We start from the raw sequence: 115,343 nt of genomic DNA on the forward strand, positions 1-115,343 counted from the left end.
AGATCCGGCACTACTAGCTTACAGATTAGATGCCTACGAAAATGCTCCAGACGTAGTTAGTGTAGAAGATTGGCTATTTAGAAATGGCAACTCAACCAGTCATGATTTTAGCGTAAGTGGGGGTTCAGAAAATTTAAAAGGTTTTGCATCTCTAGGGTATTTAAAAACAGATGGGATTGTAAATGGTCAAGGTTTCGAGCGCGTAAATGCCCGAATGAATATTGATGCCAATTTAAACGATAAACTACAAGCTGGAATGAGTATAAATGGCTACTATGGTAATCAGGATATTGTGCCTTGGGATATGCGTGATCTTTTAAGAACTTATAGTATTAGCCCAATTTATCATACAGCAGAGTCTATTGCCTTTGTGCAAGAATTAGATTCTAAACGACAAGCCTTATACGAATCGGGTTTTACTGGGGCAAATGTTGATAGAAGCTTCGATCAAGATAGAAGAGGTATAGGTTTAGATCCTACAAGTATATACTTATTACAACCTGGTGATGTGGTACACGATTGGCATTATGGAAGAAATCAAAATGGTATTGGAGGTACAGGAGATGCGGGTGTAGGTGCAAAATTTGATAATTCAAGACGTTGGAAGAAAACATATTTTGCTAATATGAACTCTTATTTACAATACACCATTCTAGAAGGTTTAAATATTAAAACTGTTTTCGGATCAGATATTCAAGATACTCAAGATTTTTACTATAGAGGTATTTTATCTGATGGACAGCAACGTTCTACACAAACAAACTTAGATATTTCTAACATTAAAAAATCTACCATTTTAAGCGAAACTACTTTAAATTATGCTAAAGTATTTAATGATAAGCACGATGTGTCTGCAGTAGTAGGTTTAGAGTTTCAAAACACATACTATAAAGGTATTGTAAACGATGGTACAAACGTTCCTTTTGGCTTACCATTAAATTATTCATTTTTTAACGCAGAAGATGTAGTTTCTTACGAAGTGGATGAGACACGATCAAGAAGAAGTATTTTTGGTAGAGTAAATTATGCTTTTGATGACAGGTATTTATTATCATTTTCATTAAGAAGAGATGGCGATTCTAGATTTGGTGCAAATAAAAAATATGCAACATTTCCAGCATATTCAATTGGTTGGAACATGCATAAAGAAGCCTTTTTAGCCGATAGTAAAGTTATAAGTTTATTAAAACCTCGTTTTAGCACAGGGTCATTAGGTACAGAATCTTTCCTTGGGTCGTACGATGCACTAAGTATATTAAGTACATCACAAACTGCTTTTGGTACAGGGTTTTTAATTCCAAATAACGTTGCAAATCCAGACTTAACTTGGCAAACCAATAAAGAAACAAACTATGGTATAGACACCGGTTTTTTAAATAACCGTTTTAGGCTTAGTGTAGATTATTATACTTCAGATATTGAAGATATGCTAATTAACCAAAGTGTATCAGAAGTTTTAGGAACGCCTTCAATTGTATTAAATCGAGGCGATGTAAAAAGCTCAGGACTTGAGTTTGAATTTAATGCAGGCATCATTCAAAAAGAGGATTTTAACTGGAGTATTAATGCTAACTTATCTACCGTAAAAACAGAAATTACAAGTTTAGGAGATTTAGATGCATTACCAACTCAAATTTATGGAGGACCAAGCGGAAGAGGGCCTGAGTTTAGAAACTACGTTGGTGGTGAAATAGGCGAAATGTGGGGCTACCAAGTAACTGGCGAAGTAGAAACTATTCATATAGAAGATCCATCTCGAAACATAGGTTTTGGAAGTTCAGAATGGTATGTAGTAGATCAAAACGGAGATGGAGAAATAACTTACGAAGGCGATTACGTAAAATTAGGTTCAGCCAACCCAGATTTTTACTGGGGGTTATCAAGCTCAATGAATTATAAAAATTTCGATTTTTCATTTCAATTTCAAGGATCACAAGGCGCAGAGGTTTATAACATAGATCCGTTATATTGGAAATCACAGTTTGGAGGAAGACTAAGAGCTAGCTTTGATGCCAATAACGATGGTATTGCAGATGCATCGGGTAAATTTTACGAAGAAACCAGAGATGCACACGGCTCAGGGATACAAGATGCATCGTATATAGCATTACGTAACTTAACTTTTGGGTATACTTTAAATCCAGATTTTGTAAATAAAGTAGGTATTGGTTCCATGAGAGTTTATGTAGCAGCATCCAATTTATTGTACATAATGGGAGATAATTATACATCTTACAACCCTGAAGGGGTAGAAACAGAAAACACAGGTTATGCAGGGCCAACTACCTACGGATATCAAGAAGGAGCTAGCCCAATTACTAGAAGTTTTACGTTTGGAGTTAATGTGAATTTTTAAAAAACTTAATCATGAAAAAAATAGAAATTATATATATATTATTGTTGTCTGTGTTCTTAGCAACATCTTGTGACAATGATTTAGATCAAATCCCGCCAAAAGATTTAGAATCTAGTGCTTTAACAGAATATGAGCCTGTGTTATTCGCAGCATATTATTATCAAACAGGAGCTTCTACACCTTTATTAATTATGGGAGACTTTAGAGCGGATAATATGCAAATGATTGAGGAACCTTATCCTGCCTTTGATAGATTTAATGCCGATTTAGCTGGTGGCGATTTAGTAGAGCAATTTTTCCGTCCTTTTTACAGCAATTTATACAAAGCCATTTTAAGTGCAAATAATGTTATAGATAACTCTGCCGACGATACAGAAATATCTGAAGCTTACTTTTTAAGAGCATTATCTTATTTTAAATTAGTTACTGTATTTGGAGATGTTACTATTAATTTATCTCCAACACCAAATACTTCAGATTTATCAATATTAGAAAGACAACCCGCAGACGATGTTTATAACAACATTATTATCCCAGATTTACAAGCTGCTATTTCAGGATTAACAAATTCAGAAATTAGTGAAGGTCGAGCCTCACAGTTAGCAGCACAAGCACTTCTGGGTAAAGTTTATATGTACAGAGGTAATTACAATAGTGCAGCGCCATTGCTGGCTGGAGTTGTAAATAATGCTGGAGGAGTAGGAGTTACTCTAGAGCCGGATTTTGCAAATGTTGTAGTAGATGAAAATTCAGAAGTTATTTTCGCCACTAAATTTTCATCATCTATTTCAGATGCTTACAGTTTTGCCTCAGAATTTCCTATCTGGTTTTCTGGAGCCGATACAAAATCGCCATTACCACTAGATCCTGATTTAACAGCAGCTTTCGATGAAAGTAGTGCAAATGCTGGAGCAACAGATTTAAGAAAAGATTTAACTATTGATGAAGTTAATAATACAGGAATAAAATATACTGGAGCTCTAGAGCAAGATCATATAGAAATGAGGTTATCAGATTTCATTTTAATGCACGCCGAGGCCTTAAACGAAACTACAAATGCAACAGGAGCACAATCAGCCACAATTTTAGCATTGTTAGACGATATTAGGTCTAGAGCAGGTTTACCAAGTTTAGTAGGTACAGCAACTACTCAAGCCGAAGTAAGAACAGCTATAGCTAAAGAAAGACGCTTGGAGCTAGCATTAGAAGGTCACCGTTGGTTCGATTTGGTTAGAACGAATACGGTCGATGAAGAAATGGGAGAGGTAATCAATAGTAATTATTACATATTTCCAATTCCTACCTCCGAAATTACAGCAACTAATAGTGTGATTACTCAGAATCCAGGATATTAACAATTTACTTGAATAGGAGTATTTAAGTTAGTTTAGTTTTTTTAAAGGTTAGCCAACATCAGTAAAGATGTGGTATGTGTTGGTTAACCTTTTTTAATTTTATTTTGGTAAGTAAAATTATTTAAATAGTTTTACCTAATAAAACTGGCGTACCAATTTATTTTGCAAATGAACATAGATATTCTCTCAAAAAATGAAAATCAAGAAATTACAACCAGAGTAAATAATATAATTTCTAAAATAAGTGATTTAATAAAAGAAAAACATTTACAACCTGGAGACAAACTTCCTGCAGAAAGAATTCTTGCAGAAAAGTTTGATGTAAGTCGGCGAAGTATACGTGTAGCTATTTTAAAACTAGAATCTTATGGTATTTTAAAAGCTATACCACAAAGTGGAACCTTTATTGCAAATATTGGAACTATAGCCATGAATGGAATGATAGATGATATTTTAAATTTGGGTTTACCGGATTTTAAATCTTTAGTTGAAACTAGAATTTTATTAGAACTTAAAGCTGTAAGGCTAGCCGCATTAAGGCGTTCTGAGGAAGATTTACTAAGAATAAAAGAAGCTTTAACGGCTCATGAAAATAAACTTAAGTCTGGCGAAGATGCAGTTCAAGAAGATTTATTATTTCATTTAGCCATTGCCAAGGCAAGCGGAAATGTTACTATTAATCAAATCATGATTGGTATAACGCCACAAATTATAGTCGATTTTAAAAAGTATCATAAAGATTATAATTCACTAGATGCGTTACGAATTATTGAACATGCTGAAATTTATGAAGCGATAAAATCAAAAAATCCACAACTGGCAAAAGAAAAAATGAAAGAGCATTTTAAGATGTTGTATCAATATTGCTATGATATTAAAAGCTTAAATAAAAATCAAAATACTTAACACTAACAAGAAAGAACAAAAAATGGGAAGATTAACAGGAAAAATAGCAGTAGTAACTGGGGGAGCGAGAGACATAGGTCGTTCAATTTGTGTAAAATTAGCAAAAGAAGGTGCCAAGGTAGTTGTAAACTATTTAAATAGTGAAAAGGATAGAGATGCAACATTAGAAGCTATTAAAGCTATAGGAGGAGAAGCCATTGCAGTTTATGGAGATGTTACAAAACAAACTGATATTGATGCCATGGTAGCTAAAACAAAAGAAGCTTTTGGAGATAAAATTGATATTCTTGTTAATAATGCAGGTGGATTATTCGGCAGAAGAACAGCAGAAGAGCTAGATGAAGATTTTTACAACCTAGTAATGGGAGTTAATTTTAAAGGTGTTGTTTTTGTAACCCAAGCATTTAAAGCCATGATGGAAGAAGGCGCATCAATAGTAAATTTAGCTTCACAAGCTGGTCGAGATGGCGGCGGTGGCGGTTCTGTATTATATGCTGCATCAAAAGGTGCTATTATGACATTAACTCGTAACTGGGCTAAAGAGTTTGGCCCACAAGGTATTCGCATAAATGCAGTTTGCCCAGGTTTAATAGGAACTAAGTTTCACGACGATTTTACTCAAGATGAGGTTAGAGTAAAAGTAGCAGCATCAACTCCCTTAAGAAGAGAAGGACACCCAGATGAGGTGGCAGATTTGGTTGCTTATTTAGCCAGTGATGAAGCGTCATTTATAACAGGAAATAATGTAGATATTAATGGTGGTTTAGCATTTAGTTAATTTCTGGTATTACCTTATTTTATAAGCCCAATAATTTCATCATTATTGGGCTTTATATTTATCGATAATATGACAGAGCATGTCTACCGTTGTCAGTTGTGTTTAATTAATTTTTTAGTGTATTGATATAAAAAAATGATAAATAAATTGTTTGTTTAACTCAAGTTTACACTATTAGTTTTAAGGTTTTATTTAATAACAGTTTGTCAATGAATATAGTCCATGTAATGTTATAATCTTTATTTGGTTCTAAAAGTTGTAAGCCTATTTGATTGTTAAAACTGTTAGAAACGCCTGTGGTAGGCTCAATCGCAATAGTATTAGGTGTTGGCGGGGTGTAAATCTGTAAAAAATTTTGTTCGGCGGTGCTGTTAAATTGTAGTTTGTAGGAAGGTGTTTTAAATATAATTTCATCGGAATTTAAAATCCAACAATCATCTAACGTTTTATTTTTAATATTGAAATCAGTTTCAATAGCAGGTGTTACACCAGAGGTGATATTGCGATCGTCCAGTTCAATTTTTTCTAAACTGTTAAACGAAATATTGCTTTGGTATAAATTTTTGCTTGAAAAATAAGGATGCCAACCTAAAGTAAACGGAAAAGTGTTGCTACTGGTATTTTTAATAGTTACGTTTAAACTTACTGTTGTACTTGTAAAAGTATAGGCAATAATAATATTATAAGTATAAGGAAAAGCCGGGTGTTTTTCGTTTTCAGAATAAAGAAGTACAATATTGGCTTCGTTTTCTGTAGCCTTTGTACTCACAACATTAAAGGTTTTATTAAAAACTAACCCGTGTAATGCATTGTTATTTGCAGGTTCGTTAATGTCGAATTTATATGTTTTACCTTCAAATTTATATTCACCATCTTTAATTCGGTTAGCGAATGGAAATAAAATTGAAGAAGCATAGGTGTTTTTGTATTTAAGTGGTGCTAAATCCTTTATTATTTGGTTTGCGTTTAAGGTGAGTTCTTGTAGGCTTGCGCCATCTTTTAAATTTATTTTAGCACACAGTTTTTTATTAGAATGCTTTACTTCTAAAGTGTTTTGGGTTTTATTATGTGAAATTTGAAACATTATAAAGAGCTCCTTAAAATTAGTTGGTTTGGGTTTTCTATTTGTTTTTGCTCTTTATTTAAAATCATTTCGGCTAAACGTTTTCCCATTTCATTAAAATCTGTAGATATGGTAGTTATTCCTCCTTCTACGAGCTCTTTTAATAAAGTGTCGTTATACGAAATGATGCCAACATCTTTTGCAAGAGTGAGGTTATTCGATTTTAGTTTCTTTAAAATTCGTAATAAATTTTTATCGTCGGGAATAATGTACAATTCACCTTTTTCTGGCGTTTTTTCTAACAAGGTGGTTTCAATTGAATAATTAAAGTTGTGCGCTTCACAAAAATTAGTGAAACCCTTAAGCATGCCTTCTGGCTGTTTAGATTTAGTGTTTACTAAAATAAAGTGGTTATATTTTGATAGTAGTGCTTTGGTTTCATTTAAATTATTAAAAATCGCTTTTTCAAAATTTTGATAGATAGACGGGTAACTAGACAAATCGTCGTGAAGCTGATCGAGGATATAAACCTTGTCGCTTGGTAAGTTTTTAATCTCCTTGTTGGTGTTGTTAAAATTTGCAGGCATAATCACGTAATAATTGTAATCGCCTTTGTTGTCTTTTATTAATTTCTTGAAAATCGATCGGTTAAAGTGATGAAAATATATTTCAACTTCAATACTGTCATCGAGGTGCTTTAAAAAAGAGTTATATAAATCTTCTTTAAATGAATTAAGCTCATCAAACAATAAAAATATTTTTTGAGTTACAGTAACTTGATCACTAGAAACGTAATACCCTTTACCAACAACAGACTGTATAATACCTCTACTTTTTAGTTCATTAAAGGCCATTAAAACGGTATCTCTTGAGAGTTTGTTGTCGTTTTTAATTTTGTTAATTGATGGTATTTGGTCACCTTTTTTTAGTGTGCCTGAAACTATTAATGCTTCAATTGTATTAATAATTTGCTTGTATTTAGGCGTCCCTATTTTCTGTTTAATTTTAATCATAACTGAGGTTGCAAATCTATAAAATATTTTCAACTTAACCAACTAGCCCCTACTAGTTTGATGTTATGTTTCTATATTATTTTTCTTTCATGATTTTCTTGACTAACAACAACTAGTTGGTACTGGTTGGTTTTTTCAATTTATTTATTATATTTGCACTAGTGATGTCTTCAATATAATTTTAAGTATTCTAATTTATTTAGGGTAAATTTTATTATTAATTAATTTATAAGATCTTAAAAATAAAAAATTCTAAAAACAGATGTTTGAGTTTTAATGACTACAACCGATAAAAATATTATTTCACGATTAAAAAAAGGCGACTTTGCTGCGTACAAAGAAATGTTCGATAAGTACTACAAAGCATTATGTATTTATGCTTTTAAGTATACAGATTCTTACGCGTTGTCTGAAGATATTGTGCAAGATTTTTTTGTAAAATTTTGGGATGATAAATTGTATTTAAAATTAAATAATGCGATTGGACCTTACTTGTATACTTCTGTAAAAAATAACGCTTTACAAGTTTTAAAAAAGCAAAGAAAATTTCACTTTCAAAATATCGAAAACGAGGTTGATAAATTAATCGCTGTTGAAAATTTTGAAATAAATAATCTTGTTTCAGAATACGATAAACTTCATAAGGAGGTCGAGGCTTTACCAATAAGATGCCGCGAGGTTTTTAAAGCAATTGTTTTAGATAACCAAAAATATAAAGACGTTGCTTTAAAATTGGGTATCACTGTAAATACTGTGAAAACCCAGCATTCAAGGGCATTAAAGCAGCTAAGAAACTCACTAGGATAAAGCTAAAATAAAACTTTTTAAAAAAAGTTTAAATTCTTGTCACCCATTTTCATTGTTTAGAAGTTATATTAATATAAAATAGTTTAAAGTTAATATAGTATAGTTTCGTGCAAGAGTTTCCTCCACATATTTTTAAGTTAGTTTCATCTTACATCAATAATAGTATTAGTAATGTAGAGTTTGATGAATTAACGGAGTGGATTAATCACAATCGAGAAAATAGGCAGCTTTTTAAAGATTATTTATACTTATACAAAAAGACGCAAAGTTTAAAATTTGCCGAATCTTTAGATACAGATAAAGCTTGGAGTAAAACTATAGAAAAGTTAAATACACCAAATGCTTTAAAGGTGGAGCCAACAAAAAAGAATAAAAAGACGAAATCCAATTTTAAGTTTTTTCAAATTTTTAAATATGCTTCAATTTTGGTGGTGTTTTTCACAGTTGGCTTCTATGTTTACAATAATAATTTTAGAGCGCAATCTGATACAGTAAAAGAAATAAACCAAATTACGCTTCAATTAGAAAATGGAGATATTCAAGTGCTTACAGAAGTAAAAGAAGATTATTTATTAAATTCTAAAGGTGAAATAGTAGGTGAGCAAAAAGGGAATCAGTTAACCTATTCTAAAATAAAAAATCAACAGGAGTTAATTTATAATACGCTAACCATTCCATATGGTAAACACTTCGAGATTTCGTTGTCCGATGGAACAAAAGTCTATTTAAACGCAGGATCATCTTTAAAGTATCCAGTGCATTTTATTCACGGCCACGAGCGAAAAGTATTTTTAAATGGAGAGGCTTATTTTGATGTAGAGAAAGATGCTAAACATCCTTTTATAGTTAATTCTGGAGAAATGAATGTTAGAGTTTTAGGTACAGAATTTAATTTATCGTCCTATCCAGAAGATAAAAACATAAAAACCGTATTGGTAGAAGGAGCAGTAAGTGTTTATAATGCAAAAGATACTTATACACCAAGATCGTCTACTAAATTAAACCCTGGTTTTAAAGCTTCATTTAATAAAGGGAGTAAAACGGTTTCGATAAAAAAAGCCGATTTAGATATGGAAACCGCCTGGGTAAAGGGTAAAATAATTTTTCGAAGAACCTTATTTAGCGACATAATAAAAAAATTAGAGCGACAGTATAACGTCTCTATAGAAAATAATAATCCTGAAATTGGTAATCAGCGATTTGCAGCGTCATTCGATAACGAAACTATTGAAGAAGTCTTAGAGTCGTTTAATGCCAATTTCAATATTGATTATACCATAAATGAAAACAAAATAATAATCCATTAAAATTTTAATTGCCTATGACGTAATTAGTAAACAAATTAATTTCAATTAATTAATAACTATCTCCTTGGAATACGCAAACGTAGTCCCAAAAAAAACGGAAGATACTACCAATATCTCCCGAATTTTAAGCGTGTAGTTATTAAAGTAATTAACCACACTAAACCGACAACTAAATTATGAAAAAAGTATTTAAGCATGAAAGGCTTTACCCTTTTATGTTAAAAATTGATTTAAAAATGAAACTTACCGTACTTCTTGTGTTTGTTACCTTGTTTCAACTTCAAGCGAAAGAAACATATGGTCAAAAAACTAAGATTTCTTTAAATTTAACAGAAGTAAGTATTGAACAAGTATTTAACGAAATTGAAAAACAGACAGAATTTAAGTTTTTATATAACTATAATGACGCGAATTATGACAAAACAATTTCTGTTAAAGCAAAAAAAGAACAGGTTAACGCTATTTTAAAGCGTGTTTTAAAAGGAACAAACGTTACGTTTAAAGTTCTTGGAAAACAAATTGTTTTAAAAAAGGACGAAAAAAAATCTTTAGAAGCTTTAAAAAACACTAAAGCTAAAGTGCACTCGCCAACAAAAATTATTCAAGACTTAACCATTTCTGGGGCCATTGTCGATGAAGCTGGCGTGCCTTTACCTGGAGTCAATATTATTGTAGAAGGTACAACCACAGGAACCCAATCCGATTTCGATGGTGAATATGCCATCAAGGTGAAAAAAGGAGCTGTGTTGTTGTTTTCTTATGTTGGCTATCAGTCACAAAAAGTAACTGTAGCAAATTCCAGCACCATAAATATAATCATGAAAGAAGAAGCCGGTGTTTTAGATGAGGTTGTTGTAATTGGGTACGGTACACAAAAAAAAGTAAATTTAACTTCTGCCGTTCAAATGGTAGATATGAAAGATTTGGAAAATAGGCCTGTTAAATCGTTAACAGAAATGCTAACAGCATCAGTACCGGGGTTAAATGTAACAATAAATTCTGGTGCACCTAATGCAGAACCGAGCTTAAATATTCGTGGGTTTACAGGTATTAATGCTTCAGCAGCTCCATTAGTATTAGTTGATGGGGTGCCGCAGGACATTAGATTTGTTAATCCTAACGACGTAGAAAGCATATCGGTGTTAAAAGATGCAGCAGCTTCAGCCATTTATGGGTCTCGTGCACCAAATGGGGTAATATTGATTTCTACAAAATCTGGTAAAAAAGGTCAAGGCATGCAAGTTAATTTCAGTACAACTTTAATTACAAGTTCTCCTATCGGACTACCAGATCCTCAAGATAGTAATATAGATGCTATACATAGAAATAATAGAAGGTATAATTCGCAACAGGCGCCACTATTTACCGATGAGGCTATAGAACGCATGAGGCAGTATATAGCAGGTGAAATAACGACTACAAATATTATTTTGCCTAACGGAAAATACGGAAGTGTTTACGAATATAATGCCAATAATAACCATTACGAGACGGGTTATAGGCAAAATGTATTTAATAGGCAAAACAATTTAAGTCTTAGTGGGGGAAGTGAAAAAACCACCTATTTTGCAAGTCTAGGAGCAATAAATAATCAAGGGGTATACAATGGACCCAACGATTGGTTAAAAAGATATTCTTCTTTAATTAAAGTAAACACAGATGTTACAGATTGGCTCAACATAGGAGCGAGTTCAAAATATGGTAGGCAGATAGTGAATAGACCAAATATTTGGAATCAAGGGCAAAATGATGGTTCTGTGTTTAATTTGTTGGGGTTTATTGGGAGCTTACCGGATTATGACGATAATGGATCTCCTAACGAGTTTTCTATTGTACCTAATTTAAACGGGCTTTCAGGTGGCGTACATAACACTATTGATGATTTATGGCTAACAGGTCAGTTTACTTTAAAACTGGTTAAGGGGCTTAGCATAAAAGGAGATTATAGCTGGAATGTAAATAATCAGCTTACTACAGATACAGAAACGGTTTTTGGAAGCTATGATGCCGATGGAACACCAAAAAATAGTAGACGTAGCCCGCCTGTTGATAAAATAGAAAAGACCGCTAGAAACCGAACTTATCATAATTTAAATTTAGTTGCTACATATAAACTGAATTTAAAAAATCACGATTTTACTGCATTGGCAGGATATAACGAGGAATTATTTCAAAACAATACGCTTTCAGCAGGTAACTCTTTGTTTTATACCCAAACTACACAATCTATAAGTACCACTTATGGCGATAGCCCATTTGCCGATGATACTATTTATGCATGGGCAACTAGAGGGTATTTTGGACGATTAACCTATAATTATAAGGAAAAATATTTACTCGATTTTAACGCGCGTTACGATGCGTCATCAAAGTATTCACCAGAAACTCGTTGGGCATTTTTTCCATCCGTATCGGCAGGGTATAATATAGCGAAAGAAAATTTTTGGCCATTAAAAGATGCGGTAAGTATGTTTAAGATAAAAGGTTCTTGGGGTAAGTTGGGTAATAATTCTGCTGGAGGTAATTATACGTATTTACCAACTTTGGGGACTAATAGTCAAACACCAGTACTGCTAGATGGTGGTAAATTACCATACGTTACTATGCCTGGTATTTTGTCTTCCGATCTTACTTGGACAAAACCCAGAACAATAGGTTTTGGTTTAGAAATAGCTGCGTTTAATAATAGGTTTACAGCAGAATACGATTGGTATCAAAAAACGATTTATGATCAAATTGGTATAGCAGAGCAATATTCGGAAGTACTAGGAACTAATCCTCCTAATAGAAACAATGCGGTTTCTGAGACACGTGGTTGGGAATTTAGTACAACATGGAGAGATAAAGCGTTTAATATTAAAGAATCTCCACTTAACTACAGTATACGCGCAGGAATTTCAGATTATATAGGTTATGTGGTTAAATATGAAGGAAGCGACTCTGGTTTAAGAAACCAATGGACACCAGGACAGGTATTTGGTGAGTTGTATGGATGGACAAGCTCAGGAATTGCTCAAAATTCTGAGACCTTCCAATCGCAAGCACTTTGGAGAAGTGGGTGGTTTTACGCAGGTGATATCCTGTATGCAGATACCAATGGTGATGGCTTGGTAAATAATGGCCAAGGTAGTTACTGGTATGCTCAAGGCGACCGTAAATTTTTGGGGCATAATTATGCGCGTTACCGTTATAACATAGCCTTAAATGCTAGCTGGAAAGGTTTTAGTATTTCAGCTTTGTTTGAAGGGGTGGGGAAACATACGAAGTATTCTCGTCAGAAGTTTTCCTATGGGGACAGAAACTTTTCCTCGGTACAAAACCAAGAGCGTGGTTATTGGAGTTTAAATAATCAAGATGCTTATTATCCGCGTGCTTACCATACAAATATAAATAATGACTACTTAAGGCTATCTAATGATCAATACGCTCTCAACTTGGCACACTTAAGAATAAAAAATGTTAATTTGAGCTATAGCTTACCTAGTGAGGTGCTTTCAAGAATTGGACTTCGAAACTTGTCAATTAATGTTAGTGGAGAGAATTTGGGTATGGTTTTTAATAAATCCAGAATAAAAGAATATGATCCTATTCAAATTGCCAACGATTTCCTAACCTATCCTCCATCGCGTATATTTTCTTTAGGTGTAAACGTAGGAATTTAATAATAAAAAACAAAAACAATGAAACTAAAAATTTTATATACATTAGTAATTACAGGTTTGTTTTTTTCAATAACGGCCTGCGACGAAGAATTTCTAGACAGATACCCAGAAGATTCTATGAGTGATGCTACATTCTTTACAAAATCTAGCGATTTCAAAACATATGTAAATGGGTTGTATAGTAGTGTTTTAGGAGCTAGACATGTTACAAGCGCTGGCGAAAATGGTACCGATAATTTTTTAATGGAAACAACAGGCGGTAACGAAATGAAGCATTCTGAAAGTGGTGCTGCCGATGAAACCAATAACACATGGAATAACAACTACGACAATATTCGTAAAGTTAACTATGTGTTAAATAGTATAGATAAATTGGAAGCCAGAGACGAGGAAGCGGATCAATATATAGGGGAAGCCTATTTTATTAGAGCATGGCACTATTTTACTTTACTTCAAACTTTTGGTGGTGTACCATATATTGATGAGGTATTAGGGACTGATAGCGAAGCGCTTTTTAAAACAAGGGACAGCCGCGATTTTATTGCCAGCAAAATTATAGAAGATTTAGACATGGCAATAGAACTTATGAATTGGAAAAATGAAGGTTTTGCAGTTGCGCCTCGTATAAACAAAGAAAGTGCTTTAGCTTTTAAAACAAGGGTAGCTTTGTACGAAGGTAGCTGGGAATATTACCACGGAAGAAAAAATACACTATTTAAAGTAGAAGGTAATGACGGTCTAGACTTTTTGCGTGAAGTTGTAGATGCCGGAGATTTATTAATTGCCCACCAAGGAGACAATATTGATAAAGGTAGTGCAGGCTTTGAGTATTGGGATCTCTTCAATCAACAAGATTATAGCAGCCACGAAGGTGTATTTTTGTACAAACATTTTGATATTCTTTTGGAGGTGTCTACCCAACATAACGGAGGTATTGTTTCGTATTACGGAGGGTTAACTAAAGATGCCGTGTATAATTATTTAATGGCAGATGGTAAGCCAGAAGCTGTTTCTAGTGAAACTTACGATTATACCCAATTGAGTAGCCTTATTGCGGCTAGAGACCCTAGATTGGACCAAACTATTTATTCACCAGCAAGGGGTGATTTTTATGATATAATGAGTCAATATTTTGTACCGGCCGAAAATACTACGAAAGGACCGTATCAAGATTTAACTAATTCCTTTACTGGTAGAGGAGGATACAAAGTCTGGAAAGGTATGCTTGCCCACCAAGGTAACCGATCTGGAGATCAACAAGATGAAATAATGATTCGCTACGCAGAAGCATTATTGAATTATGCAGAAGCTAAAGCTATTTTGGGAACCATTTCCCAAACCGATATTGATAAGACAGTTAATGTGCTTCGAGACAGAGTAGGTATGGTTGATTTAAATATGGGTGAAGCCAATAGTTGGAGTGTTACTTATGATGTTTCGGACGGGTACGATCCTGCAGCTGATAACATTTTGAATGAAATACGCCGCGAACGTCGTGTAGAATTAATATTGGAGAATTTTAGAAGAATGGACTTAAGACGTTGGGCTATTTATGAAGATGTTGTAAACGGGAATAAACCAGTAGGAGCTTATTACCAAGAATTTGAAGATTTTTGGAATGATGATACACGTGTACTTGCAGCGGGATATGATCAATCTCAGTTGGCTAGTCTTAGGTTAACCTTAGGAACAAACATTGACATTACTGGTGAAGATATTAATCCGCTTTGGAGAAATGCAGATTTTACCCCAGCGGGAAGAGGTTACTATATCGACCCAGATAGAGATTACTTGTTATCTATTCCTAGAAATGAAATTAATTTTTATGAAACCGAAGGCGGTGTAACCTTAGAGCAGAACCCAGGTTGGTTCTAAGCTTTTGTATTAACTCAAAAAATTTAAAAAAATGGAAAATATAAAAATTCAATTCGGATTTCTATTTGTTATCTTGGTTTCACTTTATTCTTGTGAGCCACGTATTGAAATGGATATGTCTCAATGGGGAGATAACTCATTGATCACTAATGTTCAAATAATGAAACTGGAAACACAGGACGGTGTTAAATTAGAAGAGTATTATGTAGATGAAACGACCTTAACAGGTACAAGAAGGGTAGTAGTGTCTTCAGGTGCAGCTGTAGTAGATGAGACAGCCCAAACAGTTATTGTCAATCTAATGGCTGGAGAGACTATTACTGGGTTAGCATTTTTAATCTATCACTACGGAACCAAGGTAGAACCTCTAAATGATGCTCCAACAGCAGGTATTATTGGTGATTTATCCACAGGGCCGTATACATACCGCGTACATTCAGCAGACGGTAGTCATACAGATTGGACAATAACTGTTAATCAATTATAATTAATTGTAATACAGTAGTTAAGTCTTAATCTTTTAATATTGAGTTTAGTTAGTAATTAGTTTTAAGGCGGAGATTTGTAAGCTTCATGCTTACAGTCTCTTCCTTTATAATTAATCTGATTGAAGTTATAATTACAAATATTTATTTATGATTATAATGACTCGATAAAGTAGTATTTCAAATTTTTTAAAAACAGAACTTTAACGATACACTATGTTGATTAATTTAATTCACAAAAGTTTGAAAATATTGCTGTGCAAAGCATTAGTTTTAGCCGGTTTGTTTTTGTTGTATGGTTGCTCGAAGGTATCAAAAGATATAGAAAAAACACCTAATTTCATTATCATTTTTACAGACGATCAAGGTTACGGCGATTTAGGATGTTTTGGAGGAACCCATGTAAAAACACCGCAAATTGATAAAATGGCTTTAGAAGGGACAAAGCTAACTAGTTTTTATGTAGCGGCACCAATATGTACACCGTCTAGAGCGGCATTAATGACGGGTAGCTATCCTAAAAGAGTAGGTATTGCTAAACGCGTGTTACTTGCGGCAGATTCATTGGGGTTAAATCCAAATGAAATTACTATTGCAGAGGTTTTAAAATCTGTGGGTTACAAAACTGGAATGTTTGGTAAATGGCATTTAGGAGATCAGCCAGAGTTTTTGCCAACAAAACAAGGTTTCGATACCTTTTTTGGTATTCCATATAGTCATGATATACATCCGTTTCATCCAAATAAAAAGAAGTACAATTTTCCTTCGTTGCCTTTGTTAAATGGCGACGTTGTAATTGAAAAAGATCCGGAGGCAGATTATTTAAATAAACGAATCACCGAAAAAGCAATTAGTTTTATAGAAGAAAACAAAGACAATCCGTTTTTTGTTTACCTGCCACACACTAGTCCGCACAGACCATTATTGGCCTCTCCAAAATTTATGAAAGATGCTCCAAATGATATTAAAGAAATTTTAAAAAATGAAGAAGGAGTAGATTATAAAACTAGAGACAAAATTTATCCGCAAACCATAGCTGAAATCGACTGGTCTGTAGGACAAATTTTAGAAACCTTAAAAAAGCACGGTCTAGATAAAAATACCTTTGTGATTTTTACATCAGATAATGGGCCAAGTGTTGGTAGTGCTTTGCCTTTAAAAGGAAGGAAAGGACAAACATTCGAGGGCGGAATGCGCATGCCAACTGTAGTTTGGTGGCCTGGTGTTATTCCTGCAAAAGCATCAAACGATGAGGTTGTTACAGCAATGGATTTGTTGCCCACATTTGCGAAGCTTAGCGGTGCACAAATTCCGGACGATAGAGTAATAGATGGAAAGGATGTTTTTCATACAATACAAGGTAAAAGTAAAACACCTAATCAATACTTTTTTTATCATAGCAAGGGTAATTTGGAAGCTGTTAGGTCTGGAAAATGGAAGCTTCGTATTTCTGGAAAGCAGTCACCATCACTTTATAACCTTGAAAATGATATTGGAGAAACAACAAATGTTATTAAATCTCATCCAGATATTGAAAGCAAATTACGTCTAGCGATTCAAGATTTCGAAAGTGAAATTAAAAATAATATAAGGCCAGCTGGTTTTGTTAAAAACCCACAAGCACTTATGTTAAAAACCTACTAGACCCTACTAGTTTGAGTTGTTTTTTTATATTTGTGAAGCTTTGTGTAAACCAAGCCAAAAAGTTATAAAAATAAAATAAATTTAAATGAAGAAAATTTTATTTTCTCTAATGTTTGTAATAGCATTAGTTAGTTGCAAACAGTCTGAATTATTGGAAATAACTGCGCCAAATGGTGAGCTTAAAGTTGTATTTAATAATGAAAATAACCAATTAAAATACAACCTTTTCGAGGGTAGTAAGAATATTATTTTAAATTCTGAAATCTCATTATTTCAAAATGTAAACGTTGAGGTAACTAACGTTACGATTAAAGAAGTTAATAACACTTGGAATCCGGTTTGGGGACAATTCAGCGAAATACAAAATCATTATAACGAGCTGGAAGTTTCTTTAAATTATCAAGGCACGCCAGCAACTCTTTTTGCTAGAGTTTATAATAAAGGAATCGCTTTTCGATTTAAAACCGCAAACAATTCAACCGCAAATAACCCGGTTTTATTTATGGAATACAACATGCCAGAAACAAGCGGCGTGTATTCACCTGCTGGCGAAGGGCAGCCTTACGGGCCAATTGCTATTTCAAAATTAGGAGACCCGAAAGAAAATGGTAAAAAAAATAAAATCAAAATGCCATTGGTTATCGAGCATCCAACACATAAATATCTATCACTTTTAGAATCCGATTTAATAAGTGCTCCGGGGTTCGATGTTATTAAATTTAATTTAGATAAGCAAACCAATACGCTGGTTTCCAAAAATAATTTTAATGCTGATGGAAGCCAAATTACAACTCCTTGGCGAATTATTCTTGTTGAAGATAAGGTAGGAGATTTGCTCACTAACACCATCCCGTTAAATGTGGCAGAACCAAATAAACTAGACGATACGTCATGGATAAAGCCAGGAAAAACATTATGGGATTGGAGAGTTCATGGTTTTACAGCAAAGGATGGTTTTACCTATGGAATTGATAACGAAAGCTACTTCCGTTTTATCGATTTTGCTGCCAAAAACGGTATCGAATATTTCTTAATCGACGATGCTTGGTACACAAAAGTTGAGCCTGGTAAAATGAACATGTCAAACAAGTTAGATTTAGAAAAAGTAGCAAATTATGCTCAAGAAAAAGGTGTGGAATTAATTCTGTATTACGATCGCCGACAAGGAAATTACGGAGATGAAGCCTTGTTTCCTTATTACCAATCTTTAGGAATGAAAGGTATAAAATATGGCTTTATGGGAACAGATGTGCCATTTACCAAAAATGCTATCGAAATGAGTGCTAAGAGTAATTTGTTAATAGATTTTCACGATGGTCCTGTGCCATTTACAGGAGTTACTAGAACATATCCTAATGCCATTACCCGAGAGTTTTGCCATGCGCAACAAGATTCCAGACGTGCTTTTACGCCTAAAACATTTATTAGAATGGCTTTAATAAATGCGCTTCAAGGCCCTTTAGATATGAACAATGGTATTTTCGATATTTCAAGTGTTAATGCTGGCGAAAGAGAAAAAGGACCAAAAAAACTAAATTCATTACAAACTACAGCAGTTGCCGAAGCTGCCAGAACGTTAATAATTTTTAGCGGACTGGTGTGTATTCCAGATGCACCCGAAGCCTATACAGAAAAACAAGATCTGTTTGAGTTTATAAAAGAAATGCCTGTTGGTAAATGGGACGAAACCAAAATTTTACATGCTAAAATGGATGGGTATATTTCTACGGCAAGACGACAAGGCGACGCATGGTTTATTGGCACTGTGCATAACAATGGTGGAACGCTCGATATTGATTTTGATTTTTTAGATGAAAACAAAAACTATAAAATAACCTATTACGAAGACACCAAAGAAACCAATAGCAAAACAAATCCTGAAGCATACCAAATAAGAACCGAAACAATAAAAAAAGGAGACACTATTAAAGTAACTATGGTTGCGGGTGGCGGACATTGCATGTGGATAAGACCAGAATTAAACTAAAAATTTTTTTAATGAAGAACCAATTATTATTTGTGATGCTAATCACTATAATTTTAACAGCTTGTAAAAACGAAAGTCCGCAAGAAACCAAAGTGTCTAAACCCAATATATTATTTATTGTGGTAGACGATTTAGGTTATGCCGATTTAAGCGTAATGGGGAGCAATTTCTACGAAACACCAAACATTGATGCCTTGGCAAAAGCAGGACATATTTTTACCAATGGCTATGCCACTTGTGCTGTTTGTAGTCCGTCGCGTGCTAGTTTGTTAAATGGCCAATTTACGGCAAGACATGGTCTTACCCAATTTGAAGGTGCACCTTACGGTTTAGAATGGAAAAAGAAAAACAGACATACAAAATTGCTACCACCAAATTACAAACACCATTTAAGTCATAGCGATATTACCTTACCAGAAGCCTTAAAAGAACAAGGTTATGCTACTTTTTTTGCTGGAAAATGGCATTTAGGAAGCGAACAACAACACTCGTTACCTACAGATCATGGTTTCGATATAAATAAAGGCGGTTACGAAAGAGGCGGACCTTATAGTGGTGGTTATTTTTCTCCTTTTAATAATCCGTATTTAGAAGATTATGAAGACGAAAAAGGCATGTCGTTTTCTATGAAGCTAGCCAAAGAAACTTCAAAATTTATAGAAAAAAATAAGGACACCACCTTTTTAGCATATTTATCGTTTTATGCAGTGCATTCACCAATTCAAACCACAAAAGAAAAATGGAGCAAATACAGAAATAAAGCCGAAAAAATAGGCATTGCCGAAAAAGGTTTTGAAATGGAGCGCATTTTGCCTGCAAGAAAATATCAGGATAATCCTGTTTATGCCGGATTAATTGAACAAGTTGATGATGCGATAGGAGTTGTTCTAAAAACCTTAAAAGAAAATAATTTAGATAAAAATACCATCGTGGTATTTACTTCCGATAATGGCGGAGTAACTTCTGGCGATGCCTTTGCAACTAATCAATTAATATTGCGAGGTGGTAAAGGTTACCAGTGGGAAGGCGGTTTGCGTGTGCCTTATTTTATTTATGTGCCTTGGCTTGAACAAAACGGAACACTAATAGAAACACCTGTTTCTGGTGCCGATTTGTATCCAACTTTGTTAGATCTGGCAAACATTCCTTTAAAACCCGAACAACATGCCGATGGTTTGAGTTTAAAGCCATTATTAAACGGGAAAGATATAGAAAATAGACCTTTGTTTTGGCATTATCCGCATTATGGAAATCAAGGTGGCGAGCCTGTTTCAATAATTAGAAAAGATAACTGGAAATTAATTCATTATTGGGAAGATAATCATGTAGAATTATATGATTTAAATTCAGATTTAAAAGAAAACAGCGATGTTTCGACGCAAAATGAAGAAAAAACACAAGCGATGCACCACGAATTAATAGCTTGGTTAAAATCTATGAATACCCAATATGCAAATCAGGACCCAGAATGGGACGCCCTTGCACGAAAAAAGCGTTTAGAAAACAACCGAACTACATTGATGCCAAAGTTAGAGAAATCTCGAATGCAAATGTTAAGTCCAGAATGGCAACCTAATGCCGATTGGTGGGGTAGCAAAATTACAAACAATTAATAGTTATGAAACTTAATAAGGTATTCGTTTTACTGTTTTTATTGGTTAGTGTTTTTGCAAAGGCACAACCTAATGAACAACCCAATATTATTTTAATTTATGCTGATGATTTGGGTAAGGGCTTACTAAGTCATTATGGTCAAAAAATAATTAGCACACCACACATCGATCACTTGGCACAGGAAGGCGTTACTTTCGAAAATGCCTATTCTGGAATGGTATGTGCTGCTTCAAGAGCATCTTTAATTACAGGTTTAAGAGATTGTCGTCCAGATAACTTTCAAGTTACCCAAGCTGGTATTTATAAAAAAATTAGTCAAGGTGTGTATACCAATAATGATATTCAGAATATGTTGAATACCGTTTTAACACCACCAAATAGTGATGCCGTTTTTTTAGGTGAAGTAGCTCAAAAACAAGGTTATGTAACAGGGCAATTTGGTAAGTTAGAATGGGGGTTTTCTGCCTCACATAGGCAAATGGAAAGACATGGTTGGGATGAGTATTATGGATATTTAGATCATGTTAGAGCACATGGGTTTTACCCACCTTTTTTGTTTAGAAATGGAGAAGTAGAATATATTCAAGGAAACACCCGTGCAGATTGTGGTAAAACTAAAGAAAACGAAACCCAAGAAAAATATAAAGAACGTTGGAATATGGAAGGTAAAACCGTGTATTCTCAAGATTTATTTATGAGTAATGCGCTGCGTTTTATTAGCGAAAATAAGGAAAAACCCTTCTTTTTATATTTTCCAACGCAGTTGCCTCATGGCCCAGCTTCGGTGCCTGCTGTTCATCCAGATTTTGCTAATAACCCAGAACTTACAGCCGTCGAAAAAGAATACGCGTCCATGGTTAAAATGCTCGATGATAACGTGGGACAAATAATGGCACATTTAAAAAAATTAAAAATTGACGATAATACTTTAGTCATTTTTACTTCAGATAATGGACATGAAATTTATTATACCAAAGAAGGGCGCACTTACAAACCTTATAAAAATGTAAATACTGGTGTTAAGTTTGATGATTTAGAGCATAAGTTTTATAGCGATTTAGGAGGCGATGTGTTTAATGGAAATGGCGGTCGAGCCGGATTAAAACGAAGTAATTTACAGGGCGGAATTCAAGCGCCGTTAATTGCGCGTTGGCCAGCTAAAATTAAAGCGGGTCGTAAAAGCGATTTACTGGTTGCTAATTACGATTTTCTGTCCACTTTAGCCGATGTTACCGGATTTCAAGATGTGTCTGAAACCGACGGTATTTCATTTTATAACGAACTTATAGGTCGGGAAAATAGCAAACAACACAATCACGTAGTGTATGCCTCATTTATTGGGCCAACAATAATTACCAACGACGGTTGGAAATTAAGAACTCATGTGCCAAAAGAGGCCTTCGAATTATACTATTTGCCAGAGGATTTCAAGGAAGAAAATAATTTGGCCGAAAAATTTCCAAAAAAGGTAAAAGACTTGAAAAAAGAAATGTTGAAGGCTTGCAACGGCGATTTAGAAAATGGCGTATTTACCTTCAGGAAAAACTCAATAAATATTGAAAAAATGGTAAAGAATAAGAATTAATTAAATAATTACAGAATTTAAACTAAATAATGACACCACCACTACAATCCTTTCTTAAATATACAAGCTTAATATTAAGTTTAAATTGCTTTTTGATGTCTTGCAATACGCAACAAGAAAACAAAGCTTCTCATTTAAAATTATGGTATCAACAGCCAGCAAAATCTGGAACCTTATCGAATGCTGCCATAGTTAAACGAAACGATCTGGAATGGTTAAAAGCCCTACCTATTGGGAATGGCTCGTTAGGAGCAATGGTTTACGGCGATGTAAATAATGAACACATTCAGCTAAACGAAGAAACCATGTGGTCTGGTGGTCCTAGTGATAACGATAATCTCGAAGCATTTAGTGCATTAAGCGATATTAGAAATCTTCTTTTTGAAGGTAAGTACAAAGAGGCAACTACCTTAACTAAACAAACTCAAATTTGCAAAGGTGCAGGTACTGGGCTAGGTAAAGGTGCTAACGTGCCTTTTGGGTGTTTTCAAACCTTAGGCGATTTGTGGTTAGATTTTGATTCTACTGGTAGTTTTGAAAATTATCATCGCGAATTAGATTTAGATGAAGCTGTAGTTCGAGTAAGTTATTCTCAAAATGGAGTCAATTATAAACGTGAATATTTTGTGAGTTACCCCGACCAAGCACTTGTTGTTAAGTTAACAGCCAATAAACCACAAAGTATTTCTTTTAAAAGTACTTTAACACGGCCAGAACTTTATCAAACAAAATCTACAGAAAATGAATTGGTTATGCAAGGAGCGCTTTCTAATGGAAGTGGAGGAAAAGGACTAGAATATATAGCCAGATTATCAGCCAAAAATAAAAATGGGACACTCAATTTTAATAATGGATTTCTTGAAGTTAAAAAAGCCGATGAAGTGGTGTTGTACCTAACGGCTTCAACAAATTATAAATTAAGTTACCCAGATTTTACGGGAAGATTATACGAGGAAATATCAGCAAAAAATCTTGAAGATGTTCAGCAAAAAGCATACGAATCTGTTTTAGTTTCACATGTTAACGACTATCAAAAGTATTATAAAAGAGTGCAATTAAAATTGACATCAAGTTTAGATACGATTCCAACCGATTTACGTTTAAAAACATTTAAATCTAACAATAAAAAATCAGATTTACATCTAGTAGAATTATTGTACCAATACGGTCGATATTTACTAATATCTTCGTCCAGACCAGGAACTTTACCTGCCAATTTACAAGGTATTTGGGCTAACGAATTACAAACGCCTTGGAATGGCGACTACCATACCGATGTTAATGTTCAAATGAATTATTGGCCTAGTGAAGTTGCTAATTTAGGAGAAATGCATTTGCCGCTTTTTAGTTTAATGGAAATGCTTCAAAAACCGGGAGCTAAAACCGCTAAAGTGCATTATAATGCAAACGGTTGGGTGGTGCATCCTGTAACAAATGTTTGGGGGTTTACAGCGCCCGGTGAAAGATCTGATTGGGGAATGCATGTAGGCGCAGGAGCGTGGTTAACTACGCATATCATGGAGCATTATTATTTTACTTTAAATGAAGATTTTCTTAAAAGTAAATTCCCTGTTTTAAAGGGCGCTACGCAGTTTTATTTAGATTGGTTAATACCCGATCCAAAAACTAAAAAATTAATTTCAGGGCCATCGGTTTCGCCAGAAAACAAATTTATAGCACCTGATGGTAGCATGAGTAAAATTTGTATGGCACCCGCACACGACCAACAAGTTATTTGGCAATTGTTTCAAAATTATATTGATGCTTGCAATGCATTGGGAATTCAAGATGATTTTTTAAACGAAGTACAACAGGCTCAACAACAATTACAAGGTCCTCAAATTGGCGCCGACGGCAGGTTGTTGGAATGGAATGAAGCCTTCGAAGAAATTGAAAAAGGTCACAGACACATTTCCCATTTGTATGCATTACATCCAGGTTTTCAAATCGATTTAAAAGAAACACCAGAACTAGCTAATGCCGCTAGAAATTCTTTAGATTATAGAATAAAACATGGCGGTGGCCATACGGGTTGGAGTTCTGCTTGGTTAATTAATCAGTACGCGCGTTTAGGTGAAGGTGGTCTAGCCGAAAATAGTTTAAAAACGCTGCTATCAAAAAAAATTAGTCCAAATTTATTTGGACAACATCCACCGTTTCAAATCGATGCTAATTTTGGTGCTACAGCTGGCATTTCAGAAATGCTCTTACAAAGCCATACCAATGAAATTAGATTGTTGCCAGCTTTACCAGTGAGTTGGAAAAGCGGCGAAGTAAAAGGGCTTTGTACAAAAGGTGGTTTTGTAGTCGATTTAAAATGGGAAGCTGGAGAGTTAATTCAGGCACAAGTCCATTCAAAAAAAGGAGGCGTAGCCGCGTTAAGTTATAAAGACAATGTAATAAATTTGGAGACAAAGGCTGGAGAAACCATTCAGGTTCCTCTTTAAAAATAAGGTTAATAATTTTTCATAAAATGAAATCAATTTTAACATTAATAACATGTTTAACTGCGATACTGGTTAGTATGTCGTGTAAAGCGAAAATTGACAAAATTGAGGAGTCAAAATTGCCTAATGTTGTTATTATTTTTACCGACGATCAAGGTTATGCCGATTTAAGTTGTTTTGGAGGCAAACATGTGTACACGCCAAATATTGATAAAATGGCCTCCGAAGGTGCAAAATTAACTAGTTTTTATGTTGCTGCCCCTTTATGTACACCATCTCGTGCAGCACTTATGACGGGTTGTTACCCGCGACGCATTAGTATGGAGCCGCCATCTAGTTTGGTTATTGATTTACCTAACGTTCCACAAAATAAGCGGTTTCCTGTGTGTTTAGCAGGCGATGGTAATGGCTTAAACCCAGATGAAATCACGATAGCCGAAATAGCTAAAGCAGCAGGATATAAAACAGGAATTTTTGGTAAGTGGCATTTAGGCGATCAACCAGAATTTTTGCCAACAAAACAAGGGTTCGATGAGTTTTATGGGTTGCCTTATAGTCATGATATTACACCAACACATCGTCGACAAGAATTTTTTAAATTTCCTTCACTTCCTTTTTTAAATGGTGAAAAGGTGATTGAAATGGATCCTGATGCCGATTATTTAACTAGAAGAATTACAGAGCGAGCGGTAAAGTTTATTAAAGAAAATAAAGATGAAAATTTCTTTTTGTACGTGCCTCATCCCATGCCTCACGGTCCCGTTGCTGCATCTCAAGAAATTAAAAAGGAATATGCTCAGGTTTTAGAAAATGGCGTAAATGCTTCTTCAAAAATTTATGAAACAGCAATTTATGAAATTGATTGGTCGGTTGGTCAAATTCTTAATACTTTAAAAACGCTAGGAATCGATGAAAATACGTTGGTTTTGTTTACCAGCGATAATGGAGCTGTAAAAAATAGAAAAAATTCTATGCAACCTTTGTCTGGAGGAAAAGGCAGTACTTTAGAAGGTGGTATGCGAATGCCTACTGTTATACGTTGGCCAGAAAAAATTAAACCAGGAATCGAAATTGACGAATTACTAACAACCATGGATATGCTGCCAACTTTTGCCAACTTAGTAGGCGTTAGCTTAACTAAAGATCGTAAAATAGATGGTAAAGATATTTTACCGGTGCTTACAGAAGGAGCCAAAAGCCCTCATGAATATTTTTTCTATTCGCACTGGGGTACTTTGGAAGCTGTTAGATGGAAAGATTGGAAACTTAGAGTTGTTAACGATAAAATCGCTTTGTATAACCTAAAAAATGATATTTCAGAGCAACATAATATTAAAAATCAATATCCAGAAATAGTAGCCCAACTAAAAGAAGTGATGAAAAATTTTGAAACAGAAATCGATGCAAACGCAAGACCTGTTGGTCATGTAAATAACCCTAAACCTTTAAGTGTAAATTAAATTATGATGATTGAAATGAAGCAAATTCATTGTTTTTTGTTGTTAGGATGCTTTGTAGTAGTTCTACATAGTGTGCATTCGCAACATAAAATAAAGCTGCTCAATGTTCAATCAGGAGTGTTTTGGGCTTCTGACAAAGAGAATAAAAAAAAGCTTCCTATTACAAAAGGTTTAATGGTTGATTTGAATGCAGATTTCGGAATAACCGTCGATAGTAGTAATAGAATTAGTTCATGGGAAAATCAAGTTGTCGAGAATGAAATTGATGCCTTTGTTAAACAGGATGAAGGTAGAACTCTTAAAGGCTCTGGTATGCCAAGACTTAAAAAAAACGTTCCAGAATTAAATGGCCATAATGCGGTAATTTTTCATCGTCAGGAATTAGTGAATCACAATGAAGATGCTTTCGATCATTTAACAAAAGGCAGCGGATTTACTTGGTTTGCAATAATTTCAATTTATGATCAAGTTATCGGGAAACCAGGTGTAAATGCGTTTTTTGGAAATCTAAGAAATACAAACATTGATAAAAAAGGTGAATACGAAGGTGTTTGGGCTGGAGTAAGTGATGAAAATCAAATTTGGATTGGTGCCAGAAATGCATTAGAAAAAGGCTTGTGGCATAAAAATAGTCCACACGTTTTAGCTCCCGAACCATTAAAAAGTGAACAGTATTATTTGATTATTGGTAAAATGGAATCAGGACAAGGAAATGTGCCTTTGGAGCTGTTTATTAATTCAGATAAACCCATAGCAAGTGCTAAATTTCCTGTGAGTGAAAAAGTAAATCCTTCTAAAATGGTAATAGGGCAAGAACGCGATGCAACTAACTATCCAGGATTCGAATCGTTTGATGGGGCAATTGCTCGATTTTTGATTTACGACAGACCATTAGCGAATAATGACTTAAATAAAGTAATAAAATATTTAAATAAAACGTATAACATAAAATGAGCAATAAAACCCAAATAACAATTTTCTTTACCCTATTTTTATTAGGGGTTGGAGTTATAATAGCTCAGGAAAAAAACGCTTGGCCCGTATTAAAAACTTACAACCAAAACCATTCCGACCGAATTGCTATGCCAGTTGGAGGCATTGGTACAGGAACTATTTCTTTAACAGGAAGAGGCGCTTTAGAAGATTGGGAAGTTATGAGTCGTCCAGCTAAAGGCTTTAATCCGTTGTACACAGGCGTCGAAGTTATAAATCGAGCGCCGTTTTTCTCAATTTATTTAAAAGAAGAAAATAAAGAAGCCCAAGCTTTACTTTTAGAAGGCCCTATTCCCGTAAAATACGACGAAGGTTTTTACGGTTCTAAAGCTCCTAATCATGGTTTGCCGCGTTTTTCAGAATCTAAATTTCAAACGGCTTATCCTTTTGGTGAAGTGTTGTTAAGTGACGAAAATTTACCAATTGAAGTTACCGTTGGGGCATTTAATCCGTTAATTCCGGGAAACACAGAAGACAGTAGTTTGCCAATAGCGATATTAAGTTATAAGGTTAAGAATAGGAGTAGCAAGCCAATTACAATTTCATTAGCAGGAAACATTCCAAATTTTATTGGTTACGATGGAAAAGAGGGAAAGCCATACCAAAATATTAATACTTACAAAGAAGAAAATGGAATAAAAGGAATCCATTTTACCGCAGGAGAAGCGGTTGATAAGGAAAGTTATCAATATGGAACTTTTAGCTTAACAACTGCAAATAAAGGCGATGTGTCTTACAGAACGGCATGGCAAGTTGGAGATTGGGGTAATAGTACTTTAGAGTTTTGGGACGATTATACCGACGATGGTAACTTAGAGGAACGAAGCTCCCAGCAAAAAAATAACATGGGCTCTTTAGCCGTAAAAACGACTCTGGCTCCTAACGAAGAAAAAGATATTCGATTTTTTATTACTTGGCATTTCCCAAATCGTCCGGCTTGGAGTAACCAAAAAGCAAATGTGGGTAATTTTTACGCTACGAAATATATCGATTCATGGGAAGTTGCTGTAAAAAACGTTCATAGAATTCCAAACCTAGAAAAGCAAACAAAAACCTTTGTACAAGCTTTTATAGGTAGTGATTTTCCAGAAATTGTAAAAGAAGCCGCATTGTTTAATTTGGCGCATTTTAGAACGCAGTTGGCTTTTAAAACCAAATCGGGTTATTATTTAGGTTGGGAAGGTATAAAAGATAACGAAGGCAGTGGTACAGGAACCTGTACTCATGTTTGGAACTACGAACAAACCATACCGTTTTTATTTGGTGATATCGCCAAAAATATGCGCGACGTAGAATTTGGATTTGCTACAGACGAAAACGGAATGATGAGTTATCGCATTCACTTGCCGTTAAAAGAAAAAGCAACAAGTTTTGGTTTGGCAGCTGCCGACGGTCAAATGGGAAGTATTATGAAATATTACAGAGAATGGCAACTCTCTGGCGATGATAATTTCCTTAAAAAGAACTGGGTAAATGTTAAAAAAGCTATGGAATTCTGTTGGATTCCTAAAGGTTGGGATCCCAATAAAGATGGTGTTATGGAAGGAAGTCAACATAACACTATGGATGTAGAGTATTTTGGTCCAAATCCGCAAATGGGCTTATGGTATCTTGGTGCATTGCGAGTAACCGAAGAAATGGCAAACTATTTAGGCGATAAAAAATTCGCTAAAACATGTCGTTCATTATACGAAAATGGTTCAAAGTGGATGGATGAAAATTTGTTTAATGGCGAATATTACATCCAAAAAATTGTGCCGCCAAAACATCTTGATAGTATTGCAAAAGGATTAATTCGTGTAAAAAGAAGACTCGTTCCTAACGACCCGCAATATCAGTTAGGAGAAGGCGTGCTTGTAGACCAGTTGGTAGGACAGGTAATGGCTCATATTCTCGATTTAGGGTATTTAGTAAATAAAGAAAATATAAAAAAGACAAACGAGTCTATCATAAAATATAACTACCGCGAAAACTTAATGAAGCATCCTAATTTTATGCGTTCTTATGCTTACGGAAACGAATCGGCTTTGTTAATGGCCGATTACCCTAAAGCCAGACCTAAGCAGCCATTTCCTTATTTTACTGAAGTAATGACTGGTTTTGAGCACACAGCGGCTGTAGCGATGATGTATGAAGGACAAACGGAAACAGCTTTAAAAACCATACAAGATATTAGAAATAGATACGACGGAAAAAAACGAAATCCTTTTAACGAAGCAGAATATGGACATCATTATGCTAGAAGTATGATGGCATGGGCCGGTGTTTTAGCAACTTCAGGATTTCATTATTCTGGAGTTCAAAAATCGATAACTTTTACCTCAAAACCCGGGACTTATTTTTGGAGTAATGGTTACAGTTGGGGAACCTGTGAAGTTAAAAATGAATTGGCAAAAATTAATGTGCTTCACGGTGCATTAGAGTTAAAAAGTTTTACGCTTCAAGGTGTTGCTAAAAAGAAACTAAAACAACAAACCATTTCAAAAGGAGAAAATTTAACAGTTAAGTTTTAATGGTATGAAAAGCTTTAAAGTAGTTTTTGTGGTATTGGTTTTAGCGGTTGTTTCGTTAAGTTTTAAGCAGCCAAAAACTAATGTGTTAATTATTGGAGATTCTATTTCACTGGGTTATACACCTTTTGTTAAGGCTAATTTAATTGATATTGCTGAGGTGCAGCATAACTCTGGGAATGCAAAACATACAGGTAATGGGTTAAAACATATTAAATCTTGGTTGGCAGCTGGAAACTGGGATATTATACATTTTAATTGGGGACTTTGGGATTTGTGTTATCGACATCCAGATTCGAAAGAACAAGGGAAAAGAGATAAGAAAAACGGAACGATTACATTCAAGCCAGAGGAATATGAAAAAAACCTTGATAGCTTGGTTAAATTCATAAAGCACAATTCTGAGGCAGAGTTAATTTTTGCTACGACAACTTATGTGCCCGAAAACGAAGCTGGTCGATTTAAAGAAGATGCTTTGATTTATAATGAAATAGCTAAAAAAGTAATGAAAAATAACGGTGTAAAAATCAACGATATTTATGAAGTTTCAAAAACCATTCATAAAAATTATGGAAAAGGAAACAACGATGTGCATTACACTAATAAAGGTTATGAATTACTTGGTGAACATATTTCAGACTATATAAAACGAATCATAAATTAATTAGGTGGAAATCTGATTAATTATAAAAATTATTAAACAAACTCATTAAGATGAAACAACTCATATTTTTCTTATTGTCCATGTCAATAATAACAGTACAAGCCCAAAAAGCTGATAAAAGTCCAAATATCATCTATATTTTGGCAGACGATTTAGGCTATGGAGATGTCAAGTGTTTTAATCCGGAAGGGAAAATTCCAACGCCAAATTTAGACGATATGGCAACTAATGGCATTAAGTTTACCGATGCGCACACTTCGTCGGCAGTTTGTACACCAACGCGATATGGTATTTTAACGGGACGTTATAATTGGCGTTCAACATTAAAAAAATCGGTACTAGGTGGGTTTTCTAAGTCGTTAATTAAGCAGGAACGAACCACAGTTGCCGAAATGTTAAAAGCACAAGGTTACACAACCGCTTTTATTGGTAAATGGCACTTAGGTTGGGATTGGGCTACTAAACAGGGTGCCGATGAAGCTGATAGAAATAATTGGAATGCTCAATTGGCGGTGGACTATACTAAGGCTATTAAAAACGGGCCATCAACTCATGGTTTCGATTATTCATTTGGTTTTTGTGGCTCGCTTGATATGGCTCCTTATGTGTATGTTGAAAACGATATACCTACTATGGTGCCAACTAAAACAACTATTAACGTAGACGAAAAAGGGTTTTGGAGAGAAGGTCCAACTTCCGATGATTTCGACCATACCAATGTGCTTCAAGATTTAACCAATAAAGCCGTTAGTTATATTAGTAAAGCATCAAAAAACAAGTCACCTTTCTTTTTGTATTTCCCTTTACCTGCACCACATACACCTATTTTACCAACCACTGAATTTCTTGGGAAGAGTAATACCAATATGTATGGCGATTTTGTAATGCAGGTAGACGATGTGGTACGACAAATTAGAGATGCGCTTAAAAAACAAGGTATTTCGGAAAATACATTATTGGTTTTTACTAGCGATAATGGTTGCTCTCCAAGAGCTAATTTCGATGAACTTAAAAAAGTGAAGCACAACCCAAGTTCGGAGTTTAGAGGTGCTAAAGCCGATATTTTTGAAGGCGGACATCGCGTGCCTTTTATAGTGGAATGGCCAAAAGAAGGCTTAAAGAATACCTATTCTGATAAAACTATTTGTACTACCGATTTCTTCGCTACTTGTGCTGATATTTCTAAATTTAAATTAAACGATTATGAAGCTGAAGATAGCTTTAGTATGCTACCATTAATCACTGGAGCAAGCGATAAAAATATTCGTGAGTATACTGTTCATCATTCCATTAATGGGTCGTTTGCAATTAGAAAAGATAGTTGGAAGCTCATTGTTTGTCCGGGTTCTGGTGGATGGAGCTATCCAAGACCACAGGATATAAAAAGCGAAGCCCTTGTGTTGCCAGAGATGCAATTATATAATTTGAAAGCCGATAAAGGCGAAACCAATAATTTAATTGGTGCCTTTCCCGAAAAAGCAGCTGTTTTAAAAGCAGCACTCAAGAAAATTATTTTAGATGGCAGAAGTACCAAAGGTAAAGTTCAAAAAAATGAAGGAATGGATGGCTGGAAACAGATAGAACCTATTATTAACTAAGCACGCTTTTAACGAATAAATAATCAGATGAAAAATATAATACTTATTGTTTTAGGCCTATTCTGCTTACTATCTTGTAAGGAGCAAAGCGATGCAAAAAAGCAAAATTCAAATTTAGATGTATTTCCCGAAATATTAAATCTATCAGCCTTAAACAAAAAAGGAGTTATAACGGTTGCTAAACAAGAATTAACACCAGATTCTACAGGAGTTATTGCAGAAATACCATTGGGTTTTCCAGAATATAATCGTGGTATTTATTACCGTCCGTTTTCAAAAAAACTAGCGGCCGGAAATAGAGTAGAACCACTTTGGTTTAATGATGTTTCAGAATTAGATGGTTACAAACACCAAAAACCAAGAATGGATAGCCATATTAATTTAGGTGCGTTTATGATGCTTCAAAAGGCAAATGGTGACTATTTAGCGCTTTTGCCTTTAGTTTCAAACCGAATTGGCAATACGTTTTCCATTCACGATAATAAAGCATTTTTAACGGTGGCAACCTATGGTAAGGCATCCGAAAATGTCGCCGTTCCACTAATAAGTTACGGACAATCAAATAATCCTTACGAAGCAGCTAGAATGGCTTGGGAAGGTGCTATGAATACTGAAAATGTAAAAGAAAATATTAATTGGCGCTCTAAAAAAGAGTATCCTGAAGCCTACAAATATTTAGGTTGGTGTTCTTGGGAGCATTATAAACATAAAATTAATGAGGAAGTTATTTTAGGAGCCCTAAAAGGGATGAAAGAAAGTACAATTCCGTTTAGATGGATGTTGATTGATGACGGATATTTAGACCATAAAAACGGGGCGTTATTATCTTTTGGAGTTGATAAAAAGAAGTTTCCAAACGGCTGGGAACCTATCACCAGTCAAAAGGACGAAAAAATAAAATGGATGGGTATTTGGCGAAATTTTAACGGCTATTTTGGAGCTGTATCGCCAGAGCATAACATGCCTAGTTTAAACGAACATTTGGCAGCGCGTAGTCCAAATGGTAAAAGAAAACTTTTAACACCAAAAATTTCGGAAGCATCGGCCAATGCATTTTTTCATGAAATGACAAAAAACACCAAAGACAATGGTTTTGATATTATTAAAGTCGATTTTCAATCGGATAATTTCAGAAATAACCAAGGAGCTAGCAACGCTATTTTAGGTGTGCATTATAACAATATTGCCTTAGAAGAAAATTGCAAAGACAAAGATTTAATGTTGCTAAACTGCATTGCACAACAAAATTTTAATGTGTTTAATCATAAGTATAGTGCACTTATCCGCGGAAGCGTAGATTATAAAACAACAAAAGACAGGTTAGGTGTTACTTTGGTTCAAAATTTTGCCAATGCGTTTTGGTTGGGGCATACACATTGGCTAGACCAAGACATGTTTTATGCTAATTTCGAAGAAACCGCGCAATTAATGGCAGTAGCTAGAGCCATGTCTGGAGGACCTATTTATCTTTCTGATGTGCCAGAACATATCGATGATACCGTTTTAAAACCTTTAACTTACAGTGATGGACGAATTTTAGGCACCTTAGCACCAGCTGTTCCTTTGCCGGAAAGTTTAATGCAGGACCCTTATTTCGATGGAAAAGCGTTTCGAGTAATTGCGCCGTTAAAAAACCAAACTGCAGCTATTATGGCTGTCAATTTAAATCAAGATGATAAGGAAGTTTACACGCAAGTTTCCTTAAAAGATTATGCTTTTGCTGGAGGCATGATACAACCTTACAATGGGCTTTGGAATTTACCTAATGAAGGCGTGTTGCTTTACGATTCTTATAAAAAATCAGCTCAAGTTTTAAATGCTGATTACGTGTTTAGTTTAGAATCTAGAAAAGAACGTTTGCTATTGCTAAACCCTATTAAAAAAGGTTGGGCTATTATTGGTCGTCCAGATAAATATTTATCTGCTGCAACTTTTGATTTGTTAGAAGTTGAAGAAAATAAAATAGAGATAAATATGGTTGAAGATGGCGATTTGTTATTGTGGACAAACGGCAAAACACCACATTCTGAAAACTTTGAATTTATAGCACAGCAGGATGGTTTGTGGTTAGGTAAATTAACTACAGCAAAAGCCGATAAAAATTATACGATTAGCACAAAAGTTGACTAGATAAAACCTAATGAAATATTTAATAACCATAACCATTTTACTGTTTTCTGTGCTTCAAGTTCAGGCGCAATTTTTACTGACTTACGATGAGCCAGCGACTGCTTTTTCGGAAGCGCAGCGCAATGATTACCGAAAACCAGGATACATGCAAGAAGCTTTGCCTTTGGGTAACGGACGACTAGGCGCTATGTTTTCTGGCGGAATTGCCGAAGAGCATATCATGCTTAACGATATTACATTGTGGATGAACGCTAAAAGAGGTTTAAACGAGGTTGAACAATCTGGAACAAGAATAGGCGCTTATAAAAACTTCGATAAAGTTCGTGAAGCTTATAGAAATGAAAAATATGGCACTGCCGAAGGCAGTATGGAAGCCACGTCTACCAAATATCTTAGTAGCGAGCAACCTTTGGGTAATTATGCGCCATTTACCGATGTATTTATTACAACAAATCACAATCCAAATGAGGTTTCAAATTACACACGCTCGTTAAATGCCTTTACAGGAATTGGCTCTGTAAATTATAGCATTGGGAAAGCTAATTTTAAGCGCGAATATTTTTGTAGCTATCCAAATGATGTGCTTGCCATTCGCTACAGCGCTCAAAATGCAACTATAAACCTAAGTATTAAAGCAAGCTCATTACATAAAATTACCAGTTTAAAGGCAGATGGGAATCTGTTAGTTTTAAATGGTGAAGCTGCTATGGAAAATGACCCTATTCAGTTTCAAAAAAGAGTTTATATTGATGCTGGCAAAGCTAAAATAACAGCCAATAATAATGGTGAGTTACAAGTTGAAAACGCCAAAGATGTAAAAATTTATATTTCGGCTTACACCGATTATTTGCCAGATTATCCAACCTTTAAAGGACGAAATTTTGAAGCTGATGCTGAAAAAACTTTAGAAACAGCAGTAAACTTAGGCTATAAAGTGCTTAAAAATGCGCATGTAAAAGATGTGTCTAGTTTAATGGATAACTGCGAGTTAAACCTAGAGTACAAACCGCTAAATCTTACAACCGACGAATTAATTAAAAACGGACCAAGTTTAGAGCTTGAGAATCTGTATTTTAATTATGCGCGTTATTTGCAGTTAAGTTGCTCTAGAAATGCGCCAGTACCATCGAATTTACAAGGTTTATGGAACGGACATTTAAAACCTGCTTGGAATGCCGACTACCATACCGATATTAATTTAGCTATGAACTATTGGATGGTAGAAACCGCCAATTTACCAAGCTCTTTTGCGCCTTATGTGTCTTATTTAAAAATGATAGCAGAATCTGGTAAGTACACAGCAAGAGAATCTTTTGGAATAGAACAAGGTTGGAGTATGGGACTTAACGGAAATGTATTTGGGTTTACAGCTCCTAATGTTCATGGTCGCAGAATGCAACAATCGGGCGCTTGGTTGTGTCAAAATTTGTTCGAGCATTATGCTTTTAGTAAAGACAAAAAATACCTTGAAGAAATTTATCCAATATTAAAAGGAGCCGCCGAGTTTTATATGGAATTTTTAGCGCCTTGGAAAGATGGCTCATTAATTGTGTATCCAACATGGTCGCCAGAAAACGCCTATTTGGTAAAAGAGTTTGGGAAATTAAATAAGCAAGCTTACGGCGCTTCTTTCGAGCAACAATTGGCACTTAATTTATTTACCGATTGTATTGAAGCTTCTATTGTATTAAATAAAGATGAAGCGTTTCGAGCAAAACTTAAAACCATAATCCCGAAGTTAACACCTCAAAAAATTGGGCAGTACGGTCAAATTCAAGAATGGCCAGAAGATTGGGATCGCCCAACAGATCAACATCGTCATATTTCACATTTAATGGCCTTGCATCCAGGACGTGATTTTTCGCCCTTAACCACACCCGAATTAACTACCGCGGCTTTAGTTACAATGAAGCATCGTGGCGATATTTCAACCGGTTGGAGTACAGCGTGGAAAACTAATTTTTGGGCACGATTGCATAATGGCGATAAAGCGCATCAATTCTATCAATTTTTAACGTCAAAACGCGCATATCCAAATTTGTTCGATTTTCATCCTCCGTTTCAAATCGACGGTAATTTTGGTGGTGTAGCCGGTGTGTGTGAAATGTTATTGCAAAGTCATTTAAGAAGCATTAATAATTCAGCAAAACAAATAGAACAGGCTGCTTTTGTAGGGTATCAAAATAAATCAAATTCGAATCATTTTATTCCTAAAACACCTCATGATATTATCGCAAATGCGCCATACATTTTACATCTATTACCCGCTTTACCTAGTGTTTGGCCTAACGGAAGTGTAAAAGGTTTAAGAGCACGCGGAGGATTGGAAGTTGACATAATTTGGAAAGACGGAAAATTAATTGAAGCTAAAATAACTGCGAAAACCAACACTAGTTTTAGAGTTTATTCAGAAGGAAATTTATCTCAAGTTTTTAGTTTGAATAAGGATGAAGTTAAAGTTTGGAAATCTAAATAAAAAAATAAATTTATGAAGAAAGCATTTTTATTAATGGGTACACTTTTAATGTTTTGGTCCTGTACTACCAAACCAAAAATTATAGCTTGTGTTGGCGACAGTATTACTGCTGGTGCAAGACATAAAAAGCAAAGTGTAACAGCATACCCGAAGGTTTTAAGTGATTTATTAGGTGATGATTATTCGGTTGTTAATTTAGGTAGAAGTGGGGCAACGGCTTTAATTAATGGTAATTTGCCATATTGGAATTGTAAAGAATTTTCGAATGTATTTGCCGTAAAACCAGATGTTATTACTATTAAATTAGGCACAAACGATTCTAAACCTCAAAACTGGAACGCCCAAGATTTTAAAGAAAGCTACCAAAGTTTAATCGATACCTTTCAAACCATTTCATCATCTCCAAAAATATACTTGTGTTTGCCTGTTCCGGTTTATGCACACAGTAAATTTAAAATCGATGGGACTGTTGTTAACCAGGGAGTTATTCCAATTATTAAATCTTTAGCAACAGAAAATAACTTATCCGTAATAGATTTATATGAGCCTTTTCTTGATAAAGAAAAATTGGTGCCAGATGGTGTTCATCCCGAAGAAGAAGGCGCTGCGCTAATGGCCAAAATAATGGCGCAAAAACTACAATAATCATGACTAAACTAAACAAACTAAAGATATTATTTTTATTAACGATTGGCTCTGTTACCGCTCAAAGTCAACAATTAAATTGGCCGGTTTTAAAAACGTACGACCAAGATCATATTCAAAAAATAAAAATGCCAATTGGCGGTATAGGAACGGGCACGATTTCATTTACAGGGCGCGGTAGTTTAGAAGATTGGGAAATTATGAATCGTCCTGCTAAGGGATTTAATCCAACTTTAGAAAATCGCGGACCAGTAAAACAAAAAGGACCATTTTTTGCAATTTATGTTGAAGATGGGCAAGGTAAAAAACAAACACGATTATTGGAAGGGCCACCAGACGAATCGAGCTACGAAGGGCCTTGGGGCGCATATTCTAACCAGCATGGTTTACCTCGATTTAGTAAGGCAATTTTTAAAACGGCCTATCCATTTGGGCAAGTGTTTTTAAGTGACGAAAGTCTTCCTGTTGAGGTGGTTGTTGGTGCTTTTAATCCGCTAATTCCTGGAAATATCGACGATAGTAGTATTCCAATGGCTATTGTTAATTACAAAGTGAAAAATACAAGCGATAAATCTGTCACTATATCTATTGCCGGAAGTATTCAAAATTTTATAGGATTCGACGGTACGCGCGGAAAAACCATAAAAAATGTAAATAATATTCGTGAGTTAAATGGTGTAAAAGGGATTCATTATACAACGGAAGGCGTTGATCCAGAAAGCGAACAATGGGGCACAATGAGTTTTGTGTCTTTAAACAATGGCGAAACAAGCTATCGAACAGCATGGCAAGAAATGAAAAGCCGTTGGGATAAAAAACGACTAGATTTTTGGGACGATTTTAGTGCCGATGGCATTCTAGAAAAAAGAGAAAATAAATCCGCTAATGCTCCAATGGGGTCTATTGCGGTAAAAAACACGTTAAAGCCTGGTGAAGAAAGAAACTTTCAATTTTTAATTAGTTGGCATTTTCCAAACAGACAAACTTGGGATAAACCAGGGTTTCAAAAACATATAAAAGCTACGGTTGGAAATTATTACACTACAAAATATACCGATTCTTGGGATGTTATTTTAAAAACCTTGCCGCGTTTAAATACGCTTGAAGATAACACGAAAACCTTTGTAAACGCTTTAATAAAAAGTGATTTTCCAAAGGAAATTAAAGAATCGGCACTATTTAATTTAGCGCATTTACGCACGCAATTAGCCTTTAGAATAAAAAGTGGCCACCTATTAGGTTGGGAAGGGCTTTTTGATACTTACGGGTCTTGTTTTGGTTCGTGTACACACGTATGGAATTATGAGCAAACAACGCCTTTTTTATTTGGTGAACTAGCTAAAACCATGCGCGATGTAGAATTTGGTTATGCCACAGATGATGAAGGCTTAATGAGTTTTCGTGTGTATTTACCTTTGGAAGAAGGTCAAAAATGGGGGAAAGCCGCTGCCGACGGACAAATGGGAAGTATTATGAAGTTTTACCGCGATTGGCAACTTTCGGGTGACGATGATTTCCTTAAAAAGCATTGGCCAAAAGTAAAAAAATCGCTTGAGTTTTGTTGGATTGATGGCGGATGGGATGCTAATAAAGATGGTGTCATGGAAGGCTCGCAACACAACACCATGGATGTGGAATATTTTGGGCCAAATCCGCAAATGGGTTTTTGGTATTTGGGAGCACTTAAAGCTACAGCAGAAATGGCTGATTATTTGGGAGAAAATAAATTCGCTAAAACCTGCAGGAATCTTTATAAATCGGGTTCAAAATGGATGGACGACAATTTATTTAATGGCGAATACTACGAGCAGCATATTCAACCACCAATGTCGGTTAATAATGTAGCTGAAGCACTTATTGGAGCAACAGGCCCTACTAAAGGTGTCGATTATACGTCGCCAGATTACCAATTAGGAAAAGGCGTTTTGGTCGATCAGTTGGTAGGGCAAGTGTTTTCCCATATCGTTGGGTTGGGGTATTTAGCAAAAGAGGAACATATTAAAAAATCGCTGGAATCTATTTTAAAGTATAATTATGTTGAAAATATGGCTTCACATGCCAATTTTCATCGATCGTATGCTCTCGGCGACGAGTCGGCCTTATTAATGGCGGCTTACCCAGGAGAACGACCAGAAAAACCATTTCCGTATTTCACCGAAGTAATGACAGGTTTTGAATATACAGCAGCCGTTGGAATGCTTCAAGAAGGATTAACAGACGATGGTTTGTTGTGCATTCAAAATATCCGAGATCGTTATGACGGTAAAAAAAGAAGTCCGTTTAACGAAGCCGAAGCGGGACATCATTATGCCAGAAGCATGATGGCTTGGGCAGGTATTTTAGCTGTTACAGAGTTTCAATATTCTGCCGTAGAAAAATCAATGAAATTTACATCAAAACCTGGTACTTATTTTTGGAGTAACGGCTTTAGCTATGGTACTATTAAGGTAGAAAACAAATTGGCAGAACTAATGGTGCTTTCAGGAGAATTGAGATTAGAAAGCTTCACTTTAAACGGAGTTGGCACCAAGAAACTAAATAGTTTACTTATAAAAACAGAAGAAACCATTCAAATTAAAATATAAAACCAATGACAATTAAATTTAAAACGTATTTGTATTTACCATTAGCAGGAATACTATTCATTTTTATTACGGCTTGTGGAAATAAAAAATCGAAGGCAGACACGATGTCTCAAGAAGAAGTTGTAGATAAGGAGCAACAAAAAGAACCTATAAGTTTTGAGTATTCCGAGGTTACAGGAATTGGAAAAGACTCAGTATATAACAGAAGAGACCCAAGTGATATTATTAAAGTTAACGATACATATTACGTGTATTACACCAGAATGGATAAGCCTATAAGATCTGGATATTGGGGCACTATTTGGTATGCAACTTCAACCGATGAAGGTCACACTTGGCAAGAGCAAGGCATGGCTTTAAATGTTGGTGAAAAAGGAACGTTCGATAATCATTCGGTATTTACACCAAATATTTTAGTGTTTAAAGGGAAATATTATCTGTATTATACCGGAGTTCAACCAACACCTGGAAATGCAGAAAGAAAGTTTGAAGGTAATAGCACTACCGATTTTACCGGAATTGGAGTTGCCGTTTCTAATAGTCCAGAGGGACCATTTAAACGTGTTCATTCAGAACCAGTGATTGCACATAGTGAAGTGTCTTCAGATTTTGATAGTTATCGCGTTGACGATGCCAGTATGTTGGTACGTGATGGAAAAATTTGGTTGTATTATAAAGGACGCTGTATTGAGCATGGAAAAGTAGGTGCAAGACATACGCAAATGGGTGTGGCTATGGCAGACACGCCTGAAGGACCTTTTAAAAAATACGATCATCCTTTAATAGAAAAAGGACATGAAGTGTTAATTTGGAATCAAAACGGAGGTATTGCATCGCTTGCGTCTTTAAGTAAATCCATTCATTGGGCTGAAGATGGCTTAGACTTTAATCCGCTTCAAGAAAATTTGGAACATATTCCTATGGCTCCAGGTTTATACCGACCACATTTAGAAAATGGAAATACAGCAAGCGAAGTACCTGGTTGGGGAATTTGCATGCGCCAAAGTAAAGGCGAAGCGCATTTGTTTAGATATGAAATTAAGAATTTAGACTAGAAACATTTAAAACCATGCTAAACATACGTTCATCACTACTAGTTATTTTAATGATTCTGTTACATTTTAATTGTTCAAATAAAAAAAAGCCGGTTACTCATTTAAACAAAACTTCAGTGAAAACTAAAATTATTCCTTTAACCATTGGAACTTATACCAAAGAATCGAGAGAAGGTATTTATCAAGCTGATTTTAATGTTGAAACAGGAGAGATATCAAATTTAAAATTACTGGCAAAGGTTCAGCAACCGTCGTTTTTGGCATTAACTAAGGATAGAGAAAAACTTTATGCTGTAAGTGAAATAGATGAAGGTAAGCTTAGTGTTTATATAAAGAACGAAGATGGAAGCTATGGGTTGAATCAAGAAATTTCAACCGAAGGCTCTACCACTTGTCATGTCACACTTAATAAAGATGAATCGTTGGTTTCGGTTGCGAATTACAGAAAGGGTAGTATTACAGTTTATAAAAATAGTAGTGATAAATTAGAAACTTTAGCATCATTTAAACACGAAGGTTCTAGTGTACACCGCAGACAGCAGGAGCCGCATCCGCATAGTACTTATTTTTCAAAAGACGAAAAATATATTTACGTGCCAGATTTGGGTACCGATGAAATAATGGCGTATCCAATTGAAAACAAAAACGTATCGCAAGGTAAAGTAGCTTTAAAAATGGCTCCAGGTGATGGTCCTAGGCATATGGCAATGCACCCAACTAAAAACATGTGGTTTGTGGTTGGCGAACTTAGTAACGTAGTTTGGAGTTTGGTACCTAATTCCGATGGAACATTTCAAGTTTTAGATAAGCAAAATTTGTTGCCTGAAGGTGTTAAAGGACGAAGCTCTGCCGCCGATATTCATGTGTCGCCAAATGGCAAATATTTGTATACTTCTAATCGAGGGCATAAAGACAGTTTTCATTGTATTTCGGTATTCGAAATATTAGAATCGGGTAAATTAAAAGCTATCGAACATGTTTCCAACGGTATCAATCAGCCAAGGAATTTTAGTTTGTCTCCCGATGGTAAGTTTTTGTTGGTTGCCAATCAGTACGGAGAAAATATTATTGTATTCAAAGTAAAGGAAAACGGAACACTAGAGCTTACAAAGCATGCGATAAAAATAAGTATGCCAGCTTGTTTAAAGTTTTAAGAAGATGAAGAAAATTGTTTTTATAGCATACTTGATTTTGTTGAGTTCGTGTGCTTTTAGTCAAAAAAATAAAAGCCAGAAGCCAAATTTCATCATCATTTTTACCGACGACCAAGGGTATCAAGATTTGGGTTGTTTTGGTTCGCCCAATATAAAAACCCCGAACATCGATAAAATGGCTTCCGAAGGTATGAAATTCACGAACTTTTACGCTCAAACCGTTTGTGGTCCTTCAAGAGCAGCATTAATGACAGGTTGTTACCCAATGCGAAATGCGCGCAATGATAATGGCGATAATCCGCATCCTAAATTAGCATTAAGTGAAGTTACCATTGCCGAAGTTTTAAAACCTGTTGGTTATAAAACAGGAATGATTGGAAAGTGGGATTTGGCAGGACATAATCCAGAAAAATTTAATCCAGATTTACTGCCTATGCATCAAGGTTTCGATGAATCTTTCTTAACTCCAGGAAGTAACGATGCCAGGGTGCATTTAATTAGAAATAATAAGTTGATAGAAAAGAATGCCGATATGTCTACGTTAACTAAGCGTTATACCGATGAAGCTTTAGGTTTTATTGAAAGGAATAAAGAGGATTCGTTTTTTCTATATCTAGCACATACCATGCCGCACACCAAATTAGCAGTTTCTGATACGTTTAAAGGAAAATCTGAAGGTGGTTTGTATGGCGATGTTATTGAAGAAATCGATTATAATGTAGGACGAATCATGGCTAAATTGAAAGTGTTAGGTTTAGATAATAATACCTACGTTATTTTTACTAGCGATAACGGGCCATGGTGGATTAAAAAAGATCACGGAGGGCATGCCGAACCTTTAAGAGGCGCAAAAACATCGGCTTGGGAAGGCGGGTTCAGAGTGCCTGCAATTATACGCGCACCAGGAAAAGTGCCTGCTGGAAAAACTTCAGAAAATATGGTGGCTACTATCGATTTATTACCAACTATTGCAAAAATAGCTGGAGCAGAAGTGCCAAAAGATAGAGTGATTGATGGTGTCGATGTTTCAGAGATTATCCACGGGAAATCAAAGGAATTGGGTAGACCATTTTTTTACTACCAACATCATATTTTACGTGCCGTTAGAAAAGGAAAATGGAAGTTGCATTTACCGCATCAACCTAAAACCAATTCTATTGTTCATAGAAAATGGCCAATACACAGTGCTCCAAAAGACAGGGTTGAATTTACCAAACCAGTGCTTTATAATTTGGAAGATGATATAGCCGAAACTATCGATGTTTCTAGCGAAAACCCGCAAGTAGTTTCAGAATTACTGAAACTTTTAAATTGGGCAAAAAAAGACATAGGATATATAAATAAACGCGGTGAAAACGCAAGACCCGTTGGAAATGAGCCTTATCACACACCTAATGATTTGATACCTCTTAACTAAAAACTAATAATTATGAATTATAAAAAATTAAGCATCATATTATTGTGTTTGTCCGGTGTAATATTTAAAGCTTTTACACAAGAAAAACCAAACATCATTATTTTGTTTGCTGATGATTTAGGCTATGGAGACTTAAGTTGTTATGGGGCGCAAGATGTAAACACACCTAATATTGATCAGTTGGCTAAAGAAGGCTTGCGATTTACCGATTTTCAGGTAGCATCATCCGTTTGTAGCCCATCACGAGCAGCATTGCTTACAGGTCGTTACCCGATGCGAAACGGATTTCCTGTGGCTCAAGGAAAAATAGAGAAACACAAAGATTATGGCTTACATCCTGACGAAATAACCATTGGCGATATACTTTTAAAAGAAAAGTATGCAACATTGGCTATTGGGAAATGGCATTTAGGCTTTAATAAAGGACATCAACCTATAGATCACGGATTTCAGCATTTTTATGGATTACAGTCCAATTGGCATACCAGTCATCCAGATTTAGATGATGTTTATAGTGACAATAAAGTAGTAAAAGAAAATGTAGCTTTTGAAACTTTAATAGGAGATTATACCAATAAAGCTATCGAATATATGGAAGAAAATAAAGAAAATCCATTTTTTCTGTATTTAGCTTATCATTCGGTGCATTCACCTATCAAACCTAGCAAGGAATTTATAGGAACTTCAAAAGGAAGTTTGTACGGCGATTATGTTCAGGAGTTAGATTACCATGTTGGTCGATTTATACAAGCACTTGCAGATAAAAAATTAGATAAAAATACCATTGTTATTTTCTTGTCAGATAACGGTCCAGCTATTTGTCACTTTGGAGGTTCTGCAGGAGCTTTAAACGGAGGAAAATATACGACTATGGAAGGTGGCTTCCGCATTCCGGCCATCATTAAATGGAAAGGAAAATTTGCAACAGGAGTAAATGATACGTTTTTATCATCTATGGATTTATTGCCAACATTGGCTTCTTTGGCTGGAGCAAAGCTTCCAAAACATAGAGTTATTGATGGAAAAAATATTACTTCAGTTTTAAAAACGGGAAAAGGCGAGTCTCCACACAAATATGTGTATTATTATAATGGAATTAATTTACAAGCCATTAGAAAAGGAAAATGGAAATTGCATTTACCAAGAACCTCAGATGATCAACCTTTTTGGTCTAAAAACAAAAACGAAAAGCCATTTAACGGAAGTAACTTAAAAAATATTGGGTGTAGAGGATTGATTGCTTTAGGTCGCCCGTTATTATTTAATTTGGATTTGGATATGGGCGAACTCACAGACATTTCTAAAAAACATCCAGAGGTTTTAAAAGAGTTGTTAAACGAAGCAGATAAAATAAGAAAAGAACTAGGAGATATAGATGTTATAGGAACAGACCAACGTGTGCCACCGTTTGAAAATATTCAAGAAAAAATTTAAATCGAAAACCATGAAAATAAAATTAGGAATATCACTAACAATAAGTGTTTGTTTGTTTTTTATAAGTAGTATTAAAAACATTCAAGCTCAAGAAAAACCAAATGTTGTTTATATTTTGGTAGACGATTTAGGTTATGGCGATTTAGGTTGCTACGGCGCTACCAAAGTAAAAACACCTAATATTGATAAACTAGCCAACGAAGGAAAAATGTTTACCGATGCACACTCGGCTTCTGCTGTTTGTACACCGTCTCGTTATGCTTTATTAACAGGGCAATATCCTGTTCGTGGTAATAACGGAAAAGGCATTTGGGGGCCTGCTGCAGTACCATCGGAATTATTAATCGATACGGAACAAATGACCATTGCAGATGTATTTAGAAATAGTGGTTATGCTACGGCAGCTTTAGGGAAATGGCATTTAGGATTTAAAAAAGGAAAAAATGATTGGCAAGAACCTTTAAGTCCAGGACCAAACGATTTAGGTTTCGATTATTATTACGGAGTACCCTTGGTAAATAGTGCACCACCTTATGTATATGTTGAAAATACTAGTGTGGTTGGAAGTGATCCAAATGATCCGTTGGTTTTTGTAGGTAGAGGAAAAGACGAAGAAGTTACTCCAATAACACCAATTCCGCCTGAAGCATCTCAAAGAACACAAAATATGTTTAATGGTGCTGTTGAAGCACATAAACTGTACAATGATTATACCGTAGGCCAAGTGTTGGCTGGTAAAGCTGTGGATTGGATCACAGAAAAAACTTCAGTAGAAAATAATAATCCTTTCTTTTTATATTTTGCAACGACGCATATTCATCATCCTTTTACTCCAGGAACTAATTTTCAAGGAAAAAGCGATGCCGAACTTTATGGGGATTTTATTCAAGAACTAGATTGGATGGTAGGTCAAGTAACGTCTACCTTAGAAAAACAAGGTGTTGCAGACAATACTTTAATCATCTTAACGAGCGATAACGGTGCCATGTTAAATTTAGGAGGTCGAAACGCTGTAAAAGCAGGACATAAAATTAATGGCGATTTATTAGGATTTAAATTTGGTGTTTGGGAAGGCGGACACAGAATTCCATTTATAGCCAAATGGCCAGGGAAAATAAAACCAGGAACAGTATCCAATCAATTAATTTGTAATGTAGATATGTTGGCAACATTTATGGCTGTTACAGGGCAAAACCCGAACAGTTTAGAAAATTCAGATAGTATAAATGTATTACCTGCATTTATCGATAATCCTAGTGAACCTATTCGAAATGAGTTACTTCTTGCACCGCATAAGTCTACACATTTATCGCTTCGTAAAGGAAAGTGGATGTACATTCCAGCAAAAGGAAGTGGTGGTTTTGGTGGGTCAAAGCCACACCATCACGCATGGGGTGGAGCACCAGCAGTAAATTTTGTAGGAGGAAAAAATAGCGACATAGAAAACGGAAAGCTAAAAGAAACGGCTCAAGTGGCCCAGTTGTATAATTTAGAAAATGATAAATATCAAACTACAAATGTGTACAATCAATTTCCTGAAGTAGTGAAAGAAATGGAAAGCATTTTAGATACTTATAGACCTAAAGAATAGTGAATAAATAGTATAAACATCAATTGAAAATGAGTACATATTTAAAAAGTATTTATAGTTTTTTATTAATTGCTTGGATAAGCAGTCTTCAAGCTCAAGATATTTACGTGAGCCCTAATGGTTCAGATAGTAATAGTGGGGATAAAGAACATCCTTTGGCAACTTTTAGTGCAGCTCAAAAAAAGGTAAAAAACTATGCGGGTAAGCAAACCATCACAATCAATTTTACAGATGGTTTGTATTATCTTCCTGAAACTATCGTGTTCACTGCTGAAGATTCAGGTTCAGAAAAACATCCTATCGTTTACCGTGCTCAAAATGAAGGAGGTGCTATTTTAAGTGGTGGTGCTGCGTTGGATTTGAAATGGGAGTTTTATCGCGATGGAATTTTTATGGCAAAAACGCCTAAAGGTTTAAAAATAGATCAGGTGTTTATTAATGGTGAAAACCAAAGAATGGCGCGTTACCCTAATTACGATGCCGCTAAAAAAGCAGAACCTTACCAAGGTTATGCAGCAGATGCATTTTCGAATGAGCGTGTAGCGCAATGGGAAAACCCTGAAGGTGGTTATATTCATGCCATGCATCGTGCCAGATGGGGAGGTTACCATTATCGCATCACTGGAAAAGAAGGAGACAAATTAAAATATGAAGGTGGTTGGCAAAACAACCGTCAAATGGGGATGCATAAAGAATACCGCATGGTAGAAAATATTTTTGAAGAATTAGATGCCGAAGCAGAATGGTACCATAATGCTAAAAAAAATACCCTTTATTACAAACCTAAATCTGGTGTAGATTTAAACAAAGCAAAAGTTGAGGTGGTACGTTTAAGACATTTGATTGAATTTAAAGGCACTGAAAAAAATCCTGTAAAAAACATCACCTTACAAGGTTTTGTAGTTCGCCATGCAGCTAGAACTTTTATGGATTCTAAAGAACCTCTTTTACGTTCCGATTGGGCAATTTATCGCGGAGGCGCTTTCTTTTTAACAGGCACAGAAGCGATTAAAATTCTAGCTACAGAGTTCGATCAAGTAGGAGGGAATGCCATTTTTGTAAACAATTACAATCGTAATACTTTAATCAAAGGATGTCATATTCATGATACCGGAGCAAGTGGAGTTTGTTTTGTAGGCGACCCAAATGCGGTTAGAGATCCATTGTTTGAATATCACGAAACCAACGACTTGTCAAAAATAGATCGTACTCCAGGACCTAAAACAAACAATTATCCTGCAAAAGCTGTGGTAAAAGATTGTTTAATTCATGGTATTGGTCGTACAGAACGTCAGCCAGCAGGCGTACAAATTTCTATGGCGCAATTTATTACCGTACGCGATGTTTCTATTTACGATTGTGCCCGTGCAGGAATTAATATTAGCGAAGGAACTTGGGGAGGTCATTTAATAGAAGGGTGCGATGTTTTTGATACTGTTTTAGAAACCCACGATCATGGATCGTTCAATTCTTGGGGACGAGATCGTTTTTGGCATAAAGACCGTCAGCTTTCACAAAAATTTATAGATGAAGAACCTAATTTACCTTATTTAGATGCTGTAGAAACCACCACTATCCGAAATAGCAGATGGCGTTGTGACCATGGATGGGATATTGATTTAGATGACGGTTCTAGCAATTATGATATTTATAATAATGTCATGCTGAATCATGGTTTAAAATTACGTGAAGGCTTCCGTCGCCATGTATGGAATAATATTACGGTAAATAATGGTTTTCACCCGCATGTTTGGTACAACGGGAGCAAAGATCAAGTGTATAGCAATATCTTTATGTCTGCCCACAAACCTGCACGCATGAAAGAACCTTATGTAAATGAAACCAGTGTAGATCGTAATTTTTACGTAGCTGATAAAGCTCAAGTGATGAAAATTTCCAATACTTTAGGTTGGGATCAAAATTCAACGTTTGGAGATCCTATGTTTATTAATCCTGAAAAAGGTGATTTTAGAGTAAAAGAAAATTCGCCAGCTTTAAAAATAGGCTTCAAAAATTTTCCTATGGATCAGTTTGGTGTTAAAAAGCCATCTTTAAAAGCTATTGCGCGTATTCCAGAAATGCCAACTTTAATATCATCTAAAGAGAAGAATGAAAGTGAAGTTGATAAAAGCATAACATGGCAAGGCGCTACGTTTAGCAATTTATCAGGTCAAGAATTTTCAGCTTTTGGAGTGAGTAAAGAAGAAGGCGGCGTTGTGCTTTCAGCTATTTTAAATACAAGTCCTTTGGTAAAAGGAGGTCTTTTAGAAGGCGATTTAATTCAAGCTGTAAACGGAGTAAAAACGACTAACGTAGCTCAATTTAATCAAGTAACTAAAAAGCTAAAAGGAAAAGTAAATTTAAAAGTAGTTCGCAATCAGCAGGTAAAGCAAATCAAACTAAAAATATAGGAATGCTATGATGCAGAAGGTAAAGACGTTTAGAGGTATTTTAAGACTTATGTTTTCAATTTTCTTATTGGTGACTTTTAAAATCGAAGCTCAAAATATAGAAAATGTTACGGTAACTTATTCGGTAGTTACAGGCATTGGTGAAGAAGAAGGTGTAATGCGTAGAGACCCAAGTGATGTTATTAAAGTGAATGATTTGTATTACGTTTGGTATTCCAAAGGACCAATAAAAACAGGGTACGATGCTACGGTTTGGTATGCAACGTCTCCCGATGGATATCAATGGACAGAAAAAGGGATGGCTTTAGCAAAAGGAAAACCAGGTTCTTGGGAAGCAGGTAGTGTTTTTACGCCTAATATTATGGTGGCAGAAGGAAAATATTGGCTTTTTTATACAGGAACATCAAAAAAATACGGAAAAGGATTTAATCCAGATTCCAAAATTGGATTAGCCGTTTCCAATTCTCCTGATGGGCCATGGGAACGATTGTTCACAAATCCAATTTTATCAAATAGTAATCATCCAGAAGATTTTGATAGTCATTTGATTGATGATGCTTGTTTGATTGCGAGAAATAATCAATATTGGTTGTACTATAAAGGAAGAAAATTAGGGGAAAGTCCGCATTACACAAAAATGGGTGTAGCCATTGCAAATAAGCCCGAAGGACCTTATGTAAAATATAACGGAAATCCTGTGATAAAAGGAGGTCATGCCGTTTTAGCGTGGCCAAAAGGAAAAGGTGTGGCAGCCGTAATTGGTAAAACAGGTCCCGATGAATTGCTACGGGCGGTATTGTATTCCGATGATGGGTTTCATTTTAAAAAAACGCATCATGTTGAAAATGGGCCAGATGCAGGAGGTGCTTATAGATCCAATAATTTTTTAGATGCTGGAGATGCAGCACCTATTAATTGGGGTGTTGAAATTGAAAGTACCGATACGTCTTTGCCGTTTTTACATCGTTATGATTTAAATTGGGGCAACTAACTGACATTAATTTAAAAACAACTAAACCAAAATAATAAGATATTAAACAAATAATGTTATTGATGAAAAAAACAAATGTGCTATCCGCTCGAAAAATTGGGTTTTTAATACTGTTGGCAGGAATACTGCTTTCTTGTAACCAAAAAAAGAAATCAAAAGCAAATCAAGATAAAGCGGTTGACCTTCATGTAGAGCAGGTTACGGGTTCTTATAATGATGATGTGCGTTTTATGAAAAATTACATCGAATTAATAGAACTTAGCGATGCTAGCAATCAATCTAAAGTAGCAGTTTCGGCTGCATTGCAAGGTCGTGTTATGACGAGTTCTGCCGATGGAAAATCCGGTAGAAGTTACGGTTGGATTAATCGTGAGTTGTTTGAGTCTGAAGAGATTCAAGAACACATCAACGTTTACGGAGGAGAAGAACGTTTTTGGTTAGGGCCAGAAGGCGGACAATACTCTATCTTTTTTGAAAAAGGAGCTGAGTTTACTCTAGATGATTGGTACACTCCAAAATTAATAGATTTAGAACCTTTTGATGTAAAAAACGTATCGGCAACTTCGGCTACGTTTACCAAAAAAGCATCTTTAAAAAATTATTCAGGGTTCCAGTTCGATATGGAAATTGAAAGAGAAGTAGCTATTCTTTCTAAGGATGATATTCAAAAGCAATTAAACCTTTCAGAATTATCTAATCAATTAAAAACTGTAGCGTATCAAACTAAAAATACACTTACCAATATCGGCACAAAAGATTGGAAAAAAGATAGCGGTTTATTGTCTATTTGGTTGTTAGGCATGTTTAATCACTCGCCAAATACCACTATTTTAATTCCTTATGTTCAAGGAGATGATGCTGCATTAGGAAAGGTAGTAAACGACACGTATTTTGGAAAAGTGCCCGCAGATAGATTGGTGGTAAAAGGAAATGCCATTTTTTTTAAAGGCGATGGAGAATACAGAAGTAAAATAGGTTTAACGCCAATGCGAGCAAAAGATATTGCAGGTTCTTACGATTCAGCAAACGGAATTTTAACTATTGTAAAATACAACAAGCCTAAAAATGTTACAGATTACGTAAACTCGATGTGGGAAATTCAAGAAGAACCTTTTAGTGGAGATGTTATTAATGCTTATAACGATGGCGCACCAGAACCTGGAGCTAAACCTTTAGGGCCTTTTTATGAGTTAGAAACCTCTTCTCCTGCATTAGCTTTAAAGGCTGGAGAAAGTGGCACACATATTCAAACTACTTATCATATTGAAGGGGATGAAATAACATTGAATCCTTTGGTAAAAGAACTTTTTGGAGTATCAATTAACGACATAAAAACAGCTTTTAATTAATATGAAAACTAAATTTTTATTTTTAACAGTAATAATGTCTTTAATATTGCTGGCTTGTAAATCAGAAGTAAAGAAAGAAGAAATTGTTCAATTACCATATGATGGTAGCTGGGAATCACTCCAAAAAATGCCAGTACCCAATTGGTTTAACGATGGTAAAATAGGAATTTTTATCCATTGGGGACCTTATAGTGTTATTGGTCACCGCAAAGGAGGAAGAGGTTATGCGGAGCATACTCCTAAATTAATTTATAAAGATTCATCCTACTATTATCCTTATTTAAGAGAACGTTGGGGAATAGCACCACCAGAATTTGGTTATAAAGACATCATCCCAGAGTTTAAAGCAGAAAAATGGAATCCAGAGGAATGGGCAGAATTGTTTGCTGAGGTTGGAGCAAAATATGTCGTGTTAACAGCCGAACATCATGATGGTTGGGCCAATTGGGATTCCGATTTAACACCTTGGAATGCCATGGATAAAGGACCTAAACGAGATTTGGTAGGCGATTTAGGAAAAGCGGTTAAAGCCCAAGGTTTAAAATACGCGCCATCATATCACAGAGAACGTCATACCAGTTTTTTTACCAAGCAACAATATAAAGTACATGCCAAAGCTCAAGATGATATTTTAGAAGAAATTAAAAGAAACCCTGAAGCGGAATCGTTATACGGATCTTTTGGTTTTAGTAAAGAAGCTGTTGATGAATATGTGGCAAGATGGAAAGAAATTCAAGATAAATATCAACCTGACTTTTTATGGATTGACGACATTCCAATTTTTACAAGAGATGGAAACAATACACAAGTAGAACCTAAAGTATTTAAGCCAGAAATTCAATACTATTACGACCAATGTAGATTGATGATTACGGATTTTATGAACAATGGAGCCCAAAATAATCAAGAGGTTTATGTAAATAACAAAGGAAAGAATAGAAACTGGCCCGATGGCATTGGTTGTTTAGAAAAGGACAACTTAAAATTAAAAGTGATTGGTCCTAAATGGCAAAGCTGTACTACGTTTGGAACCTCGTTTGGATATTTAGAAAACGATACTTACAAAACGGTTGAAAGTGTTATTCATGAAATGGTAGAAGTAATTTCTAGAAATGGAAATTTCTTAATTAACATAGGGCCAAAGGCCGATGGTACTATTGTTCCAGAGCAAGAGGAACGATTAAGAGCTATGGGAAAATGGTTGGCTACCAACGGAGCTGCTATTTATGGAACGCGTTATTGGAAAGAAAATCATCAAAAAAATGGTAATCTAGCTTTTACTACCAAAGGAACAAAATTATATGCCATTGCTTTGGATAAGCCTTTGGCTCCAATTTTAATAGAAGCGACTAAAGGTTGGACAAATATGGACGTAAAATCGGTAAAGCTTTTAGGAACAGATGCCGAGGTTTCTTGGAATGTCACCGCTAATGGTTTAGAAATTATTCCGCCATCAGATTTAGGAAAAAGCGAATATGCTTGGTCTTTTGAGATAGAAACAAACACCAATCAGCATACACCAAACGCGATTCAAAACGATGCAAGTAAAGCACTAGAAGGAACCAAAAAAGTAGATTTAGATGGTAACCACTAAAACAGATAATAATTTTAAAATGAGGTATAAGTTTTTAAAAATAATATTATTCGCATTTACTCTAATTATTATTTTTTCAAACAATGCTTTTGCTCAATTTAAAGATAAAATAACTTTAGTTGGTTGGGTTACAGATGTAAATAATAATCCTTTAGATGGTGTTTCTATTCATGCCAATGGAGAAGGAACTAAAACAAAATCTGATGGAAAATTTGAATTGATACTGCATAAATCACATTCAAAAAAAATAGAATTACGTATTTCAAAACTAGGATTCAAAGAGCAGAAAATAAAAGTAAATACATCAAAATTAGCTAAAGATTTAAAAATTCAGTTGATTTCTGATGGGAATAAACTGGCTAAATATCAAATAGAAAAAGTCAGTATAGAACCCGAAGTGCTTTCGGTAATGAAAGAAAAATGGAACGACAATTTTATACATGCTCAATATCCTAAACAATATTTAAATAATATTATTATGCTAACTCCTGGAGATGATGTGCAAACAGCTATTGATAAAGCTCACGAAAGCGGTGGCGGAATTGTGTACTTAACAGAAGGAATACATACTACAGATAACTTAAAAATTAAAAGTAAAGTAACGCTTTGTGGAGCTGGAAGAAGTAAAACAATTTTAAAACACACGGGTAAAGGCCATTTTATGGATCAGGCAGAACAAAAACTTACCGATATTGTGTTTAAAGACATCACTCTTCAAGGCGGAGAGCATACAAAAAGTGGACTGAATTTACGCGGACAAAACGACGATAGACACGAACGTTTTATGTGGCAAAATGTTAACATTACCGGCATTAATTCTCATGGAATTGGTATTAGTCGTGTGAATCATATTATTATGGATAATAGCCATTTTCAAAACAATGGACTTAAAGGTAGTTTACACCATAATGTGTACTTTTTGTTTGTGAGCTATGTGTTGCAGTCGGATTGCGACATGTCTAATCCTGCTGAGGGTAAATCGAATAAATATACTTCTACATCACATTTGTTAACACAACGTTGTGTGATGAAAAACGGAAAAGGAAATGGTATTCAAGCCGATAATGATCAAGGTGGTTATTTGTTTTTTCACAAACATCATTTGTCAGGATTTAAAAGAGTAGCTATGTGGTTTCCTTGCGAAGAATATTATAACAAATTTCAATATACCGAAGATCCAAAATGGGTGCCTCAAAATGTTATTTTAAATCGTTGTGAAGTTATCAATAACGGCTATGGCGCCATGTGGAGAATTGTAGGAGGCAAATCTAACGTTATCAATAGTTATTTTGATAATGAAAAAATAGACATGGGTTTGCTAAAAGGGAAGGTCAAAATGGATAAAAATAGTGTATTTAAAAAAGGCAACGAATTTTATGAAGATGTAAAAGAGTGGCCAAAAGATTTAAAATTACTCGGGTAACCATAATGAAAATTAAAGACATATATATTGTTTTATTAGTAGCAGGGTTAAACATTGCTTGCGCACAAGAAAAAAAGCCCAACATCATTTTTATTATGGCCGACGATTTGGGTTGGCAAGATGTAGGATTTATGGGAAGCCAATGGTTTGAAACGCCAAATTTAGATGCTTTAGCTAAAGAAAGTCTTGTGTTTACAGATGCTTACATGTACCCAACTTGTTCACCTTCTAGAACAGCTTTGTTAACAGGAAAGCAGTCTTTTAGAACGGGTGTTTACAATGTGCCCGTATTAGAAAAAGGAGATGCAGAACACAACATTTTTTCACGTTGGACAGTAGGTTTAGAACACATCATGTATGCACAACCACTTAAAGAAGCAGGTTATAAATCCATTCACTTGGGAAAATGGCATGTGGTAGGTCCAAATCCAAAGGAAGAAACAAATTACCCGTTTAAAAAGCCTTTAAAACAACCTGCTAACGGAAGTCTAAAATGGTTACAAGAACATCAATCTGCAGAAATTCAACAATACTATTCAATTGGAAAAGGTTTTGATGAAAATGTTGGAGGTACGTGGTGGGGCGATCCTGCGCGTGGCTATGAAAAAGGGTATAAAGCAGAGAGTGGTGGTTACAAAGCACCGTTTAAAAATCCGTTTATAAAAGATAAAAAAGAAGATGAATGGTTAACTGATAGATTAACAGATGATGCTATCGATTTTATCAAAAGAAATAAAAACGAAGCCTTTTTCGTGAATTTACATTACTATGCACCACATCGGCCAACGGTACCAAGAAACAACGAGCAATATCAAAAGTTTTTAAACAAAACACCAGATGCAGTTACAGGACAAGGAGAAAAACGTTTGGAAGAAATTGCTGGTTACGCTACGATGATTGCTTCGATTGATGAAAACGTAAAACGTATTTTCGATTATTTAGATGAACAAGGTTTACGAGAAAATACCATGGTTATTTTTACTTCCGATAACGGGTTTAACGGTTTACAAAGTAATACAAATAGTTTAAGAGGAGCTAAAGGAACTATTTACGAAGGTGGCATTCGAGTGCCTGCTTTTGTGAATTGGACAGGTAAAATAAAGGCTGGAATTTCAGAAACCCCTATTTGCGGAATGGATTATTTTCCAACATTTCTGGACTTAGCAAACATAAAAGATTACAACGGCGTGTTAGATGGAACTTCTATTGTTCCGTTGTTAAATAACGATTCCTTTAAAGAAAGAGCTTTGTTCTGGCATTTGGCAAGCACTTATAAAAATCCGCCTTGTTCTATTGTTAGAAAAGGAAAATGGAAACTTATTCAGTTTTTAAACGATGGAAAATTGGAGTTGTATAATCTTAAAGACGATTTAAAAGAAACTGAAAATTTAGTTTCGGAAGAAAAAGAAGTCATAAAAGAGTTGTTGTCAGAATTAACATCTTGGAGAAAAGATAACAAGGTGCCGCTTCCGCCAGCATCGGTATTAAATTTTTAAAAATAAAAACATGAAAATAAGAATAACATATTTATTGGGAATAGCATTTTTTGCAATCATAGTGTCTTGTAAAGAGAAACAACAGGAATCAACTTCTACAAACTGGATAATCGATTCGCAACAAGACTGGCAAAATAGTATTAATCAACTTAATAACGTCGAAATTAAAAATGGCAATTTAGAGCCTACGTCTAAAACAGCAAGTTTTAAAACCATTTTTAAAAAGTTTAGTAAAAAACAAACTTTAAAAGCTGTTACGTTTTCACAATCAAACGAATGGCTTAATTGGCAGCCAGTACAAAATATTGGACCTACTAATTTAGCCGACGCGCCAGTAGCCTTACAATTGGGTTCGGGTAATTATTGGATGTTTGGCAGGTATAATAAAAGTAAAAAACAAAATGGTTTTCAGTCGAAAGATACTGTTTTAGAAGGGTTTGATGTTAAATTGAAAACCACACCGTTTAAAAATCAGTTTGATGCTCCTGGAGGATTAAAACCAAGTTTAGGAGGTTATCATGCGTGGCAAAGTACCGATATGGTAAATTGGGTGCATCACGGGCCGGTTTCAGAAGAATTTTCAAAATGGGTTACTACTGCAGAATATGTCGATGGGAAACTGTATTTGTATTACGATTTTCCAAACGATCAGGATCCACATCTTTATATCGATGATAATTTAACCGATGGCATTCCTGGAAAAAATATGGGCATGGTGTTTAACGATGTTACACATGGTTCCGATTGTGCGGTAATTCGCGATTTAGAAGGGAATTTTCATTTAATAGTTGAAGATTGGTCGCCTATAAATGCATCTACCCATGCCTGGGATTCGCCTTTAGCAGTTCATGCGGTAAGTAAAACTGGTACTGGCGATTTTAAAGTTTTAAATCCGCCGGTTGATGAGCGAACAAACCCTACAGGAAAAATGGCAAAATATGTCCATCCGCATTGGCATAAAGAAGCTCCAGAGCGCTTTCCTGCAAAAGTAGCCGATGAAGATGTGCCACAGCATCGCGTAAAAAAAGGACAAAAGAGGGCTTATGGTAAATATGAAATTCATTCACCAGAGCAAAATGCCTATGGAGATTGGGCTTCTATTTCCATTGGCGGCCAATATTATTTATTCGCAGATTTCGATCCGGCAAACGGCCATGGAAGAAAAGATATGAGTGTAGCTTGGTTTACTTCAAGTGATATTAATAAACCCTTTGAGTTTTGTGGAAACATTGGTCAAGGGCATCCAGATCCTGATATTATGTTTGCCGAAGGAAAATTTTATTTGGTAACTCAAATGAATACCGATTACATAAGCAACGGGCCCTGGGTAGAAACTGTTGAGGTTCGGGTAGGAGTAGACACCAACAATAATGGTGAAGTTGATACTTGGAGCGAATGGCAACAGGTTAAAGAGCAATACAATTATATTAAAGATTTTGCGAAACAGGTAGAGCGCATTCCGGCGTCTTTTAATGTTTCAAATTTGCCAGAAGGTTATGGGTTTCAGTTGGAAGTGAAAATCTCTAATGCTTCGAAAAATAAGTCAAAACCAGTGTTAGATGAAATTGCGATTACTTATTAATAGTAATCTTTTCTGTAAAAAATGAAATTCAAAATAAAATGAAAAATAGTTTTCAAATTATGTTCTTCGCTGTTTTCATGTTTAGTATGTTGTTATACGGAAACACAAGCACAACCCAAAAAACATTTGCAGATACCACAAATACAAAGGAGAAACCGCCAAATATTATTTTAATAATGGCCGATGACCTCGGTTTTGGTGATGTTGGTTTTAACGAAAACAAAGAGGTTCTCACACCTCAAATGGATTATATGGCTAAAAAAGGTATCACATTCACCAACTTTTATGCTGCAGCACCCTTATGTTCTCCAACAAGAGCTAGTGTGCTTACAGGAAGAGATCCGTTTAGACAAGGTATTTTTGCAGCGCATACCGAAGGCATGCGACCAGCTGAGAAAACTATTCCTGAACTTTTAAAAGTAGAAGGATATTCTACTGGGTTTTTTGGTAAATGGCATTTAGGATGGTTGGAGCCAGATAAAGTGGAGTCCCGAGGTAAATATTCACCACCATGGCATCATGGATACGATGAAACTTTTGCCACTAAAAGTGCTGTGCCAACTTGGGATCCGACAAAAACACCGAAGGGTTGGACAAGTTGGGGCTCTCAAGAAGATGGTTCTTGGGGAGGTTCTATCTATATAAGAAATGGTGAACCTGTAACCGATAACTTAGAAGGTGATGATAGCCGTATTATTATGGATCGTGCCATTCCTTTTATCGAAAATTCTATAAATAAGCAACAATCATTTTTTGCTACCATTTGGTTTCATACACCACATGAACCTGTTGTAGCTGGTCCAGAATATTTGGCAAAATACCCTAATTTACCTTTAGGTAAACAACATTATTATGGTAGTATTACCGCAATGGACGACCAAATAGGCCGGTTAAAAGATTTTTTAAAAGCGCAAGACGTTCTTGAAAACACTATAATTTTCTTTTGTAGCGATAATGGTCCTGCAGATCCACAGGTTAGAAAAGGTAACGCTTCGGCAAAACCTTTTAAAGGGCACAAGCATCAAATGTGGGAAGGTGGATTGCGTGTGCCATCATTCGTGTATTGGCCAGGAAAAATCACAGATGGAAAAATTTCCCATTATCAATCTTCAACAAACGATTATTTGCCGACCATTTTAGATATTCTTGGTGTTACGCTAAATAAAAAACATGTGTTAGATGGGGTAAGTCTAAAACCAATCATTTTTAGCGATCAAAATTTAGAAAGATTAATTCCAATAGCATCAGGTTATAAGCGATTGTATAACGGCACCGAATTGTATGCCTTTGTAAAAGGGCGATACAAAATTTGTATTCCAGAAAAAGGTGATAAGATGATGCTTTTCGATTTAAAGAATGATCCTGGAGAAACCAATAATTTAGCTGCAGAAAAAACAGAATTATTAAATAGCATGATAGCCGAATTAGAGGAACTTAAAATATCTTGGAAACAAAGTAGAGAGGGTAAAGATTATAAGTGGTAGTTAACATTGATTGTCCTTTTGTAATTTTAGTTAGTACTTTTTTTAAAAACATTATGCAGTGAAATACTAAAACTTTTTTGAATAATGAAAATGATAAAAAATATACTTAGTATCATAGTTTTGTCCAGTGCATTTCTGTCTGCTCAAACCACCTATTTTGTTGATGATGTTATTGGAGATGATGTTAATAATGGAATTCAAAAAAATACCCCGTTTAAAAGTATTACTAGAATAAATCAACTAATTCTAAAACCAGGAGATTCTGTTCTTTTTAGGCGTGGCGGTAAATGGGTTGGTAATTTATCCCCAAAAGGTAGTGGTTCCAAAAATAAGCACATTGTTTTAGGTGCCTACGGTAATGGGGCTGCACCAGTTTTAAATGCAAACGGTATAATTTCAGAAGGTGAAAATACGTCGTACACCATCAAGCTTTTTAATCAAGAATATATTGAAATAAGAGATTTACAAATTCGGAATTTTAATTCGCATGAATCACCACGAAAATTAGTTTTAAAATATAATGATGCTTATGTAAATACACCTAAAATGGGTATTTATATTCAAGGTGAAGATTGCGGAACACTAAATGATATATACTTAACCAATCTAGAAATTTGTTTTGTAAATGGAGATATGAGTACCAAAAATAATGGAGGTGTTTTTGTGGAAATCACATGGAATAAAGAGGTTTCAAAACGTGTAAAATCAAATTTTAATGGCTTGTATACCGAAGGTTGTTATATACACGATGTAGACAGAACTGGTTGGTCTAATAGATCGGTTTGGGACCGTCGTTCTTTACATAGCACGTGGGGCGAAACTTTAGCCAATGGAGAAAAACACAATTGGTATCCAAGTGAAAATATTTTTTTCAGAAATAATAAATTTGAAAAAGCAGGTGCCAATGCGCTTATTGTTCGTGTTGCAAAAGCACCATTAATAGAATATAATTTGTTTACTCATAACGGTATTAAAGGAAGCGGCAATGCCTCTTTCCCATTTAATTGTGATGGGGCTCGTTTTCAGTATAACGAGGCATGTTATACCTATTATAACACAGCGGACGATAGTTGGGACGGAAAAAAAGATGTAGATGCTGGAGGTTTTGATAGCGATTGGAATTGCAAAAACACCGTAATTCAATACAATTACAGTCATCACAATGGTCATGGTGGAGTTTTAATTTGTTGTAATGGTGCTAATAAAACCAGTTTTAATGATGGTACACTTATTCGTTATAATGTTTTTGAAAACAATTCACATCATATTATCAGGAACTCCGGAACAACAACGAATACGCAAATTTATAACAACACTTTTTTTGCAGGAAAGGAACAAGATTCTGTGCAATTAGTGTATCATAAAAACTGGAATGGCTATCCAAAAAACACCTTTTATGCAAACAATATTTTTTATTCTTTAGGCGAAGGCAATCATTTTGAGTTCACCAAGAGTAAAGACTTTACATTTATAGCCAATACTTATTTTGGAGATATAAAGTATTCACCAAGCGATTCTAAAAAGCAAATAGGTAATCCGCTTTTTAAAAATGCGATGCCTAGTCGATTACATTGGAAATCGTATTTAAGATTTCTTTTAAAAAAACATTCACCAGAAATAAATACAGGTATTTGGTTAGAAAACCATGTAAAGGAAGATTTTTTAGGTAGTCCAATACATGGAAAACCAGACCGCGGTGCTTTCGAAAGTGATTTTGCCAATTAAAAATTGGACTAGGAAATTGTCTTATCGAAATAAAGTATGTCTTGAATTGATAAAAAATGACGCAATAATAACTTGATTACAACTAGTAGGTACTAGTAGGTTATTGTTTATTTATTTATATTTGAAGAATATTTTTTATTACGTAAACAAGGTGAAGAAATTGTATAAATGCAACCTAGTAATTAAATTTTAATAAACTATGAAACCAGTAGGGAAAATTTTATTAATTAATATTTTGATTTTCTGTGTGTTATCTTGCGGAAAAGGAGCAGGTAAAGCAGGTGCTTTGATTGCTGCTAACAACGAAAATAGTACCAAACCCAACATCATTTACATCTTGGCAGACGATTTGGGTTACGGCGATTTAAGCTGCTATGGGCAAGATAAATTCAATACCCCAAATATCGATAAGTTAGCATCACAAGGCATGTTGTTTACGCAGCATTATTCTGGTAGCACCGTTTGTGCACCATCACGTTCGGCATTGCTTACGGGTATGCACACGGGGCACACGGCTATTCGTGGTAACCGCGAAATTAAACCCGAAGGTCAGCATCCTATTCCAGATAGCACTTTTACATTAGCCGAACAACTAAAATTAGCAGGTTATGTTACTGGGGCATTTGGTAAATGGGGCTTAGGTTTTCCTGGTTCAGAGGGCGATCCAACCAAACAGGGTTTCGATGTGTTTTATGGATATAATTGCCAACGCTTAGGTCACCATTATTATCCTTACCATTTATGGAGTAATAACGATTCTATTGTTTTAACAGGGAATGCAGGACATAAAAAACAGCAGTATGGACCACAATTAGTGCATGAAAAATCTATGGAATTTTTAGAAAAGCATAAAGACACCACCTTTTTTATGTACGTGCCAACTATAATTCCTCATGCCGAATTAATTGCTCCAGATTCCATAATGGATAAATACCGAGGAAAATATCTTCCTGAAAAAGAATTTAAAGGTACCGACGGAGGCCCTAAATACAGAAAAGGTGGCTACGAATCGCAAAAAGAATCGCATGCTGCATTTGCTGCTATGATTGAAGTTATGGATAACCACGTTGGAGAAATCATGACAAAATTGGAGGAACTTGGTATTGATGATAACACTATCGTGGTGTTTACTTCAGATAATGGTCCGCACAAAGAAGGTGGCGCCGACCCAGAATATTTTAATAGTAATGGCCCGCTAAAAGGTTTTAAGCGTGACTTGTACGAGGGTGGTATTCGTGTACCTATGATTGCAAAATGGCCTGGTAAAATAAAACCTGGTAGTAAAACCGATTTAGTTTCGGCTTTTTGGGATGTTTTTCCAACTTTTTCGGAAGTCGCAGGAATGCCAGTTGCCGAAAATTTAGATGGAATTTCATTTTTACCCACATTATTAAATGAAAACGAAAATCAAAAACAACACGATTATTTGTATTGGGAATTTCACGAACGAGGTGGCCGACAAGCCATAAGACAAGGGAATTGGAAAGCTGTAAAATACAACGTATTAAAAAATCCAAATGCAGCTATTCAATTGTACGATTTGTCAAAAGATGTTGAGGAAGTTAACAATGTGGCCAAACAATATCCCGAAATTGTTAAAAAAATGGAAGCGATTTTTAAGGAAGCCAGAACACCTTCAAAAGTGTTTGCCTTTAATCAAGTGTCATTTTAATTAGGGTTAATTAATAATAAAAATGATCAAGTTTTTTTATTCTTTATTTATCATTATTAGTGTTTTTTCATTGGGAATCGCACAGGAAAACGCGACCAATTTATGGGATGGTAATAATGATGAATTTGGGAAAAAAAATCTGGTTCAAGTTAAAATTGATACTTCTAAAACTTATCAAACCATTTATGATTTTGGAGCATCCGATGCTTGGTCTACTCAGTTTGTTGGGAAAAATTGGCCAGAAACTTCTAAAAAACAGATTGTGGATTTACTTTTTAGTAAAGCATTAAAAAAAGACGGTAGTCCAAAAGGAATAGCTCTTAGCGCTTGGCGATTTAATATTGGTGCAGGCAGTTTAGAGCAAGGAAAGGCCAGTGGTATTAAAAACCAATGGCGACGTACGGAGGGTTTTTTAGATTTGGTTGGTAATTACAATTGGAATGCGCAATCCGGACAAGTTTGGTTTTTAAAACAGGTGCAAAAAATGGGAGTAAATAGCTTTGTAGGGTTTGTAAATAGTCCGCCTGTGTATTTAACGCGAAACCATAAAGCTTTTTCAGCAGATGGGTTATCAGCTAATATTAGTAGTGAAAATTATTCAAAATACGCTCATTTTCTTATCAAGGTTATTCAAGGCATAAAAGAATATGCAGGTGTTAACCTAAATTATATTAGTCCGTTTAACGAACCGCAATGGAAATGGCAATGCTGCAATCAAGAAGGATCGCCGTGGAATAATGATGAAATAGCGGCAATGACCAAAATATTAAACGATTCATTAAATAAAAATGATTTGGAAACTAAAATAGAGCTTACCGAAGCAGGACAAATCAATTATTTATATAATAATTTTAAGGATGAAAATAGAGGAGACCAAATCCATAATTTTTTTAATCCGTCATCAATAAATTATCTAGGCAATTTAAGTCATGTAGCCAAAAAAGTGGTAGGGCATAGTTATTTTAGTACTTGGCCTACCGAGCGGTTAATAAAAACTAGAAAATTATTGGCTCAAAAAATTCAAGAAACCAATACAGCGCTCGAATACGGGATGAGTGAATATACCTTGCTTGAAAATAATGAAGAAATTAAAGGCAAAGGTCGTGATTTAGGAATTACTCCGGCGTTGTATATGGCTAGAGTATTGCATGCCGATTTAACTATTGCTAATGCAACGTTTTGGCATTGGTGGTTAGCGGTTAGCCCGTACAACTATAAAGATGGTTTAATTTACATCGATAAGAATAAAAATGGAGGTGAGATTTTCGAATCTAAATTGTTATGGGCATTGGGGCATTATTCAAGATTTATTGAATCTGGAATGATTAGGATTGGTGCAGATTACGCTTCAGAAGTGCCAGAACAGGAAAAAATTAATGGTTTGTTGTGTTCTGCTTATCAATCTAAATCTAGAGATAAAATGGTTTTGGTATTTACTAATCAGTTAAATGAAGACAAAGTAGTTGCCCTTTCAGGAATGCCCAAGTCGTTTAAAAAAATGAAGCTGTATTTAACAACAAAATCGCCACAAGATAATTTAAGATTTATAAAAGAAATCTCAACTAAAAACACCTTTTTAATGCCCAGGAAATCATTGATAACCTGTGTTATAGAAAGTGATTAAAACCTAAATAAGAAGCCAATATATTAAACTAAATAAACATAAAATGAATAAATTAATCTTTTCGCTGTTGTTTGTTAATCTGGTTGTATTTGCCGGAATAGCCCAAGAAAAACCAACCTATTTAGCCGAAAAATGGGAAAATCCCGAATGGGAAAACCCTGAAATTTTTCAAATTAATAGGGAAGCACCTACGGCATCGTTTTACCGATATACCAATGTTGGCGATGCTTTAAAAAACGATTCTTGGAACCAATCAGAATTGTACAAATCATTAAACGGTATTTGGCATTTTTATTATGCAGATAGTATGTCTGCACGTCCAACAGATTTTTATAAAAACGAATTTAGCCTAAAAGGATGGGATAAAATAGACGTGCCATCGAACTGGGAAATGCAAGGTTTTGGTATGCCGGTGTATACCAATAGGCATTATATGTTTCCTGCAAATCCGCCATTTATACCACATAATATTAACAATGTAGGAAGTTATAAAAGAGATTTCGAAATACCAGAAAACTGGAGTGCTAAGGATATTTATTTGCATTTTGCAGGAGTAAGCGGCGCCACTTACGTTTGGGTAAACGGTGAGTTTATTGGTTATAACGAAGGCAGTAAAACACCAGCCGAATTTAAAATAACAGATGTTGTAAAACCAGGAAAAAATACGGTTGCATTGCAAGTATTGCGTTGGTCGGACTCTAGTTATATGGAAGATCAGGATTTTTGGCGATTAAGCGGTATAGAGCGTGATGTGTACGTGTATGCTGCAAATAAAGTTACGCTTCGTGATTTTAGAGTAGTTTCCGATTTACAAAACGATTACTCCGATGGTGTTTTTAATGCCAAATTGCAAATTGATAACAATTCAAAAAGAACGACAGGCAGAACGATTGAATTGAAATTAATGGATGGTGAAAATGAGGTGTATACAGTCGCGAAAGATATCAAATTAAACAAAGGTAAAAATGAAGTTGAATTTTCTAAAGTAGTTGAAAATGTAAAAACCTGGAACGCAGAACAGCCCAATTTGTACACTTTGTTAATCGATTTAAAGGATAGTAAAGGAACAACTATTGAAGCGACCTCTATAAAAGTAGGATTTAGAAATATTAAAATTGAAAACAATCAGTTTTTAATTAACGGTAAACCGGTTTTGTTAAAAGGAGCTAACCTGCACGATCATAGCGATACGGAAGGGCACACAGTTTCTGAAGCTTTAACTCTACTCGATTTGCAAGTTATGAAGCAAAACAATCTCAATGCTATTCGTTGCAGTCACTACCCGAAAGATCCCCATTTTTATAGAATGTGCGATAAATATGGGTTTTATGTTATAGACGAAGCGAACATTGAAACCCACGGTTTAGGTACCACGAACCAAGGTTTAGATAAAAATTTTAAAGCGCAAAAAATTCATCCGGCGTATTTGCCAGAATGGAAAGAAATGCACCTCGACCGAACGGTGAGAATGTACGAACGCGATAAAAACTTTCCGTGTATTGTAACTTGGTCTTTAGGAAATGAGGCCGGAAATGGCGAAAATTTCTTTGCAACTTATAAATGGTTAAAGGCGCAAGATGCCACTCGACCAACACAGTACGAAGGCGCAACTAATTACGCGAATACAGATATTCAAGCACCTATGTATTGGACAATAGAGCGCATGATAAAATATGCCGAAAATAATCCAACAAGACCACTTATTCAATGCGAATACGCTCATGCCATGGGGAATAGTGTCGGTAATTTACAAAAGTACTGGGATGTTATAGAGCAGTACGACATTATGCAAGGTGGCTTTATTTGGGATTGGGTAGACCAAGGTGTTTTAACAAAAAACGATAAGGGCGAAGCATATTGGGCTTATGGTGGCGATTTAGGCGGATACGATTTACAAAACGATAAAAACTTTTGCTTAAATGGTATTGTAAATCCAGACAGAACGCCGCATCCTGCATTGTTTGAAGTTAAAAAAGTATATCAGTATATTAAATTTAAGGCTTCAGATTTAAGCAAAGGTGAAATTGAAATTACCAATAAATATGATTTTACAAATTTAAAAACGTATCAATTTACTTGGTCGTTATTGAAAAATGGCGAGGAAATATCTAATGGTAAATTACCAAGCATAAACCTTGAACCTTATCAATCGACAAAAGTAAATATCGATTTACCTGAGTTATTAAATCAAAATGCCGAATATCATTTAAATATTTATGCGCTAAATCAAATTGAAACCAATTTAATGCCAAAAAATCACGTGGTAGCATTCGAGCAGTTTCAGTTAAAGCCATCAATTTTTAATGCTGAAGTCCTTCCGTCTAAGGATAAAATAGAAGTGTCTTTTAGTGGTGAAATTGCAACTATTTCAAATGAAAATTTTCAACTTAAATTAAATAAATCAACCGGAAAAATAACAGCCTTAAATTATGGCAACGGTAATGTGTTAGTTGAAGGTGTTGCGCCTAATTTTTGGCGACCAGTAACCGATAATGATTTTGGTGCGAAATCACCAGAAAAATTAGCAGCTTGGAAAAAAGCAACCGATAATCATCCTTTGGCTCAAGTAAAAATAATTAATGGAACAAAAGAAATTTCAAAATCTAAAAAAGTTAAGGTCGCTGTTCAAGTTGAAACTATTTTCGATTTATCGTCTGTTAACGGGCAAGTAGCGATACTTTATAATATTCAGCCTTCAGGTGAAATTATTGTAACCAATAAGTTGAAAGGCATAAATGCCGATTTACCACATTTACCAAGGTTTGGAGATAATTTTATTATTAAAAACGATTACGATAACGTAACGTGGTTTGGTCGTGGCCCATTTGAAAATTATAATGATAGAAATACCGCAGCCTTAGTTGGGCATTACGAAGCTAAAGTCGAAGATTTGTATTTTCCGTATATCCGTCCGCAAGAAAACGGTTATAAAACCGATGTGCGTTGGGTGAGTTTTACAAACAATCAAGGTTATGGTATTAAAATTGAAGGGTTGCAGTTGCTTGGGTTTAGTGCACACCATCAATACAACAGTGATTTTGATGCCGGTAAAGAAAAACAGCAACGCCACACAACCGATATTGTAAAACGCGATTTTGTAAACATAAATATCGATTACGAACAAACAGGAATTGGTGGTGACAACAGTTGGAGCGTTAAAGCTTTGGCTCATGAAGAATTTCGAGTGAAGGCTAAAGAGATGTCTTACGCTTATAAAATAAAGCCTGTTAAAAACTAAAGAGAGGTTTAGGGGAAAACTAAAATATGGTCGAAAAAACAGCACACTAATTTTAAACGGATTCACTTCAATGCCTTATAAATTACTAATTGCACTTTGCGTACTAGTTAGCGCTGTACCGAAGTATGCCTTTTCGCAAAGAGAAACTATTAATTTTGATTCAGATTGGAAATTTATTCAAGAAGATATTTCTGGTGCTCAAGCGAGCGGTTTTAATGATGATTCTTGGCGAACTTTAAATTTACCTCACGACTGGAGTATTGAGGGCGAATATAGCGAAAACCATCCCATGGGTGCGCAATGTGGATATTTACCCGCTGGCATTGGGTGGTACCGAAAAACCATAAAAGTGCCCGAAACCTGGAAAGGAAAACACATTGAATTAGCTTTTGATGGTGTTTTTATGAATAGTATCGTTTGGGCCAATGGTGAAAAATTAGGTTTTCGACCTTATGGTTGGATATCTTTTGGTTATGATATTAGCGAAATTGCTCAAAAATCAGAAACTATAACTTTTGCAGTTCGGGTAGATAATGAAAAACAACCATCGGCACGTTGGTATACTGGCAGTGGTATTTATGCACATACTTGGATACAGGTTAAAAACAAAACTCATATTGCAAAAAACAGCACTTTTATAAAAACAAAAGGCAATCAGGTTTTTGTAAATGGTGAGTTGTACGATAAAACTAAAAAGCTCAAAAATGCTGTTTTAAAAATTTCTGTTATCGATAAAAATGGGGAAACTGTAGCTAGCACTAAAACTAAAGTACAACTTAAAAAGTCCACCAAATATCAACAAGAATTAATTATTAAAAACCCAAATAAATGGTCGCCGCAAACACCATATTTGTATACTTTAAAAACCGAATGGGTTAGTAAAAAAAGTGTGCTGGATGTTGAACAAATTAAATTTGGAGTTCGAGATATAGAGTGGAAACCAGAAACGGGCATGTGGTTAAACGGTGAAAACGTAAAACTTCAAGGCGTTTGTAATCATCAAGATGCTGGGGCTTTAGGAGCAGCGGTTCCCGATAAAATTATTCGTTTTAGAATTCAGCAGTTAAAAAATATGGGAGTAAATGCTATTCGAACAGCACATAACCCACAAACACCACAATTTTACAATATTTGTGATGAATTGGGAATGCTGGTGATGGATGAAATTTTCGATGGCTGGAAGAAAAAAGCTAAAAATGATTATGGCGCACATTACTTTAATACCTGGTGGAAACAAGATTTAACTGACTGGATTAAACGCGACAGGAATCATCCATCAATAGTAATTTACAGTGTAGGCAACGAAACTGGAGGAGCAATAGGAAAACAGTTAGTTGAAACATGTCATTTATTAGATCCGACAAGACCAGTAACCTCGGGGCATTCTGGTTCTGAGTTTATGGATGTTTTGGGTGTTAATGGAAGTAGTGAAAAACAAGGTTTTTTAGAAAAACTTGAAGAGAAACAACAAGGAAAGGTGTTTATTGGAACCGAAAACACGCATACATGGCAAGTGCGTGGGTATTATAGAACAAAAACATGGTTTCGAGATGGGTTTCCTAACAAAAATCAAAGACCTTACGAGTTGCCAGATTTAACTAAAAACGAAGTGTTTACTCACGATTGGGTTGATGCTTCAAAAAGAAAAAACCGAAAGCAAATTTTTAATTCTAGTTACGATAATGCCACAGTTAGGGTGTCTTCTCGATTAAATATTGCGCAACTTAGAGACATTCCTGCCTATGCGGGCTCATTCCGATGGACAGGTTATGACTATATTGGAGAAGCTGGCTACGTTCACGGCGGTTGGCCATTCAAAGCCTTTATGGGTGGCGCGATAGATTTGGCAAATTTCGAAAAAGATTTGTATTATCTCTATCAAAGTCAATGGACTTCAAAGCCAATGGTTCATGTACTACCGCACTGGACACATCCAAAAGTGCCGCTAGGTACAGAAATTCCGGTTTGGGTTTATTCCAACTGCGATGAAGTCGAGCTGTTTTTTAATGAAACGTCTCTCGGAAAGCTTAAACCAGGTAAAACATGGAATAGCATGCAATGCCAATGGATGGTAAAATGGCAACCAGGAACCTTAAAGGCGGTTGGGTATAAAAATGGGAAGGCTGTTAGTGAATCTATTGTAAAAACTGCCAATCGGCCATCAAAAATTAAGTTATCCGTTGATGGAGAACCGTTTCAGAATAAAGCAAATGATATGGTTCAAGTGCGTGTAACTACTACAGATGAAGATGGCACCATGTATCCTTACGGAGAAAACAGAACATATTTTAATGTTTTAGGACATGGAAAAATTAAAGCTTTAGACAATGGAAGCCCTATTGATGTTGAATCTCATGTTGGTCCAAATCACCGTAAGGCTTTTTATGGTTTAACTCGCGCTTATATTGAAAGTACAGATGCTTACGGTAGTATTAATATTTTGGCTAGTTGTATTCTTGGTGAAAAAAAACTAATCACCTCAAATTTGATAAGTATCAATTCGCAAATTTTAAATTTAAGAGGAGAACCAATCCAACCGAAAATCGAAATTTTCTATACTTTAAATGGAGAAACGCCAACAACTAACGCGATTCCGTATACAGGAAGTTTTAAAATAGATTTAGAAACTACAGTTAAAGCTTTAATTGTTTTAAACGGTAAACCTATTCAGGTTTTAGAAGAAAAATTTGGACGAAATGAAGGTTTTACTTGGAATGCATCAACCGTCAACGAAAGTTCAACAGGCGAGCAGGCAGAAAACGCTACCATTGTTAAAGGCATAATTCAAAATAAAATTAAGGGTTTTAATGGCTCTGGTTATGTTACTTTAAACGAAAAAGGAGCAGCAATTTCTTGGTATCTAGAAAACGATGGCGCAGAAGGTGTAGTTGATTTATCGATTAGGTATAAGGCTTCAAAAAATGATACTACGTTTATAAAAGTAACGGCAAATAATAAAATTGTTGAGGAAAAATTACAGCTAGGAAATCATTTAAATAAAGCTGATGATTGGTATATTATTACTATCCCTATACAACTAAATCGAGGAGCGAATAATGTTGAGTTGAAAGTGCTTTCTGACAAAATGATTCTAATTGATGAAATTGAAATAAAATAGGTGAATTCAATCTTTTTATTCTATTCAGCAAAAGATAAAAAGATAATATGGTTATTATAATCGGCCTTGTTGTAAGTGTTGTAAGCAAATAAAGTATTATATTTTGTAAAATTTGTAGTTGATTGGCATCATATTTTATAACATATTTGTTACAAACCATTTTACCACCATTTCGAAAATAATTTCGAATAAAACCAACAAACTAAACCAATGGAAAATCAAACTATTCCCTGCAAGACTTAATTGCTCAAGTTAATACTTTAAAAATATATTTTTTTATTAGATAGAGTAATCTAAAGTTTCCAAAAAAATCACCTTTATAGCAATAGCATGAGGTGCATTATATATTGAAACTTTTAGTTTACCTGTAAAAGGAAGTATGAAAGTAATTTGGTAATGAATTATATGTCCATGTTTCTGAGTAATAAAACCATATGAATTAGGTTTTTCTTTAATAAAATTGTTTTCACTATAAGCCGAATAAAACTAAATGAAAAAAACATTAAAAATAGCAGTTATTATCACAGTCATTTTACTGGTATTGGTACTTGTGCCTTTGTCTGGAAATGGCGATAATAATTTTCTTTTCTTTTTAGGACGATTTCATCCTTTAATATTGCATTTGCCTATAGGCGCACTAGTCGTTTTGTTTTTCATGGAAATTATTAATGCCAAACAACCAGAATTACATTTAGATGCAGCATGTAATATTCTACTTTGGTTTTCGGTTTTAAGTTTTATTCCAACAGTAATATTTGGTTTGCTTTTAGCTTCTAGCGGGAATTATAATGATGATGCGCTTAGCAAGCATCAATGGTTAGGTTGGTTTACGGCCGTAATTTGCGTTTGGTTGTTGGTTTTACGTCGTAAAAAGTCGACTAAAAACGTCAGTAAAATTTATAAAGTGGCATTGTTTGTAAATGTTGTACTGTTGTCGCTTGCGGGACATTTTGGAGGTAATTTAACACATGGTTCTAATTATTTAACCAAGTACATGCCACAGCCCTTAAAATCGGTTTTAGGTGTTAATGATGCAGAAAATTATTTAGCCATAAAAGGCATAGATTCAACTTCCGAAGATGCTATTTATTTTAAAAACAATGTAAAACCAGTCATGGAAAAACATTGTTATAGTTGCCATGGCGAAGAAAAGGAAAAAGGCGGTGTGCGTATAGATGTGTTACATTGGGACATGGTAAATGGACCTGATGCCGAAGGGTGGCATTCTGCCTTAGATATGATAAATTCTGGAGAAATGCCTCCAGAAGATAAGCCGCAATTAACCACCGAAGAACGCCGTTTGGTAGTCGATTGGATGACCGAAAATTTAGAACACGCGGCTATTGCAAAACAAACCGAGAATAAAGGTGTAATGCGTCGTTTAACCAAAAAACAATACACCAATTCATTAAATGAATTATTGGGTGTGCATGTTAATTTTGGTGATGTATTGCCAGACGATGGAAAATCGAAAATGGGTTTTACCAACAACGGTAATATTTTACAAACCTCAGCATTGCACATCGATTATTATCAAAAAATTGCAAGAGAAGCACTAGATAAAGCCATTTTTTTTGGCGAAAAGCCAGAAGCTAAACGTTATAAAGTTACTATTGGTAAAAATAGTAGCGCTGGTAAAGTTGGTGCCGAGTATGGCGGCTATCAAACAGCATCTGTAAATAACACCGATTTTTTAATTGATATTTTAGATGAATACGGCAAACCTATTCAAGGTAATTCTAAAGCTGAAAAAGATTCAATAAAAGCAACCAAAAACAAAATAGGATTAGGAATGCGCGGTTCGGCAAGTAACCGTTACAGTGTTGTAAAAGAAGGGATGCTTTTAAACGCTGCGTTACCTGCTACAGAAAAAGCTCCAAAATCGTGGCAAGGGCCATCTCCAAATTTAAAATTGTTGGTAAAAGAAGATTTTCCAAGAACGGGCGATTTTGTGTTTAGGGTAGAAGCTTCTCGTGGTTATTTTTTAGCTTCCACCGAAAAATTAATCGATTTACGTGAAAATAAACCAGCAAAAGCCTCGACGGAAGCTATTCATATTTCAGCTAAAAAAATTAAAAGACCAAAAGGATTAATAAAAAATAAAACCTATTTAATGCCAGATAATGTAGCCGATAATGTGCGAGCAAACTTCTCGTACGTTATTCCAAAATCTGGGTTTTATCAAATAGATTTAGTGCATCCGTATGCTTCAGATGATGCTATGCCGTCTTATCAAATTAGTTTGTTGGGTAAAAAGAAGGCTGGCCGCATTAGTAAACGTTTGTACATGGATGAAGCTTTAGCTAGCGAAAAACAAGTGGTAACACCAGTAACTTTGGCGTATTTATCCGAAGGAAAACATACCGGATATATTGGTGGTAAGTTTTTTGTAGGTTTTAGCGATATTGTAATTACGCCTTTACAAGAAAACGATCCATTGCCTAAAATGCTAGCGGCAGAAGCGAAACAAAACAGCTTAAAATATGAAGCTGTAAATCCATCAATTCAAGCCTTTGCAGGTACAAGAACAGACGATGGGATGGATTATAAAATTTTTGATAAATGTGTTGATGTTACTGCACCTTTTGGTAAAACCCAAACTTTTGAATTTAAAGGCCGATTAGAAAATTTACCAATTCCATTGGCAGGAAACCAAGTAAGTGGCGATTTAGCAAACATGCTTACGGTAGGTCTTTGGAATAATCATTTAGTTAAAGAAAATAGCCAAACAGGACCGCCGTTACTCATAAAATCTATTGAGTTTGAAGCGCCTTATCATCCGGTTTGGCCACCAGAAAGTCATACTAATATATTTTTCGATTCACCAAATAAAGAAAATAAAGCAGTTTACACGAAGGAAGTGCTAAATCGTTTTATGGAAAAAGCGTTTAGGCGATCGGTAAAGCCTGAAGAATTAAAGCGTTACTTCGATTTTTGGAATAGTATAAAAAATGATTTCGATCGTTATGAAGATGGCGTAAAGGAAGTTTTAGTAGCCGTGTTATGTTCACCAAACTTTATTTATTTGTTCGAACCAGAGCCAAAGGAAGATGAAGATCCGGTTGAAGATGAGTTTTATTTGGCGTCTCAACTATCGTATTTTCTTTGGAATTCTCCACCAGACGAAACTTTAACACGTTTAGCTGCAGAAGGCGATTTACACGACGACATTGGCGAGCAAATTGAGCGTATGGTAAACGACTCGAAAATCACTAAAATGATAGAGGCTTTTACTTACGAATGGTTACGTTTAGATAGGCATCAAGCCATGGATACCGACATTAAAAAATATGACGATTATACGCGATTTGTTAAGCAGGATATGGCAAACGAAACTTATGAGTTTATGCATCATGTTTTAAAAAACAACATGAGTATTTTAAATTTTATAGATTCCGACTTTGCTATGCTAAACCAAAATTTAGCCGAATTTTATGGTATCGAAGGCGTAAAAGGTCATGAATTTAGACCCGTAATGTTAGCCGATAGCTTAAATCGTGGTGGTTTGTTGTCGCAGGGTGCTTTTTTAAACGGGCATTCCGATGGTGTGCAAGCGCACCCCATAAAACGTGCCGTTTGGCTTAAAGAAAAAATACTTGGCGATACACCGCCACCGCCACCACCAAATGTGCCGGAGCTTGATCCTGAAACGCCTGGTTTCGAAAATTTAACCTTAAAAGAGCAATTGTTTTTACATCGTAACAAAGCAGCTTGTTTAGATTGCCACAGAAAAATTGATCCGTATGGTGTGGTTTTCGAAAATTACGATGCTGTGGGTAGGTTTAATCTAACTGCAAAAGAAAAACCTATTGATTCGAAATCGACATTACCCGATGGCACAGAGGTAGAAGGCGTTCAAGGTATTAAAGATTATATTTTAAAATTAAAAACAGAAGATTTCACAAGGTCGTTAGTTGAGCATTTGTACGCTTATGCTTTAGGGCGCGATGTTAGTTTTGCCGACCAACAAGAAATCGATAGAATAGTGGTAGAAGTAGTTGAAGACGATTTTCGTTTTCAAACGGTAATAGAACAAATTGTTTTAAGTCCGGCCTTTTATAAAAAAGAACAAAATTGGTTTAATAAAATTTTTGGATAATGAGTAAAAAACCTTGGCATTTAGATCGACGAACCTTTTTAAAAGGTTTAGGCGTAGCATGTATGTTACCTTATTTTGAAGGTATGGCAATGAGTGGTGTTTCTAAATTTTTTGAACCAGAAAAACCTAAGCGACTTTGTTTTTTATATTTTCCTAATGGGGTTGGTTTACCTCCAGAAAATAGTGCGTATCATAAACAATGGAATTGGTTTCCGTTAGGTGGTGAAGGTAGCGACTATAAACTCACAAAATCGCTATCACCTTTAGAAAATCACCGAAGCGATATTTCAATTATGGGTGGTTTGAGTCACCCTTATAGCCGACAAGTTTTAGGCCATATTGCAGGCGATACTTGGCTTACTGGAGGCGATTTACGAGGCGAATATAAAAACAGTATTTCGGTCGATCAGGTTGCGGCAAAAAAGTTAAGTAGATACACTAGGTTTCCATCTTTATCATTATCAACCGATGGAGGCGTTGGGTATAAATCTAGAGTTTCAACCTTGTCGTTTAACGATTCTGGACGACCAATTCCTTCAGAACATCGCCAGCGCGAAATTTTCGAACGTTATTTTTCTCCAAATGGTGGAGGTTCTTCACAAGAACGAAGAAAAAGTCTGCATCAAGGCAAAAAAATAGTCGATTTGGTTTTAGAAGATAGTAAAAATCTTCAAAAGCGATTAGGTGCAAACGATAAGCAAAAGTTAGATGAATATTTAACATCTTTAAACCAAGTTGAAGCACAGGTTAAACGAAATGAAAAATGGTTAGATATTCCTTTAAAAGAATTTGATGCGAGTTTAATAAATTTAGATGTAGATCCAACGTCAGCGCCCGAAGATTATGTGCGTTCTATGATGGATTTAATGGTGTTAGGTTTTCAAACCGATGCGACTCGTGTTATTACTTATATGATGGCACGTGAAGACGGTATGGGCTTTGGTGATAATTTCCCTAAGATTGCTTTAAAACTTAAAGGGCATCATAGCATTTCACACGATAAAACTACAGGACATTGGGAAGATTGGGGGCGTTTAGACCAATGGTACGCCAAACAATTTGCTTATTTTATTGATAAAATGAAAAACACCAAAGATGAACACGGTTCTTTGTTAGATAATACGTTAATTCTTTACGGAAGCGCATGTAGTTCTACGCATAATGCGCGTAATTGTCCATTAATTTTAGCAGGTGGAAATAATTTGGGCGTAAAACATGGCGCTTATACTAAGTTTAAAGAAAAAGAAGTGCCATTATCTAACCTGTATGTTAGCATGCTTAATAAAGTAGGCGTAGCTACCGAAACGTTCTCTGATAGTACAGGGCCGTTGCCTTCAATAATATAAATATCATCCAATTAAAATATTAAACTAAATGACCAACCAAACTAAAACACCAATAGTTAGTAAAGAATTATTGTTTCCATTTATTGTAATTACTTCGTTATTTGCGCTTTGGGGAATTGCTAACGATTTAACCAACCCAATGGTTTCTGCATTTAAAAAAGTAATGCCAGAATTGTCTAATATTCAGGCATCATTGGTGCAGTTTGCTTTTTACTTCGGATATTTTTTTATGGCCTTACCGGCAGCTTTATTCATTAGGAAATTTAGTTACAAATCAGGAATTTTATTAGGTTTAACCTTGTACGCAATTGGCGCCTTTTTATTTTATCCGGCAGCCAAATATGAAGAATATAATTATTTTTTAGTGTCGCTTTGGGTTATTACTTGTGGTTTAGCTTTTTTAGAAACCACGGCTAACCCTTTAATTTTAGCTTTAGGCAACAAAAAAACAGCAACGCAGCGGTTAAATTTAGCTCAGGCATTTAATCCAGTTGGTTCTTTAACAGGGATGATAATTGCGCAGGTTTTTGTGTTAGGAGCACTTCAATCGGATGATTATACTACCGATGCTTACAATGCTTTGTCTTCGCAAGAATTGGCAGCTATTAGGGAAAACGATTTAGGTGTAATTAGTGTGCCTTATTTAAGTTTAGGTGTTTTGGTGTTAATAATAATGGCTATAATATTTTTTACAAAAATCCCAAAAACACCAGAGGCCGATAAAATGAGTTTGAAGGCTTCATTTTCAAAATTATTTGCCAATAAAAATTATTTAATGGGGGTTTTGGCTCAAGCTGCATGTGTTGGCTCTCAAATTATGTGTTGGACGTACATTTTTCAGTATGTCGATAATTTAAATGCAGAAATGGGATGGAATATTACCGCGACAAATTATAACATTGCTGCGATGATTTTGTTTTTGTCTGGTCGATGGATTGGCACAGGATTAATGAAAAAGGTTAATCCGCCAAAAGTTTTGGCTTTGTTTGGTACTTGTGGAGCTCTAGCCAGTATAGGTGCTATTGCTTTGCCAGGAATGGCAGGATTAATTTCGTTGGTCGCTATTTCAATATTTATGTCTATAATGTTTCCAACAATTTATGGTATTGCTTTAAAAGATATGGGCGATGAAGCCAAAATAGGTTCTGCTGGTTTAGTTATGGCTATTGTTGGTGGTGCTTTAATGCCGATAGCTCAAGCTGCCATTTTAGATTTAGGTGGGGACGGATTTAACGATTTAAATATAATGGGTTACATTCCAGAAGTTAATGCTTCGTTTATTTTACCAGCGCTATGTTTAGCGTTTGTTGGCTATTATGGGTATACTAGTAGAAAATTTTGATAAATATTTTAATACGTTGTAAAAATTTATGTACATTTGGGATATAAAATAAAAAAACGGCTACAATTTTATTTGTAGCCGTTTTTCTTCAAGAATTTTAAAGGTTAATACCCCGGATTTTGTAATAAAGCATCGTTTAAACCAGTTTGAGAGGTTGGTAAAGGAAATAAGTAATTTTCTCTTGTGAAATTTCTTATTGATGCAGGCTGTACAACAATACATCTTTTTAATCCTTTTCCAGTCATAGCACTTTCTTCTGGGTATCCGTATTTAGATGGGTCGTACAGAGCTGTATCGGTTTCCCAAACAGAATCTTCAATTACGGCGCCATAAATAGCTTGTCCTAGCTCTTGTTCGGCAATTCCCCAACGTTTTAAATCGTTGAATCTAGTAGCGCCTTCAGCATAAAGTTCTATGGTTCGTTCTCTTCTAATTTCTGTAAGTAAGTCTAAATTGTTAGCCGTAATAAAAGCATTGGTTAAAGGTGGTAAACCTGCTTTTTCTTTTATTAAGTTAATAGATTCGTTTAACTCGGCGTCAGATAAGCTTCCGTTTAATTCGTATAAAGCTTCTGCGTACATTAAATAAACTTCTGCTAATCGAATAAATGGAATATCATAACTTTCGGTTTCTGTAGCCCTGTAAGCTTCGGTTGTTCCCCATTTCCAGCTCATAAATTTAGCATTAAAGTATCCAAAGTTATTTGTTCCACTTAATCTTAAATCGCTATTACCCGCTATTGTAGGGATCGTTCCCAAATCTCTATGGTCTGTAAAATAAGCTCTCATTCTTAAGTCTCTATTTTGAAACTCATCTTCTGGGTTGGCGTACCCTTGAAAGCGTGATGATTTATCGATTGGTAAGCCGTCGTCGCATAAAAATAAATCGATCATTTTTCTGCTTGGTTTTACACGGCCATTGTAAACATGGCTTACTAAAGTCCCGGCTTGTCTAAAGGTAAAATCGTATTTTCCGTAGAAAATAAATTCTTTATTGCTTGATTTGTCTAAGCCTGCAGGGTTTGATCCTCCATCTTCTAAATTAAATAAAAAGTTAGAGCTTAAATTATCTAAGCTATCGTTGTAATTCCATAGCTCGAAGGTGTTAGAATCCATGATTTGCTTAGTTAAGCTAACCACTTCTTGTAAGTAAGGCGTTATTTTAGAATCGTCGAAGCCGGCACTACCAGCACCTACTGTAATACCATCGCCATCGGTTGATGTGCCAACATATTTCATCCAAGTAGCTTCATGTAATAATACATCGGCTTTAAAAGCCATAGCGGCTTCTTTGCTAATTTTTCCCTTATCGTTGCCTCCTATATTTGCTTCGTTAGGTAAATCTGCAATGGCATCATCTAAATCTAATAATATTTGATCTACAACTTCGTATCTGCTATTTCGAGCAGCGTAAAGTTCTTCAGAATCTACATCTAACGAACGTGTTACAAGTGTTACGCCTCCAAAACGTTGTACTAATAAAAAGTATTGATAAGCACGGTGAAATTTTGTAGCCGCTACATATTCTGAAATGTCACCGTCACCGTTATATGACTCAGATCTTTCAATTAATAAATTCATGTCTCTAATGGCAGCATATGGATTAGAGTAGTATGAATCGTTTTCAACAGCTTGGGTATTTCCTCGGCTGTATTCTTGCATGTCACTAGATTCGTCGTATCCAACTAAATCCGATCCGTGGTCTGAATAAATACCTTGATCGCTCCAGCCTAATAAATTTGTGTAAAATCTGTTAGAACCAGTTAAAAAGTGTTCGGCTTCTGTGTAATAAACATCGTCGGTTATTGAAGCTGGCGGTGTTAGGTCTATAAATTCATCTTCGCAAGCAGTGAAAAATACTGCTATAAATGGTAATATGAGATATACTATTTTTTTCATTTGTATATTTTTTTAAATTATTTTATATCAGTAACAATTATAATGACACTTTTAAGCCTAAAGCCCAAGTACGCATAAACGGATAGGCGCTATTGTTAGAACTTTCTTGAAATTCTGGATCATATCCATCTTTTACGCTTGTAAATTCGAATAAATCATTTCCTGAAAAATAAATACGACAGGTGTTGATTGCTGTGTTTCCTATTTTAAGATCTTTTATGTTGTATCCTACAATTAGTGACTTTAACCTTATGTATCTGTTATTTTGTAAAATATGATCTTTAAATTGGTAGTTCCATCTAGATAAACCACGTTGTGTAGTTAACCTTGGGAATTCTGCATTTCTGTTATCCTCGGTCCAAGTACGGCCTAACCAGGCATTCGATTGGTTTTGCCATTCGGCTTGAAAGGGTTGTGCAAAATAACCGGTTCTATAAATTTGATGATCTAGAGTTCCTTGAAAGAAGGCGCTTAAATCCCAGTTTTTGTATTTTAAATCTAGATTAATACCATAAACATAATGGGGGGGCATTGTCGCCGTGGTAAACTAGATCGTCAGTATCTAAGTCACCATCTCCATTTACGTCTACAACTTTAATGTCGCCAGGTCTTAAAGCGTCGTTCGATGTTTGTGAAGGTAAAATACCTCCAGCATTATGAGATGCGTAATATTGATCTACTTCGGCTTGTGAGTCAAAATATCCATCGGTTTTATATAAATAGAAAGAGTTAATTGGCTTTCCTAATATGTTTTCACTACTGTCAGCATCATTTAATCCAGCTACAATAGATTGAGCACCGTCGTATCTTGTAATTTCGTTACGAGTATCACTCATATTCGCACTAATTGTGAAGTCAAAATCATTAATTTGTCCTCTCCAGCCAAGCATTACTTCCCAACCATCGGTTTGTAACGTACCAATGTTTGTAAACGGCGTTGTAGTACCTAAAACTTGTGTTGTAATACCTCGTACAAGCATGCCTTTGTTGTTTTTTCTAAATAAATCAACCGAACCAAAAACGGAGCTGTTAAATAATCTAAAGTCTAAGCCAATTTCGCTAGTTGCAATACGTTCCCAAGTCGTTGTATCGCTAAATAGGCTACTAGCTCTAGATGTTGCTTGTTGTGTAGCGCTTGTTTGACCAAAAACTGTGGTTCCAAATTGCACGGTAGAAAGGTACCCAAAGTTACCAATTCCGGCAGTACTACCAAGTTCACCATAACCACCACGAAGTTTTAAGAATGATATAATTTTGCTGTCTGATAAGAAATCTTCAGAACTAAGTACCCAACCACCAGAAATACTGCCGTAGTTAGACCATTTTTGTCCTTCAGCGAATCTAGAAGAACCATCGCGTCTTCCTTGTAATTCTAATAAATATTTATTTTTATAGTCGTAGTTTATTCTACCAATATATCCAAAGAATCCCCAAGTATCTCCACCTCCAGAAGTTGTGATTTGCTGGTCGGTTGCACCTAAATGAATATCGTAAACGCCATAGTCAACAAAACCATTTCTTCTTATAAAATATTCGTTGCTTTCATTTTTTTCTGCTTCAACAGCAACTAATCCAGAAATATTATGGTCTCCAAAAGAGTTATTATAGTTTAAAGTGGCTTTGTAATTTTTATAAGTTACGTTGCCATCTGAATTATCTGGGCCTGTACCTTCTGAAATAGAAGAGGTGTTATTAATATTGTTAGAAAAACCACCATCCCAACTATAAAGTGGTACCGATACTAAATATTGTTGCCATTCGGAATGTTGCTTATTAAATGCATACGATCCTGAAAGGTCTAAGTGGTCGGTTAATTTGTAAGTTGCTTGTGCAAATACTTTTAATTGCTCGGTAGTTTTATTTTCACGACCAGCATCTTTTACCTGAGCTATTGCGTTTCTATCTCCAGTAATGTTTACACCACCAAAGTTTGCATAATATTGTCCATCTGGGTTATAAGTTGGAAATAAAGGTGCGTCCCAAGTGGCAGCTTCTCTTGCTAAACCAGCAGCAGGACCAGAAAATTTATTACTAAAATACGACACATTTGTAGTTAAACGTAAACGGTCGCTAATATCTGTTGCGTAATTAATAGAAAAGTTATAACGATCTGCACTGTCTTCTGCAACTTTTAAACCACCAACATTTTGGTCGTAGCCAGCAGAAATACGGAACTACTTTTTTCGGTTCCACCAGAAACACTTAAGTTGTGTTGGCTAGAGTAAGAGTTTCCAAACATTTCATCGAAACGGTTACCTTCGCCTAACCAAATTCTACCATTAATAGGCAGGTCGTAATAGCCTTCTTCTCCATTTGCTATACGTTGTACAGTTTCGCGGTCGCTCCAGAAAAAATAACGAGGTGGTTTGCCCGAAGCAATATCTTCATCTACTGCAGCTAAATATAACTGTCCATATTCCGTCATAGTAGGAGAAGGAGGTCTAATACCAATAGTTCCCATTCTTAAAATCGTACTAGCTTCAACCTTTATATTTCCTTTTCCTTTTTTTGTGGTAACTAAAATAACACCACCAGCGGCTCTAGAACCATAAACCGATGCCGATCCACCTTTTAAAACACTAATACTTTCAATATCGTTAGGGTTCATGTCGTTAAACGACTGCGAGTTAATTGCTGGAACACCATCAATTACAACAAGTGGAGCAATACCATTAATAGATGAAGCACCGCGAATTAAGAAGTTAATGTTCTCGTCACCTGGTCTAGATGATGTACGCGTAACTACTAACCCTGGTGTTCTTCCTTGTAATGCAAGAGCAGGACTACCAACAGCTAAGTCTTCAAAAGCTTCAGCTTTAACTTGTTCTACAGATCCGGTTAAGGTTTCTTTTTTCTGAGTACCATAACCTACAACTACTACTTCATCTAAAGCCGCAATGTCTGCATTCAAGCTTATATTAATGGTTGATTGGTTGCCCACAACAACCTCCTTTGTTTCATATCCAATATAAGAAAACACTAAAACAGCTTGGTTTGAATTTACGGTAATACTATAATTACCGTCAAAATCTGTAACAACACCATTTGAGGTGCCTTTAACCAAAACATTAACACCAGGAATGCCGAGTGAATCGTCTGCACTAACTACGGTTCCTGTAATTGTTTTGTTTTGTGTGCTTGTAGGGTCTGGGTTTGCATAGGCTTTATTTGAAAGCGCGCAAACAATGAGGCTTAAAATACCAAAAAGCACGATTGGATTTTTGCAAAAAGCCCAAATTTGAATTTTTTTAGTCATAGAATTATTTGTTTTATTAGTTTCTTTTAATCTTACTTTTTAAGTTAGAAGTTAGGTCATGTTTTATTTATAACAATATTAGCTAGATTTTATGAGGTTAATTTTCAATTATAGCCTAACTAGTATAAATTATGATGCATTTACGTGTAAATTGGTGTACTAATTTGTTTTTGTATTTATAAAAATTACGGTTCCGAATTGTGATTATAATAATTTACACTACTAGTATTTAGGAATTATTCAAAATGATGAATTTTTTAAGAAAATTGAGTAGATGTGGTAAAGTTGTATTAAAAACACACGGATTACGATAAATGAACCATAATTTATAGCTTATGGATAATAATTTAACACTAATAATAAGGCTTATTTATAACATTGTATTATCGAAAACCGAAGTAAATATGAATATAATTAAGTCATCCTTAGTATTAGCATTTTTAATGATGCTGTCTTGTAATTCTACAAAAAAAGAAGCTGTAACCACAACGGAAGAAACTACCTTTAAACTTGAAGATGTTTTGCAAAAAAATGTTGCAAAGCTAGAAGAGGTTTCAAAAGGATTGGCTCATGCAGATAGTTTACCAAGAAACATTAAAGGAGAAAATACGAATTGGGGATTTGTTAGTTATACAGATTGGTGTAGTGGATTTTGGCCTGGTACATTATGGTATGCTTACGAAGCATCGAATAACGAAGAAATAAAAAAGCAAGCAGAACGATTTACAGATCCATTAAAACCAATTGCATTTACTCCAGCCGATAACCATGATATTGGATTTATGATGTACTGTAGTTATGGTAATGGTTATAGGTTAACGAAAAATGAGGCTTATAAAGATATTTTATTGGCAGCTGCCGATACTTTGGCGACTTTATATAATCCAAAGGTTGGTACTATTTTATCTTGGCCTAGCCAAAAGCATAAATTTAAATACAATACAATTATTGATAATATGATGAATTTAGAGCTTTTATTTTGGGCTGCTAAAAATGGTGAAAACAAAGGGCTTTATGATATTGCAAAAAGTCATGCCGAAAAAACCATGAATCATATTGTTAGAAAAGATAGCGCGGTTTATCATGTGGGATCTTTTGATGAAGAAACAGGTAAGTTTTTAAGAGGTTATACACACCAAGGTTATGCACACGAGTCGATGTGGGCTAGAGGTCAAGGTTGGGGTATTTATGGGTTTTCTGTAGCTTTTAGAGAAACTGGAGAACAAGCCTTTTTAGATACTGCTGAAAAATTGGCTAATCATTATATGAATCGTTTACCAGAAGATAAAATTCCTTATTGGGATTTCGATGATCCAAATATCCCTAAGTCACCAAAAGATGCTTCTGCAGCAGCTGTAGCAGCTTGTGGTATGTTTGAATTATCACAATTAATACAAGATGAAAACAAAAAGGAAAAATATTTTAATGCGGCTAAAGGTTATGTTGAAGAATTGTCGTCTTCAAACTATTTAAGTGGAGATAAAAATCAGGCTTTACTATTACATTCAACCGGACATTACCCTAAAAATTCCGAAATAGACGTGCCAATTATTTATGCCGACTATTATTATATGGAAGCCTTGTTAAGATTAAAAAAAATAAACGCTAATAACTTAAGCGAATTAGCATTAAAATAAGTATTTGAGTTAGTTAGTTAAAAAGCACTTATAAAACAGGATTGTTTTTAAGTGCTTTTTTTTGTTAAACTCTTTTTTTAATTTTTTAAACTTACTTCTAGAGGTGTATTTATTTGTTGTGAAAATTTATCTAAGTAATCTTCCCAATCCTTACTATTTGTAAATTGTCCTGATTCTTTCCAGCCAAACCCAGCATAGTAAACAACTTTATTATTGTGTACTTTTAGGTGGGCATAAGCATTACTTAAGTCTTTTGCTTCTGTATCATAAGTTTCGAAATCTATAAAAGTATGTTCTGGTGCTACAATAGCTAATCCAATTTCAGAATCACCATGAGGTTCCCAATAGCTTAGCCATCCACGTTCTGTATTACCTGTTACTTCACCATCTTTTTCATGTAATGTAAGGCCTGCTGAGATTAAATCTGTTCCTTCAATAAATGTGGTGAATTTAGATAAGTTATTCCCTAAATCTAAACTAATTATTTTAGACTCTTTGATACTTTTATTTCCAGCTTGCCAAGTTTCATATTCTAAATAAAAACTGGTTCTAATAGGTCCTGTGGTTATTGTTTTCCACTTCGTATAGTTTTTTGAAATATGATATATAGTATCCTCTTTTACAGCAATACCACCTACACCTCTGCTGCTTCCTACATGGAAATTATCCAAACCTTCTGGAGATGGTTCGTGATATGCACCAGGTCTTTCAGAATTTTTTTTGTACCAATTGTTAATTATTGGGTATTCTACTTTTTTTAACCAAGCATCAACACCGCTAGATAATGTGCCTCCTGGTACCCCATCTTCTACCATTTTTTGAGCAACCGGTCCGTAAACACGAAATGCTACTTTGTTGTTTTCCCAAGTATAATCGTCGGTACGTTCCGGAACAAATCTAGAATAACAAAGGACTTCTGCCTTAGGTTTTTCGGCTTCAGTTATAGTTACAATTTGGTATGTAGTTTCACTATTAGCTCCAATTTTAGGTTGAAATAAAATTTCGTCCATGTTACCATCGCCATCGGTATCTACAGTTTGTGTTACTTGTAACGTTCCAGTTTCGGCATTTTTAATTCCAACCGTGTTTAGGTCTTCTACGTTTAAAAGCGATTTTGTTAGTTCTACAGTTTCGTGCGATCGCTCAAAATCTAAATTATTTTTAACGATAATTGATTTGATATTTTCTTTTTGATTACAAGAAGAAAAAATAGTGGCGCAAAATGCGCCAGCTATAATTAAGTGTTTATTCATAATATGTTTAGTTTTTGTTTAGTCTTCGTTTGAAGGTTTTCCAATAGTAGCTAAAATTCCGCCATCAACATAAATTACTTGTCCGTTTACAAAATCGCTAGCTTTAGAACTTAAAAAGATAGCAGCACCTTGTAAATCGTCTGGGTCACCCCAACGCGCTGCAGGCGTTCGATTAACAATAAATTCGTTAAATGGGTGGCCATCTACACGAATTGGTGCCGTTTGGCTTGTAGCAAAATAGCCTGGACCAATACCGTTAGTTTGTATATTATGTTTAGCCCATTCTGTAGCCATGTTTTGGGTAAGCATTTTAAGACCACCTTTTGCAGCAGCATAAGCCCCAACAGTATTTCTGCCTAATTCACTCATCATAGAGCAAATATTAATAATTTTACCTTCTTTACGCTTTATCATGCCTTTTACAACATGTTTAGACATTATAAAAGGGCTTACTAAGTCTACTTTTATTACGGCTTCAAAATCTTCAACTTCCATATCTTCAAGCGGTGTTCTTTTAATAATTCCCGCATTGTTTACTAAAATATCGATGTTTCCAACTTCTTTTTCAATGGCGGCAATATTTTTAATAACCAATTCTTCATTAGTAACATCAAATAAATAGCCATATGTTTTAATACCTAAAGATTTGTAATAATCAACCGCTTTGTCTAGTTTTTCTTGAGAAGATGCGCCGTTAATAACTAATGTTGCACCGGCATTTCCTAAGCCTGTAGCCATAGCTTGACCTAAGCCATGTGTGCCACCAGTTACAAGGGCAACTTTTCCTGTTAAATCGAATAAGTTTACAGACATATTTGTTTATTTTAATTCGTTAACCTTACAGTGATCCATATCTCCATAGTCTAGGTTCTCTCCAGCCATTCCCCAAATAAAAGTGTAGTTACTTGTTCCTGAGCCAGAGTGAATTGACCATGCTGGAGAAATTACAGCTTGATTGTTTTGCATCCAAATGTGTCTTGTCTCTTGTGGTTGTCCCATAAAGTGGCATACAGCTTGGTCTTCTGGAACGTCGAAATAAAAGTAAACTTCCATTCTGCGATCATGTACGTGTGCCGGCATAGTATTCCAAACACTTCCAGATTTTAGTTCGGTCATTCCCATTTGTAATTGACAAACATCTACAACGCTGTTTACAATGTATTTACGTAATGTTCTAGCATTACAAGTTTCAGGTGCACCAAGTTCCACAACTTCAACATCGCTAATGCCTATTTTTTTAATTGGATAAGCTTTGTGAGCCGGTGTAGAGTTAATGTAAAACATAGCAGGTTCACTACTAGATTTACTTGAAAAAACAATGTTTTTATTGCCTTGGCCAACATAAAGTGCTTCACGATTGTCTAAATCGTAGGCTTCGCCATCGACAGTAATGGTGCCAGCACCTCCAATATTTATAACACCTAGCTCGCGTCTTTCTAAAAAGAATTCAGCTTTTAAAGGATCAATAGCTTCAAGCGTTAATTCTTCTTTTACAGGAACAGCACTTCCAGAAATAAAGCGGTCAAAATGAGAATATACTAAGTTTAATTCATCTGCACGCATTAAGTTATCTATTAAAAACTCGTCTCTTAAACGGGTGGTGTCATACGATTTTACGTCTTGTGGTGAAGCAGCATATCTTACTTCATAATTGTTTTTCATTTTTATTTAGTTTTAATGATTTATATAGAATTATTTTAATAAAAAATTAATTATGTAAATATAAGAAAATTTATCAAAATACAATCGATTGTATTTTTACTATATTTGTTGTTCGCTAAACGAAATTATAATTGAATTTTGAGTAATAAACCAACCATACACGATATAGCAAAAGCTTTAAATATAGACAGTTCTACGGTGTCTAGAGCTCTCAATAATAGCCCGAGGGTTACCTTAAAAACTAAAACTAAAATATTAGAAAAAGCTCAAGAATTAGGATATAAACGTAACGTTTTGGCTTCAAATTTACGTAAAAATGTAACGAATACTTTAGGTGTAATTGTTCCACGAATATCGCGATATTTTTTTTCTTCGGCAATTCAAGGTATAGAAGAGACGGCATATTTAGCAGGGTATAATGTGATTATTTGTCAGTCGTTAGAACAACTTGAACGAGAACAAAGTATAGTTAATGGTTTGGTAGAAAAGCGTGTAGACGGGATGTTAATTTCAATTTCAATGGAAACTCTAAATTATCAGCATTTAGACATTGTAAAGAATAATGGTATTCCATTAGTTTTTTTTGATAGACATTGTAATGTTGAAGGAAATAGTAATGTATTAATTGATGATTTTAAAGGCGGATTTGATGCAACAGAGCATTTAATTTTTCAGGGTAATAAAGATATTGTTCATTTTTCTGGACCAAATGAGTTAGAAATTTATAAAAACAGGTTAGCTGGTTATAAAGCGGCATTAAAAAAGCATAACTTGCCATTTAAAAAAGATAATATAATTGTTACACGATTGATGGAAGAAGATGGTTTTAAAAGCATGCAAAGTATTTTGAATAAGAATGATAAGGTAGATGCTGTGTTTTCTGCAAATGATATGGCTGCTATTGGAGCCATAAAATGTATAAAGGAATGTCAATTAAAGATTCCAGAAGATATTGCTATCGTTGGATTTAGTAACGAACCAATATCTACGGTTATTGAGCCAGCGCTATCAACTATCGACCAATCAGGTATGCAAATAGGAAAAACAGCAGCGAAGTTAATTTTAAGTTATATTGAAAACAAACAAATTCCTGAAACAGGTGAAACCATAGTGCTTAAAGCTAATTTAATTGAAAGAAACTCTTCAAAACGTAATTAAATCTTTTTTGTGAGTTTAATCTCTCTTATTTTGTAGAATATTAAACCAAATTTCATGGTTTTTTATTCAAAATTGTTAAACCTTTAAAAAGTAATATTTTTTTTATTAATTTAATATTTTAAATCTTGTTAAGGCAATTTATTTTGTTTGATAAGAATACTACTAAACTAAACTACTTCAATAAATGCGTATTAATATATTCATAATATTTTTATTATGGGCTAATTTAAGTGTTGCCCAATTTAATAACCTAAGATTTGAAAATTTAGACACCTACGATGGTTTGTCTAGTAGTACCTGTGTCGAAATTTATCAAGATTTAGATGGCTTTATGTGGTTTGGAACTATTGACGGACTTAATAAATATAACGGTTACGAATTCGAGGTATTTAGAAATATTGTAGACGATAACACCTCTATAAGCAATAACAGAATAAATACTATTGAAGAAGATAACCAAGGTAATTTATGGGTAGGTACCAACAATGGATTAAACTTGTTTAATAAGCAAACCAATAAATTTACTAGAATAGGTTTATACGATAACCTTTCCTTAGCAAGTAGTAAAAAAAAGATAATTAACGATTTACTTTATGATGGCATTAATAATACCCTATGGATAGCGACTGATATTGGGGTAATAAAAATGGAGTTGAGTGATTATATAATAAATAGCGAAGACTCTAAATTTTCTTATTATATACATAACCAGTTGGATAGTAATTCTATAGATAATAATAATGTCAACGTCATCTTACAAGATAGCGAAGGTGAAATCTGGGTAAGTACTAATGGTAATCATTTAAATAAATATAATAAAAAGAACAATAATTTTGATAGAGTTTACATTAATAGTGAGGTACCTTATGAACTTAATCACATTCGAAAAAAGGTGTTTATTGATTCCGACGGAGACTTCTGGATAGGTAACGATATTTCTCGATTAATTTTATGGAACCGAAAAGAAAACACTTTTAAATATGTTTCTTTAAGTGATAAAAGTATTCCTATTTACGATATATATCAGGATAAAAAGGGTATGTTTTGGATTTCTACCGATGTTTATGGTTTATTCCTGTTCGAGAAAAAAAATGGTGAAGTAAAATTTAAGCAAAACATTTTAAATAATTATGCAGATCCGTTTTCATTACCAAATAATAAACCAACTAAAATTATTGAAGATAATAATGGTATGTTCTGGATTGGTAGTTACGATGTTGGTGTAAGTATGCTCGATTTATCTAGTTCTTTTGGTTACTATTACTATACACCAAATAACAAGCAAGGTTTAAGTGAAAAAACGGTGCAATCTGTTTTGCAAGACTCTAAAGGTCGAATCTGGATTAGCGCATATAATGGAGGCTTAGATTTGTTTAATGAAAATTCGCAAACTTTCGCTCATTATTCTAGTCAAGAAAATAAATTAAGCTCCAACAAAATTATGTACACCTTCGAGAGTAAGGATGGGTTAATTTGGTTGTGTACATTAGATAAAGGATTAAATAAGTTTAACCCAGAAACAGGTGATTTTGAGGTTTTTATACATGATGATAATAACCCTAATTCTATTGGGCAAAGTTCTGTTTGGACAGGGGTAGAAGACTACAGGAATAGAATTTGGCTAGGTTTAAGAGACGAAGGAATTAGTTTGTATAACCCAAAAACAGGGTTGTTTAAAAATTATAAAAACGAGTTTGGTAACAACAATAACCTGCTTAGTAATAATGTGATTTGTACGTTTGTAGACTCCAAAAATAGATTGTTTGTAGGTACCTCTTTAGGGTTAAATGTAGTAAATCTTGAAACTTTAGATTTTATTCCTGATGATATCGTTTTTAATCAAGTTGATAAAAAAGGAATTGAAGGTGTTGGTATAACCTATATTACTGAAGATCATGTTGGTAATATTTGGATTGGCGCAGATAGTGGCGTGCATAAGTTAGATGAACAATTAAATTTAATTAAATCCTATTCTTCAATAAATGGTTTACCTAATAATTTAGTTGTAGGAATTCAAGAAGACAATAATAAAAATATTTGGATAGCAACTAAAGGCGGACTGTCTTTACTAAATCCAGAAACAAATGAGTTTAAAAATTTTAACACTCACGATGGTTTGCAGGGGCCAGAGTTTCAAAGTAAAGCTATTACTAAAACTCATGATGGTCGTATAATTGTAGGCGGGATTAATGGATTTAATATATTTCATCCTAATGAAATTTTATATCCTGCTTCGGTAAGCTTAAAGCCACAATTAACAAACTTTAAATTAAATAATAAAACGGTTATAGCAGGCGATTCTATTAATGGGCGAATTTTATTAAATAAAGGAATTTCTGAAGTTAACGATGTTGCCTTAAAGTATGATGAAAACTATATTTCATTTGAGTTCTTGGCGTTGCATTTAGAAAACCCAGAAAGGGTTAGATATGCTTATCGCATGAAAGGTTTAGATGATGAATTTATTAATATAGGAACTAATCGTTTAGTGAACTTATCTAATTTAGAAAATGGAGATTATACTTTTGAAGTAAAAGCTTCTATTAATAACGATTGGGAAAGCGCCCAAACGGCTTCAGTAAATATAAAAATATTACCGCCTATTTGGCGCACCTGGTGGGCCTATGCTATTTATTTTATTCTAGGAGCTTTAATATTTTGGCTCATTATGCATTATTACACATTAAAAGTGCAAGAAGGACAGCTTCGAGAGTTAGACCAAATGAAGCTTCAGTTTTTTGTTAATGTATCTCATGAATTTAGAACACCTCTAACTCTTATATTAAACCCGGTTGATAAAATATTGTCTAATTTTAATAATGATCCAGAAGTTATTAAAAATTCAGCCTTATCTATACAGCGTAGTGCTCGTAGATTACTGCATTTAGTAAACCAATTACTCGATTATAGAAAAATGGATGCTGGTATGTCGCCAGTTCAACTCGAAAAAGGAGATATGCTCGTGTTTGTCCAAGATATTTTTTCTTTATTTAAAGGTTTGGCCTTTAAAAAAGAAATAGAGTATAAGTTTAAAAGCTCTTCCGATAAAATAATAGCTATTTTCGATTTTGATAAAGTTGAAAAAATTGTAACGAATTTAATATCTAATGCTTTAAAATTTACAACTAGCGGAGGGCGCATAACTGTATCAATTAATCAGGTAAAAAGTAATGCTAATAAGCCTAAATCGCTGTTTTTCTCTAATAAAAAATTAAGTGATTATGTAGAAATTATTGTGAAAGATACGGGTGTTGGACTTGATAAAGAGCAGTTGAAAAATATATTCTCACGTTTTCATAATGCCGACCCAACAAAAACAGGAACCGGAATTGGACTTAATTTTACAAAAGCTTTAGTTGAAGCGCAAGGCGGTGAAATTCAAGTAGAAAGTAAGTATAAGAGTGGGGCAAAGTTTATTGTAAGGCTACCATTAAATTTAGACGCTAAATCAGAAACCGTTGAGAATGTTAAAGACGAATTCTTAATCAATTCAATTAAAACAGTAGAGTATGATATGCTAATTACTGACGAGGTTAACGTTGCTGTAAAAGATGAAGAAATCACAAAAAACAACTCCAATAATTCCAAAATGCCTGTCGTGCTTATTGTGGAAGATAATAAAGAATTACGAACTCATTTAAGTAACGATTTAGGGCAGTTTTACCATGTAAAACAGGCCGCCAATGGTGTGGAAGGGCTAAAAAAGGTTAAAAAAGTACTTCCAGACCTTGTAATAAGCGATGTTATGATGCCAAAAATGAATGGGTTTGAGTTGTGTGAAAAAATAAAATCTGAATTTGAAACGTCTCATATTCCAGTGCTACTTTTAACGGCAAAGACCTTAGAAGAAGATAGAATTCATGGGTATCAGCACGGTGCCGATGGTTATTTATCTAAACCCTTTGTTACTAGCGTGCTTATGGCTCGTGTAAAAAACTTGTTAGAAACAAAAAACCGATTGCGTAAACGTTATTCTGAAATTGGCGGGGTATTTCCATCTAGCGAGGTAACTACAAATAATTTAGACGAAGTTTTCCTAGATAAAGTCACTAAAGTTATTTTAGATAATGTTAGCGATTTAGATTTTAAACAAGAACAACTTTTAAAGGAAATAGGGATAGGTCGTTCTCAATTTTATAGAAAAATTAATTCTCTTACTGGGAGTAACCCAAGTAACTTTATTCGAACTATACGTTTGCGATATGCATCAGAATTGTTGCTAAAGGACCTGTATTCTATAAAGGAAGTTACACATATGTCTGGGTTTAATTCTACGGCTTATTTTAGTAAAACCTTCAAGGAACTTTTCGATCTTACACCAAGCCAATTTATAGATGAAAACGCAGTAACCAAAGCTTAACTTGATATTATTATTTTTAATATTTTTTTTAGTTAAGTGTCGGTTTTACAACCAATCTTAGTTTTTTTTTTCTGTTAACCCTTTTAAAATTGACTAAAAGAGCAATAAGTTATAAATATTGAACTATAATTTATGTGTAGTAAAGGCTCTTTTTTTGTTAATTGTGTTAACATTTAATAAGTTTTTTTAAATAAAGTTAACCAATTATTTAAGTTAAAATAACAAACTAAACTAATGAAAATTATTACTAATTACCAAGGCCTTATTTTTAGGCGAATTAGTGCCATGCAAAAAAAAATATTATTCCTCTTTTTATTGGTGCTTACTATCTTTAGTTGTAGACCAGATGACGCAGAATACGCTCGACCTGATAATCTAGTTGGTACCATTTATTCTCAACTCGAAGATATGGGGATGTTTAATTATTATTTGCAGGCATTAGATAAAACAGAATATGTTGAACCTTTAAGTAGAGGGGGATCCTGGACTGTATTTGCACCAACCGATGAAGCCTTCGAAAATTTTATGAGTGAAAATGGCTTTGCTTCTTTTGATGCAATTCCGGATGAAAGGATTATTGATTTTGTTGATAATACAATAATTATAGACGGCTGGAATACAACTACGTTAACATATTTTAGAAATCGTTTTTATTTAGGTCAAAGCTTTAGACGACGAACTCAATACCAAAGGCCAAATAGAGTTTTTAATACAGATACCTTGCAGCATTTAATGAATTGGGACGATTTAGATCCGGGAGAATATATCGTTAATTACAGTAACGGTAGGTTAAAAACGGTAAATTATTTCCTCGATTCCTACATGGAAACTTGGGGTGTTGAGTATAGCGATTACGAATTTATGTTTCCTGGAGAAACTTTTAACGAAGGCGGCATGAAAGTATTTGATGCCAACGTATCTCAGGCGAATATTGTTGCAGAAAATGGAATTATCTATGCTTTAGATAAAGTTATTGAACCGCAAAAAAACTTGTATGAGAATTTAGATGCGCCAGAATATAATGATAAGTACTCTATGTTTAAAAAAATAGTAGAGCGATTTGCATCCTTAGTATTAATAGGAGATCAAGAAAACGAAGAAACTGGAGAAATAGAAACAGTATATCAATATAGATTTTCTACAGGTATAGAAAATGATTTATTGCCTTTTAATCCTTTTGATGAGAACTATGCAACCAATATAGATGGTACATTGGCTCAAGCTTGGGGACTATTAGTGCCAACTAACGAGGCATTAACTAATTATTTAAATGGTAACAGTATTCTTGGTCAATTTTACGATTCTTACGACGATATGCCTTTGGATGTGTTAGGTAAATTTATTAAACCTAATTTCTTTAGAGACTATTATAATATTGTTCCCAGTAGTTTTGGACAAAGCTACGATTATGGTTTAGGTTTTGTTGATTTTCAAGAAGCGCATGTTGTAGATAAAAAGTTTTGTAGTAATGGTTTATTTATAGGTGTAAACACCGTGTATACTAACGATAGTTTTGGTACTATTATGGGACCATTACTTTTAGACTCAGAATATTCAATAATGCTAAAATCTATTCAAGATTTAGGTATCGATACAGCGCTGCAAAGTAAAGGCGTAAGGTTTTCAATTTTAGGAATTAAAAACGATCAATTTATTGACGTTGCCGATCCTAATAGTGCAACCCGACGTATAACCGTGCTTACTGATCCAGATTTGTTCGATCCTACAGATTTATCGGTTATTTATATGGAAGTAACAGGTGATCCTGTTGCTGCAAATAATAGAATTTATCCAGATCCTGCAGCTTCAAGTCCTAGTTCTGCCGATATAGCTTATGTGCAAACTACGTTAAACGATATTGTTCTTAATCAAATTATCGACGATGAAATAGATTTTAACGCAAATACATATTATCAAACAAGAAGTGGTGAATATGTTTATACTTTTAATGGTAACTCTGCCGCAGGTGGCGAAGATATTTTCTTAGGAGAATCTGCTCAAATTGATGTAGATGGAATTCAAGAAACATCGAATGGTTACTTTTATAAAATGACGAGCGCAATAAACAGACCAATGCATTTTACTTATGGCGCGCTTCTAAATAGCACAACTGATTTCTCAATGTTTCTTCAAGTATTAGAAAGTGCCGAGGCGCTTATAACTATTGTTGGATCGGATGATAAATTAGTAAATTTCTTAAACCTTACACGTACGTTTACATTATTTGCTCCTAATAATGCAGCAGTACAACAGGCAATTGCCGATGGTGTAATTCCAGACCCAGACCCAACTTACCTAGCAGGATTAGATGAGCTAGGTTTAGCAACTGCGCAAAAAGAACTTTTAGATTTTGCAAGCAAGCACTTTTTACAGCAGTCGGTTCCAACAGATGGGAATACAGCAGGTAGTTTTTCGTCTATGTATTACAGTGAAATTGTTGATTTCGCACCAGTTTACGATGTGTTTTCTGTACAAAGTACAACATCTTCTGTTACTATAACAAACGAAGAAACAGGGGATACAGTAACTACCAACGGAATCACCAACTTATTATCTAAACGAGTTGTAATTCACGAAATAAGCGATTACATAAAATAATTTAAAAACATAAAGTTTACTAAATATGAAGTATAAATATAGGTCATATACGTATGCCTTAGTGGTGCTTTGCACATTAATGTCAATGTGTAATATTACTGCTCAATCAAGGACTATCGTTTCAGGTAGTATTACTGGGGTTGCAGATGGATTACCTTTAGGCGGGGCTACTATTGCAGAAAAAGATAAAGATAATCGTGTTATTAATGGTGTCGTGGCAGATTTTAATGGGAATTACTCCATAGCAATTAAAGATCCCAATAACACCTTAACTTTTTCGTTTGTTGGTTTTGTTACAAAAGAAGTTGTTCCAGGGGCTAAAACAACTATTAATGTTCAGCTTGAGGAAGATATTTCTCAACTAGATGCGGTTTTACTTCGAGGAACAAAAAAAGTGTTTACCGGCGAATTCGAAATGGATAAACGACGTATAGCCACGGCCATGGAAACTATAGATGTAAAAGAAATTAGCGAAACAGTGTCCTCTGGAATTGTCGATCAGTTACAAGGGCGTTTAAGTGGTGTAGATATTGTTGCCAATTCTGGAGAACCAGGCGCAGGAATGTCTATTCGAATTCGTGGTACGTCTTCATTAAATGCATCGTCAGAACCATTAATTGTTATAAATGGTGTGCCTTTTGAAACGGAAATAGATGATTTATTCGATTTTAGTTCGGCCGACGAAGAACAATATGCAGCCATGATTGGTGTGTCTCCAGACGATATTGAAGAAATTTCGGTTTTAAAAGATGCGGCTGCTACAGCACAATTTGGTTCGCGTGCAGCTAACGGTGTTTTACTTATAAAAACGAAACGTGGTACAAAAGGTCCTGCAAGATTTTCATATAGTTATAAAGGTACTGTAGGTTGGCAGCCGGATGGTATTCCAATGTTAAATGGAGATCAATACTCTACTTTAATTAAGGATGAGTTAATTGCAACAAACAATCAAACCGAATATCCGCAAATTGAGTATAATCCAGATTACGAGCTTTATAATTTATATAACAAGAATATAGATTGGATAGACGAAATTACCAGAAGAGGCTCAACTCAAGAACACTTTATTGGTGTTTCTGGTGGTGGTGAAAAATCGTCTTACCGTGTGTCTGCAAGTTATAAAGACCAAGTAGGAACAACATTAGGTAGTGCATTTAAACTGTTTACCGCAAGAGCCATTTTAGATTATAATATATCAGATAAAATAACAATTTCATCGGAGTTATCGTATAGTCATGGTGATTTAGACCGCTCATATGCAAAAGATAATAGTTTAGGTCAACAAGCTCTACGTGCTTTGGCTTTAATAAAAATGCCAAACCAATCTATTTACCAAGTAGATGAAAACGGTAATTATACAGACCAATATTTTACACCAACAGATGCTTTTCAAGGTAATGGTGTAGTTTATTATAACCCTGTGGCAATGGCTAATTTATCTCGAAATAATACCGAGAATAACAGAATAACGCCAATATTTAGATTCAATTATAAACCTATAAAAGCTTTAGATTTTCGTTCTATTATATCGTTCGATATTAATGTAGATAAAACATCTCGTTTTGTACCAGAAGCTGCTATTGGAGCTGCCTGGACAAATTCTGGGGCTAATCGTTCTACCTTTGCAGATGCCGAGTTTTACGTGGTTCGTACAGATAATAGGTTAATTTGGAATCCAGGATTAGGCGATAACCATTCTTTATTTACAAGTGCAGCTATTCAAACTTACGAAAAAACAAGTCAAGGTTATGCTGCAGTAGCAAGTAACTCGCCAAGTAACTATATTCAAACTCCAATTGCTTTAACGAGAATTGAAGGAAGTGGAAACGATTTAACTTCTACATTCACTCAAAATAGAACCGTAGCTTATAATTTTATGTTTAACTATCAATATCTTGATCGTTATATTTTAAGTGGAGGTATTCGATCTGAAGGTAACTCAAAATTTGGTAGTAGTTATCGTTATGGTGTATTTCCTAGTATTGCAGGTAAATGGATAATTTCTAATGAGCCATTTTTAGTTGATTACGATTTTATTGATGAGCTAGGACTTCGTGCTAGTTACGGTGTTAATGGTAATTCGCCTAGTTTCAACTATGGTCAGTATAACACCTATACCACTTATAACTATAACTATTTAGATGAACGACCTGTTTACCCTAACAATATGGAATTAACAGATTTACGTTGGGAAACCGTAGTTCAAAGCAATATAGGGTTAACTTACTCTTTTTTTAATAATAGACTTAGTGGTGATTTAGAGTTTTACCAGAAAAAAACTATAGATATGTTAACTAAAAACACATCTATACCAACAACCTCAGGGTTTTCTACAGTACCTTTTTTAAATTTAGGTGATGTAAATAATGAAGGTTTCGAACTTAGTGTTAGAACTAAAATAATAGATAATGAAGATTTTGGTTTAGACTTCAATTTTAACGTTGCACGAAACAGAAACTTAATAACGAGAATTACAGATGCTCAGGATGTAGAAGATGGTAACCCGTTAGCTACAGGACCAGATGGTTATTTAAAACGTATACAAGAAGGTAACCCAATTGGTTCGTTTTATGGTTACCGCTACTTAGGTGTTTTTAGTAGTTCAGACGATTTAATAGCTAGAGATGCAAACGGAGATATTATTTATGATATCGATGGAGAACCTAAAAACTTAGTTTTTAATAACGGTTATGAGTTTAGAGCTGGAGATGCAATGTACGAAGATATTAATAAAGATGGTAATATTAACCGACTTGATGTTGTGTATATTGGTAATGCAAACCCGTTATTATATGGTGGTTTTGGTCCAACTATTCGATATAAAAACTTCCAAGTAAATGCGTTTTTTAATTACAGATACAATCAGAAAATTATTAATATCGCTCGCATGCAAACAGAAAGCATGGATAGTTTCGATAACCAAAGTACAGCTGTTTTAAGACGTTGGAGATTTGAAGGCGACCAAACCGATATTCCAAGAGCGGTATTAAATAGTCCTGTAAATACATTAGGATCAGATCGTTTTCTTGAAGATGCCTCTTTTATGAGATTAAAATATGTAACCTTAAGATATAATTTACCAAAGCCATTTATTAAGAAAATTAACTTTACCAATGCATCGGTTTATGTTACAGGAACCAACTTGTTAACATTTACAAAGTATTCGGGAGCCGATCCAGAAACAGGTAACAGTAGTAACTGGCAGAATTTGGGTTACGATACAAACCAAACGCCACGGTCGCAACAAGTTACTGTAGGTTTAAATCTTACATTTTAATTGGTAATAACTTATTAGCATTATGAAAAAGTACATATTAAATAAATTAATTATTGTTCCAATAGTATTGGTTACATTATTTTCATGTAGCGATTATTTAGAGTTGGAACCGCAAGACAGCCTTATTCAACAAGAGTTTTGGCAAAATAAAGAACAAGTTTCTGCAGCTGTAGCAGGATGTTATGCCTCAATGAATGAGTCTGGATTTACAGATAGAGTATTTAAGTGGGGGGAGCTTAGAGCAGAAATGTTATTATCGCTTAGAGCTGGTAACGACGATAACAATATGTTAAGCAATTATATGATTCCAACCAGTAGCTTAGTAAACTGGAGTAATTTTTATAAAACAATAAACTATTGTAATCTAGTTTTAGAGTTTGCCGATGGTGCACAGGCTAACGACTTATCGTTTACAGAGCAAGAACTAGCAACATTTAAAGCAGAAGTTTTGACCATTCGCTCATTAGTTTACTTTATTCTTGTTAAGAATTTTAAAGAAGTACCTCTAGTTTTAACAGGAACTTCAACGAGTCAAGTAGATTTTTATCCTCCCAAAAGTACAGAAGCTGAAGTTCTTACTCAAATAATTTCCGATTTACAAATAGCAGTAGACGATTTAAATTTAGGATATTCAGAGTCTGCCGCTTACGATAAAGGCAGAATGACTAAAGGTGCTGCACTGGCAATTTTAGCCGATGTATATTTATGGAACGAGCAATACGATGAGTGTATAGCTGCAACACAAGAAATTATTGATTCTGGCAGATATGCCTTAGTAGATGGATCGGACTGGTTAAACGATATTTTTGTTGAAGGAAACTCAGTTGAAGGTATTTTCGAACTTCAATTTAGCGATTTAAACAGTACGTATCAAAATGCATTTTATGTTGAAAGTCCTTTATACGCACCGTATAATCCAATTAGAGAATTATATGAAGATTACCCAGACGATATTCGAGCAGATTTGGGAACCTACGATAGGGAAACAAATGCTATTTTTAAATTTTCAGGTGTCGATGTTACAGGTAATTACCGTGGGCAACAAGAGTTTTTTAACACCTTTATATTTTATCGCTATGCCGAAATTCTTTTAATGCAAGCCGAAGCACTTACATTATCTACTACAAATAAAGATTTACAACGTGCTGCTAATTTAATTGAGCTTGTGCATCAACGAGCCACTGGAGCACCGCTAGATGTGTCTTTAGATGAAGCTACACTTTTAAATACAGTGTTACTTGAGAGACAAAAAGAATTGGCTTATGAAAGTAAACGATGGTATGATTTATTACGATTTGCTAGAAGAAATAATTTTCAAGATCAATATTTAATTCTGAATCTTGTCGATATAAAAGCAGGCCCTGATAATTATGAGCAACTTTTAAGTTATTATTCTAATTCAGAGGCATATTTCCTCCCAATTTTTCAAAATGAATTAAATTTAAATGAGAACTTGGTTCAAAATCCTTATTACGATAACAATTAAAACTAAATAAGATGGAAACAAATAAATTAATAACCTGGATTGGATGTTTGTGTGCCTTCCTTTTTATGTTAAACAGCTGTAACGATAGTCTCGACGGTACCACCTTTTTTACTACCGATGAGATGACAATTGCCGAAACCTTAGAGGCTAACCCCGATAAGTTTTCTATGTATGTTGAAATTCTGGAAAAAACAGATTTCTATAATGCTTTTAAAAGTTATGGAACCTATACTTGTTTTGCACCAACAAATTTAGCCATTTCAAACTACATCAAGGAAAGATGGAATGCTACTAGCATTAGCGAGTTAAGTTCTCCCGAACATTTAGAGTTTTTAAAAATAATAGTAAAATTCCATACATTACCAACCAGAAGAGCTGCCAGTAGTTTTGTAGAGGGGCGTATTCCCGAACTAACCTATACTGGTGATTATCTTACAACCTCATACGTTGGTGGTGGTGGTATTGCTAATGTTCAAATTAATCGCGAAGCAACTTTAGATCAATATGATATTGAAGCGAACAACGGAATTATTCATGCTATCGATGCCGTTTTACCACCTTTTATAGATCCTGTGCCAAAAATTATGGAAGATTCTGGGAACTATACCATTTTTGTTGAAGCCTTAAAACAAACAGGATATTACGACGAATTCTCTGAAATTTATAACGAAGATGGAGTTAGAATTAATTTTACCATTTTGGCAGAGTCTGATGCTATTTATGCAGAAAACGGTATTAACTCTTTCGCAGATTTAGCTAACTTTATATCACCAGATAATTCTGATTATACAGATGCTACAAACGATTTAAATCGTTTCATTGCGTATCACGCAGCGCAAGATTTTTATTACTCGTCCGATTTTCCTGATGATGGATTCATATCTACAGTATTAGTAAATAATGCAATTAAGTCGTTAAAAACAGATAAAGAACTTAAAATTAACGAAACTGAAACAGGGGTAGATGATACTTGGATTTCACTACTTTCAGAATCTAGTAATTTACCAGCAAAAAATGGTGTTTATCATACAGTAGATAAGTTACTAACCATTTTTACGCCAGAGCCTAAATATCAAATTTTCGATTTTACTTTAACACCAAGTGTTGGTAAACTTGCTTACGGTACTTGGTATGGCGACGACCAAAATGCAGGGCCATTTACTAACCCTAGAGTATTTCCTGCTACTAGAGTTAGAATTTTAAGACAAAGCAGTAACCCGTCTTACGGTACACCGCAAGATGGTGGTAATACTGTTTTTAATTGTGGTTCGGTAACTTGGTTAGAGTTTGATACGCCTGTGCTTCCTAAGGGTAAATACGAGGTAAGAGTTTGTGGTAACCAAGGGAATAATGGTCGTCCAGTTTTTCAAATTTATTGGGACGGACAACCTATTGGTTCGCAATGGGATATGAGAGATAATCTTGTGGATGTTTTTGGTTCTAATTGGGCCGAAGTAGATTCACTTGAAATGCGATCTAAAGGTTATGTAAGAGGACTAAAAGACCGATTTAACGGTAGTGGTGTCTCGGCTTACGATAACTCTAACTGGGGTCGATTTATTGTAACTAGCGATTTATTATGCCCTGTACAACAATCGCATGTACTTCGATTAGAAACTATAAGGTCTGGAGGTATTCCAATTGATTATGTAGAGTTTGTGCCAGTAGACTAATTTTTATAATTATAAAGAATTTAAAATGAAAAATAAAATTAATGCCATAATTAACTTTAGTCGTTTATTAGCTTTACTAAGCTTGCTAATCGTTTTTGGTTGTAAAGATGAGGCCTGGGATGATCACTATGAAGCACTCGATCCTCTACTTGAAAATAATATCTTAACGGTACTTTCTCAAGACTCAGATTTTTCAACGTTTCTTAATTATGTGTATCAAACAGGGTATAATGAGCAGCTTGAAACAGCTCAGGCCTATACTGTTTGGGCACCAACTAACGATGCGTTTAATCAGGTTCCAAGCAATATTTTAAACGATCCAGATTTGTTAAAGGAACTCATAGGAAATCATATAAGCCTATTTAGCTATAATGCTTCAAGCGAAGATGAAGTTTTAGTGAAAATGTTTAACAATAAATATGTTGAATTTTTAAACACAACTGGAGGCTCAACTTTTGGTGGTGTAAATGTTGTTGAAAGCGATATTTTGGCTTCAAATGGTATTGTACATGCTATTGATAGTGTTTTAGAAGTTAACCCAAATATTTGGGGGTATTTAAACGAAAATAGCGACCAGTTTCCAACGTTAATGACGTTTTTAGAACAATTTAATGAAACGGCTTTCGATGAAGATAATAGTGTTGAAATAGGTACAAACACACTAGGACAAACCGTGTACGATTCCATTTTTAGTACAACCAATAGTTATTTTAAAACAATTGGAGATTTAAGCTTAGAAGAATCACGATATACTTTTATTGGTTTAACCGAAGATGTTTATGCCGACGTATTCGATATTTTTGATGATTATTACTATTACCCAATTGAAGACACCATAAAAAATAATACCGATAAGGCTATTTTTAAGAATCTAACTTATGATTTGGTTGATGTAAGCGAATTAAACGGTAGTAAAATAACCTCTACAACAGGTGGCGAACTTTTATTAAACGCTTCAGATGTCGATGAAGAAATCGAGTTAAGTAACGGTAATGTGCTTATCGTTAATCAATTAAATTTCGATCCTAAAGATGTTATTTACAAACCTATTCGTTACGAAGTTGAAAATACCGAAAGACGAACCATTGGGTCATTAACAGACTTTTCAATTCAAAAAAATTACGATGCCTTTGCGTCTGAAGAGTTTACTAATACTATAACATTGTTAAGAAACCCAGATGGAAATGATGGTAACAATTATTTTGAAGTTGCATTTACCAATGTGTTATCTGCAAGTTATAAAATTAACGCCAAATTTACACCAGTAGGTGCTGCTCAAAGCACTAAGTTAAAATTTGAATTAAGATATATTGGTTCTAATTTTTTACCTGTTGTTGAAGAAATAGGGCCTGTAGTAGTAAGCAATTTAGAAGACGGTGTAATTAGTATTGGAGATGAGTACGATTTTACATTTTTTGTTAACGAAGATATTGATAACTACTTTCATGTAAACCTACGAGTAATTGTAGATGTAAGCGAACCAGAGCTTTTATTGTACGATCGTAGTTTTGGTCTTGACTATGTAGAATTGGTGCCAACTGAATAACAATTACATCCAAAAATTAAATTTGAATTATCTAATTATGATAAAAATTAATAAATATTTCTTGCTCTTTATTCTGTTTTTCGGAATAACTTCGATGCTACAAGCGCAGGAAAACACACGTTTAACCGTATCAGGAACGGTATTAAGTGCTAGTAGCAAAAAGCCTTTACAAGGTATTAATGTACGCATTGGTAAATTTGCTTCAGTATTAACTAATGAGTCAGGTGAGTTTACCATTAAAGTGCCCGATACTAGAGCAACACTTATTGTAAGTAATCCCGATTATCAAACTAAAGAAGTACCATTAAAAGATAGAACTACTGTTGAGGTTTTAATTTATGGTAACGATTTTAATTCATATTATAACCAAGATGTAGATATGCTTTTAAACAAGCAATCTAACAGTTCTGTGGTTAATGCTATTTCTGTAAAAAAGGGAAATATTGCTACACCTAGACAAACGGTGGCTAATATGCTAAATGGTGAAGCTAGTGGTTTACGAACTATTATGCGCTCCGGTGTTCCTGGTATTGGTGCCAACATGTTTTTACGTGGTTATAATACAATAAATGGTTCTACACAGCCATTAATTATTGTTGATGGAATGATGCTTGAAACAAACACCTTTACCAATAATAATTTAATAGGTGGTTATAGTTACGATCCGCTTTCAGATATTAACCCAAAGGACATTGCAAGTATAACAGTTATTAAAGATGCCGCATCTATTTATGGATCAAGAGCAGCCAATGGCGTTATTTTAATTGAAACGAATAAAGCTGAAAGTATTTCAACTAAAATTGATTTTTATGTGCAAGGTGGTTTAAATGTTGCGCCTCAAAATATACCAATGATGGATAGCGGGCAATACAAAACATTTTTGTCTAATCAATTAAATAATTCTGGACTTTATACAAATGAAGAAATTAGTAGAATGCCATTCTTTAATGAAAATCCGGCTTTTTCCGATTATCAAAAATATCATAACGAAACCAATTGGCAAGACGAAATATTTAGCAACGATTATGTTAACGATTATTATTTAAAAGTAACTGGTGGCGACGAAATTTCAAAATACGGTATTTCGGTGGGTTACTCAACCAATAGAGGGGTTGTTAAAAACTCTAATTTTAATCGATTTACCACACGTTTTAACGCAGAAACGAGTGTTACCGAAAAATTATTTTTAAATACTAACTTAAGTGTAAGTTACACTAATAGAAATGTGTTCGATGATGGTTTATTAAGTACATCGCCTATTTTTTCAGCATTACAAAAATCACCATTTTTATCGCCTTTTGTGCCTAACGCCGATGGTGTTGTAACAGGGATTTACGAAGATATAGATGACATAGGAGCATTTAGTAACCCGCTAGCAATTACAGATAATACAACCTTTGTTGCTAAAGATTATAACCTTTATGGTCATTTAAAACTTACTTATAAACTGTCCGATAAACTAGCCATTAGTTCGTTAGTTGGAGTTTATTATATTAAAAACAGACAAAATGTGTTTTTACCAGACTTAGGTTTATCTACCGAGTTTAACGAGTATGGCGACGAACTTGTGCGTACATCAAAAGTAAGTGCCGAAAGTTTATTTGCGGTATATAATGACACCAGGTTAAATTATAAATTCAACTATAGAAATAAACACGATTTCTCTTTAAACTTAGGGTTTAGATATAACCAAAATAATTACGATAACTCATATTCAATAAGTGGTAACTCTGGCGACGACCAATTCACATCGTTAGATGGTGGAGATCCATTAACTTTTGTAACTTCTGGTAGTATAGGAAACTGGAAATATGCATCGGTTTATGCTAACGCCGATTATGCATTTTTAAATAAGTATTTCGTGAGCTATAATATCGCTGGCGATGCTTCGTCTCGATTTGGCGACGATAAATCGGTTGGTATTTTTCCTGCTTTGGGAGCAGGATGGTTAGTGTCTTCTGAAAAGTTTATGGCAGATTCTAAATTAATCGATCAATTAAAACTTCGTGCAAGTTATGGTTTAACTGGTAACGACGGTGTCGGTAACTATAATGCCGAGTCTTACTTTGTGCCAAATAGGTTTTTAGAAGGTGGTGGTTTAGTAAACGGGAACATAGCAAATAGTTCTATCCGTTGGGAAGAAACTGCTAAAGCTAACTTAGGTATAGATTTAGGTTTGTTTAACGAGCGTTTAGCCGTTAGTTTCGATTATTTTAATAACAAAACCTCAGGATTATTAAACCTTAACGAAATAAGCCCTATTTACGGAAGCAATGGCTTTTTAAATAACGATGGCGAGTTAAAAAATACAGGTTTTGAATTTAGTGTAAATGCAAGAGTATTTAATACTAGTTCTTTTTCTTGGGATATTGGTGGGAATATTTCTAAATACAAAAACGAAATTATTTCCTTACCAGGACAGCAGCAGTTAAATACTATTGATGGTGTTAATGCTACTATACTTAATCAAGAAGGAAGTGCTTTAGGTCTATTTTATGGTTACAAAACCAATGGCATTTATAACAATGCAACCGAAGCTTCTGCCGATGGTTTAAGTTGGACCGATTATCAAGGGTTTTTACAGCCTTTTGAAGCAGGAGATGTGCGTTTTGTTAATGCAAATGCATCAGATAATGTAATAAATGAAGACGATAGAGTTGTAATTGGGGATCCAAATCCAGATTTTACAGGAATGTTTTACAATACGTTTACCTACAAAAAGTTGAGTCTGTCTGCAGTATTTACTTTTAGTCAAGGTAACGATATTTATAATGCATTGCGATGGAATAACGAATCGATGTCTGGACTTGCTAATCAAAGTTTAGCAACGGTAAATCGTTGGACAGTAGAAAACCAAAATACTTCAGTGCCAAGAGCTGTTTATGGTGATGCGATGGGGAATTCGAGATTTTCAGATCGATGGATTGAAGACGGATCGTATATTCGTTTAAAAACAATCACACTATCCTATACTCCAGATGTGTTTAATACCACATTTTATATAACAGCAAACAATATTTTAACTATAACAGATTATTTAGGTTACGATCCAGAGGTGAGCTCGTCGCAACTAAGTTATTTACAAGGTATCGATGCTGGATTTACGCCACAATACAGTTCTGTGTTAATTGGAGTTAGAGTAGGACTATAAAATATTCAAAATATAAAAACATATCTAATGAGAAAATATATAAAAATAACATTTGGTTTACTTGTAGGCCTAACATGGTTTACTTCTTGCGAAGACTTTTTAGAAGTGTCGCCAGAGGAAGTTGTATTGTCCGATGATTATTTAGGAGATAACGAACTCGACGCGCGTTCAGCATTATTTGGTGTGCTTGCCGAAATGCAGGATGTTGCTGGTCAATACGTTATTCTAGGTGAGGTTCGAGGCGATTTAGTAAACGTAAATAGCAGTACTGTCGACGAAATAAGACAAATTAATAACCATGAAGTAACCGAAGAAAATAGTATTGCAGATCCTACGACATTGTTCTCAATAATTAACAATTGTAATTTTGCTTTAGAAGGAATAGATACAGAAGCTTACGAAAATCAATTGCTAGACGATTATGCTTCTATATTAAGAATTCGTACATGGGCACAAATGCAAATTTTAATTAATTATGGGAAACTGCCATACATTACAGAACCTATTAAAACAAATCACGATTTAGATAAAACCTATCCTGTACTTTCAATGACGGAAGCTATCGATACTTTAATAGCAAATTTAATGACGGTTGCCGATGTTGAAAACGTTACAAAATATGAAAACTCTTTAGGGTTTAATATTTTTAAAATGATTCCAGATCAAAATATTTTATTAGGCGATTTGTATTTATGGAAAGGAAGTTTTGTTGAAGCTGCTACACACTACAAATTGTTTTTAGATGAAAACGTTTCAGGAAACGTTTATAATATTTCTTCGTATGCAGCCATTGTAAACGAAAGTGGAACTGGATATACAATTGCAACCTCTTGGGAGAATATTTTTGGTGAAAGTATAGCAGGAAATGCCGTAATTAATTACGTTGCCTTTAATGAGCAATTTCGTCAAGAAAATGAAAGTTACGATATATTAACTACGCAATTAAAGCCATCAGAATTCGCCATATTAAAATGGAGTGAACAATTTGTTGGTTACGAAGGCGAACCCGTTTTTCAAGGAGATACACGTGTTCTAGATGATTTGTCTTATACAGGTGAAGGTGATGCGGCCATGATAACGAAGTACCAACCAGAGTATTTTACATGGAACAGAGCTGCTAAAATTTATTTAAGATATGCCGAGGCTATTAATTATGCCGGTTATCCAGATCATGCCTTGGCTATTGTAAATGGTATTTTTAATAACCCAGATGTAGAGCCAGTTGATGCGCCTATATTTGGTAATGCCGAAGGGTTTTTAAATTTCGATATGGATCAATACTATACGGTTAATAACAGCGACGAACCAACTTCTGGTAATTTAGGAATTCGAGGACGCGCTGGTATGGCGCCTGTAAGTGTTCCTGAAGAGTTGGAAGGTATTGAAAGAATTGAAGCGGTTGATGCTTTAATTTTAGAAGAAGCTGCGCTTGAACTAGCTTTTGAAGGCAACCGTTGGGAAGATTTACTGCGTTTTGCAATACGAGCTAATAACCCAAGTATACTTGCCGATGCTGTTGCTAATAAAATTGAAAATTCAGGAGATGTTGGAGGAGCTGCGGCGGTTCAACAAAAGTTAATGAATCCAGAAAATTGGTTTTTACCATTAACCATTCCAGATAATTTTGTATCCGAGTAAGCTTAGCTATTAACCAGTGATACGAAAAGAGGTGTAGTTCAAATTTTATTTGAATTCACCTCTTCTTTTTCTTTTTTAATTACTTCGTTTTGAAAGGATAGGCTGGTAAGTTAGCTTCATTTACTAAGTTAACACTTGGTTTTCCAGCAAAAGCATATCTAACATAAAGCGGTGTTTCAATTTCAGTATGACTTAAAACAACGGTTTCTCCTTCAATTTTAGCTTCAGCTAATTTCCAGTGTTTTGTTTTGTCGGCAATCCAAAAACCTTTTGGATTTTCGCCATCCATTGTTTTTAGTCCGTTGCTATTTTTAAAGTGAACGATTAAACGATTATCAATCACTTCTACAGATTTTAACATGGGGCCTTCTGCAACAATGGGTTTACTAAGTGTGTTTTTTGCGGCTAATAAAGCCAAACGTTCGCCAATGGGTAATTTATCTTTTGGGTGTATATTATTAACATCACCTAAATCAATTGTATTAACAACACTTGTGTTTTGTAAATTAAGTGCTTGCAATTGAGAGGCGCGCATCCAAGCAAAAGATTCTTCGGTTGGGTTTTCAGGATCTATATCCCGCTTTTTAACCGTACCCTTTCCGTATCCAGGTAACATAACAATAGCAAAATGCATGCTTGGGTTTTGCCACTTTGTACGATAATTTAAAATCCATTGTTGTAACACATCGCTATATTCTTGCATGCCTATAACTCTATGGAACCGATTACTTTCGCTTACGGTTGGGACTCCAGAAATGTATCGAGTGTTTTGTTCACCTTGGTACCAAACTAGACCTTTAGAAGCAAAGGGTATTAATGGATGCATCATAGCGTTGTACAGAATATTAGGTTGTTGTCGCATAAAAATATCTTCTTTTTGAGACCACCCATTAGGTGCGTTTAACGATTTTTTTATGATGTTTTTGGTAATTGTATCTTTATCAAAATCGAACATGATGTCTTTAAAGTACATAAAGTCGTTTTCCATATCACGAGGCATCCAAGCTTCAATAGATGAACTTCCCCAAGAAGCATGAATAATTCCAACAGGAATATCGCCTAATTGCTCTAAATAATACGAAAAAGCAGAAGCTACAGCACTAGAAGAATTACCTATTTTCCATTTTCCGGTTATCTGGTCTTCTTCTTTAAAAGAAACGGTTCGTTTTACATCAAAACTACGAATATTTTCAGATAAAGGTGTAAGGGCTTTAACATCAGGAACATTATCAACATGCATTTGCATGTTGGACTGTCCAGAACAAATCCATACCTCTCCAACTAGAATATTTGTTATTTTTATTTCAGACGATTTTGATTTAATAATCATTTCGGCAGCAGTTTTATTAGCCTGTAGGGGTTCTAACTTAAGCATCCATTTACCGTTGCTATCTGCTAATGTAGATTTGTATTGGTTAGAAAAAATGACTGTAATACTATCGTTAGGTAAAGATAACCCCCAAACAGGAACTGGTATACCTTGTTGTAAAACCATATTATCACCAAAAAGATTAGAGGGTTTTAAGTCCTGTGAAAAACTAAAAACCGATGTAGTTAGTAGTAAAAGTAACGTTAATGTGTTAAGAACCTGATTATTCATTTTTTTATTTATATATAAATTTTATTGTGTTTAGTTTACTAATTTAATAATACTCTCACCAGACTTTAATGTAACTGAATTTACTTTGCGCTTTACTTTTTTATTGTTTAAGTAAGCTTTTTTAAAAGGTTTAGGTGGTGAAAATTCGGCAGTCATTCTGTCTGGAATTGTTATTGTAAATGTAGAGGTTTGTGCCGAGGTTTTTTCATAATTTCCTAAAATAATACCATGTTGCGTTGGTGTTTTTATTTTAGAATGAGTTAAGTCGCCCATTTTAGGTGTTATCTGTGCAATTTTAAAACCTGGGGTTTTAGGTTGTATACCCCATAAATAACGCGTGATAGCGTTTAGCGGAGCGGTTCCCCAAGCATGATTCCAATCGGTGTTGGGTTTGTATTTTACAGCCCAAGCTTCCATAGCCATAGTGGAACCAACTTTAATCATGTTCCACCAGTTTCTATCTCCAATGGTATCGGAAATTAGTTGATTTGCATATCGTTCTTCATCATATTTATATAAACCTTCTAGTAAATATTGAGCACCATATACACTACAAGCCATTCCTCTTGATTTTATAAACTTAGTCACCGAAGCAATGTGTTCTTCTGGAACTAAATCGAATGCTAAAGGTAACATATTGCCGTGTAAAGAGGCATGTTTTGAGCCCTCGCCATCAATATAAATGCCTTTTTCAGAATCTAAAAACGTATTATTTATGGCTTGTTTTACTTGTTTTGCTTTTTCATTAAAGATTTTAGCATCATCTGTTTTATTTAAAGCTTCAGCAATTTCGCTCATTAAAACCATGTTTTTGTAATAAAAGGCGTTTATGGCGGTGTTAACATCAACAATTTCGTAACCATCTCTTTCGCCTTCGGCAGTAGCTAGTTTCCAACCGGTATCTTTTTGCGCTGGAGGCCAATCTATAATATCTTTAATTTTAGTATTCGGATTTTTAAACCCTAATTTTTTAATTAAATCTTTAGTTAAGTTTGGCGATTTCGAGCTTATTAAGCCATCAGGTCGTTCTAAATCCATCAATGTTTTAAGCTTTAAATTGTCGTAATGGTCTTCTAAAGGTTGTAGGTCGCCAGTGTACATATAATCGGCATAAAACATTAGCACAGTATGCAGCAGCCATTCGGTTGGCCATGTTGGGTGGTCAATAAAATAGGCATTGGTACGGCGTGCCATGGCGTAAAGACTATCAACGCTATAATGACTAAGTTGATTTATATAAGCATCGGCTTCGTAAGGAATGCGCTCACGATCGCCATCTACATAATATCCGGTAAATGTAGTTGCTTTTATAGTGTGTTTACATAGCGCCCAAATAGAATCCATAATTGGGTTGGAAGATGAAAAATAACTGGCATCATCGTTAAATTTTGCGTGTAGCACCTTTTGTTTAAATGTAATTTTATCTATTGGGATTTTTAGGTTTTCAACTTCGGCGTAACGAAATGGAATTATTGCTCCAACCGAATCTGGTAACATTATGGCTGCTCCTGTGGTGTTTCTTTTAAAGGCTTTCATGCTTACGCTTGTTGGCGTATGGGATAATAAATTTGGTAAAACAGATTTTCTGTACCTAATAGTTGCACCAGGTTTTCTGTCAATTTTATATGTTTCAATTAGTTTTTCTCCTAAATGAACTATTAATGTATCGTTTTGATTTTGAGTTGCTGTTAGTTCAACAGTGCCAAAAAAGGCTTTTCCGAAGTCTATAAAATAATGGCCGTCTTTAATTTTAACTACTTTTTTAGGTTTAAAAAAAGAGTTTTCTAATTGTATCTTATCGTTGGTTTGGCTAAACGAATTTAAAGTTAGCACTAAACTGGCTATTAAAAGTATGGTGTTTTTCATTAGAATAGTTTTTATTGAAATTAATAAAGAGATAATTTTGGGGCAATTTTCTTAGACGGACAGCATGTTTAAAGCGACAGATGTCATTTAAAATAAAAAAAGCCTCAAGTGTTTTAACTTAAGGCTTGATATAAAAAATAATTAAACAGGTTTAATTTCCCATCCTGGTTCGTAAGTTCTAGACCATAATTTCATGGCTTCTCGGTTAAAAATTCTTCCAGAAACCTCATCGACCTCAAAAGATTCATCAATTCTTGAAGCAATGTTGGCATAATGGGTTAACATTTGACTAATGGCGCCTTGTTCTATAGGTGAAGTTAATTCTGATTTTCCTCGAATGGCATCAAAAAAGTTTAAGGTATGGGCGACGGTTAAACCGCCACCACCGCCAAGTGTATTGCCGTTTTCCAACCCTGGAACAATGTTGTCTTTCACTAACTTTCCTTTAATGTCGTAAAGTTTATACCCATCTCTGTCGATAAATACAGAGCCATTCGATCCAAATATTATAGTACCTCTACCAGCACCATATTTGTCGTATCCATTTCTACTGCGGCCATCCCATTGAATGGTTCTATTACCAGAAAATGTAAAGGTCGCTTCCATAGTGTCGTACATTTCCCAACCATCATCTTTGTAATGAAATTTTCCAGATTTAACTTCAACATGTTCAGGAATTTTAACACCTAAAGCCCAACGTGCAATATCTAGTTCGTGTGTAGCATTATTACCCATTTCTGCAGTTCCGTAATCCCATCCATACCAATGCCAATTGTAATTCCAAGTATTATCGGTATAAGCACGACGTGGAGCTGGACCTTGAAATAATTCCCAATCTAAGCCTTCTGGCGGTGCTGTTTGTACTTGGTTAGGAACGCGCCCTCGTTTACTGGTGTAAAAGGCAATGGCGTTGTAAACATCACCAATAACGCCGTTATGTATTTCTTTAATAATTTCTTGCGATTGTTGCGACGAACGTTGCTGGTTTCCCATTTGTATATGTTTACCATATTTTTTTTGATAGGCAATAAGTAAATCGCCTTCTGCTAGGTTGTGGCTACATGGTTTTTCTAAATATACATGTTTACCAGCAGTTACAGCCATACAAGCTCCAGGCGCGTGCCAATGGTCTGGTGTGGCCATAAAAATGGCATCAACATGTTTGTCGTTTAAAATGTTTCTTATATCATTTTCTAGTTTAGGTTTGTGGTTGCTGTTTTTATCGACCTCTTTAGCCGCTTTATCGCGTTGGCTTTTCATAACATCGCATAAATAGCTTAATTCAATGTTGTTGCTTTTGTCGTAAATAGGACGCATATACGAGCCATAACGTCTTCCTAAACCTTGAATAGCAACATTTATTCTGTCGTTGGAGCCAATAATTTTATTGTAGCTTTTTGCCGACATAGCATTTATGCTGTTTGAAATTAATGTTGTGCCAGCGGCACCTAATGCTGCTTTTTTTATAAAATCTCTTCTGTTTGAACTCATTGTGGTGTTTAGTTTAGTTGTTAATAGGACGAATTTTAATATTTTTAAAAGACACAAAATCGCCATGATCTTGAAGCAAAATTTGACCTTTATCTAATTCGCCAAAATTTGGCCATTTTACATATTTACTTTCCGAAACTAGTTTTCTGTAGTTGTCGCTTTTGCGCTCGTATTCTAAAACTTTCATACCGTTTAACCAATGTTCTATATGGTTGTTTTTAGATATGATGTGTGCTGTATTCCATTCGCCAATTGGTTTTACAGGTTTGTTCGGATCGGCTTTTATTAAATCGTATAAAGAACTAACAGTACGGCTTCCTTCGTGGTTACCTTTTTTCGCATCAGGGTGTAAATCGTCGTCTAGAATTTGGTATTCTAATCCAATAGACGATCCTGGGCCTTTATTAATTTCAGTATCTACATAATATTTTATTCCACTGTTGGCTCCTGGAGTAAGTTTAAAATCAACTTTTAGCTCAAAATCGCTAAATTGTTCAGTTGTTACAATATCGCCACCAGCTCTAGATTCGGCTCCACCCGAAGATAAAACGCTTAAAATACCGTCTTCAATTACCCAGCCTTTTTCTGGGAAATGATCGAGCTTAGCACCGCGCCATCCATTTGTGGTTTTACCATCCCAAAGTAGTTTCCAACCTTTTTTTTCTTCATCTATGGTTAAATGGTTTTTGGTGATTATTGGTTTGATAGGCGTTTTTTTGCTGTATTTTGAAAGACTATCGGTTAAAATATTGATGTTTTTCCAAATTATTTCTGTGCCTTCTTTTTTATCCTTTTTAATACTATGTACTTGTAAGCAAATAAATCCGCTAGCTGTTTTATCATCAATTAAATGAGAAGCCGGCACACCGTTAATCCACGTTTTAATAGTGTCTCCAATAGCTTCAATACGATAGTGGTTCCAATCATTTTGTTTAAAAGCTTTTTGTGCTTCTGGGTTTTGCTCTAAAGTATTAAGCCAACCACGTCTTGCTTCATCGTAAATTCCTGCACTCCAAGCTCTTTTTGAGGGATCAATTTCTATTTGATAGCCATGAACACGACCGTTTTTGTAATGCGGAAAACTATTGCTTCGTATTTGTATGCCGCTATTCATTGTAGAATCAACTTTATAATCTAATTCAAGAATAAAATCATCGTACATTTTATTGGTAGTTAAAAACGAATTTGGAGTATCGTACACCGTACTTCCAACAATGGTTCCGTTTTTAACCGTGTAATTGGCTTTGCCGCCTTTTTGAGACCAACCGTTTAAGTTTTCGCCGTTAAAAAGTGGAATCCATGGGGTTGTATCTGTTGGCACTTGTTTGCAGTTATAAAATATTATTAAAATAGCAACAAGAAGTATTTTGCTATAAAATACAGGTTTTTTCATGTTTAGTGGTTTTAAGAAAATTAATTCACAAGATAGAATTAAGTAACAGTAGATTAATGGAGGGATCACTCAAATATATGGATTATTCGTTCTTTTCAAAAGGGTTTTGTTGTAATAAATTATATAGCTTTTTTAACTATTGCAGGTTTTCTTACAGATTTGTTTAAAAGTATGAATTGACCGATGAGTCCATGAATGTGAATTGATAGTCCATTTAAGATTTAAGGAATACATCTAATTTGGCAACAACAACTAAACAAATAAGTATTTATGAAAACAATTAAACTAATGATGACAGTCATGGTTTTATGCCTAACCAGCATATCATGGGCTCAGACTAAAGTGTCTGGAACCGTAACCGATGACCAAGGTTTATCCTTACCTGGGGTAAACGTAATTGTAAAAGGTAGTAATACTGGAGCTGCAACAGATTTTGACGGTAATTTCCAGATTGCCGTTAATAATGGAGACGTTCTTGTGTTTACCTATTTAGGGTATGTTCGTAAGGAAGTTACTTTTACAGGACAAACATTTTTAAATGTGAAAATGCAAGAAGATGCCTCCGAACTCGATGAAGTAGTAGTAATTGGTTATGGCTCTGTTAAGCGAACCGATTTAACTGGTGCCGTCGCTTCAATAGGAACAAAAGAAATTACCCAGCAAAAGAAAACCGATTTAGGGCAAGCCTTACAAGGTCGTATTGCTGGTGTAGATGTAAGAACCACTAACAACAAACCAGGAGCACCTCTTTCTTTTGATATTAGAGGTAATACGGTTATTCAAAATAATGACGAAACCAGAGATGGTTTAAATTTTGATGGCGACTTGTCCAAACCGCTATTTGTTGTAGATGGTGTGTTTTTCGATGATATTAATATTTTAAATCCGTCCGATATTCAGCAGGTCGATATATTAAAGGATGCTTCTGCAACTGCAATTTATGGGTCGCGAGGAGCTAATGGTGTTGTAATAATAACAACAAAAAACGGAGTTGAAGGTATTACACGGTTTACTTACGAAGCTACTTTAGGTATAAACTCTGTAGCTAATAAACCAGATATGTTTACTGGTGATGAGTATGTCGCTTTTGTTGAAGATGTTTTACGAAGCAGCGCTTGGCAAGGACTTTTCGATTACGATACGCCTTATTACCCAACGGTTAGCGATTATAATAATGTTCCTATAGATTTTTCAGGAGAATTTAGATCTTCAAATGAAGAGGCCGATAACGTTGCCAACCGTCGTTATACCGATTGGCAAAACGATTATTTAAAAACCGGTATTCAAACCAGCCATACTATTGCCATGTC

Annotated in this window: 68 protein-coding genes (2 of these 68 running past the window's edge); 55 read left to right on the forward strand and 13 right to left on the reverse strand. The window is 34.8% G+C overall.

Annotated features, from left to right (window positions below; translation table 11 throughout):
• From PW52_RS01765 to PW52_RS01780, 4 genes are all read left to right on the forward strand, one after another.
• On the forward strand, positions 1–2,356 hold the 3' portion of the coding sequence (locus PW52_RS01765; RefSeq protein ID WP_044631186.1) for a SusC/RagA family TonB-linked outer membrane protein. Its footprint begins 827 nt before the window's first position; 2,356 of the gene's 3,183 nt are visible here — the last part of the coding sequence; its start codon lies beyond the left edge, outside the window; it ends in the stop codon at positions 2,354–2,356.
• Between the two features lie 11 nt (positions 2,357–2,367).
• A complete protein-coding gene (locus PW52_RS01770; RefSeq protein ID WP_044631187.1) occupies positions 2,368–3,711 on the forward strand; it encodes a RagB/SusD family nutrient uptake outer membrane protein in 1,344 nt (447 codons plus the stop codon).
• A 168-nt stretch (positions 3,712–3,879) separates the two neighbouring features.
• Complete coding sequence (locus PW52_RS01775; RefSeq protein WP_044631188.1) at positions 3,880–4,617, forward strand: FadR/GntR family transcriptional regulator; 738 nt, start codon at positions 3,880–3,882, stop codon at positions 4,615–4,617.
• Between the two features lie 22 nt (positions 4,618–4,639).
• Entirely contained in the window at positions 4,640–5,395 is a 756-nt protein-coding gene (locus PW52_RS01780) for an SDR family NAD(P)-dependent oxidoreductase (protein ID WP_044631189.1), read from the forward strand.
• Positions 5,396–5,561: 166 nt separating this feature from the next.
• On the opposite strand, the gene PW52_RS01785 is transcribed toward PW52_RS01780, so the two are convergent.
• Both PW52_RS01785 and PW52_RS01790 read right to left on the reverse strand, forming a co-directional pair.
• Positions 5,562–6,479 (reverse strand): aldose 1-epimerase, encoded by a 918-nt coding sequence (locus PW52_RS01785; protein ID WP_044631190.1) that lies wholly within the window; start codon positions 6,477–6,479, stop codon positions 5,562–5,564.
• Positions 6,479–7,471 (reverse strand): GntR family transcriptional regulator, encoded by a 993-nt coding sequence (locus PW52_RS01790; RefSeq protein WP_044631191.1) that lies wholly within the window; start codon positions 7,469–7,471, stop codon positions 6,479–6,481. Before PW52_RS01790 ends, PW52_RS01785 begins: the two co-directional genes overlap by 1 nt.
• 276 nt (positions 7,472–7,747) lie before the next feature.
• Here PW52_RS01790 and PW52_RS01795 point away from each other — a divergent pair, with 276 nt between their 5' ends.
• From PW52_RS01795 to fucP, 40 genes are all read left to right on the forward strand, one after another.
• Positions 7,748–8,278 (forward strand): RNA polymerase sigma factor, encoded by a 531-nt coding sequence (locus PW52_RS01795; protein ID WP_044631192.1) that lies wholly within the window; start codon positions 7,748–7,750, stop codon positions 8,276–8,278.
• Between the two features lie 107 nt (positions 8,279–8,385).
• Positions 8,386–9,585 carry a FecR family protein gene (locus PW52_RS01800; protein WP_052823316.1) on the forward strand — a complete coding sequence of 400 codons (1,200 nt, stop codon included), beginning with the start codon at positions 8,386–8,388 and terminating at the stop codon, positions 9,583–9,585.
• Positions 9,586–9,761: 176 nt separating this feature from the next.
• Positions 9,762–13,247, forward strand: coding sequence for a TonB-dependent receptor (locus PW52_RS01805; protein ID WP_082050798.1), 3,486 nt, complete (start codon positions 9,762–9,764; stop codon positions 13,245–13,247).
• 18 nt (positions 13,248–13,265) lie between these two features.
• Complete coding sequence (locus PW52_RS01810) at positions 13,266–15,122, forward strand: RagB/SusD family nutrient uptake outer membrane protein (RefSeq protein ID WP_044631194.1); 1,857 nt, start codon at positions 13,266–13,268, stop codon at positions 15,120–15,122.
• 31 nt (positions 15,123–15,153) lie between these two features.
• Complete coding sequence (locus PW52_RS01815; RefSeq protein WP_044631195.1) at positions 15,154–15,609, forward strand: DUF5018-related domain-containing protein; 456 nt, start codon at positions 15,154–15,156, stop codon at positions 15,607–15,609.
• A 241-nt stretch (positions 15,610–15,850) separates the two neighbouring features.
• A complete protein-coding gene (locus PW52_RS01820; RefSeq protein ID WP_205618110.1) occupies positions 15,851–17,251 on the forward strand; it encodes a sulfatase family protein in 1,401 nt (466 codons plus the stop codon).
• 85 nt (positions 17,252–17,336) lie between these two features.
• Positions 17,337–19,238, forward strand: coding sequence for a glycoside hydrolase family 97 protein (locus tag PW52_RS01825; protein WP_205618111.1), 1,902 nt, complete (start codon positions 17,337–17,339; stop codon positions 19,236–19,238).
• An 11-nt stretch (positions 19,239–19,249) separates the two neighbouring features.
• A complete protein-coding gene (locus PW52_RS01830; RefSeq protein ID WP_052823349.1) occupies positions 19,250–20,851 on the forward strand; it encodes a sulfatase in 1,602 nt (533 codons plus the stop codon).
• 5 nt (positions 20,852–20,856) lie between these two features.
• Positions 20,857–22,437, forward strand: coding sequence for an arylsulfatase (locus PW52_RS01835; protein ID WP_044631198.1), 1,581 nt, complete (start codon positions 20,857–20,859; stop codon positions 22,435–22,437).
• Between the two features lie 95 nt (positions 22,438–22,532).
• Complete coding sequence (locus tag PW52_RS01840; protein WP_165586740.1) at positions 22,533–24,884, forward strand: glycoside hydrolase family 95 protein; 2,352 nt, start codon at positions 22,533–22,535, stop codon at positions 24,882–24,884.
• A 26-nt stretch (positions 24,885–24,910) separates the two neighbouring features.
• On the forward strand, positions 24,911–26,344 hold the full coding sequence (locus PW52_RS01845; protein ID WP_044631200.1) for a sulfatase family protein: 1,434 nt from the start codon (positions 24,911–24,913) through the stop codon (positions 26,342–26,344).
• Positions 26,345–26,359: 15 nt separating this feature from the next.
• Positions 26,360–27,298 (forward strand): hypothetical protein, encoded by a 939-nt coding sequence (locus tag PW52_RS01850; RefSeq protein WP_131453962.1) that lies wholly within the window; start codon positions 26,360–26,362, stop codon positions 27,296–27,298.
• On the forward strand, positions 27,295–29,850 hold the full coding sequence (locus PW52_RS01855) for a GH116 family glycosyl-hydrolase (RefSeq protein WP_044631202.1): 2,556 nt from the start codon (positions 27,295–27,297) through the stop codon (positions 29,848–29,850). The genes PW52_RS01850 and PW52_RS01855 overlap by 4 nt, the downstream gene beginning before the upstream one ends.
• A gap of 4 nt (positions 29,851–29,854) precedes the next feature.
• The gene (locus PW52_RS01860; RefSeq protein WP_044631203.1) at positions 29,855–30,511 is read left to right on the forward strand and encodes an SGNH/GDSL hydrolase family protein; all 657 of its coding nucleotides are present in this window, start codon (positions 29,855–29,857) and stop codon (positions 30,509–30,511) included.
• A gap of 50 nt (positions 30,512–30,561) precedes the next feature.
• Positions 30,562–32,109, forward strand: coding sequence for a sulfatase family protein (locus tag PW52_RS01865; protein ID WP_044631204.1), 1,548 nt, complete (start codon positions 30,562–30,564; stop codon positions 32,107–32,109).
• A gap of 27 nt (positions 32,110–32,136) precedes the next feature.
• Entirely contained in the window at positions 32,137–34,239 is a 2,103-nt protein-coding gene (locus PW52_RS01870) for a Sip1-related alpha-galactosidase (protein WP_052823317.1), read from the forward strand.
• A gap of 10 nt (positions 34,240–34,249) precedes the next feature.
• Positions 34,250–36,715, forward strand: coding sequence for a glycoside hydrolase family 95 protein (locus tag PW52_RS01875; protein WP_044631205.1), 2,466 nt, complete (start codon positions 34,250–34,252; stop codon positions 36,713–36,715).
• Between the two features lie 12 nt (positions 36,716–36,727).
• Positions 36,728–37,360, forward strand: a complete 633-nt coding sequence (locus tag PW52_RS01880) for a GDSL-type esterase/lipase family protein (RefSeq protein ID WP_052823318.1) — start codon at positions 36,728–36,730, stop codon at positions 37,358–37,360.
• Positions 37,361–37,362: 2 nt separating this feature from the next.
• On the forward strand, positions 37,363–39,945 hold the full coding sequence (locus PW52_RS01885) for a GH116 family glycosyl-hydrolase (RefSeq protein WP_044631206.1): 2,583 nt from the start codon (positions 37,363–37,365) through the stop codon (positions 39,943–39,945).
• 5 nt (positions 39,946–39,950) lie between these two features.
• Entirely contained in the window at positions 39,951–41,000 is a 1,050-nt protein-coding gene (locus tag PW52_RS01890; RefSeq protein ID WP_082050799.1) for a family 43 glycosylhydrolase, read from the forward strand.
• A gap of 116 nt (positions 41,001–41,116) precedes the next feature.
• The gene (locus tag PW52_RS01895; RefSeq protein ID WP_165586741.1) at positions 41,117–42,154 is read left to right on the forward strand and encodes a lactonase family protein; all 1,038 of its coding nucleotides are present in this window, start codon (positions 41,117–41,119) and stop codon (positions 42,152–42,154) included.
• Between the two features lie 4 nt (positions 42,155–42,158).
• Positions 42,159–43,571, forward strand: a complete 1,413-nt coding sequence (locus PW52_RS01900; protein ID WP_052823319.1) for a sulfatase family protein — start codon at positions 42,159–42,161, stop codon at positions 43,569–43,571.
• A 12-nt stretch (positions 43,572–43,583) separates the two neighbouring features.
• The gene (locus PW52_RS01905) at positions 43,584–45,005 is read left to right on the forward strand and encodes a sulfatase family protein (protein WP_044631209.1); all 1,422 of its coding nucleotides are present in this window, start codon (positions 43,584–43,586) and stop codon (positions 45,003–45,005) included.
• A 10-nt stretch (positions 45,006–45,015) separates the two neighbouring features.
• On the forward strand, positions 45,016–46,596 hold the full coding sequence (locus tag PW52_RS01910; RefSeq protein WP_052823351.1) for a sulfatase family protein: 1,581 nt from the start codon (positions 45,016–45,018) through the stop codon (positions 46,594–46,596).
• Between the two features lie 29 nt (positions 46,597–46,625).
• Positions 46,626–49,007: a PDZ domain-containing protein gene (locus PW52_RS01915; RefSeq protein ID WP_044631210.1), complete on the forward strand. Its 2,382-nt coding sequence runs from the start codon at positions 46,626–46,628 to the stop codon at positions 49,005–49,007.
• Between the two features lie 7 nt (positions 49,008–49,014).
• Positions 49,015–49,998 carry a family 43 glycosylhydrolase gene (locus PW52_RS01920; RefSeq protein WP_052823320.1) on the forward strand — a complete coding sequence of 328 codons (984 nt, stop codon included), beginning with the start codon at positions 49,015–49,017 and terminating at the stop codon, positions 49,996–49,998.
• A gap of 62 nt (positions 49,999–50,060) precedes the next feature.
• A complete protein-coding gene (locus PW52_RS01925) occupies positions 50,061–51,347 on the forward strand; it encodes a DUF6786 family protein (RefSeq protein WP_082050802.1) in 1,287 nt (428 codons plus the stop codon).
• Between the two features lies 1 nt (position 51,348).
• Positions 51,349–52,941 carry an alpha-L-fucosidase gene (locus tag PW52_RS01930; protein ID WP_052823321.1) on the forward strand — a complete coding sequence of 531 codons (1,593 nt, stop codon included), beginning with the start codon at positions 51,349–51,351 and terminating at the stop codon, positions 52,939–52,941.
• Positions 52,928–54,364, forward strand: coding sequence for a carboxypeptidase-like regulatory domain-containing protein (locus PW52_RS01935; protein ID WP_044631212.1), 1,437 nt, complete (start codon positions 52,928–52,930; stop codon positions 54,362–54,364). The genes PW52_RS01930 and PW52_RS01935 overlap by 14 nt, the downstream gene beginning before the upstream one ends.
• A gap of 5 nt (positions 54,365–54,369) precedes the next feature.
• On the forward strand, positions 54,370–55,860 hold the full coding sequence (locus tag PW52_RS01940) for a sulfatase (RefSeq protein ID WP_044631213.1): 1,491 nt from the start codon (positions 54,370–54,372) through the stop codon (positions 55,858–55,860).
• Positions 55,861–55,870: 10 nt separating this feature from the next.
• Entirely contained in the window at positions 55,871–57,442 is a 1,572-nt protein-coding gene (locus PW52_RS01945) for a glycoside hydrolase family protein (protein WP_052823322.1), read from the forward strand.
• 38 nt (positions 57,443–57,480) lie between these two features.
• On the forward strand, positions 57,481–58,926 hold the full coding sequence (locus PW52_RS01950; protein WP_082050803.1) for a sulfatase family protein: 1,446 nt from the start codon (positions 57,481–57,483) through the stop codon (positions 58,924–58,926).
• Between the two features lie 84 nt (positions 58,927–59,010).
• On the forward strand, positions 59,011–60,651 hold the full coding sequence (locus PW52_RS01955; RefSeq protein WP_044631214.1) for a right-handed parallel beta-helix repeat-containing protein: 1,641 nt from the start codon (positions 59,011–59,013) through the stop codon (positions 60,649–60,651).
• A 199-nt stretch (positions 60,652–60,850) separates the two neighbouring features.
• Positions 60,851–62,323 carry an arylsulfatase gene (locus PW52_RS01960; protein WP_044631215.1) on the forward strand — a complete coding sequence of 491 codons (1,473 nt, stop codon included), beginning with the start codon at positions 60,851–60,853 and terminating at the stop codon, positions 62,321–62,323.
• 70 nt (positions 62,324–62,393) lie between these two features.
• Positions 62,394–63,947, forward strand: a complete 1,554-nt coding sequence (locus PW52_RS01965) for a glycoside hydrolase (protein ID WP_165586742.1) — start codon at positions 62,394–62,396, stop codon at positions 63,945–63,947.
• 43 nt (positions 63,948–63,990) lie between these two features.
• Entirely contained in the window at positions 63,991–67,185 is a 3,195-nt protein-coding gene (locus tag PW52_RS01970) for a glycoside hydrolase family 2 TIM barrel-domain containing protein (protein WP_044631217.1), read from the forward strand.
• A gap of 70 nt (positions 67,186–67,255) precedes the next feature.
• Positions 67,256–70,303: a glycoside hydrolase family 2 TIM barrel-domain containing protein gene (locus tag PW52_RS01975; protein WP_044631218.1), complete on the forward strand. Its 3,048-nt coding sequence runs from the start codon at positions 67,256–67,258 to the stop codon at positions 70,301–70,303.
• 490 nt (positions 70,304–70,793) lie between these two features.
• A complete protein-coding gene (locus PW52_RS01980; protein WP_044631219.1) occupies positions 70,794–74,402 on the forward strand; it encodes a DUF1592 domain-containing protein in 3,609 nt (1,202 codons plus the stop codon).
• A complete protein-coding gene (locus PW52_RS01985) occupies positions 74,402–75,748 on the forward strand; it encodes a DUF1552 domain-containing protein (RefSeq protein WP_044631220.1) in 1,347 nt (448 codons plus the stop codon). The genes PW52_RS01980 and PW52_RS01985 overlap by 1 nt, the downstream gene beginning before the upstream one ends.
• 28 nt (positions 75,749–75,776) lie before the next feature.
• Complete coding sequence (gene fucP, locus PW52_RS01990) at positions 75,777–77,090, forward strand: L-fucose:H+ symporter permease (RefSeq protein WP_044631221.1); 1,314 nt, start codon at positions 75,777–75,779, stop codon at positions 77,088–77,090.
• Between the two features lie 104 nt (positions 77,091–77,194).
• Here the strand turns inward: fucP and PW52_RS01995 are convergent, their stop codons facing one another.
• The 4 genes from PW52_RS01995 to PW52_RS16995 all read right to left on the reverse strand — a co-directional run bounded on the left by PW52_RS01995 (position 77,195) and on the right by PW52_RS16995 (position 82,244).
• Complete coding sequence (locus tag PW52_RS01995) at positions 77,195–78,988, reverse strand: RagB/SusD family nutrient uptake outer membrane protein (RefSeq protein ID WP_044631222.1); 1,794 nt, start codon at positions 78,986–78,988, stop codon at positions 77,195–77,197.
• 37 nt (positions 78,989–79,025) lie between these two features.
• Positions 79,026–79,520 carry a hypothetical protein gene (locus PW52_RS16985; protein ID WP_052823324.1) on the reverse strand — a complete coding sequence of 165 codons (495 nt, stop codon included), beginning with the start codon at positions 79,518–79,520 and terminating at the stop codon, positions 79,026–79,028.
• Positions 79,492–81,033 carry a SusC/RagA family TonB-linked outer membrane protein gene (locus PW52_RS16990; RefSeq protein WP_052823325.1) on the reverse strand — a complete coding sequence of 514 codons (1,542 nt, stop codon included), beginning with the start codon at positions 81,031–81,033 and terminating at the stop codon, positions 79,492–79,494. The genes PW52_RS16985 and PW52_RS16990 overlap by 29 nt, the downstream gene beginning before the upstream one ends.
• Before the next feature lie 86 nt (positions 81,034–81,119).
• On the reverse strand, positions 81,120–82,244 hold the full coding sequence (locus tag PW52_RS16995) for a TonB-dependent receptor plug domain-containing protein (RefSeq protein ID WP_052823326.1): 1,125 nt from the start codon (positions 82,242–82,244) through the stop codon (positions 81,120–81,122).
• A 335-nt stretch (positions 82,245–82,579) separates the two neighbouring features.
• Here PW52_RS16995 and PW52_RS02005 point away from each other — a divergent pair, with 335 nt between their 5' ends.
• Positions 82,580–83,881 carry a glycoside hydrolase family 88 protein gene (locus PW52_RS02005; protein WP_205618112.1) on the forward strand — a complete coding sequence of 434 codons (1,302 nt, stop codon included), beginning with the start codon at positions 82,580–82,582 and terminating at the stop codon, positions 83,879–83,881.
• Positions 83,882–83,958: 77 nt separating this feature from the next.
• On the opposite strand, the gene PW52_RS02010 is transcribed toward PW52_RS02005, so the two are convergent.
• The 3 genes from PW52_RS02010 to kduI are packed head-to-tail and all read right to left on the reverse strand — an operon-like array spanning position 83,959 to position 86,796.
• Positions 83,959–85,134, reverse strand: coding sequence for a DUF4861 family protein (locus PW52_RS02010; protein ID WP_044631223.1), 1,176 nt, complete (start codon positions 85,132–85,134; stop codon positions 83,959–83,961).
• An 18-nt stretch (positions 85,135–85,152) separates the two neighbouring features.
• A complete protein-coding gene (locus PW52_RS02015; protein WP_044631224.1) occupies positions 85,153–85,947 on the reverse strand; it encodes a gluconate 5-dehydrogenase in 795 nt (264 codons plus the stop codon).
• Between the two features lie 6 nt (positions 85,948–85,953).
• Positions 85,954–86,796 carry a 5-dehydro-4-deoxy-D-glucuronate isomerase gene (kduI, locus tag PW52_RS02020; RefSeq protein WP_044631225.1) on the reverse strand — a complete coding sequence of 281 codons (843 nt, stop codon included), beginning with the start codon at positions 86,794–86,796 and terminating at the stop codon, positions 85,954–85,956.
• Positions 86,797–86,934: 138 nt separating this feature from the next.
• Between kduI and PW52_RS02025 the strand changes: the two genes are divergently transcribed.
• The 9 genes from PW52_RS02025 to PW52_RS02065 all read left to right on the forward strand — a co-directional run bounded on the left by PW52_RS02025 (position 86,935) and on the right by PW52_RS02065 (position 107,683).
• On the forward strand, positions 86,935–87,954 hold the full coding sequence (locus tag PW52_RS02025) for a LacI family DNA-binding transcriptional regulator (RefSeq protein WP_044631226.1): 1,020 nt from the start codon (positions 86,935–86,937) through the stop codon (positions 87,952–87,954).
• Between the two features lie 184 nt (positions 87,955–88,138).
• Positions 88,139–92,314: a hybrid sensor histidine kinase/response regulator transcription factor gene (locus tag PW52_RS02030; RefSeq protein WP_044631227.1), complete on the forward strand. Its 4,176-nt coding sequence runs from the start codon at positions 88,139–88,141 to the stop codon at positions 92,312–92,314.
• Positions 92,315–92,548: 234 nt separating this feature from the next.
• Positions 92,549–94,912 (forward strand): fasciclin domain-containing protein, encoded by a 2,364-nt coding sequence (locus PW52_RS02035; protein ID WP_044631228.1) that lies wholly within the window; start codon positions 92,549–92,551, stop codon positions 94,910–94,912.
• A 25-nt stretch (positions 94,913–94,937) separates the two neighbouring features.
• Positions 94,938–98,189: a SusC/RagA family TonB-linked outer membrane protein gene (locus tag PW52_RS02040; RefSeq protein WP_044631229.1), complete on the forward strand. Its 3,252-nt coding sequence runs from the start codon at positions 94,938–94,940 to the stop codon at positions 98,187–98,189.
• A gap of 22 nt (positions 98,190–98,211) precedes the next feature.
• Positions 98,212–99,675: a RagB/SusD family nutrient uptake outer membrane protein gene (locus tag PW52_RS02045; protein ID WP_044631230.1), complete on the forward strand. Its 1,464-nt coding sequence runs from the start codon at positions 98,212–98,214 to the stop codon at positions 99,673–99,675.
• An 11-nt stretch (positions 99,676–99,686) separates the two neighbouring features.
• Positions 99,687–101,348 (forward strand): fasciclin domain-containing protein, encoded by a 1,662-nt coding sequence (locus tag PW52_RS02050; RefSeq protein WP_082050804.1) that lies wholly within the window; start codon positions 99,687–99,689, stop codon positions 101,346–101,348.
• Positions 101,349–101,373: 25 nt separating this feature from the next.
• Positions 101,374–102,894: a fasciclin domain-containing protein gene (locus tag PW52_RS02055; protein WP_044631232.1), complete on the forward strand. Its 1,521-nt coding sequence runs from the start codon at positions 101,374–101,376 to the stop codon at positions 102,892–102,894.
• Between the two features lie 94 nt (positions 102,895–102,988).
• Complete coding sequence (locus tag PW52_RS02060; protein ID WP_052823329.1) at positions 102,989–106,045, forward strand: SusC/RagA family TonB-linked outer membrane protein; 3,057 nt, start codon at positions 102,989–102,991, stop codon at positions 106,043–106,045.
• A 27-nt stretch (positions 106,046–106,072) separates the two neighbouring features.
• Positions 106,073–107,683: a RagB/SusD family nutrient uptake outer membrane protein gene (locus PW52_RS02065; RefSeq protein ID WP_044631234.1), complete on the forward strand. Its 1,611-nt coding sequence runs from the start codon at positions 106,073–106,075 to the stop codon at positions 107,681–107,683.
• Positions 107,684–107,762: 79 nt separating this feature from the next.
• Here PW52_RS02065 and PW52_RS02070 read toward each other — a convergent pair whose 3' ends face one another.
• The 4 genes from PW52_RS02070 to PW52_RS02085 all read right to left on the reverse strand — a co-directional run bounded on the left by PW52_RS02070 (position 107,763) and on the right by PW52_RS02085 (position 114,033).
• On the reverse strand, positions 107,763–109,283 hold the full coding sequence (locus PW52_RS02070; protein WP_117584346.1) for a sialate O-acetylesterase: 1,521 nt from the start codon (positions 109,281–109,283) through the stop codon (positions 107,763–107,765).
• Between the two features lie 30 nt (positions 109,284–109,313).
• Positions 109,314–111,149: an alpha-L-rhamnosidase-related protein gene (locus PW52_RS02075; RefSeq protein WP_052823330.1), complete on the reverse strand. Its 1,836-nt coding sequence runs from the start codon at positions 111,147–111,149 to the stop codon at positions 109,314–109,316.
• A 141-nt stretch (positions 111,150–111,290) separates the two neighbouring features.
• The gene (locus PW52_RS02080; protein WP_044631308.1) at positions 111,291–112,640 is read right to left on the reverse strand and encodes a Gfo/Idh/MocA family protein; all 1,350 of its coding nucleotides are present in this window, start codon (positions 112,638–112,640) and stop codon (positions 111,291–111,293) included.
• A gap of 13 nt (positions 112,641–112,653) precedes the next feature.
• Positions 112,654–114,033: a 3-keto-disaccharide hydrolase gene (locus tag PW52_RS02085; RefSeq protein ID WP_044631235.1), complete on the reverse strand. Its 1,380-nt coding sequence runs from the start codon at positions 114,031–114,033 to the stop codon at positions 112,654–112,656.
• A gap of 270 nt (positions 114,034–114,303) precedes the next feature.
• Between PW52_RS02085 and PW52_RS02090 the strand changes: the two genes are divergently transcribed.
• Positions 114,304–115,343 carry the start of a SusC/RagA family TonB-linked outer membrane protein gene (locus tag PW52_RS02090; protein ID WP_082050805.1) on the forward strand. The gene runs 2,029 nt beyond the window's last position, so the window shows 1,040 of its 3,069 coding nt (coding positions 1–1,040); the start codon lies at positions 114,304–114,306; its stop codon lies beyond the right edge, outside the window.

Origin of the sequence: Neotamlana sedimentorum, assembly GCF_000943565.1 — a bacterium.
Taxonomy (GTDB): Bacteria; Bacteroidota; Bacteroidia; order Flavobacteriales; family Flavobacteriaceae; genus Neotamlana; species Neotamlana sedimentorum.

Excerpts from the sequence above, each read along its gene's own strand:
- PW52_RS01770 (WP_044631187.1), top strand. The coding sequence starts at position 2,368 with ATGAAAAAAATAGAAATTATATATATATTATTGTTGTCTGTGTTCTTA.
- PW52_RS01775 (WP_044631188.1), top strand. The coding sequence starts at position 3,880 with ATGAACATAGATATTCTCTCAAAAAATGAAAATCAAGAAATTACAACC.
- PW52_RS01780 (WP_044631189.1), top strand. The coding sequence starts at position 4,640 with ATGGGAAGATTAACAGGAAAAATAGCAGTAGTAACTGGGGGAGCGAGA.
- PW52_RS01785 (WP_044631190.1), bottom strand. The coding sequence starts at position 6,479 with ATGTTTCAAATTTCACATAATAAAACCCAAAACACTTTAGAAGTAAAG.
- PW52_RS01790 (WP_044631191.1), bottom strand. The coding sequence starts at position 7,471 with ATGATTAAAATTAAACAGAAAATAGGGACGCCTAAATACAAGCAAATT.
- PW52_RS01795 (WP_044631192.1), top strand. The coding sequence starts at position 7,748 with ATGACTACAACCGATAAAAATATTATTTCACGATTAAAAAAAGGCGAC.
- PW52_RS01805 (WP_082050798.1), top strand. The coding sequence starts at position 9,762 with ATGAAAAAAGTATTTAAGCATGAAAGGCTTTACCCTTTTATGTTAAAA.
- PW52_RS01810 (WP_044631194.1), top strand. The coding sequence starts at position 13,266 with ATGAAACTAAAAATTTTATATACATTAGTAATTACAGGTTTGTTTTTT.
- PW52_RS01815 (WP_044631195.1), top strand. The coding sequence starts at position 15,154 with ATGGAAAATATAAAAATTCAATTCGGATTTCTATTTGTTATCTTGGTT.
- PW52_RS01825 (WP_205618111.1), top strand. The coding sequence starts at position 17,337 with ATGAAGAAAATTTTATTTTCTCTAATGTTTGTAATAGCATTAGTTAGT.
- PW52_RS01830 (WP_052823349.1), top strand. The coding sequence starts at position 19,250 with ATGAAGAACCAATTATTATTTGTGATGCTAATCACTATAATTTTAACA.
- PW52_RS01835 (WP_044631198.1), top strand. The coding sequence starts at position 20,857 with ATGAAACTTAATAAGGTATTCGTTTTACTGTTTTTATTGGTTAGTGTT.
- PW52_RS01840 (WP_165586740.1), top strand. The coding sequence starts at position 22,533 with ATGTCTTGCAATACGCAACAAGAAAACAAAGCTTCTCATTTAAAATTA.
- PW52_RS01845 (WP_044631200.1), top strand. The coding sequence starts at position 24,911 with ATGAAATCAATTTTAACATTAATAACATGTTTAACTGCGATACTGGTT.
- PW52_RS01850 (WP_131453962.1), top strand. The coding sequence starts at position 26,360 with ATGAAGCAAATTCATTGTTTTTTGTTGTTAGGATGCTTTGTAGTAGTT.
- PW52_RS01855 (WP_044631202.1), top strand. The coding sequence starts at position 27,295 with ATGAGCAATAAAACCCAAATAACAATTTTCTTTACCCTATTTTTATTA.
- PW52_RS01860 (WP_044631203.1), top strand. The coding sequence starts at position 29,855 with ATGAAAAGCTTTAAAGTAGTTTTTGTGGTATTGGTTTTAGCGGTTGTT.
- PW52_RS01865 (WP_044631204.1), top strand. The coding sequence starts at position 30,562 with ATGAAACAACTCATATTTTTCTTATTGTCCATGTCAATAATAACAGTA.
- PW52_RS01870 (WP_052823317.1), top strand. The coding sequence starts at position 32,137 with ATGAAAAATATAATACTTATTGTTTTAGGCCTATTCTGCTTACTATCT.
- PW52_RS01875 (WP_044631205.1), top strand. The coding sequence starts at position 34,250 with ATGAAATATTTAATAACCATAACCATTTTACTGTTTTCTGTGCTTCAA.
- PW52_RS01880 (WP_052823318.1), top strand. The coding sequence starts at position 36,728 with ATGAAGAAAGCATTTTTATTAATGGGTACACTTTTAATGTTTTGGTCC.
- PW52_RS01885 (WP_044631206.1), top strand. The coding sequence starts at position 37,363 with ATGACTAAACTAAACAAACTAAAGATATTATTTTTATTAACGATTGGC.
- PW52_RS01890 (WP_082050799.1), top strand. The coding sequence starts at position 39,951 with ATGACAATTAAATTTAAAACGTATTTGTATTTACCATTAGCAGGAATA.
- PW52_RS01900 (WP_052823319.1), top strand. The coding sequence starts at position 42,159 with ATGAAGAAAATTGTTTTTATAGCATACTTGATTTTGTTGAGTTCGTGT.
- PW52_RS01905 (WP_044631209.1), top strand. The coding sequence starts at position 43,584 with ATGAATTATAAAAAATTAAGCATCATATTATTGTGTTTGTCCGGTGTA.
- PW52_RS01910 (WP_052823351.1), top strand. The coding sequence starts at position 45,016 with ATGAAAATAAAATTAGGAATATCACTAACAATAAGTGTTTGTTTGTTT.
- PW52_RS01915 (WP_044631210.1), top strand. The coding sequence starts at position 46,626 with ATGAGTACATATTTAAAAAGTATTTATAGTTTTTTATTAATTGCTTGG.
- PW52_RS01920 (WP_052823320.1), top strand. The coding sequence starts at position 49,015 with ATGATGCAGAAGGTAAAGACGTTTAGAGGTATTTTAAGACTTATGTTT.
- PW52_RS01925 (WP_082050802.1), top strand. The coding sequence starts at position 50,061 with ATGAAAAAAACAAATGTGCTATCCGCTCGAAAAATTGGGTTTTTAATA.
- PW52_RS01930 (WP_052823321.1), top strand. The coding sequence starts at position 51,349 with ATGAAAACTAAATTTTTATTTTTAACAGTAATAATGTCTTTAATATTG.
- PW52_RS01935 (WP_044631212.1), top strand. The coding sequence starts at position 52,928 with ATGGTAACCACTAAAACAGATAATAATTTTAAAATGAGGTATAAGTTT.
- PW52_RS01940 (WP_044631213.1), top strand. The coding sequence starts at position 54,370 with ATGAAAATTAAAGACATATATATTGTTTTATTAGTAGCAGGGTTAAAC.
- PW52_RS01945 (WP_052823322.1), top strand. The coding sequence starts at position 55,871 with ATGAAAATAAGAATAACATATTTATTGGGAATAGCATTTTTTGCAATC.
- PW52_RS01950 (WP_082050803.1), top strand. The coding sequence starts at position 57,481 with ATGAAAAATAGTTTTCAAATTATGTTCTTCGCTGTTTTCATGTTTAGT.
- PW52_RS01955 (WP_044631214.1), top strand. The coding sequence starts at position 59,011 with ATGAAAATGATAAAAAATATACTTAGTATCATAGTTTTGTCCAGTGCA.
- PW52_RS01960 (WP_044631215.1), top strand. The coding sequence starts at position 60,851 with ATGAAACCAGTAGGGAAAATTTTATTAATTAATATTTTGATTTTCTGT.
- PW52_RS01970 (WP_044631217.1), top strand. The coding sequence starts at position 63,991 with ATGAATAAATTAATCTTTTCGCTGTTGTTTGTTAATCTGGTTGTATTT.
- PW52_RS01975 (WP_044631218.1), top strand. The coding sequence starts at position 67,256 with ATGCCTTATAAATTACTAATTGCACTTTGCGTACTAGTTAGCGCTGTA.
- PW52_RS01980 (WP_044631219.1), top strand. The coding sequence starts at position 70,794 with ATGAAAAAAACATTAAAAATAGCAGTTATTATCACAGTCATTTTACTG.
- PW52_RS01985 (WP_044631220.1), top strand. The coding sequence starts at position 74,402 with ATGAGTAAAAAACCTTGGCATTTAGATCGACGAACCTTTTTAAAAGGT.
- fucP (WP_044631221.1), top strand. The coding sequence starts at position 75,777 with ATGACCAACCAAACTAAAACACCAATAGTTAGTAAAGAATTATTGTTT.
- PW52_RS01995 (WP_044631222.1), bottom strand. The coding sequence starts at position 78,988 with ATGAAAAAAATAGTATATCTCATATTACCATTTATAGCAGTATTTTTC.
- PW52_RS16985 (WP_052823324.1), bottom strand. The coding sequence starts at position 79,520 with ATGCCCCCCCATTATGTTTATGGTATTAATCTAGATTTAAAATACAAA.
- PW52_RS16995 (WP_052823326.1), bottom strand. The coding sequence starts at position 82,244 with ATGACTAAAAAAATTCAAATTTGGGCTTTTTGCAAAAATCCAATCGTG.
- PW52_RS02005 (WP_205618112.1), top strand. The coding sequence starts at position 82,580 with ATGGATAATAATTTAACACTAATAATAAGGCTTATTTATAACATTGTA.
- PW52_RS02010 (WP_044631223.1), bottom strand. The coding sequence starts at position 85,134 with ATGAATAAACACTTAATTATAGCTGGCGCATTTTGCGCCACTATTTTT.
- PW52_RS02015 (WP_044631224.1), bottom strand. The coding sequence starts at position 85,947 with ATGTCTGTAAACTTATTCGATTTAACAGGAAAAGTTGCCCTTGTAACT.
- kduI (WP_044631225.1), bottom strand. The coding sequence starts at position 86,796 with ATGAAAAACAATTATGAAGTAAGATATGCTGCTTCACCACAAGACGTA.
- PW52_RS02030 (WP_044631227.1), top strand. The coding sequence starts at position 88,139 with ATGCGTATTAATATATTCATAATATTTTTATTATGGGCTAATTTAAGT.
- PW52_RS02035 (WP_044631228.1), top strand. The coding sequence starts at position 92,549 with ATGAAAATTATTACTAATTACCAAGGCCTTATTTTTAGGCGAATTAGT.
- PW52_RS02040 (WP_044631229.1), top strand. The coding sequence starts at position 94,938 with ATGAAGTATAAATATAGGTCATATACGTATGCCTTAGTGGTGCTTTGC.
- PW52_RS02045 (WP_044631230.1), top strand. The coding sequence starts at position 98,212 with ATGAAAAAGTACATATTAAATAAATTAATTATTGTTCCAATAGTATTG.
- PW52_RS02050 (WP_082050804.1), top strand. The coding sequence starts at position 99,687 with ATGGAAACAAATAAATTAATAACCTGGATTGGATGTTTGTGTGCCTTC.
- PW52_RS02055 (WP_044631232.1), top strand. The coding sequence starts at position 101,374 with ATGAAAAATAAAATTAATGCCATAATTAACTTTAGTCGTTTATTAGCT.
- PW52_RS02060 (WP_052823329.1), top strand. The coding sequence starts at position 102,989 with ATGCTACAAGCGCAGGAAAACACACGTTTAACCGTATCAGGAACGGTA.
- PW52_RS02065 (WP_044631234.1), top strand. The coding sequence starts at position 106,073 with ATGAGAAAATATATAAAAATAACATTTGGTTTACTTGTAGGCCTAACA.
- PW52_RS02070 (WP_117584346.1), bottom strand. The coding sequence starts at position 109,283 with ATGAATAATCAGGTTCTTAACACATTAACGTTACTTTTACTACTAACT.
- PW52_RS02075 (WP_052823330.1), bottom strand. The coding sequence starts at position 111,149 with ATGAAAAACACCATACTTTTAATAGCCAGTTTAGTGCTAACTTTAAAT.
- PW52_RS02080 (WP_044631308.1), bottom strand. The coding sequence starts at position 112,640 with ATGAGTTCAAACAGAAGAGATTTTATAAAAAAAGCAGCATTAGGTGCC.
- PW52_RS02085 (WP_044631235.1), bottom strand. The coding sequence starts at position 114,033 with ATGAAAAAACCTGTATTTTATAGCAAAATACTTCTTGTTGCTATTTTA.